General features: G+C 72.7%; 110 protein-coding genes, 4 pseudogenes and 1 riboswitch (2 of these 115 running past the window's edge). Of the genes and pseudogenes, 56 read left to right on the top strand and 58 right to left on the bottom strand.

The genetic code is table 11. From position 1 onward, the window contains the following. Positions 1-230: the 3' end of a DUF6271 family protein gene (locus OG286_RS34595; RefSeq protein WP_396321306.1), read on the top strand. It extends 328 nt beyond the left edge of the window; only the last 230 of its 558 coding nucleotides appear in the window; the start codon falls outside the window, past its left edge; it ends in the stop codon at positions 228-230. Here OG286_RS34595 and OG286_RS34590 read toward each other — a convergent pair. Continuing rightward, positions 209-1,522 (bottom strand): alpha/beta hydrolase family protein, encoded by a 1,314-nt coding sequence (locus OG286_RS34590; RefSeq protein ID WP_405366000.1) that lies wholly within the window; start codon positions 1,520-1,522, stop codon positions 209-211. The two genes, OG286_RS34595 and OG286_RS34590, sit on opposite strands and share 22 nt — an antisense overlap. 665 nt (positions 1,523-2,187) lie before the next feature. On the opposite strand from OG286_RS34590, the gene OG286_RS34585 reads away from it, so the two are divergent. Together OG286_RS34585 and OG286_RS34580 are read left to right on the top strand one after the other, a co-directional pair. After that, positions 2,188-3,309: a sensor histidine kinase gene (locus OG286_RS34585; RefSeq protein WP_396321260.1), complete on the top strand. Its 1,122-nt coding sequence runs from the start codon at positions 2,188-2,190 to the stop codon at positions 3,307-3,309. Continuing rightward, on the top strand, positions 3,306-3,968 hold the full coding sequence (locus tag OG286_RS34580; protein WP_396321259.1) for a response regulator: 663 nt from the start codon (positions 3,306-3,308) through the stop codon (positions 3,966-3,968). The genes OG286_RS34585 and OG286_RS34580 overlap by 4 nt, the downstream gene beginning before the upstream one ends. 217 nt (positions 3,969-4,185) lie before the next feature. Here the strand turns inward: OG286_RS34580 and OG286_RS34575 are convergent, their stop codons facing one another. Both OG286_RS34575 and OG286_RS34570 read right to left on the bottom strand, forming a co-directional pair. Continuing rightward, positions 4,186-4,485 (bottom strand): DUF4193 domain-containing protein, encoded by a 300-nt coding sequence (locus tag OG286_RS34575; RefSeq protein ID WP_405365999.1) that lies wholly within the window; start codon positions 4,483-4,485, stop codon positions 4,186-4,188. A 155-nt stretch (positions 4,486-4,640) separates the two neighbouring features. Beyond that, positions 4,641-4,946, bottom strand: coding sequence for a hypothetical protein (locus OG286_RS34570; RefSeq protein ID WP_396321257.1), 306 nt, complete (start codon positions 4,944-4,946; stop codon positions 4,641-4,643). A 463-nt stretch (positions 4,947-5,409) separates the two neighbouring features. On the opposite strand from OG286_RS34570, the gene OG286_RS34565 reads away from it, so the two are divergent. Then, the gene (locus OG286_RS34565; RefSeq protein ID WP_396321256.1) at positions 5,410-5,820 is read left to right on the top strand and encodes a hypothetical protein; all 411 of its coding nucleotides are present in this window, start codon (positions 5,410-5,412) and stop codon (positions 5,818-5,820) included. 455 nt (positions 5,821-6,275) lie between these two features. Here OG286_RS34565 and OG286_RS34560 read toward each other — a convergent pair whose 3' ends face one another. Then, positions 6,276-6,809 (bottom strand): flavodoxin domain-containing protein, encoded by a 534-nt coding sequence (locus OG286_RS34560; RefSeq protein ID WP_405358819.1) that lies wholly within the window; start codon positions 6,807-6,809, stop codon positions 6,276-6,278. Between the two features lie 60 nt (positions 6,810-6,869). Beyond that, positions 6,870-7,022, bottom strand: a complete 153-nt coding sequence (locus OG286_RS34555; RefSeq protein WP_396321254.1) for a hypothetical protein — start codon at positions 7,020-7,022, stop codon at positions 6,870-6,872. A 225-nt stretch (positions 7,023-7,247) separates the two neighbouring features. On the opposite strand from OG286_RS34555, the gene OG286_RS34550 reads away from it, so the two are divergent. From OG286_RS34550 to OG286_RS34525, 6 genes and pseudogenes are all read left to right on the top strand, one after another. Further along, positions 7,248-7,832: a universal stress protein gene (locus OG286_RS34550; protein WP_396321253.1), complete on the top strand. Its 585-nt coding sequence runs from the start codon at positions 7,248-7,250 to the stop codon at positions 7,830-7,832. Beyond that, the gene (locus OG286_RS34545; protein WP_405358820.1) at positions 7,805-8,518 is read left to right on the top strand and encodes a CBS domain-containing protein; all 714 of its coding nucleotides are present in this window, start codon (positions 7,805-7,807) and stop codon (positions 8,516-8,518) included. The genes OG286_RS34550 and OG286_RS34545 overlap by 28 nt, the downstream gene beginning before the upstream one ends. 423 nt (positions 8,519-8,941) lie before the next feature. Next, positions 8,942-9,478: an ester cyclase gene (locus OG286_RS34540; RefSeq protein ID WP_396321251.1), complete on the top strand. Its 537-nt coding sequence runs from the start codon at positions 8,942-8,944 to the stop codon at positions 9,476-9,478. 153 nt (positions 9,479-9,631) lie between these two features. Next, positions 9,632-9,793, top strand: coding sequence for an SDR family oxidoreductase (locus tag OG286_RS34535; protein ID WP_396321250.1), 162 nt, complete (start codon positions 9,632-9,634; stop codon positions 9,791-9,793). Positions 9,794-9,875: 82 nt separating this feature from the next. After that, positions 9,876-10,034 (top strand): annotated as a pseudogene (locus OG286_RS34530) (DUF1918 domain-containing protein); the annotation flags it as partial. A gap of 144 nt (positions 10,035-10,178) precedes the next feature. Then, positions 10,179-10,838 (top strand): helix-turn-helix domain-containing protein, encoded by a 660-nt coding sequence (locus tag OG286_RS34525; protein ID WP_396321305.1) that lies wholly within the window; start codon positions 10,179-10,181, stop codon positions 10,836-10,838. 177 nt (positions 10,839-11,015) lie between these two features. Here OG286_RS34525 and OG286_RS34520 read toward each other — a convergent pair whose 3' ends face one another. The 6 genes from OG286_RS34520 to acsA all read right to left on the bottom strand — a co-directional run bounded on the left by OG286_RS34520 (position 11,016) and on the right by acsA (position 16,612). Beyond that, a complete protein-coding gene (locus OG286_RS34520; protein WP_396321249.1) occupies positions 11,016-11,159 on the bottom strand; it encodes a hypothetical protein in 144 nt (47 codons plus the stop codon). A gap of 13 nt (positions 11,160-11,172) precedes the next feature. Further along, on the bottom strand, positions 11,173-11,415 hold the full coding sequence (locus tag OG286_RS34515; protein WP_396321248.1) for an acyl carrier protein: 243 nt from the start codon (positions 11,413-11,415) through the stop codon (positions 11,173-11,175). Beyond that, the gene (locus OG286_RS34510; protein WP_396321247.1) at positions 11,412-12,773 is read right to left on the bottom strand and encodes a dihydrolipoamide acetyltransferase family protein; all 1,362 of its coding nucleotides are present in this window, start codon (positions 12,771-12,773) and stop codon (positions 11,412-11,414) included. The genes OG286_RS34515 and OG286_RS34510 overlap by 4 nt, the downstream gene beginning before the upstream one ends. Before the next feature lies 1 nt (position 12,774). Next, positions 12,775-13,776, bottom strand: coding sequence for an alpha-ketoacid dehydrogenase subunit beta (locus OG286_RS34505; protein WP_405358821.1), 1,002 nt, complete (start codon positions 13,774-13,776; stop codon positions 12,775-12,777). After that, a complete protein-coding gene (gene pdhA, locus OG286_RS34500; RefSeq protein ID WP_396321245.1) occupies positions 13,773-14,708 on the bottom strand; it encodes a pyruvate dehydrogenase (acetyl-transferring) E1 component subunit alpha in 936 nt (311 codons plus the stop codon). Before pdhA ends, OG286_RS34505 begins: the two co-directional genes overlap by 4 nt. Before the next feature lie 110 nt (positions 14,709-14,818). After that, on the bottom strand, positions 14,819-16,612 hold the full coding sequence (gene acsA / locus OG286_RS34495) for an acetate--CoA ligase (protein WP_396321244.1): 1,794 nt from the start codon (positions 16,610-16,612) through the stop codon (positions 14,819-14,821). A 199-nt stretch (positions 16,613-16,811) separates the two neighbouring features. On the opposite strand from acsA, the gene OG286_RS34490 reads away from it, so the two are divergent. The 4 genes from OG286_RS34490 to OG286_RS34475 all read left to right on the top strand — a co-directional run bounded on the left by OG286_RS34490 (position 16,812) and on the right by OG286_RS34475 (position 21,493). Next, a complete protein-coding gene (locus tag OG286_RS34490; RefSeq protein ID WP_396321243.1) occupies positions 16,812-17,831 on the top strand; it encodes an Acg family FMN-binding oxidoreductase in 1,020 nt (339 codons plus the stop codon). A 600-nt stretch (positions 17,832-18,431) separates the two neighbouring features. Continuing rightward, positions 18,432-19,334 (top strand): slipin family protein, encoded by a 903-nt coding sequence (locus OG286_RS34485; protein ID WP_396321242.1) that lies wholly within the window; start codon positions 18,432-18,434, stop codon positions 19,332-19,334. A 51-nt stretch (positions 19,335-19,385) separates the two neighbouring features. Continuing rightward, a complete protein-coding gene (locus OG286_RS34480; protein WP_396321241.1) occupies positions 19,386-19,784 on the top strand; it encodes a hypothetical protein in 399 nt (132 codons plus the stop codon). A 386-nt stretch (positions 19,785-20,170) separates the two neighbouring features. Next, positions 20,171-21,493, top strand: a complete 1,323-nt coding sequence (locus OG286_RS34475; protein ID WP_396321304.1) for a PP2C family protein-serine/threonine phosphatase — start codon at positions 20,171-20,173, stop codon at positions 21,491-21,493. A gap of 416 nt (positions 21,494-21,909) precedes the next feature. Here OG286_RS34475 and OG286_RS34470 read toward each other — a convergent pair whose 3' ends face one another. From OG286_RS34470 to OG286_RS34460, 3 genes are all read right to left on the bottom strand, one after another. Next, positions 21,910-22,863, bottom strand: coding sequence for a 1-phosphofructokinase family hexose kinase (locus tag OG286_RS34470; protein WP_396321240.1), 954 nt, complete (start codon positions 22,861-22,863; stop codon positions 21,910-21,912). Between the two features lie 517 nt (positions 22,864-23,380). Next, positions 23,381-25,750 carry a phosphoenolpyruvate synthase gene (ppsA, locus tag OG286_RS34465; RefSeq protein ID WP_405358822.1) on the bottom strand — a complete coding sequence of 790 codons (2,370 nt, stop codon included), beginning with the start codon at positions 25,748-25,750 and terminating at the stop codon, positions 23,381-23,383. Between the two features lie 102 nt (positions 25,751-25,852). Beyond that, positions 25,853-26,290 carry an Hsp20/alpha crystallin family protein gene (locus OG286_RS34460; protein WP_396321238.1) on the bottom strand — a complete coding sequence of 146 codons (438 nt, stop codon included), beginning with the start codon at positions 26,288-26,290 and terminating at the stop codon, positions 25,853-25,855. A gap of 483 nt (positions 26,291-26,773) precedes the next feature. On the opposite strand from OG286_RS34460, the gene OG286_RS34455 reads away from it, so the two are divergent. The 6 genes from OG286_RS34455 (at position 26,774) to OG286_RS34430 (ending at position 30,596) form a co-directional block, all read left to right on the top strand. Beyond that, complete coding sequence (locus tag OG286_RS34455) at positions 26,774-26,905, top strand: hypothetical protein (RefSeq protein ID WP_396321309.1); 132 nt, start codon at positions 26,774-26,776, stop codon at positions 26,903-26,905. Next, positions 26,902-26,967 carry a hypothetical protein gene (locus tag OG286_RS34450; protein WP_396321303.1) on the top strand — a complete coding sequence of 22 codons (66 nt, stop codon included), beginning with the start codon at positions 26,902-26,904 and terminating at the stop codon, positions 26,965-26,967. The genes OG286_RS34455 and OG286_RS34450 overlap by 4 nt, the downstream gene beginning before the upstream one ends. Before the next feature lie 271 nt (positions 26,968-27,238). Beyond that, positions 27,239-28,354 carry a Vms1/Ankzf1 family peptidyl-tRNA hydrolase gene (locus tag OG286_RS34445; RefSeq protein WP_396321237.1) on the top strand — a complete coding sequence of 372 codons (1,116 nt, stop codon included), beginning with the start codon at positions 27,239-27,241 and terminating at the stop codon, positions 28,352-28,354. 55 nt (positions 28,355-28,409) lie between these two features. Next, positions 28,410-29,204 (top strand): sigma 54 modulation/S30EA ribosomal C-terminal domain-containing protein, encoded by a 795-nt coding sequence (locus OG286_RS34440; RefSeq protein ID WP_396321236.1) that lies wholly within the window; start codon positions 28,410-28,412, stop codon positions 29,202-29,204. Between the two features lie 38 nt (positions 29,205-29,242). Beyond that, positions 29,243-29,479 carry a hypothetical protein gene (locus OG286_RS34435; protein WP_396321235.1) on the top strand — a complete coding sequence of 79 codons (237 nt, stop codon included), beginning with the start codon at positions 29,243-29,245 and terminating at the stop codon, positions 29,477-29,479. A 22-nt stretch (positions 29,480-29,501) separates the two neighbouring features. Next, entirely contained in the window at positions 29,502-30,596 is a 1,095-nt protein-coding gene (locus OG286_RS34430; RefSeq protein WP_405365998.1) for a hypothetical protein, read from the top strand. A gap of 99 nt (positions 30,597-30,695) precedes the next feature. Next, positions 30,696-30,867, bottom strand: a riboswitch (TPP riboswitch). Positions 30,868-31,203: 336 nt separating this feature from the next. On the opposite strand, the gene ftsH is transcribed toward OG286_RS34430, so the two are convergent. Beyond that, positions 31,204-33,141 carry an ATP-dependent zinc metalloprotease FtsH gene (gene ftsH, locus OG286_RS34425; RefSeq protein ID WP_396321233.1) on the bottom strand — a complete coding sequence of 646 codons (1,938 nt, stop codon included), beginning with the start codon at positions 33,139-33,141 and terminating at the stop codon, positions 31,204-31,206. 259 nt (positions 33,142-33,400) lie between these two features. Between ftsH and OG286_RS34420 the strand changes: the two genes are divergently transcribed. Beyond that, positions 33,401-33,853 carry a universal stress protein gene (locus OG286_RS34420; protein WP_396321232.1) on the top strand — a complete coding sequence of 151 codons (453 nt, stop codon included), beginning with the start codon at positions 33,401-33,403 and terminating at the stop codon, positions 33,851-33,853. Between the two features lie 40 nt (positions 33,854-33,893). Here the strand turns inward: OG286_RS34420 and OG286_RS34415 are convergent, their stop codons facing one another. Beyond that, a complete protein-coding gene (locus tag OG286_RS34415; protein WP_396321231.1) occupies positions 33,894-34,034 on the bottom strand; it encodes a hypothetical protein in 141 nt (46 codons plus the stop codon). Positions 34,035-34,300: 266 nt separating this feature from the next. Here OG286_RS34415 and OG286_RS34410 point away from each other — a divergent pair, with 266 nt between their 5' ends. Further along, on the top strand, positions 34,301-35,647 hold the full coding sequence (locus OG286_RS34410; protein WP_396321230.1) for a nicotinate phosphoribosyltransferase: 1,347 nt from the start codon (positions 34,301-34,303) through the stop codon (positions 35,645-35,647). Between the two features lie 42 nt (positions 35,648-35,689). Here the strand turns inward: OG286_RS34410 and OG286_RS34405 are convergent, their stop codons facing one another. From OG286_RS34405 to OG286_RS34395, 3 genes are all read right to left on the bottom strand, one after another. Then, on the bottom strand, positions 35,690-36,292 hold the full coding sequence (locus OG286_RS34405) for a CBS domain-containing protein (RefSeq protein WP_396321229.1): 603 nt from the start codon (positions 36,290-36,292) through the stop codon (positions 35,690-35,692). Positions 36,293-36,402: 110 nt separating this feature from the next. Then, positions 36,403-36,546 (bottom strand): hypothetical protein, encoded by a 144-nt coding sequence (locus tag OG286_RS34400; RefSeq protein ID WP_396321228.1) that lies wholly within the window; start codon positions 36,544-36,546, stop codon positions 36,403-36,405. Beyond that, the gene (locus OG286_RS34395) at positions 36,533-37,228 is read right to left on the bottom strand and encodes a CBS domain-containing protein (protein WP_396321227.1); all 696 of its coding nucleotides are present in this window, start codon (positions 37,226-37,228) and stop codon (positions 36,533-36,535) included. The genes OG286_RS34400 and OG286_RS34395 overlap by 14 nt, the downstream gene beginning before the upstream one ends. A 162-nt stretch (positions 37,229-37,390) precedes the next feature. Here OG286_RS34395 and OG286_RS34390 point away from each other — a divergent pair, with 162 nt between their 5' ends. Next, entirely contained in the window at positions 37,391-38,815 is a 1,425-nt protein-coding gene (locus OG286_RS34390; RefSeq protein WP_396321226.1) for an MBL fold metallo-hydrolase RNA specificity domain-containing protein, read from the top strand. A 162-nt stretch (positions 38,816-38,977) separates the two neighbouring features. Here the strand turns inward: OG286_RS34390 and OG286_RS34385 are convergent, their stop codons facing one another. The 4 genes from OG286_RS34385 to OG286_RS34370 form a co-directional block, all read right to left on the bottom strand. Continuing rightward, positions 38,978-39,481, bottom strand: a complete 504-nt coding sequence (locus OG286_RS34385; RefSeq protein WP_396321225.1) for a hypothetical protein — start codon at positions 39,479-39,481, stop codon at positions 38,978-38,980. 337 nt (positions 39,482-39,818) lie between these two features. After that, complete coding sequence (locus OG286_RS34380) at positions 39,819-40,208, bottom strand: DUF302 domain-containing protein (RefSeq protein ID WP_396321224.1); 390 nt, start codon at positions 40,206-40,208, stop codon at positions 39,819-39,821. Positions 40,209-40,233: 25 nt separating this feature from the next. Further along, positions 40,234-40,554: a rhodanese-like domain-containing protein gene (locus OG286_RS34375; RefSeq protein WP_405365997.1), complete on the bottom strand. Its 321-nt coding sequence runs from the start codon at positions 40,552-40,554 to the stop codon at positions 40,234-40,236. Positions 40,555-40,757: 203 nt separating this feature from the next. Beyond that, the gene (locus OG286_RS34370; RefSeq protein WP_405365996.1) at positions 40,758-41,024 is read right to left on the bottom strand and encodes a metal-sensitive transcriptional regulator; all 267 of its coding nucleotides are present in this window, start codon (positions 41,022-41,024) and stop codon (positions 40,758-40,760) included. A gap of 191 nt (positions 41,025-41,215) precedes the next feature. Between OG286_RS34370 and OG286_RS34365 the strand changes: the two genes are divergently transcribed. From OG286_RS34365 to OG286_RS34355, 3 genes are all read left to right on the top strand, one after another. Further along, on the top strand, positions 41,216-41,683 hold the full coding sequence (locus OG286_RS34365; protein ID WP_405365995.1) for an OsmC family protein: 468 nt from the start codon (positions 41,216-41,218) through the stop codon (positions 41,681-41,683). A gap of 57 nt (positions 41,684-41,740) precedes the next feature. Further along, complete coding sequence (locus OG286_RS34360) at positions 41,741-41,920, top strand: thioredoxin domain-containing protein (RefSeq protein WP_396321220.1); 180 nt, start codon at positions 41,741-41,743, stop codon at positions 41,918-41,920. A gap of 77 nt (positions 41,921-41,997) precedes the next feature. Beyond that, positions 41,998-42,348 carry a hypothetical protein gene (locus OG286_RS34355; protein ID WP_405365994.1) on the top strand — a complete coding sequence of 117 codons (351 nt, stop codon included), beginning with the start codon at positions 41,998-42,000 and terminating at the stop codon, positions 42,346-42,348. Between the two features lie 92 nt (positions 42,349-42,440). Here OG286_RS34355 and OG286_RS34350 read toward each other — a convergent pair. Both OG286_RS34350 and OG286_RS34345 read right to left on the bottom strand, forming a co-directional pair. Further along, positions 42,441-42,641, bottom strand: a pseudogene (locus tag OG286_RS34350) (IS630 family transposase); the annotation flags it as partial. Beyond that, positions 42,636-42,770, bottom strand: a pseudogene (locus OG286_RS34345) (site-specific DNA-methyltransferase); the annotation flags it as partial. The pseudogenes OG286_RS34350 and OG286_RS34345, both read right to left, overlap by 6 nt. Before the next feature lie 184 nt (positions 42,771-42,954). Here OG286_RS34345 and OG286_RS34340 point away from each other — a divergent pair. Together OG286_RS34340 and OG286_RS34335 are read left to right on the top strand one after the other, a co-directional pair. Continuing rightward, positions 42,955-43,155 (top strand): hypothetical protein, encoded by a 201-nt coding sequence (locus tag OG286_RS34340; protein WP_396321218.1) that lies wholly within the window; start codon positions 42,955-42,957, stop codon positions 43,153-43,155. Positions 43,156-43,463: 308 nt separating this feature from the next. Continuing rightward, positions 43,464-45,599, top strand: coding sequence for a SpoIIE family protein phosphatase (locus tag OG286_RS34335; protein ID WP_396321217.1), 2,136 nt, complete (start codon positions 43,464-43,466; stop codon positions 45,597-45,599). A gap of 297 nt (positions 45,600-45,896) precedes the next feature. On the opposite strand, the gene OG286_RS34330 is transcribed toward OG286_RS34335, so the two are convergent. The 6 genes from OG286_RS34330 to OG286_RS34305 form a co-directional block, all read right to left on the bottom strand. Then, positions 45,897-46,100, bottom strand: a complete 204-nt coding sequence (locus OG286_RS34330) for a hypothetical protein (RefSeq protein WP_396321216.1) — start codon at positions 46,098-46,100, stop codon at positions 45,897-45,899. A 74-nt stretch (positions 46,101-46,174) separates the two neighbouring features. Next, positions 46,175-46,408: an ROK family protein gene (locus OG286_RS34325; protein WP_396321215.1), complete on the bottom strand. Its 234-nt coding sequence runs from the start codon at positions 46,406-46,408 to the stop codon at positions 46,175-46,177. A 204-nt stretch (positions 46,409-46,612) separates the two neighbouring features. Beyond that, complete coding sequence (locus OG286_RS34320; protein ID WP_396321214.1) at positions 46,613-47,125, bottom strand: hypothetical protein; 513 nt, start codon at positions 47,123-47,125, stop codon at positions 46,613-46,615. 241 nt (positions 47,126-47,366) lie between these two features. Next, positions 47,367-47,852 (bottom strand): pyridoxamine 5'-phosphate oxidase family protein, encoded by a 486-nt coding sequence (locus OG286_RS34315; RefSeq protein WP_396321213.1) that lies wholly within the window; start codon positions 47,850-47,852, stop codon positions 47,367-47,369. 668 nt (positions 47,853-48,520) lie between these two features. Continuing rightward, positions 48,521-49,375 (bottom strand): universal stress protein, encoded by an 855-nt coding sequence (locus tag OG286_RS34310; RefSeq protein ID WP_405365993.1) that lies wholly within the window; start codon positions 49,373-49,375, stop codon positions 48,521-48,523. A 119-nt stretch (positions 49,376-49,494) separates the two neighbouring features. Next, the gene (locus OG286_RS34305; RefSeq protein WP_396321211.1) at positions 49,495-49,749 is read right to left on the bottom strand and encodes a DUF1918 domain-containing protein; all 255 of its coding nucleotides are present in this window, start codon (positions 49,747-49,749) and stop codon (positions 49,495-49,497) included. Positions 49,750-50,105: 356 nt separating this feature from the next. On the opposite strand from OG286_RS34305, the gene OG286_RS34300 reads away from it, so the two are divergent. Then, complete coding sequence (locus OG286_RS34300; protein WP_405363659.1) at positions 50,106-51,107, top strand: zinc-dependent alcohol dehydrogenase family protein; 1,002 nt, start codon at positions 50,106-50,108, stop codon at positions 51,105-51,107. Positions 51,108-51,178: 71 nt separating this feature from the next. On the opposite strand, the gene OG286_RS34295 is transcribed toward OG286_RS34300, so the two are convergent. The 6 genes from OG286_RS34295 to OG286_RS34270 form a co-directional block, all read right to left on the bottom strand. Then, positions 51,179-52,918: a GAF domain-containing protein gene (locus OG286_RS34295; RefSeq protein WP_405358835.1), complete on the bottom strand. Its 1,740-nt coding sequence runs from the start codon at positions 52,916-52,918 to the stop codon at positions 51,179-51,181. A 137-nt stretch (positions 52,919-53,055) separates the two neighbouring features. Beyond that, complete coding sequence (locus OG286_RS34290) at positions 53,056-55,674, bottom strand: cation-translocating P-type ATPase (RefSeq protein WP_396321209.1); 2,619 nt, start codon at positions 55,672-55,674, stop codon at positions 53,056-53,058. 37 nt (positions 55,675-55,711) lie between these two features. Continuing rightward, a complete protein-coding gene (locus OG286_RS34285) occupies positions 55,712-56,383 on the bottom strand; it encodes a DUF4389 domain-containing protein (RefSeq protein WP_396321208.1) in 672 nt (223 codons plus the stop codon). Between the two features lie 182 nt (positions 56,384-56,565). Continuing rightward, entirely contained in the window at positions 56,566-57,567 is a 1,002-nt protein-coding gene (locus OG286_RS34280; protein ID WP_396321207.1) for an Acg family FMN-binding oxidoreductase, read from the bottom strand. Positions 57,568-57,591: 24 nt separating this feature from the next. Beyond that, positions 57,592-57,873 carry an SHOCT domain-containing protein gene (locus OG286_RS34275; RefSeq protein WP_396321206.1) on the bottom strand — a complete coding sequence of 94 codons (282 nt, stop codon included), beginning with the start codon at positions 57,871-57,873 and terminating at the stop codon, positions 57,592-57,594. A gap of 103 nt (positions 57,874-57,976) precedes the next feature. Continuing rightward, complete coding sequence (locus OG286_RS34270; RefSeq protein WP_396321205.1) at positions 57,977-58,675, bottom strand: response regulator; 699 nt, start codon at positions 58,673-58,675, stop codon at positions 57,977-57,979. A gap of 178 nt (positions 58,676-58,853) precedes the next feature. Between OG286_RS34270 and OG286_RS34265 the strand changes: the two genes are divergently transcribed. After that, positions 58,854-59,615, top strand: a complete 762-nt coding sequence (locus OG286_RS34265; protein ID WP_396321204.1) for an MIP/aquaporin family protein — start codon at positions 58,854-58,856, stop codon at positions 59,613-59,615. Positions 59,616-59,821: 206 nt separating this feature from the next. On the opposite strand, the gene OG286_RS34260 is transcribed toward OG286_RS34265, so the two are convergent. The 3 genes from OG286_RS34260 to OG286_RS34250 are packed head-to-tail and all read right to left on the bottom strand — an operon-like array spanning position 59,822 to position 62,095. Further along, complete coding sequence (locus OG286_RS34260) at positions 59,822-60,643, bottom strand: ABC transporter permease subunit (protein ID WP_396321203.1); 822 nt, start codon at positions 60,641-60,643, stop codon at positions 59,822-59,824. Beyond that, entirely contained in the window at positions 60,640-61,560 is a 921-nt protein-coding gene (locus tag OG286_RS34255) for an ABC transporter ATP-binding protein (RefSeq protein ID WP_396321202.1), read from the bottom strand. The genes OG286_RS34260 and OG286_RS34255 overlap by 4 nt, the downstream gene beginning before the upstream one ends. 25 nt (positions 61,561-61,585) lie before the next feature. Continuing rightward, positions 61,586-62,095 carry a flavodoxin domain-containing protein gene (locus OG286_RS34250; protein WP_396321201.1) on the bottom strand — a complete coding sequence of 170 codons (510 nt, stop codon included), beginning with the start codon at positions 62,093-62,095 and terminating at the stop codon, positions 61,586-61,588. A 324-nt stretch (positions 62,096-62,419) separates the two neighbouring features. Here OG286_RS34250 and OG286_RS34245 point away from each other — a divergent pair, with 324 nt between their 5' ends. After that, entirely contained in the window at positions 62,420-63,061 is a 642-nt protein-coding gene (locus tag OG286_RS34245) for a PhoU domain-containing protein (protein ID WP_396321200.1), read from the top strand. Positions 63,062-63,143: 82 nt separating this feature from the next. Here the strand turns inward: OG286_RS34245 and OG286_RS34240 are convergent, their stop codons facing one another. Then, a complete protein-coding gene (locus tag OG286_RS34240; protein WP_396321199.1) occupies positions 63,144-64,310 on the bottom strand; it encodes an NAD(P) transhydrogenase subunit alpha in 1,167 nt (388 codons plus the stop codon). A 137-nt stretch (positions 64,311-64,447) separates the two neighbouring features. Here OG286_RS34240 and OG286_RS34235 point away from each other — a divergent pair, with 137 nt between their 5' ends. Then, positions 64,448-68,065 carry a hydantoinase B/oxoprolinase family protein gene (locus OG286_RS34235; RefSeq protein WP_396321198.1) on the top strand — a complete coding sequence of 1,206 codons (3,618 nt, stop codon included), beginning with the start codon at positions 64,448-64,450 and terminating at the stop codon, positions 68,063-68,065. A gap of 72 nt (positions 68,066-68,137) precedes the next feature. Here OG286_RS34235 and OG286_RS34230 read toward each other — a convergent pair whose 3' ends face one another. Then, positions 68,138-68,995 carry a universal stress protein gene (locus OG286_RS34230; RefSeq protein WP_396321197.1) on the bottom strand — a complete coding sequence of 286 codons (858 nt, stop codon included), beginning with the start codon at positions 68,993-68,995 and terminating at the stop codon, positions 68,138-68,140. Positions 68,996-69,294: 299 nt separating this feature from the next. On the opposite strand from OG286_RS34230, the gene OG286_RS34225 reads away from it, so the two are divergent. Both OG286_RS34225 and OG286_RS34220 read left to right on the top strand, forming a co-directional pair. Continuing rightward, entirely contained in the window at positions 69,295-70,173 is an 879-nt protein-coding gene (locus OG286_RS34225; protein WP_396321196.1) for a universal stress protein, read from the top strand. Further along, positions 70,170-73,118: a cation-translocating P-type ATPase gene (locus OG286_RS34220; RefSeq protein ID WP_396321195.1), complete on the top strand. Its 2,949-nt coding sequence runs from the start codon at positions 70,170-70,172 to the stop codon at positions 73,116-73,118. The genes OG286_RS34225 and OG286_RS34220 overlap by 4 nt, the downstream gene beginning before the upstream one ends. Positions 73,119-73,144: 26 nt before the next feature. Here the strand turns inward: OG286_RS34220 and OG286_RS34215 are convergent, their stop codons facing one another. From OG286_RS34215 to OG286_RS34195, 5 genes and pseudogenes are all read right to left on the bottom strand, one after another. Beyond that, entirely contained in the window at positions 73,145-74,524 is a 1,380-nt protein-coding gene (locus tag OG286_RS34215) for a Ni/Fe hydrogenase subunit alpha (protein ID WP_396321194.1), read from the bottom strand. After that, positions 74,521-75,309, bottom strand: coding sequence for an oxidoreductase (locus tag OG286_RS34210; RefSeq protein ID WP_396321193.1), 789 nt, complete (start codon positions 75,307-75,309; stop codon positions 74,521-74,523). The genes OG286_RS34215 and OG286_RS34210 overlap by 4 nt, the downstream gene beginning before the upstream one ends. A gap of 1 nt (position 75,310) precedes the next feature. Beyond that, positions 75,311-76,127: pseudogene (locus OG286_RS34205) on the bottom strand (FAD/NAD(P)-binding protein). A 14-nt stretch (positions 76,128-76,141) separates the two neighbouring features. Next, complete coding sequence (locus OG286_RS34200; RefSeq protein WP_396321191.1) at positions 76,142-76,612, bottom strand: Crp/Fnr family transcriptional regulator; 471 nt, start codon at positions 76,610-76,612, stop codon at positions 76,142-76,144. Continuing rightward, positions 76,609-77,763 carry a 4Fe-4S dicluster domain-containing protein gene (locus tag OG286_RS34195; protein WP_396321190.1) on the bottom strand — a complete coding sequence of 385 codons (1,155 nt, stop codon included), beginning with the start codon at positions 77,761-77,763 and terminating at the stop codon, positions 76,609-76,611. Before OG286_RS34195 ends, OG286_RS34200 begins: the two co-directional genes overlap by 4 nt. A gap of 172 nt (positions 77,764-77,935) precedes the next feature. On the opposite strand from OG286_RS34195, the gene OG286_RS34190 reads away from it, so the two are divergent. From OG286_RS34190 to OG286_RS34160, 7 genes are all read left to right on the top strand, one after another. After that, positions 77,936-78,451 (top strand): hydrogenase maturation protease, encoded by a 516-nt coding sequence (locus OG286_RS34190; RefSeq protein ID WP_396321189.1) that lies wholly within the window; start codon positions 77,936-77,938, stop codon positions 78,449-78,451. Between the two features lie 233 nt (positions 78,452-78,684). Further along, positions 78,685-79,128: a universal stress protein gene (locus tag OG286_RS34185; protein ID WP_396321188.1), complete on the top strand. Its 444-nt coding sequence runs from the start codon at positions 78,685-78,687 to the stop codon at positions 79,126-79,128. A 213-nt stretch (positions 79,129-79,341) separates the two neighbouring features. Beyond that, the gene (locus OG286_RS34180) at positions 79,342-79,626 is read left to right on the top strand and encodes a dsRBD fold-containing protein (RefSeq protein ID WP_396321187.1); all 285 of its coding nucleotides are present in this window, start codon (positions 79,342-79,344) and stop codon (positions 79,624-79,626) included. A 68-nt stretch (positions 79,627-79,694) separates the two neighbouring features. Next, positions 79,695-80,711: an Acg family FMN-binding oxidoreductase gene (locus OG286_RS34175; RefSeq protein WP_396321186.1), complete on the top strand. Its 1,017-nt coding sequence runs from the start codon at positions 79,695-79,697 to the stop codon at positions 80,709-80,711. Then, positions 80,705-81,067: a hypothetical protein gene (locus tag OG286_RS34170; RefSeq protein WP_405358846.1), complete on the top strand. Its 363-nt coding sequence runs from the start codon at positions 80,705-80,707 to the stop codon at positions 81,065-81,067. The genes OG286_RS34175 and OG286_RS34170 overlap by 7 nt, the downstream gene beginning before the upstream one ends. Beyond that, positions 81,051-81,497, top strand: a complete 447-nt coding sequence (locus tag OG286_RS34165) for a universal stress protein (RefSeq protein ID WP_396321184.1) — start codon at positions 81,051-81,053, stop codon at positions 81,495-81,497. The genes OG286_RS34170 and OG286_RS34165 overlap by 17 nt, the downstream gene beginning before the upstream one ends. A 317-nt stretch (positions 81,498-81,814) precedes the next feature. Beyond that, positions 81,815-82,153, top strand: a complete 339-nt coding sequence (locus tag OG286_RS34160) for a hypothetical protein (RefSeq protein WP_396321183.1) — start codon at positions 81,815-81,817, stop codon at positions 82,151-82,153. A 91-nt stretch (positions 82,154-82,244) separates the two neighbouring features. Here the strand turns inward: OG286_RS34160 and OG286_RS34155 are convergent, their stop codons facing one another. Continuing rightward, positions 82,245-83,243, bottom strand: a complete 999-nt coding sequence (locus tag OG286_RS34155) for a LysR substrate-binding domain-containing protein (protein WP_396321182.1) — start codon at positions 83,241-83,243, stop codon at positions 82,245-82,247. 98 nt (positions 83,244-83,341) lie between these two features. Here OG286_RS34155 and OG286_RS34150 point away from each other — a divergent pair, with 98 nt between their 5' ends. From OG286_RS34150 to OG286_RS34115, 8 genes are all read left to right on the top strand, one after another. After that, positions 83,342-85,027, top strand: coding sequence for an ABC transporter substrate-binding protein (locus tag OG286_RS34150; RefSeq protein WP_396321181.1), 1,686 nt, complete (start codon positions 83,342-83,344; stop codon positions 85,025-85,027). Beyond that, on the top strand, positions 85,024-85,905 hold the full coding sequence (locus tag OG286_RS34145; protein ID WP_396321180.1) for an ABC transporter permease: 882 nt from the start codon (positions 85,024-85,026) through the stop codon (positions 85,903-85,905). The genes OG286_RS34150 and OG286_RS34145 overlap by 4 nt, the downstream gene beginning before the upstream one ends. Next, positions 85,902-86,894 carry an ABC transporter permease gene (locus OG286_RS34140; protein ID WP_396321179.1) on the top strand — a complete coding sequence of 331 codons (993 nt, stop codon included), beginning with the start codon at positions 85,902-85,904 and terminating at the stop codon, positions 86,892-86,894. The genes OG286_RS34145 and OG286_RS34140 overlap by 4 nt, the downstream gene beginning before the upstream one ends. 11 nt (positions 86,895-86,905) lie before the next feature. Further along, positions 86,906-87,706 carry an ABC transporter ATP-binding protein gene (locus OG286_RS34135; protein ID WP_396321178.1) on the top strand — a complete coding sequence of 267 codons (801 nt, stop codon included), beginning with the start codon at positions 86,906-86,908 and terminating at the stop codon, positions 87,704-87,706. After that, on the top strand, positions 87,703-88,671 hold the full coding sequence (locus OG286_RS34130) for an ABC transporter ATP-binding protein (protein ID WP_396321177.1): 969 nt from the start codon (positions 87,703-87,705) through the stop codon (positions 88,669-88,671). Before OG286_RS34135 ends, OG286_RS34130 begins: the two co-directional genes overlap by 4 nt. Before the next feature lie 2 nt (positions 88,672-88,673). Then, on the top strand, positions 88,674-89,948 hold the full coding sequence (locus tag OG286_RS34125) for an alpha/beta fold hydrolase (RefSeq protein WP_396321301.1): 1,275 nt from the start codon (positions 88,674-88,676) through the stop codon (positions 89,946-89,948). Positions 89,949-89,970: 22 nt separating this feature from the next. Beyond that, entirely contained in the window at positions 89,971-91,176 is a 1,206-nt protein-coding gene (locus tag OG286_RS34120) for a M6 family metalloprotease domain-containing protein (RefSeq protein ID WP_396321176.1), read from the top strand. Positions 91,177-91,289: 113 nt separating this feature from the next. Then, the gene (locus OG286_RS34115) at positions 91,290-92,477 is read left to right on the top strand and encodes a M6 family metalloprotease domain-containing protein (RefSeq protein ID WP_396321175.1); all 1,188 of its coding nucleotides are present in this window, start codon (positions 91,290-91,292) and stop codon (positions 92,475-92,477) included. On the opposite strand, the gene OG286_RS34110 is transcribed toward OG286_RS34115, so the two are convergent. The 8 genes from OG286_RS34110 to OG286_RS34075 all read right to left on the bottom strand — a co-directional run bounded on the left by OG286_RS34110 (position 92,464) and on the right by OG286_RS34075 (position 102,132). After that, positions 92,464-93,294 (bottom strand): RNA polymerase sigma factor, encoded by an 831-nt coding sequence (locus tag OG286_RS34110; protein ID WP_396321174.1) that lies wholly within the window; start codon positions 93,292-93,294, stop codon positions 92,464-92,466. The two genes, OG286_RS34115 and OG286_RS34110, sit on opposite strands and share 14 nt — an antisense overlap. A 928-nt stretch (positions 93,295-94,222) precedes the next feature. Then, positions 94,223-94,735, bottom strand: a complete 513-nt coding sequence (locus tag OG286_RS34105) for a hypothetical protein (RefSeq protein WP_405358850.1) — start codon at positions 94,733-94,735, stop codon at positions 94,223-94,225. Next, on the bottom strand, positions 94,732-95,778 hold the full coding sequence (locus OG286_RS34100) for an SCO0930 family lipoprotein (RefSeq protein ID WP_396321172.1): 1,047 nt from the start codon (positions 95,776-95,778) through the stop codon (positions 94,732-94,734). Before OG286_RS34100 ends, OG286_RS34105 begins: the two co-directional genes overlap by 4 nt. Positions 95,779-95,996: 218 nt before the next feature. Beyond that, entirely contained in the window at positions 95,997-97,439 is a 1,443-nt protein-coding gene (locus OG286_RS34095; RefSeq protein WP_396321171.1) for an NADH-ubiquinone oxidoreductase-F iron-sulfur binding region domain-containing protein, read from the bottom strand. Beyond that, positions 97,436-98,299 carry a hypothetical protein gene (locus tag OG286_RS34090; RefSeq protein ID WP_405358852.1) on the bottom strand — a complete coding sequence of 288 codons (864 nt, stop codon included), beginning with the start codon at positions 98,297-98,299 and terminating at the stop codon, positions 97,436-97,438. Before OG286_RS34090 ends, OG286_RS34095 begins: the two co-directional genes overlap by 4 nt. Before the next feature lie 218 nt (positions 98,300-98,517). Continuing rightward, on the bottom strand, positions 98,518-99,912 hold the full coding sequence (locus OG286_RS34085) for a DUF1996 domain-containing protein (protein WP_405365992.1): 1,395 nt from the start codon (positions 99,910-99,912) through the stop codon (positions 98,518-98,520). A gap of 71 nt (positions 99,913-99,983) precedes the next feature. Then, entirely contained in the window at positions 99,984-100,718 is a 735-nt protein-coding gene (locus tag OG286_RS34080) for a DUF4142 domain-containing protein (RefSeq protein WP_405365991.1), read from the bottom strand. A gap of 481 nt (positions 100,719-101,199) precedes the next feature. Next, positions 101,200-102,132, bottom strand: coding sequence for a helix-turn-helix domain-containing protein (locus OG286_RS34075; RefSeq protein WP_405358856.1), 933 nt, complete (start codon positions 102,130-102,132; stop codon positions 101,200-101,202). 740 nt (positions 102,133-102,872) lie between these two features. Between OG286_RS34075 and OG286_RS34070 the strand changes: the two genes are divergently transcribed. From OG286_RS34070 to OG286_RS34045, 6 genes are all read left to right on the top strand, one after another. After that, the gene (locus OG286_RS34070; RefSeq protein WP_396321166.1) at positions 102,873-103,802 is read left to right on the top strand and encodes a LysR family transcriptional regulator; all 930 of its coding nucleotides are present in this window, start codon (positions 102,873-102,875) and stop codon (positions 103,800-103,802) included. Positions 103,803-104,267: 465 nt separating this feature from the next. Next, complete coding sequence (locus OG286_RS34065) at positions 104,268-104,492, top strand: hypothetical protein (protein WP_405365990.1); 225 nt, start codon at positions 104,268-104,270, stop codon at positions 104,490-104,492. After that, the gene (locus OG286_RS34060) at positions 104,446-105,438 is read left to right on the top strand and encodes a peptidoglycan DD-metalloendopeptidase family protein (RefSeq protein ID WP_405366093.1); all 993 of its coding nucleotides are present in this window, start codon (positions 104,446-104,448) and stop codon (positions 105,436-105,438) included. Before OG286_RS34065 ends, OG286_RS34060 begins: the two co-directional genes overlap by 47 nt. Before the next feature lie 143 nt (positions 105,439-105,581). Next, complete coding sequence (locus tag OG286_RS34055; protein WP_405358860.1) at positions 105,582-106,349, top strand: serine/threonine protein kinase; 768 nt, start codon at positions 105,582-105,584, stop codon at positions 106,347-106,349. A 12-nt stretch (positions 106,350-106,361) separates the two neighbouring features. Continuing rightward, positions 106,362-107,717 (top strand): serine/threonine-protein kinase, encoded by a 1,356-nt coding sequence (locus OG286_RS34050; RefSeq protein WP_405365989.1) that lies wholly within the window; start codon positions 106,362-106,364, stop codon positions 107,715-107,717. 196 nt (positions 107,718-107,913) lie between these two features. Further along, positions 107,914-108,984 (top strand): BTAD domain-containing putative transcriptional regulator, encoded by a 1,071-nt coding sequence (locus OG286_RS34045; protein WP_405358864.1) that lies wholly within the window; start codon positions 107,914-107,916, stop codon positions 108,982-108,984. Between the two features lie 207 nt (positions 108,985-109,191). Here OG286_RS34045 and OG286_RS34040 read toward each other — a convergent pair whose 3' ends face one another. Together OG286_RS34040 and OG286_RS34035 are read right to left on the bottom strand one after the other, a co-directional pair. Further along, positions 109,192-109,860, bottom strand: coding sequence for a cutinase family protein (locus OG286_RS34040; RefSeq protein ID WP_396321161.1), 669 nt, complete (start codon positions 109,858-109,860; stop codon positions 109,192-109,194). 217 nt (positions 109,861-110,077) lie between these two features. After that, positions 110,078-110,752, bottom strand: coding sequence for a LuxR C-terminal-related transcriptional regulator (locus OG286_RS34035; protein WP_405358866.1), 675 nt, complete (start codon positions 110,750-110,752; stop codon positions 110,078-110,080). A 176-nt stretch (positions 110,753-110,928) separates the two neighbouring features. Between OG286_RS34035 and OG286_RS34030 the strand changes: the two genes are divergently transcribed. Further along, on the top strand, positions 110,929-112,145 hold the beginning of the coding sequence (locus OG286_RS34030; RefSeq protein ID WP_405358868.1) for a bifunctional cytochrome P450/NADPH--P450 reductase. The gene runs 1,915 nt beyond the window's last position; the window shows 1,217 of its 3,132 coding nt (coding positions 1-1,217); its start codon is at positions 110,929-110,931; its stop codon lies beyond the right edge, outside the window.

Raw genomic sequence — 112,145 nt, 5'->3', positions numbered from 1 at the left:
TCGTCCACAGCCGGCACATCGTCAACTACTACACGCCCGAGCGCCGCATCGGCGCCGGCTTCATCGCCTACCAGATGCGGTTCGTCAAGTTCCTGCTCTCGATGCTGTACCTGTACCCGGTCTACGGCCTGTCGGATGGCCGGGACGCACTGCGGTCCCGTGCTCCCCGCTCGCCGGAGACCTGTCGTGCTGGAGCAGCGCGGCACGGTCAGCTGTTGTCCGGGTGGTAGACGCTGAGGTCGCCGTAGGCCGGCAGGACGCCGGCCAGGTCGCCGGGTTTGCCTTGCAGAATGGCGTCCAGGAAGGCGAGCGTGGCTGCGGCGACGACGCGCGGGCTCTCGGTGCGCCCCAGGGAGCCGACGATCGAGGGCACGGGCGGCAGGTACAGGGGGCCGTCCATGAAAGTGAGATGTGCGGCGCCGGGGATGGTGAGCCGGTAGCTCGTCGCGGCGCTGGACTCGAGCACCTCGGTGAGGCGGGGTATGTAGCGCGGGTCGGTTCCCGGGGTGATGGCCTGGGTGAGCGCGAGCGTCGGCTGGCCGAGGGAGGGCGAGGTGGGGCCGTGGGGGTAGCCGTCCAGATCGATGACGGCGTCGAACCGGCGGTCCTGCCGGGCTGCCTGCAGGGCGGCCGCACCACCCATGGAGTGGCCGGCCACCGCGACCCGGCCGGTGTCCAGGCGCCCGTTCAGCGGGCCGGCGATCTCACCTCGGTCCAGGCTGTCCAGCTGGGTGAGGACGAAGCCGAGGTCGGCGGCTCGAACCGCTGTCCAGCCGGCCGCCAGCTCGTCGTCCTGGTCCGGGTCGCCGGTGGAGGCGGTCTCGGTGTTGATGGTCCGGCCGTCGGCGAGGACGACGGCGGCGGAGTCGTACGGGTGGTCGAGGGCGGCGACCACATAACCGTGGCTGGCCAGTTCCTCCGCCCAGGCGGTGTTCTGGGTGCGCACTCCGCCCGACCCGGGAGAGAACAGCACGACGGGGAACCGTCCCCCCTTGCTGTCCACCGGGGCGTCGACGACCGCATGGGTGCGGGCACGCGGAACACCGTCGACCAGGAAGCCGGGCAGGCCGACTCCGTGGGCGAGGGCATCGGAGACGGTGCGCGCCTCGTGCTCCGTGCGTCCGAGGTACCGGGCCCGCTGCGCGCCTGCGGGGCTCTTCTGCGCGGGGTACCAGAGCTGGACCACGACGGTGCGCCGGTCGTCGGGATCGGCAGTGAAGGTCTCGGGGCGGCGTGGGTCGGTCCACTGCGCCACGCGGGTGCCGACCGCGAAGTCGCCCGACGGTTCGGGGAACACGGGCACGGGAAAGGCCCAGGCGGCCACCGGGCCCGTGGCGATCAGGCCGACGCAGGCCACCGACCCCGGCAACGCCAGCCACCAGCGGGCCCGCCACGCCGGCCGGCCGGTACGGCGTCGCAGCAGGGGGGCCAAGGCGAACGGCGACGCGAAGGCGGCACCTGCCAGTACCGGCAGCATCTGCCAGCGGATCCCCACCACACTCAGCACTATCGCGGACAGCACGAGAACCGCCCCGGCCGCCGTCGTGACGCGTGGGCGGGCGGCGGGGGGAAGCCAGCGCGCCACCACCAGCGCGACGGCAGCACGGCAAGAAATTCCAGAGGGGACATGGACAGTCCCGCGATGATCTCGGTCACCCGGCCATACTCGGCGCCGGGGATGCGCTGCCACATCGATCCCGGGTCGCCATCGTGTGCGACCGGGGTCGCAATCCGTGGCAGGTCCCGGTGCAACCGGGGTCGCAGTCGAGCACGCCGGATCAGCGGCCGCCGTACGACCACGGGAGGTAGCGGGACTCCTCCTGCGGTCGTATCGCGCCACGGGTGCCATCAGCCGGTGGACTCATGTGCTTCGCGGGGCCCGCGGCCTACCGTGACAGGGCTGCGGTACGTGCCGGGCAGCGCGGAGGCGTGCGTGCCCCGTACGCGACCGGGGCGCGGCTGTACGCGGTGGCGGCCCTGGCCGGGGCCGCCATGACGCTGAACCGACAGGAATGTGCGATGACCGAGGCGGCCGCGGAACCCGTCCTCGCCCACCGGGCACGCCACCGGGACCGGGACCGATGGGCGAGGACGGCCTTACGGCTGACGAGGTACGCCGACCTGGCCTCCGCGCGAGCGGCGCGACCGGTGAGAGCCGCCCGGCGCTGGGGCCTCCGGCTGCCGCCCATGGTGTGGGACTCGCTGTTGCCGGCGCTGCTCCTCCTCAACGTCGTGACCACACGCGCGCCGCAAGAGCTGCCGGCGGCCGTGGCCCTCACCGCCGCCCTTGCGCTGCCCCTGGTGTGGCGGCGCCGGGCCCCGCTCACGGTGTTCGGCGCCGTGGCAGCCGCGGCCTTCGGCCAGTGGCTGATGGACGTCCAACTGCCGGCGGACATCGCCTTGCTGGTGGCTCTCTACACGGCGGCCGCGAACTCGGGCCGGCGCGGCACGCTCGTCGCCGGTGCCGTCGTGGAGGCAGGGGTCCTGCTGGCCTGTCTGCGCTGGGCGACGGAAGGCGCATTCCTGACCCCCTTCGTCGCGGTCACCGCGATGGTCGTCGCCGCCGCCGTCCTGGGTGTGAACGTGCGGACCACGCGCGCCTACCTCGGGGCCCTGGAGGAACGGGCCGCCCGCCTGGAGCAGCAACAGGACCAGCAGGCGCGACTGGCCGTCGCCGAGGAAAGGACACGCATCACCCGGGAGATGCACGACATCGTCACCCACAACCTGTCCGTCATGGTCGCGCTCACCGACGCCGCCGTCTACGCGCAGCACCGGTCACCCGACAAGGCCACCACCGCGATGCTCCAGGTCTCCGAGACGGGCCGGCAGGCCCTGACCGACATGCGGCGCTCCTTGGGCATCCTGCGGACCGACGAACCGGACGCGGAGCGCCACCCGTTGCCCGGCATCGCACAGCTGGGGACCCTCGCCGACCAGATGTGCGCTGCCGGGCTGCCGACCCGCCTCGAGGTCCACGGCGGCCACACCCACATACCCGCCACCGCACAACTCACCGTCTACCGTCTGGTACAGGAAGCCTTGACCAACGCCCTCAAACACACACCCACCGGCACACCCGCGAAGGTCCGGATACGGTGCTCAACCGAGTCCGTCACCGTGGACGTCACCGACGGCGGCCCCTGCCCACCGCTTCCCGCCGCCACACCATCCGGCCACGGCATCCCCGGCATGCGCGAGCGCTCGGCCGCCTACGGGGGGAAGTTGCAGGCCGGCCCTCTTCCGGGCGGCGGCTGGGGAGTCCGTACCCGCCTCTTCCTCGGCAGCGGCGGAGCGGCGTCCGCATGACGATCCGCATCCTGATCGCCGACGACGAAGCTCTGCTCCGCATGGCCTTCAGCACGGTCCTGGAGGCCCAGCCCGACATGGCACCGGTCGGCGAAGCCGCGGACGGCATCCAGGCCGTACGCCTCGCCCGGGAGCTGCGCCCCGATGTCGTCCTCATGGACGTCCGGATGCCCGGGACCGACGGGATCGAGGCGACCCGACAGGTCATCGGGGTCTCCCCGCAGAGCAGGGTGCTGATCCTCACCACCTTCGACCTGGACGAATACGCCTTCGCCGGACTCAACGCCGGAGCCTCGGGCTTCCTGCTGAAGAACACCAGGCCCGAGGAGCTGCTCACCGCGATACGCAGCGTCGCCGCGGGCGACGCGGTGGTCTCCCCGCGGATCACCCGCCGCCTGCTGGAGCACCTCCGCCCGCACATCCCCGACGGCAGCAGCGCCGACCGCGACGAGCGGCTGAGCCGGCTCAGCGCCCGTGAACGCGAGGTGCTCGTCCAGGTGGGCTGCGGCCTGTCCAACACCGAGATCGCGGCCACCCTGTATCTCGCGGAGGCGACCGTGAAGTCCCATCTGGGGCGAATCCTGCAAAAGCTCGAACTCCGCGACCGGATACAGGCCGTGATCTTCGCCTACGAAAGCCGCCTCATCCACCCGGCCTGACGCCGCCGGAGCCAACGGCGTTGTCCTGCCCGCCCCGACGGAATACGCCGACCGGCGGTCACCGCACACCGCGCGTCGTCACGCTCCGCCCGGGAGGACTCGCAGCTCAGCCATCGGCATCCGGCCGTGGTGGGTCGTGCGTCCAGTCTGGTCCGCCGTCCTGACCGCGGTACTCGTAGCACTGAAGCTGTCCGCGCAGCGGGCGCACCGACCGCTGTCAGGGGGCGCAGTCGCGGCAGATCAGCCCGCCCTGGTCGTCCGTGTGGGCGAGCCGGCTGCGGTGGTGGATCATGAAGCAGGTCGCGCAGACGAACTCGCCCGGCTGCTCCGGCAGGACCTTGATGATCAGCTCCTCCCCGGAGAGATCAGCTCCGGGGAGCTCCACGGTCTCGCCCTCTTCCGTTTCGTCCGGGCCTGCCGCGCCGGGCCGCCGCTCCTCACGGCGGGACTTCAGTTCTTCAAGGCTTGCCTCGTTGTCGTCCTCGGTGTGCCGCGGGGCGTCGTAGTCCGTTGCCACAGTGATTGCTCCTTGCATAGGTCGCAGAAGTCACCCGGTAAGGCCGGGTCGGCAGGGCTCCCGCGGACGGGGCGCAGGCGGAGCCGGCGTCCCTCTTGCCGGCGGCCTGCCGGGCCGCGCCGGCGGTTGTCGATGCGGTACCCAGGTCGGGCAGGTCAGCAGGAGGACTGCCCCCGGCGGGTTCGGCGACGGTGATCCCCGGCGGTGGTCCCACAGACCGGGCAGACGTGCCGGTCCCAGCGCGGCGGCCACCAGGGGTCACCCGGTGCGGCGGGCTGCTGTGAGTCGGATTGCAGGCCGCGGGTCGACAATCCGCAGAGGGTGAACTCCGCCGGGGTGGGCGTGCGGGCGGCGGCGTGGACCCGGACGACCGGTGAACTCGGCGTGGCGGGCAGTCCCTCGGCCGTGAGGAGCCGCACGTTCGCCGGTCCATCCAGCTCCAGCAGTGCGATGAGATCCATACCCCCACCGTGGCCCGCCCCAACACCGCGTGCATCCGGTCGTCGGCACACGGGTGCACTCGGCTGATCAGCCCTGCCCGGCTCGACCTGTCCATGCTCCCGCAGTTCTGACGAGCGCAGCGACAGGACCGCACGGAAACCGCCGAGCGCGCAACTCGTGCCGGTCCTGCGGTGTCCGGCGCAGGAGGTCAGGCCCCGTAGCCCCTCGGCGCCGCCCATCGGCCCCAGCACCCCGGCCTGGACGGACACCCTCGCCAGAGCCGGCTCGCCCTGGGGCACACGTGACGACCGGCGCCGACCTTGTGGAGCGAGCAGCGACAGCACGACCTGGCCCGCCATCGCGCCCCGGCCGAGGGCGAGCCGCCGGCGGCCACGAACACGAGCAGGACTCCCACGCCGAACAGATGCGGGAGGCCACGCACTGGCAGACCCTTGGAAGAGAAGCCGACCCCGGAGGAGAGCGATGACCGGTGCCAGTGCCCCACGGGAACCGAGCGCCATGGTGCACATGTCGATCTCCGGTGCGCCGTCCGTGGCGAACGTGGTCGCCGACACGGTGGGGCAGTCGTTCAGGCTGATTGTCGTCCCTGGTCCTGGCGCAGCAGGGGACTATGTCTCACCCGCCGATCAGGTGGTCCGCACCCGCTGGCAGGTGGACACGTCGGCCCCGATCGAAGAGGCCGCCGCACAGCCGGTTGCCCTCGCAGATGCCGGCGCCGCCCCGGTGAAAGTGGAGCTCAGCGGTCGGGCCGATGCCGTGGTCCAGGTTGATGCGCTGATCCGCGGTCGTTTCCGCGCTGGACCGCCGGCGGGGATTTCGCAGGCGTTCGAAGTGTGGCCGGGGAGCCCTCCGCACACCCCAGACCGGCCATGACCGAAGTGGTACGGCCCGGCGAAATCTCAGGCCCCGCCGCACCGCATGGGCCGACCGGCTCTACCGGGCCGCTCTACCGGGCCCGTCGGCGCTCCGCCGGGCCTCGTCACCGATCGCGACTCGTGGCAGTGCCGTGCGGGCAGACGGAAACCTGCAAGGTGGGCTCCCTTCGCCGGCATTGTCCGGATCAGGTCATGGAGGTCGCCTTCCGGTCTCACAGACCTTCCAGCCTCTCAGCCCGACCGTCGACAAACACCCCGCGCGGAGCCTCCGCCCATCGCCCGGGGCCATCCGGTCGAACTCCCTCGCTCGCCCCGCAGGCCAATTCCCACGGTACTCTCGCCCCCGCCCGGCACCAGGGCCGAACGGCCCCAGAGCTGCCGACAGCTTCCCGCGCGGTCACCGGCCGAGACGCTCAGCGATCGGGACCGATGCGACCACGGCGCATGATCTGTTCAGTCCGAAGCCGCAGCCTCCCCGGCGGCGCGGAGCTCACCGGCGATCTCGGCGGCCCAGGCGTCGATGGCGGCCCAGTCGCGGTAGTCCCCGGTGCGTCCGCCCAGGAGACGGAGCGCGAGCGTGCCCACCCGGCCGAGCTGTTCACGGGTGACGACACCGGAGAAGAGGCGGTGCTCGCAGAGCCCGGGCAATGGCCCGAACGTCTCACGGACGATCGCCTCCTCGCGACCGGCGAACCTGCGCCACGGCCCCCGCAGCGCGGCGGGCATACCGACGCTGAAGGCCCAGACCCGACCGTGCGCGAGCGTGTCACGGTGGCGTTCCAGGAATGCGGCCGCTTCCGGCAGCCACCGCCGGCTGTGGACCGCACTGCCCAGAACGAAGGCGGAATACCCGGACGCCGTCGTCCTGTCGCCGAGCGGCCGGACGTCGGCTGAGACGCCGGACTCGGTCAGCCGGATGCCGATACGCTCGGCGATCTCCCGAGTGGACCCGTGCGCACTCGCATAGCCGACCAGAACCGTCATCATTCCTCCTCCGAACACGCGGGTCCACGCCTCAGGGCGGCCGGGTCCGGTCCCGGCCCGGTGTCAGCCCGCCGGTTGCAGGTCGGGTTTCAGGTGATCGGTGAACCAGGACGTGGCCAGGCCGGCGGCCTCCTCGATCGCTCCGGGCTCCTCGAACAGATGGGTGGCGCCGGTGCACGGCGTCCCTGCTTCTCGGCGCGCCCTCCTCCCCTTCACGATCCTCCCCGTGCCGAGGGCACGCGAACGGCAGCATCCCGACTGGCAGCCACCCGCCGAGCCGGCCCCGTCCTGCGCCCGAACGGGAACGGACATGCCACGGCGACGCAGCCGGAGGACTATGAAGAGCAGTGGGCCGACCGGGGGACGGCGCCCTCCCTCCAACCTGCCGGAATCGCCGCGCCCGGCAGCCCACGCGCAAGCCACACCTTGCCGGAGACCCCCATGAGCAACAGTCCCGCACACGGTTCCCCCGGCCCGGTCGTCGTCGGCACAGACGGCTCGGAGCCCGCCCGCCGGGCCGTCCTCTTCGCCCTCCAAGAAGCACAGCGGCGTGGCGTCGCACTGCGCGCCGTGTCCGCCTACGGCTCCGGCCACGCCGGACAGTCAGGCCTGGAGAGAACCGCCTGGCCCCGCACGAGCGGAGATGTGCCGTCGCATCTGCACGACATCGTCGCCCGTGGGGTCATGGACTCCGTCGAAGGGCTGCGCCAGCAGGTCGGCGAGCCGTTCGTCGAGGTCGAGGTGCACTGCGACCGTGGGCGCCCCGCCCAGGTTCTGCTGGCCGCGAGCCAGGACGCGAGCCTGCTCGTGGTGGGTACCCTCCCCCAGCCTCCGGCCGGGGGTGCCCCCATCGCCGGAGTCTGGGGCCGCCTCGCGCTGGGCTCGACCAGCACCGAGGTCGTCCACCACGCCCACCTCCCCGTCGTCGTCGTGCCGCCCGAGCCCCACGCCGCGTCCGCGTGCATCGGCGCTCACGAACCCGCACCGGAGGAGAGGCCATGCAGCACAGCACCGTCCAGGACGTGATGACCCGGGACGTCGTCGTCGCCCACCCCGAGGCCACATTCAAGGAGATCGCCGGACTGTTCCACCGCAACGACATCACCGCCGTGCCGGTCGTCGACACCGAGAATCACCCGGTCGGCATCGTGTCCGAGGCCGATCTGATCCGCAAGGAAGCCAGCCTGCTGGAGGAGGGCCGCTCGGTCACCCGCTGGCTCCACCCGCACGAGCGGTACCGTGCCGAGGCGGAGATCGCCGAGGAAATGATGACCAGCCCGGTCATCACCGCGCGCGCCAACTGGACCCTGGCGGAGGCCGCCCAAGTGATGCACCGCAAGAAGCTCAAGCGACTTCCCGTGGTCGACGACGAAGGCCGGCTGACCGGCATCGTCAGCCGCAGCGACCTGCTCCAGCCCTTCCTCCGCGACGACGCCTCGATCCGCGCGGAGATCACCCACGACGTCCTGCTCAATACACTGTGGATCCCGGCCGACGCCGTCCGGGTCTCGGTCGACGACGGCGTCGTCACCCTGGCCGGCACGGTCGAACGCAAGAGCCTCATCCCCGTCATCGAGGGAATGTGCCGCTCACTGGACGGAGTGGTCGCCGTCCGCCAAACCCTCGGTTACGAATTCGACGACGGCCACGTCGACCCCGGGCAGTCGGCGGTGCGCGGCATTATCGGCCCACATTCGGCGCCCCACCGCTGAGCGACTCCAACCGGCCCTGGAACGGGCCCCACCGTTGGGGAGGCAGGGCAACCTTCTCGGGCGTGTACTGGGTCCGAAGGCTGCAGCCGAGCGATGGGCGGGCCCATTCGTGCGATCCGCCGTCACTACCGTCGACCGGCCGAAGACGCTCTTCGACCGCGAGGACGAGTGGACGCGCTCGCCGGCTTCGCGAGGCGGCAACACGATCACACGATCGATGATGTGCGCGCTGCAAAGGAGAACCTGGGTCCGCTCCGTTGTGCTCTGCAGCCCCCGCAAACAGCGCTGAGCACGCCGATACGACGAAGGCGGTCCGCACACCGACTGCTGGGCGCCGGAAGCGTCCGGCCAATTGGCGCCGCCCCGCGCGCCGCGCGAGGCTGAGAAGGGGCACACGCCCTCGGCGACCACCAGGAGAATGACATGAGCGCGCCCTCCCCACCTGTAACGCCGGTCGAGGTTGCGCGGAGCGCGGCCGATGCCCTCGGCGCCGGCGATCTCGACCGGTTCGCCGAACTCGTCCACGAGGACGCCACTTACGACATCCTCCCCTTCGGAGAGCAACGCGGACGGCCAGCCGTGAAGGAGTTCTTCGCGGAGCTCCGTGGTGCCCTGCCGGACTTCTCGATGACCGTTGAAGCTGTCACCGGGGCTGGGGAGCAGGTCGCTGTCGCATGGCGGATCACGGGCACGTTCAACGGCAAGCCGTTCCAGGGTTTCACGCCGAACAACCACACCTTCGACATCCGTGGCATCGACTTCATGGACGTCGATTCCGGCCGCGTCCGACACGATCGAGTCGCCTTCGACGGTGCCGAATGGGCCCGTCAGCTCGGGCTGTTGCCACCCCGACGCTCGGCCGCCGAACGCACCGTGCGGACCGCCTTCAACACCAGGACTCGAGTCGTCCAACGCTGGCACAAACGCAAGCACGCAGGTGACCACGGCGGTCACGGCTGATTGACGCCCCGCGCCGCAGGGCCGAGCAAACGATCACCGCGCGTCGCGCTGCGGAGCCTCGTACCCGCCACCGCAGCGTGGACATCACCTCCACCCGACTCCCGCTGCACCGCGCTCGCCGGCCGGCGTTGTCCGTCGCGTTCGTTCCACACCTTGGACGGCACCGACCCGCACGACCGCTTCGGACGCCCGGAGGAGGTCGCCGCGATGGTTCTGTTCGTGGCCGCTGACGCCACCTACTCCACCGGATGCGAGTTCGTCGTCGACGGTGGCACAACGACCGGCAGCATGATCCTCGCTGACCCCGCGACGTAACTCAGCGCCAAGTGGAGATCCACGTGGTCCGCTCGCCGACCGACACCAAGCTCCACGCCAAGAATTCTCCTGGGAGACCGCAATGAGAGCCGCCATCGGAGACCGCGTCATCGTAGAAGGCACGCGCCCCGGCGTACCGCGGCGCGACGGAAAGGTGACCGCACTGCACCGGCCGGACGGCGAACCGCCCTGGGAAGTCCTGTGGTCGGACACCGGGCACTCCACGCTGTTCTTCCCCGGTCCGGATAGTCGCCTGCACCACTTCACCCGCCAGGACCCGAGCAGGCAGGCGCTCCGGCCATCCGACCGACCACACACCTCCCCGAAGACGGAGCGGAGCGAGCCAGCCGGGCCCGGGGAATCCACAGGCGGTCCGGAACAGGCCATGGTGAGCAACCCCGGCGACCTCGGTAGACGAGTCGCGCTGCGCCGCGCGCAGCTGGGACTCAGCCGGGAACAGACCGCGGTCCGGGCCGGCATGGCGGTGCCGTACCTGGAGTACCTGGAAACCTCGCCCACCGACGTCGAGCGGGGAGCACTGGCCAGGCTGGCCGCAGTGCTGGACACGTCGGTCACCCAGTTGCTGGGCGGCGGACTCGATCTGCCGACCGGCCGCGCGAGCGCCGCCGCGCACCCGGTGCTGGAAGAGCTGGCTCGTTCCGAGTGCTGGGAGCGACTGTCCACCGACGGAGTCGGCCGGGTGGCCCTCGCCACCGCAACGGGTCCCATCGTCCTCCCGGTCAACTACTGGGTGCTGGACGGCACACTGATCTTCCGCACAACTGCCGACGGCCCGCTTGCCGCCACCGTCGGCCAGCGCGTCGCCTTCGAGGTCGACCGGATCGATGAGGTGCTGCGCACCGGCTGGAGCGTGCTGGCCACCGGTGACGCCCACCGGATCGACGACCGGCCGGCGCTGGCCCACCTGAAACAACGGGACAAGCCGTCACCCTGGGCGGGCGGTGAGCGGGACCTGTGGGTCCGGATCAAGCCGACCGAACTCAGCGGCCGCGTGATCCGTACCGCCGACGACCCGACGCGGTGACGTGGTCCGACGACGTGCTGGCCCGGATCCGTCACCGGCGCATACTACGGATGCGATCACCGCGCCACCGCGACGCCCTCCGTCCGAGCCTGCCGCACGACTCACCACAGCGCTCTGCACGATGGCGCGGACCCGTCGACCCGATCACGATGGCCGGGCCATTCGCGGGTCGCGCGGTCATGGCATGCCATCCTGATCGTCGCCCGGCCGGTCCTCCCGCTGCGTCCGATCGGTGACCGACACCACCCCGTCAACGGCGCCGCACAGGCGCAGCACGATCGGTACCAGGTACGGGGGTTCGAGGGTGCCGCTCAGCACCACCTGCCCGGCACCCTCAGGTCCGCTCCACGAGAAACGAGGCGGCGCTGTTCAGGGTGGTCAGGCGGGGGTAGTCGTCCTCGTCGATCCGGCAACCGGCGCGCTCGGTCAGCCGCTCGACCAGGTTCAGGAAGTCCAGCGAGTCGAGTTCCAGGACTTCCCGGAAGGCGGTGTCGGGTCCGATCACGGTGAAGTCCGCGTCCGGGACGATCTCGGTGAGCGCGTCCTTGAGGAGGGCCAGGGCCTGGTCTCGGTTCACAGTTCCTCCGGTGTGCGCAGTAGCCGTTCGAGGGCTGCCAGGTAGCGGGCGCCGGTGGCGCCGTCGCTGGCCCGGTGGTCGGCGGAGAGCGTCGCTGTCACCACGGGACGCACGCCGAGCAGGCCGTCGACGGCCCAGGGACGCTCGACCACCTTGCCCAGGCCCACCAGGGCGACCTGCGGCGGGTAGATGACGCCGAAGACCGCCTCGACGCCTTGGTCGCCGAGGCTGGTCACGGTGATGGTGGGGTCGGTGGTCTCCGAGCCGCGCAGCCGGCCGGACCGGGCCCGGGCGACCACGTCCCGAAGGCGTGCCATGAGTTCCGCCGGCGACAAGTCGGCCGCGTGGTGGATCGCGGGAGCCACCAGACCGCCGCCGCGCAGTGAGACCGCGACTCCGAGGTGGACCTCGGGTGCGGCGACGAAAGCTCCGTCGGTGAAGAACCCGTTGAGCTGCGGAACCTCACGGGCGGCGCGGGCCGCGGCCTTGAGCAGCAGGGCGGCCGGTACCAGTCGCTCTGTGACCGCGAGTCCGCGGTTCTGCTCGCGCAGCCAGTCGAGCGCCGGGCCCAGGTCGATGGTGGTGGACAGATAGTAGTGGGGGATCTCGCGCTTGGAGCGCGCCATCAGGTCGCCGATGGCACGGCGCATCGCCCCGGGCCGGCCGGTCGGCTCCGCGCGCCGCTCGGGGGCATGCGGAGCTTCGGCTGTACGAGCGGCCTCGGCGGGGGTCAGCACGGCCCGGATGTCAGCCACCCGGATCGCGCCGTCCGCCCCGGTGCCTCGAACGCCCGCGAGGTCGACCCCGGCCTCGGCGGCCAGGCGCCGTGCCATCGGCGTCGCACGCAGCCGACCCGTCGTCCTCGGTGGCAAGGGTGCAGAAGGCGCAGCTGCTGCCTCGACCGGGTGTGCGGTGGCCTTCCGGGCCGGCGCCGGTGGAGCCTCCACCTCGGGCAGCGGAGCGGCCGCCACGTCGGCGCGAGTGATCCGACCGCCGAGACCCGAACCATGCACGGTGCTCAGGTCGACCCCGCGCTCCTCGGCGAGGCGCCGAACCAGCGGAGTCGGGCCGGGCACCACCGGCTCGGCGCGGTCCGCCGCAAGCTCCCGTCCCGCCTCGGCAGCCGCCGTGTTGATCACGGCAAGCGCAGTCCCGACCGGAACGGTCTCGGCCGGTTCGACCAGCAGACGCTCCACGACTCCGTTCTCGAAGCACTCCACCTCGATCGCGGCCTTGGCGGTGTCGACAACCGCGACGATGTCCCCCTTGTGCACGTGGTCGCCGGGATGGACGAGCCATTCGAGCAGGGTGCCCTCGGTCATGTCGGCGCCGAGCGAGGGCATGGTGAACTCGGCCATCTCAGCCCACCGCCCGCAGCGCTGCCGCCACGATGTCGGGGACCTGGGGTATCGCCGCCTGCTCGAGTTGCGCGGCGTACGGCACCGGCACCTCAGCGCCGCACACCCGCTCGACCGGCGCGTCCAGGTCGTAGAAGGCCTGCTCGGTGATGCGTGCCGCGACCTCGGCGGACAGGCCTCCGGTCCGCCAGCCCTCGTCGACGATCACCGCGCGGTGGGTGTGGCGCACCGAACCGATGACGGTGGCGTCGTCGAGTGGGCGCAGGGTGCGCAGGTCCACCACCTCGGCGTCCACCTGGTCCTGGGCAGCGAGCTGGTCGGCGGCGGCCAGGGCCTTGCCCAGCGAGCCGCCGTAGGTGATGAGGCTGACGTCGGTGCCGGGTCGGCGTACCGCGGCGCTGTCGAGGTCGACCGGTCCGGGGTCGTCTGCGGTGGTGTCGGTGCCGTTGTAGAGGGAGCCGTGCTCGAAGACGATCACGGGGTCGGGGTCGGCCGGGGCCGGGGCGAGCATCCACCGCGCGTCCGCCACGGTGGCGGGTGCGAGCACCCGGATGCCGGGGATGTGCGCGTAGAAGGCTTCGAGGCTGTGGGAGTGCTGGGCTGCGAGTTGGCGGCCGGCGCCGGTGGTCATCCGGATCACCAGCGGCACCGCCACCTGCCCGCCGGACATGTGCAGCAGCGTCGCCGCGTTGTTCAGAATCTGATCCAATGCGAGCAGGCTGAAGTTGACGGTCATGATCTCCACGATCGGACGCAGCCCGGCGATCGCCGCGCCGATGCCGGCCCCTACGAAACCCGACTCCGAGAGCGGGGTGTCCCGGACCCGCGCGGGGCCGAACTCCTCCACCAACCCCAGGCTGACACCGAAGGCCCCGCCGTAGCGGCCCACGTCCTCGCCCATCAGGAAGACCCGGTCGTCGGCCGCGAGCGCCTCGCGCATCGCTTCGCGCAGCGCCTCGCGGTAGCTCATCGACTCGGCCCGACGGTCCCCGCCACCGGTCATGACGACCCCTCAGCCGGGCTGTACACGAAGCGCAGCAGGTCCTCCACCGGTTCGGTCCCGCCCTGGCGCGCGCGGTCGAGAGCCGTGTCCAGCTCCTCGCCGACCTCTTTCTCCATCGCGGCGAGCGCCTTGTCGTCAAGGCCGTCCTCGGCCCGCATCCGGGTGCTGAGCAACTGGATCGGGTCACGCTCCTTCCAGCGTTCGATCTCCGCCTTGTCCCGGTAGCGGTCCGGGTCGTACATGGAGTGCGCGCGGAAACGGTAGGTGCGCAGTTCCAGGAACACCGGTCCGGCACCGTCCCGGATCGCCCGGGCTGCCCTCCCGGCGGCCCGCTCGACGGCCAGCACATCCATGCCGTCGACCTCCCAGGCCACCAGGCCGTACGAGGCCGCGCGGGCGGCCAGGTCGGTCTGGGCGTGCTCGCGGTTCAGCGCGGTGCCCATGGCGTAGAGGTTGTTCTCGCAGGCGAGCAGCAGGGGGAGGTCCCACAGGGCCGCCAGGTTGGCGGTCTCGTGGAACTCGCCCTCGGCGAGTGCGCCGTCGCCGAACAGGCAGCAGGTCACGTGTTCCTGTCCGCGCAGCCGGTCGGCGAGGGCCAGCCCCGCGGCGACCGGCAGGCCGCCCGCCACGATGCCGTGGCCGCCGTAGAACCGCCGGCTCACGTCGAACAGGTGCATGGAACCGCCGCGGCCGCGGCTGCAGCCGGTCATCCGGCCGAGCATTTCGGCGAAGACCGACTCGGCGGGGATGCCGCGGGCCAGTGCGTGGCCGTGCTCGCGGTAGGTGGTGACCACGGCGTCCTCGGGTCCGAGAGCGCCGAGGACACCCGCGGAGACGGCCTCCTCGCCGATGCACAGGTGGACGAAGCCCCGTACCTCGCCGGTGCTGTAGAGCTCGACGCACCGCTCCTCGAACTGTCGGATGCGCACCATCACCCGCAGGAGATCTCGGCGGTGGGCCGCTTGTGGGGCCGGTCCGCCACGGTTGTGCGTGCGGGTCCCGCCACGCGAGGCGGTCGGCGCTGCTGCCGTTCGGCGCGGGCTCATCGGGATTCCTCCAGGGCCGAGGTGTCGCCCTCCGGGAGGCCCAGCTCACGCGCTTTCAGCAGGCGGCGCATCACTTTGCCGCTGCGGGTCTTGGGGAGGTGCTGGTCGAAGGCGATCTCGCGGGGCGCGATGGCCGGTCCGAGTCGCCTGCGCGCGAAGGCCGTGATCTCGCGGGCCAGACCGGTGCCCGGCTCGAATCCCGGTTTGAGGGAGACGAACGCCTTGACGATCTCGCCGGCGACCGGGTCGGGACGGCCGATCACCCCCGCCTCGGCGACCGCCGGATGCTCCATCAAGGTGCTCTCGACCTCGAACGGCCCGACCATGTGCCCGGCGGACTTGATCACATCGTCGGCGCGGCCGACGAACCAGTAGTAGCCGTCCTCGTCGCGCCGGGCCACGTCGCCGGTGAGGTACCAGCCGCCGGCGAAGGAGGCCTCGTAGCGCTCCTGGGCGTGCAGGTAGCCGCGGAACATCGACGGCCAGCCCGGACGCAGCGCCAGCTCGCCCTCGCGCCCAGGGGTGTCGACCTCGCGCACCTGACCATCCGTCACTACTGCTCGCCCGTCCGGCCCGCGTTCCAGCAGGCCTGCCACGACGCCGGGCAGCGGGCGGCCCATCGAGCCGGGCCTGATCTCGGTGGCCGCGAAGTTCGCAATCATGATCGCGCCGGTCTCCGTCTGCCACCAGTTGTCGTGGATCGGCAGACCCAGAACCTCCTGCCCCCAGCGGACCGCCTCCGGGTTGAGCGGTTCGCCGACGCTGGCGATGAACCGCAGCGCCGACAGGTCGAAGGAGCGCGGCAGGTCGGGCGGGCTCCCCCGAGGGCTTGCCCGCATCAGCATCCGGATCGCGGTCGGAGCCGTGTACCAGACGCTCACCCGCTCCTCGGCGAGGATGCCGTACCACCGGCGGGCCTCGTACTCCCCCGCATCGATCACCATCGTCACCCCATGGGTGAGCGGCGCGACGACCCCGTAGGAGGTACCCGTGACCCAGCCCGGGTCGGCGGTGCACCAGAACACGTCGTCGGGATGCAGGTCGAGAGCGAACGCGGCGGTGGCGTGGTGGGCCACCACGGCCTCGTGCACGTGGATCGCACCTTTGGGAGTACCTGTGGTGCCGCTGGTGAAGTGCAGCAGCGCCATCTCCTGCGGATCGGTGTCCGGGATCGTGAACACCTCGGACGCCTGCGCCAGCAGCGCGTCGAAGGAACGGGTGCCCGGCAGCGGCTCGGCGCACGCTCCCACGATCAGCACCGTTTCCAGCTGCGGCAACTGCTCGCGCCGGGCCGCCACCTTACGCAGGTAGAGGTCCTCGGTCGTCACCAGCACCCGCACACCGCCCAGCCGCAGGCGCTCCTCGACCGGGACCGGCCCGAAGGCGGGGAAGAGTGGGCAGAACACCGAGGTGTTCTTCAGAGTCCCGAGAACGGACACGTACAGCTCCGGGCAGCGGCTCAGCAGCGAGGCGACCCGGTCGCCGCGGCCTACGCCCAGTGAACGCAGCACATTCGCGAAGCGGTTCGTCCAGCGGGCCAGCTCGTCGTACGTCACCGTGCTGACCTGCCGATCCACGGCAACGCAGCGCATCGCGGCGCGTCCGCCGCGTCCGGCGGCGACGTGCCGGTCGACCGCCTCGTACGCGAGGTTCAGCCCCCGGCCGCCCGGCAGCCCGTCGAGCGCCTCGCGCGCCGACTCCCACGAGAAATCGCGCCGGGCCCGCTCGTAGTCGGCGAGATTGGGCGCGACTCCTGGCACCGGCCGAGCACGAATGGCCTCGGTTTCCATGGCCGCTCCCTTCCGGGTCGCCGACAGGGCCACTTCCAGCCTGACAGACACGGGACCGCCCGGCCTGGGGGCGCGGCAAGGGCGCGACCGCCCGCCCCGGGAACTTCGCGCCGGGCGGCAGCGGGGAGCAGCATGGACATGAGACGCACGAACCCTGCCGAACCGAAGAGGCGTCCCGACAGCGGAAGGATGATCGATCATGGCTGAGCCGGCCCTCACCCTCGATCAGCTGAAGCTGCTGGCGGCCGCCGCGGGCGCGGCACCGTCGGTGCACAACAGCCAGCCCTGGCGCCTGCGGCCCACCCCGGATGCGCGGCGAATACTGGTCTTCGGTGACCCGAGGCGAGCCGTCGCCATCACCGACCCACTGGGCCGGGCCCTGCACGTGTCCGTCGGAGCGGCCGTGTTCAACTTGCGGGTCGGCGCCGGCCGGCTCGGCCGGGCGGCGAGCGTGGGCCTGCTTCCCGACCCTGCCGAGCCGCATCTGCTCGCCGAGATCGGCCTCGACGAGCCCGCAGCGCGGCACCCCTTCGGGCACCACCTCTACCCCGCGATCCGGAATCGTCACTCCAGCCGGCAGCCGTTCACCAACCGCGACATTCCGGAGACCGTCCTCGGCGAGCTGATCGAAGCCGCGCGGCAGGAGGAGGTGGTGCTCTCCCCGCTCGAGGAGGACGGCGTGCTGCGCGTCCTCGCGGTGACCGCCGAGGCCGAGCGGCGCACCGCCGCCGACCTGGCCCGCCAGGCGGAGACCCGCAGCTGGCTGCGCCTGGAGGCTCCTGCCTCCGACGGCATCCCGGCCGCCGCGCTGGGTCCGCAGGACCGCGACGCCCGGGTCCCGATGCGCGACTTCACCGCTGGCCGCCCCGACGCCCCCGCCCCCGCCCCACGGCACTTCGAGCCGCTTCCCCAGCTGTGCCTGCTGAGCACCCGCACCGACCAGCCCGCGGACTGGCTGCGCACCGGACAGGCGCTGGAGCACGTCTGGCTGCTCGCCACAGTCCACGGCCTGCGCGCCTCCGTCCTGCACCAGGCCGTCGAATGGCCCGAGACCCGGTGGCGTCTGCGTGACCCCGAAAGCCCACCCGACCACGTCCAACTCATGCTGCGGCTCGGCTACGGACCGCCCGGACCGGTCACGCCGCGCCGCCCCGTCGAGGAGATCCTCGACCTGACCGATTATCACGACGGCGTGGGATACGGCGAATCGTCCGCCTGACCCACCGGGCCGCCCGGTGGACCGGCATGCCAGCCGTCATCGGGCGGACGTGCGGTCCGCTGCCGACCAGGAGCCGCCTCCGCACCGCGGCGAGCGTTGACTCGATGGGATTCGTGGTCGGCAGGCGGATCCAGTGTTCGGCTGCGAGGCCGGAGAGGCCAGAGCTGCCGCTTCACTCCGGTGTGCCACGCCGAGTGACGCAGCGGTGGGGGCATCGGCACGAGCGGTGGGTGAGTGGGGGTGCTGTGCCCTCCTCACTCAGGTGCGACGCATTGCCGGCGGACGGTCGCCCCGGGTGTGGTTGCGGGCGAGGCGTGGGGCCGGGTACGTGCCTTGCCGGCCGCCCTGCTCCGGTGTCGGCGTTCGGGCGACGGCTGCACCCCGGGGACGCCGTCGCCAACCCGCGGGTGCAGGAGATCCTGCACGTGGCCGGGCCGGTCACGACGGGAGAAGGCCCGTTCGGCCCTGTCGCCGGCACCGGATGCGGGGCAGGCTCGCGGTAGGTCCGAAAACGGTCCCGCGCCTCCCGGCCGCTCTGCTCGCGGCGACGCGTTCCCGGACCTGACTGCTGACGCAGGTCCGCAACCGAAGGGAGCCGAAATGACCGCCTTGATCGCAGCCCTGGTGGCGCTCGTCATCCTTGTCCTGATCGGACTGGCGATGTCGATCCGCATCGTCCGCCAGTACGAGAAGGGGGTCGTCTTCCGGTTCGGCCGGATCATCGGAGCACGCGACCCGGGCCTGCGCCTGATCATCCCGTTCGCCGACGTCATGCACCACATCTCACTGCGGATCGTCACCATGCCGATCCAGTCCCAGGGCATCATCACCCGCGACAACGTCAGCGTCGACGTCTCCGCCGTCGCCTACTTCCGCGTCGTGGACGCGATCAAGTCGGTCATCGCCATCGAGAACGTGAACTCCGCGATCAACCAGATCGCCCAGACGACCCTCCGCAAGGTCGTCGGCCGGCACACCCTGGACGAAACCCTCTCCGAGACCGACCGCATCAACCTGGACATCCGCCAGATCCTGGACGTCACCACGACCGAATGGGGCGTGGACGTCACCCTGGTCGAACTCAAGGACATCCAACTGCCCGACACCATGAAGCGCGCGATGGCCAAGCAGGCCGAAGCCGAGCGGGAGAAGCGAGCCAAGATCATCAGCGCACAGGGAGAGGCCCTGGCCGCCTCCGCACTCGGCGAAGCCTCCGACACGATGATGGCGCACCCGCTCGCCCTCCAGCTGCGCAACCTGCAGAGCCTGGTCGAGATCGCCGTCGACAAGAACAGCACCGTCGTCTTCCCCGCACCCCTGATGAGCACCATCGGCGAACTCGGCTCCTTCCTCTCCCGCGAGGCAACCGCCGCCGCCGCTCCCGCACCGCAGCCGTCCCCGGGCACCCCGGACTCCCAGCTCCCGACCAAGCCCGTTCACCTGCCTGCGCCCGACCCCGTTCAGGTACCGGCACCCAACGGGGCAGCGACCGGGACCCCGTAGGACATCACCGTCCCCTTCCGACCGAGGGCTCACGGCGTTCCCCGGCGACGGATGGAGCGCATCGCACGGAAGGCCATCGAGAAGATGACACAGCCGTTCCACACACCGCACCACGGGCCGCACCGCCTCGTCGAGCACTGGAAAACCGCAGCGGCCGACCGCCGCGCGCGGGCCACCGCCCGGCGGTGGCGGCACCTCGGCACCGAGCCGCGCTGGGCGCGCAGCGATCTGCCGGCCCGGCGACTACTCGGACGGATCTTCGTCCCGTTCTTCCTGCTCGGGGCCATCGTCTTCACGTTGCTCGCGGCCAACGCACTCCCCGCGCCGAGCGCCGACCGTGCGTTCTACACGGGCCTCGCCGTGCTGTGCGCCGTGTGCACCGTCGTCGCGGTGATCGACCTGATCGTCATCCGGCGCCGGATGGCAGAGCAACGACGGTGGCACCGCTGACGACGCGGCCGAGCGGGGGCTCGGTCGCACACTACCGGGCGGGCGCGGGACCACCGCCGGGCGTAGCAGAGTCCGCGCAGGCTGTGGCACCCCTCCCGATCCCCCACCGCGGCCACCCGGGTCACGATCCGTGGCAACGCCACGGCGGGAGATCGTCCGGATGATGCCGCGGCGGCTGAGGACCGGCGGCGCTGGTCGCAGTCGCGGTCGGCGACGGGCCTGCCTACGGTTGGAGACAGGACGCGCCGGTGCGTCCGGCTTCCGGTTGCGCAACGCGTCGAAGGTGCGGTCGTCCAGCAGGGGAATCGAAGGTGGGCCGGGTGTATCCGGAGGATGGATCCGGGCGGGCGGACGTTCCCGACCGCAGCCACCGAATCGACGACGAGATGGACCGGATCGTCGGACGGCTACGGGACCTCGCCCATACCCAGCGCCGTTTCCAGGACCTGCTGAACGCCGTGATGGCGGTCGGCCGGGAACTGGACCTGCCGGTCGTGCTCCGGCGGGTGATCACCACCGCGATGGGCCTGGTCGACGCCCGCTACGGCGCACTCGGCGTGCTCAGCGAGGACGGCGAGCACCTGGAGGAGTTCATCCCCGTGGGGCTGAGCGAGCGGCAGGTCGCAGCGCTGGCCGGCGTCGCCCTTCCACACGGGCGCGGGCTCCTCGGGCACCTCATCGACCACCCCGAACCGCTGCGTGTCGCGGACATCGGCGCCCACCCGGACGCGGTCGGCTTCCCGCCGGGCCACCCGCCGATGCGGACACTGCTCGGGGTGGCGGTCACCGGCCGCGGACGGGTCTACGGCAACCTCTACCTCTGCGAGCGGCGCGACGGACAGCCCTTCGACGGCCACGACCAGGACATCGTGGTGGCGCTCGCCGGCGCGGCCGGCCTCGCCATCGAGAACGCCCGCCTCTACCGGCAGGTCCGCGCCAACGCCGAGTACTTCCAGCGTCTCCTGCTTCCCAGCCTCGCCGATGTGGCGCCGTTCTCGGTGTCCGCGATCTATCGCCCCGCCACGGCCCCGGACCACGTCGGCGGCGACTGGTACGACGCCCTGATGCTCCCCGACGGCGCCTGCGCCCTGGTCATCGGCGACGTCGTCGGACACGACCTGAAGGCCGCCGCCACCATGGCCCAGACCCGCAACATGCTGCGGGCCCTCCTCTACGACCGCCGCACCCCGCCCAGCGCCGTCCTGACACAGCTCGACCGCACCCTCCAGGCGATCACCGACAACCCGATCACCACCGTCTGCCTCGCCCGCATCGAACCCGCCGAGGACGGCTGGACGCTCCACTGGAGCACCGCCGGACACCTGCCGCCCCTCCTGATCGGCCCCGACGGCACCGCCCGCTACCTGCACGCCGACCCCGGCCTGCCCCTCGGCGTCGACCCGGACGCGCCCCGACCCGACCACAAGCGCCCCCTGCCCGGCAACGCCACCCTCGTGCTCTTCACGGACGGCCTGGTCGAACACCCCCACCGCCCCCTGGACGCCGGCCTCACCACCCTTGCCCAGATCGCCGCCGCCCACGCCGACCTGCCCCTCGCGGACCTGTGCCGGACCCTGGCCGACGCCCACCTCGGCGACGGCCGCGACGACCTCGCCGTCCTCACCCTGCGCACTCCGCCCGATCCACGCCCACCGACACGGCCCCCGGGACACATCCCCCGGGCCGGCGACACACTCCCGGGCCCGTGAACAGGGGGTACCTCGCCTCGCCCCCTGGTAGGCCAGCAGCCCGGTCTCGACGGTGATCCTTCAGCACCGGATCCGAGCCGCCTTCACCCGTGTCCAGGACCTCTGCCGGTCCGTGATCCGCAGGGCCCTGCCGCAGGATGAGGCCGACCTCCAGCGCGGAGGGCCCCGTCTCCGTTCCGCAGCCTCGAAACCCGGAATGCGCCACCACGGCACAGCACCGCCGCTGCCACGCCTGACCTGCCCACCCTCACCCGTCAGAAGATCGGCGGTGATCCACACCGCCGTAGCGCTCGCCCACATCATGAGCGAGCACGACATCAGCCCCTACGGCCACCGTCCACGGCAACGTCGCCATGAAGCTCGTCGACGCCGCAGCGGCGACCGCCGGCGGGCACGGACGGCCAGGGGCAGCTCGATCACGAGCCGGCTTGCCGTCTTATCCGCACCGCGGGGTAGAGGGACTCGGCCACCTCTCGATCGAACGGTTCGGTGTCGGGGGTGAGCACCGATGCGGCGGCCACGGCCACCCCGAGGGCACAGGCCTCGACCGGATCGTCGCCCGCATCCAGCCGAAACGTGAGTGCGGCCACCATGGCGTCTCCGGCCCCGGCGTCGCTGAGCGGCTCCCCAGGCAACGGCGGGACTCTCAACTCGGTGTGACCGTACCTGGTCGAACAGAGTGCGCCGAGTTCCCCGAGGGTGGTGACGGCGATCTCAGTCGCTCCTGCAGCGAGAAGGGACTCGTTGACGGTGCGAGCGTCGTCGAAGCTCCGGACCGCCCGGCCGGCGAGGCTGGCGGCCTCGTGATTGTTGCACCTCCGCAGAAAGACGCCCTCGTGCAGCGACTCGCGCAGGGCCCGCCCCGAGGTGTCCAGCACCAGCCGGGCCCCGGCCTCCTTGACCCGGCGGGCGACAGCCGCATAGAAGGCATCGGACAGACCGCCGGGCAGACTGCCGCTGGCCACCACGTACTGGTGACCGCCGGCGGCGCGGCCCAGCGCGTCCAGGAGACGCTCTCCCTCCGAGTCGTCCAGTCGCGGGCCCGGCGGCACGATGTGATAGCTGCGGCGTGACTCGCTCTCGAACAGCACGAACGCTTCGCGGGTTTCACCCGCGATCCCGAGGGCGAGGTGGTCGACCCCCTCCTCGTCCAGCAGGCGGTTCAGGCGCTGGCCGACCTCGCGGCCGGCGGTGTGGACGGCGGTCGCCCGTCCTCCGAGCCGCGACACGTCCCGGGCGACATTGATCCCTCCGCCGCCGGCGGCCACGAACCTCACCCGGGCACGGGTCTTGCCGATGTCCGCCAGGCGGTCGACCTCGCAGCAGATGTCGACGGTGGGGTTCACCGTCAGGGTGAGGATCGAAGACACAGTCTCCGGCAGCGGACTCCTCCCGCCGCTGCCTGCCGCAAGCGGACCGGACACTCCAGGGCCGCTCATCGCGGTGACACAGCGGTTGTGATCTCGATCGTCCGTGGCTGCCCTCCCGGATCCTGCGGATGAGGGCGGGACTTCATGGGAAGGTCCTCGAACAGGTCCGGGGACGAAGGCCACCAGTACCCACGTCGATGGAGCAGGGCGCCGGCCATCTCGATCTCCTCACTCGGTCACTCCTTCCATCGTGCTGCGCGGGCACAGGAGGCGCGATCGGGAGCACCCCGCAGCCGCCGACGCGTGCTGCCTTCCCGCGCCCAGGCCGCACGGGCAGGCAGGGGAGCAGATCGCCGTCGAGGTGCGCGGGGCCGTCGACTCGGCCGGGCAGAGCCGCGATCGGAGGCAGCAGACCGCTCCCCGCCCCTGATCACCGGCCCCCGACCGTCCACCACCTGCCCCGGCAGCCTCCGGTGGGCGAACCCGACCCGTGCCACCAGCGGCCGGGCATGTGCGGTCAGGCCCGTTCGGCGGCGGCCACGTGCTCCTTCACGGCCACGAAGCTGTCCGGCGCGACCGAGATCGAGTCGATCCCGGCACTCACCAGGAACCGGGTGAACGCCGGGTCGTCACTGGGTCTCTGTCCGCACAGGCCGACCGGGCGGCCGGCCGTGTGCGCGGTGGCGATCAGGGTCTCGATGCTCCGGGTGACGGCGGGGTTGGTCTCGTCGAAGAGGTGCGCGAGGGCGTCGGAGTCACGGTCGACGCCGAGGGTGAGCTGGGTCAGGTCGTTGCTGCCGATGGAGAAGCCGTCGAACCGTTCGGCGAACTCCGCCGCGAGGATCACATTGGACGGGATCTCCGCCATCACGTACACCTTCAGCCCGTTGCCACCACGTGGCAGGCCCTCGTCGGCCATCACCGCGAGTACCCGGTCGGCCTCCTGCGTGGTGCGGCAGAACGGGATCATCACCACCACGTTCGTCAGGCCCATCTCGTCGCGGACCCGGCGCAGCGCCCGGCACTCCAGGGCGAAGCCCTCCCGGTAGCCCTCGCTGTAGTAGCGGCTGGCGCCTCGCCAGCCGATCATCGGGTTGGCCTCGAGCGGTTCGAAGGGGCGCCCGCCCACCAGTTTGGCGTACTCGTTGGTCTTGAAGTCGCTGGTGCGCACGATCACCGGGTCCGGCCAGCGCGAGGCGGCGATCCGGGCGATGCCCTGGGCGAGGCGGTCCGTGAAGTACCGGGTGCGGTCCTGGTAGCCGTCGGTGAGCGCGTCGACGCGGCGCCGCTCCTCGGGGTCGAGGCGTTCGGGATGGATCAGTGCCATCGGGTGGGCCTTGACCTGGTGCGCGACGATGAACTCCATCCGGGCCAGCCCCACGCCGTCCGCCGGCAGTTGCCACCAGCGGGACGCGGCGGCCGGGTCGGCCAGGTTCAGCATGACCCGGGTACGCGTCTTCGGCAGCCCGGCGAGGTCGATCTCGGACTGCTCGTAGTCGAGCAGTCCGGCATAGACGTGACCGTCCTCGCCCTCGGCGCAGCAGACGGTGACCTCTTGGCCGTCGTGCAGCAGCTCCGTCGCGCGGCCGGTTCCCACGATCGCGGGCACGCCGAGTTCGCGGCTGACGATGGCGGCGTGCGAGGTGCGCCCGCCGTGGTCGGTGACGATCGCGGCGGCCCGCTTCATGATGGGTTCCCAGTCCGGGTCGGTGATCCCGGTGACCAGCACGGCCCCGGCCGGGAAACGCTCGAGCTCGACGGGTGTGGTCAGCGCGCAGACCGCGCCCGTGCCGATCGCCTCGCCGACCGCGATTCCGTCGACCAGCGACTCCCCCGAGCCGGTCAGCCGGAAGCGGTGCAGCATCGTCGCGCGCCGCCGGGACACCACGGTCTCGGGACGGGCCTGGACGACGAAGATCTCGCCGGTCCGGCCGTCCTTGGCCCACTCGATGTCCATGGGGCAGCCGTAGTGCCGCTCGATGGCCACGCCCCAGCACGCGAGAAGGCGCACCTCCGCGGCGTCCAACACCCGGCGGGCGCGCTCCTCTGCGCCGGTGTCCTCGGTGCGGGTGAGGCCGCCGTCGGCGTAGACGGCCTTGCGGCGCTTGGCGCCGATCTCGGTGTGGATGACCGGGTCGAGTCCGGGGTTCTCCAGCAGCGGTTTGAAGACCAGGTACTCGTCGGGGTCGACCTGCCCGCTGACCACCGTCTCGCCCAGCCCCCAGGCCGCGCTGACCACGACGGCGTCCGGGAAACCGCTCTCGGTGTCGAGGGTGAACATCACCCCGGCCCCGGCCAGATCGGAGCGGACCATCAGCTGCACGCCGACCGAGAGCGCCACGGCGAGTTGGTCGAAGCCCATCCGCTCGCGGTAGTCGATCGCCCGGTCGGTGAACAGCGAGGCGTAGCAGCGTCGGCAGGCGTCCAGCAGGGCCTCGCGGCCCCGGACATTGAGGTAGGTGTCCTGCTGTCCCGCGAAACTCGCCTCCGGCAGGTCCTCGGCCGTGGCGCTGCTGCGCACCGCGACATCGGGATCCTCCCAGTCGGCCTCGCGTCCGAGCCTGGCGTACGCCTCGGCCAACTCCTCCTCCAAGGCGGGCGGCAGTGGCGTGCCGAGCATCGCGGCGCGGATCGCCGCGCCCACCTCGTCGAGTGGCGCGCCGCCGTTCAGCAGGTCGATCTGGTCGGTGATCCGCTGCCGGAGGCCGCCGGTGTCAAGGAACTCCCGGTAGGCGTCGGCGGTGCTCGCGAAGCCGTCCGGCACCCGGACACCGGCCGGTCCCAGGTGGACGATCATCTCCCCGAGCGAGGCGTTCTTTCCTCCGACGAGCCCGACATCCCCACGGCCGAGACCGGAGAACGGGATCACCCGGCGGATCGTGGACATGGGTTCCTCCGCTGGTGCGAGCAAGATGGCGACGAATGCGCCACGGCGTCACAGAGCGACGAAGCCATCGGTGCGGTGCCCCGCACCGCACCGAGCCCGTCCTCACCCCTCAGGGCCGCGCGCGATCTCGATTCGACGGGCCTGCTTCTCGACCTCGCCCATCGGGGCCTTCACGGTCAGCACGCCCTTGTCGAAGGTCGCGGTGATGTCCTGCTCGTTCACGCCTTCGGGCAGCCGGACACTGCGGGTGAACGAGCCGTAGCGGAACTCCGAGCGCTGCTTCCCCTTCTTCTCCTCGGTGCGCTCCGCGTGGACGGTCAGCACGCCGCCCTCGACCGTGATCTCGACATCCTTCGCGGGGTCGATCCCCGGAAGCTCGGCCCTGACCACGTACGCCCCGTCCTCCTCGGACTCCTCGACGCGGATCATGTGCTCCCCCATCCGCAGTTCGACGGGGAAGTCCTCGAACAACTCCGCGAATGGGGGCCACCAGTGCGATCGTCTGTGGAGCATCTCGCCGGCCATCTCAGACCTCCTCATTCGTCCGGGCATCTCCTTCCATCCTGCTGCGCGACCACGTCCACCGCGATCGGAGCAACCGCCCACCGCGGCAACCGCTTTGTCCGATCAGCTGATTCGGATGATGCGGTTCAGGACGGTACCGGGTCAGCCGGTTCCGGATCCTCCCGCTGCCAGGAATGGCGTGTGCCCGAGCAGGCGGGTTCGGCCGTGAGGGCCGGAGGTGTGGCCTCGTCGGCGAGCGGCCGCGGCACCTCGCGGTCGAGTGGGCGCAGCATCCGCAGTCCCGGTGCGAATCACAGCACCCCCTTCGAGGGTTCCTCGCCAACCGTTCCTTCCGTACGGCCTGTCGGCCGATTCCTCGCCTGCCGGCAGGGTCAAGTGACCCAGCTCAGTCAGGCTGGACCGCTGTACTCGGTCGCGTCAGTCCGTATCAGACCGTGCCGGACGGCAGAGCATGTCCTGGCCCGGGCGGTCGAGGAGGTTGCCGGACCGCAGCCGCCGGTGGAGATCCGGCAGGTCGCGGTGCCCGGCCACGCCGCCCAGGCGCTGCTGGAGTGGTCCCGCGGTGCCGACCTCCTGGTCGTGGGCAGCCGGGTCACGGCGGATGCACCGGTGCACTGCTGGGCTCGGTGAGTCTGCACTGCGTGCAGCACGCGACGTGCCCCGTGGTCGTGGTCCGCAGCACCGTCGGCTGATCGCCGCGCGGTGCCGGCGGTTGAGCCGGGTGACCCGCTGCCGGCGGGGCCGCCCGACGGCCCGGCCGGGCGGACCGGCCCATCGCGGTCAGGCACAGAAGGAACTAGCGTCGGTTGCAGGGCGGTTCGCCGATGGCCCGGCAGCGCGCCGGGCTGGTACGGCAGCGAGTTCGGCCGGACACGCTGGGCTCTCCGGCCGGACCTCGCCCCGGGCTGTCGCATCGGATCCCGAGACCCCCGGGGGCCTTCGTCCCGCCCGAGGAGGATTCATATGACAACCGGAACCGAGATCGACACCCAGGTCCTGCGCAAGCTGCTCGCCACACCCGGCCCGTTCCTGTCGGTCTACTTCGATCTCGACACACGCCCGGAGATGGGCCAGGATGCCGAGGAGCGCTGGCAGGGACTGTGCCGCGGCCTCGCCGCCCAGGGGGCCGGGGCCAGTGACCTGGACGCGCTGACCCAGCGCTACCTGTCCTCGCAGCCGGGTTCCGGCGTGCTGGCGGCCTTCGCCGCCGGCGGCGAGGTGCGGATCTCAGCCGTGCTGCCCGGCTGCGGGCAAGGCGACCTCGCCATGGCCGAGCCGCTGCCGCACCTGCTGCCGCTGCTCGCCTGGCGCCAGGACCACCCGGCGCACGTGGTCGCCGTCGTCGACCGCACCGGCGCCGACCTCCGGCTCTACCCGGCCGGCGCCACCGAAGGGGTTCGCCGCACGGTCACCGGCCCCGACGACGAGATCGAACGCAACCAGCCCGGCGGCGCGTCCCAGATGCGCTACCAGCACCGCGCCGAGGACTCCTGGGAGCACAACGCCGCCAACGTCGCCGACGCTCTCGGCACCGCGCTGGCAGAAGTGGACGCCCACGACCTGATGCTGGCCGGTGACGTCCGCGCCCGCCAGTACCTCACCAAGCACCTGCCCACCTGGGTCCGCAACAACGTGTCGATCCACCCGGTCAGCGGCAGCCGCAGCCCCGACGGCGCCTGGCCCCAGCGCATGGCCCAGGTCGACACCGAGACCTGCCGCGCCGGGCGCGAGGAGACCACGAGCCTGCTCCGCCGCTTCGCCGAGGAGCTATCGCCACGCGGACATGCAGTGGAAGGGATCACCGCGACCGTGCGCGCCCTCGCCGACGGACAACTGCGCACCCTCCTGGTGACCGACGACCCCGCCTCCCACCACACAGCCTGGTTCGGCCCGAAACCCACCGACATCGCCGACCTCGGCACCGCCTTCGCAGCAGACGCCGGACCGCTGGTGGAGACGGGACTGGCCGACGCCGCCGTCCGAGCCGCACTCCTCACCGGAGCCGACATCCGCATCCTCACGCCCGGTACGCCCGGCGCTCCCGCCCAGGGCATCGGCGGACTGACCCGCTACCACTGACACCCGCCGTCACCGGCACCCGACGAACGGAGAAGATCCGATGCCGAACCGACCGATGCCCACACAGACACCCGAGGTCCAGGTCGAGGCCCAGGGCGACCTCCCGCCCGGCATGCCGGAACTCGCCCGCACCAAGGTCCTCGCACTCCTGGACGAGGAGCGCGAACCCGTCCTGTCCGTCCGGATCCGGCTCACCCGCATGCACAACCCCGCCACCGAGCGCCCCTACCTCGCCCAGGCCAACCTGGACGTCAACGGCCGCGCCGCCCGCGCCCATGTGGCGGCGGGGACCATGCCCGAGGCGATCGACCTGCTGCACGACCTGCTGGCCCTGAAGCTGGCCCGGCTCCGGAGGCACTGGGAGGCCCGACGCGGCGGCACACCCAGAGCCGACGAGCACGAGCACGAGTGGCGACACGGGTCCGAACCCACACACCGCCCCGACCACTATCCACGTCCGGCGGACGAACGCGAGATCATCCGCCACAAGTCCTTCTCCCTCGCCCGCGAGACCGTCGACGAGGCCGCCTTCGAGATGGACGCCATGGACTACGACTTCCACCTCTTCACCGAACTGGCGACCGGCGAGGACAGCGTCCTCTACCGCGCCGCACCGACCGGCTCCCGCCTCGCCCAGGTCCACCCCCACCCCGAACAGATCGGCACGACCGCCGTCCAGCTGACCATCAGCCCCGCCCCCGCGCCCCGGATGAACACCGCCACCGCGAAGCGGCGGATGGACACCCTCGGACAACCCTTCGTGTTCTTCACCGACGACGTCACCGGACGCGGCAACGTCCTCTACCACCGCTACGACGGCCACTACGGCCTCATCACACCCGCCGAGTAACCCACCGACGGGAATCCACTCAACAGAGGCAGCCGATCATGACCGACCCCACCGCCGCAGGCACGCCTGCTGCAGCCTCGCACCCTCCGGGCCGCGACCTCGAAAGCACCGTCGAACGCCTGGAACTGCTCGAAGCCCAGGTCCAGGCCCTCGGCCAGGCGATGCGCGCCCTCCTCCAGGGCCTCGAGGACATCCCCGACCAGGAGCCCGACCCCGAACGCCCGGGCCGCGCGGCCCGTCTGGCCCACGAACTCCTCCTCGCCCAGGGACTCTGACCACCCACAGGAGCGGACGGCCATGAAACTGACCTTCCTCGGCCCGCTCTACGCACGACCGGGCCCCTACGCCTGCGCCTACGTCGATACCTCGCGCGACCTCGACGAACCCGACCGGGCCATCGACCTGCGCCGACGGCATTTGGAAACCGAACTCGCCGCCCAGGGCTCCGACACCGCCACCACCGGCGCCGTCACCCACGTCGTCGGCACCGACCGCGACATCCCCGGCCGACACGGCCAGGCCGTCTTCGCCGCCCACGGCCGCCTCGCGCTCGCCGAGGAACTGCCCGAACCGCCACCCCGCGACGCCGCCCGGTTCACGATGGTCCCCGACGCCATGCCGCTCGCCCTCCAGCACGCCCCCGACATCCCCTACGCCGCCGTCGCCGTCCACCGCGTCACCCGGCCCGGCGGCTCCCCCACCTCCGAACTCGAGGTCGATCTCCAGGCCGGCCGCTGGCCCACCGCCAGAGTCGCCGCCGCCCACCTCACCCGACACCGGGTCGCGGCCTCCGAATGGCGACGGGCCGCCGTCGAGGTCGCCGAGGAACTCGCCGGCCTCGCCGACCGCAGCGAGGCCGAGGCGATCGTCGTGTCCGGCGACCACTGGGCCCGCAAGGCCCTCACCCGCGAAATCCCCATGCGCCTGCGCAAGCGCATCGTCGCCGTCGACAGCGACGGCTGGGACACCGATCCCGAACGCGCGCTCATGGAGGACGAACTCGCCCACCTGTTCCGCGGCCGCCTGTCCGCCCGCGACCAGGCCGGCACCCAGCGTTTCCTGGCCCGCCGCGCCCACCGCAGCGGCGCCGTCGAGGGCCTCGCCGCCACCGTCACCGCCCTGCGCCACGGCCAGGCCGAAGCCGTTCTGATCAACGACCCCTTCGACCTGGACCAGCAGCTGTGGGTCGGCGTCGCTCCCGAACAGCTCGGCCTCACCCAACGTGAAATGCAGGCCCTCGGCATCGGCTCCTCCTGGGAGGTGCCGGCCGACGCCGCGCTCATCCGCGCGATCGTCGGCACCGGCGCGGACCTCATCGTCATCCCCCACGACGAACTGCCCCTCGACGACGGGCTGGGAGCCCTCCTCCGCTATCCGGACACCCCCACGTGAGACCGGCGGATCGCTCCGCGTCCCGGGTCCCGTCCACCCGTGCAGCCCCGCAGGTCGACTGCGGGGCTGCTACCCGGGCCCTGTTCCCTTCCCCAGGCCGAACCTGCAGGGTGGGCTCCCTACGCCGGCATTGCCCGGATCAGGTGGTGGAGGTCGCCATCGGGGTCTCGTCGACCACCCTCCGGCCTCTCAGCCCGGCCGTCGAATCCAGCCCAGGACAGTGCAGTTGACCACCCTGGACCGTTCCGGCCGAGCTCCCTCGCCCGCCCTGCAGGCCGCCTCCCACGCTACGCTCGCTCCTCCCGCCCACCAGGGCCGAACGGCCCTCTCCCGGACCGGCCGATCCCACGACGGACCCGACCCCGCAGAGGGTCCCACTCCGCCGTCTCCTTCGCGACCCGCCGCTCCCGCGCCGGCGGGACGTGAAGCTGCCGGACGATCTCCTCGTTCGCCCGCAACCGCGACTCGATCGCCTCCTCCCTGACAAGAGCACGAACCGGATACCCGTGGTCCACCGGTGGCTCGACCCCGAGGTGCTCCAACACGACCGGCACCTCTCGTACGGCGCGACACGACGCCGGCCGTCGGCCGCGGACCAGCCCACGCGCTACGCTCGGCCGATCTGTGCTCGACGGAGCTCAACCTCCTTCCGCTGCCGGTGCAGGATGCCGAGGACGACCGTGCCGTCCACCGTCTCCTGCTCCACGAGCAGCGCGGCGAGCTCGTCCAGCTGCCGCCGGTGGCCGCGCAGCAGGTCGACGGCCCGTGCTTCGGCCTTCCGGAGCAGCCGGGCGACTTCCTCGTCCACGGTGCGCTGGGTGGATTCGGAGTAGGGCCTGCGCAGCATCTCCTCCGGGCTGGGGCCGAGATGCTGCGGGGTTGTGGTGGCGTATCCGACCGGTCCCAGCTCGGCGGACAGGCCGAACTCGCGGACCATGCGGGTGGCGACCTGGGTGGCGTTGGCCAGGTCGTTGGCCGCGCCGGTGGAGCCCTCGCCGAAGACGACCAGTTCGGCCGCCCGGCCGCCGAGCTGCACGGTCAGCAGGTCCGTGAGGTAGCTCTCGCTGTACAGGTGCCGCTCCGCCTCGGGTAGCTGCTCGGTCGCGCCGAGGGTCATGCCGGCCGGGAGGATGGTGACCTTGGCGACGGGATCGGCGTGTTCGCACAGCGCGGCCATCAGGGCGTGTCCGGACTCGTGCACGGCGACCGAGTGGCGCTCCTCCGGCAGGAGGGCGTTGGAGGACTCGCGGCGGCCGAGAAGCACCCGGTCGCGGGCTGTGTCCAGATCACGGGCTGTGATGGTCGCCCGCTCGGCGCGTACCGCGTTGATGGCGGCCTCGTTCACGAGGTTGGCCAGGTCGGCGCCGGAGAACCCGGGTGTGCCGCGGGCGATGCGGTCCAGGTCCACGTCGGGCGCCAGGGTCTTGCCCCGCACATGGACGGCGAGGATGGCCGAGCGTTCGGCCTGGTTGGGCAGCGGCACGGTGACCTGGCGGTCGAAACGGCCGGGCCTCAGCAGCGCCGGGTCCAGCGCGTCGGGGCGGTTGGTGGCGGCCAGCACGACGATGCCGGTGGACTCGTCGAAGCCGTCCATCTCGGCGAGCAGCTGGTTGAGGGTCTGCTCGCGCTCGTCGTTGCCGCCCAGCCTCGCGCCGCCGCCGCGGCGGCCGCCGACGGCGTCGATCTCGTCGATGAAGATGATCGAGGGAGCCCGCTTGCGTGCCTCGTCGAAGAGGTCGCGCACCCGGGACGCGCCGACGCCCACGAACATCTCGACGAAGGCCGAACCGGTCACCGACAGGAACGGGACCTCGGCCTCTCCGGCGACCGCGCGGGCGAGCAAGGTCTTACCGGTGCCGGGCGGCCCGACCATGATCACACCGCGCGGGCCCTTGGCCCCCGCCGCGGCATAACGCTCGGGGCTGCGCAGGAAGTCGACGACCTCGCTGACCTCTTGCTTGACGCCTTCGTAGCCGGCGACGTCGGCGAACCGGGTGCTCGGGCGCTCGGCCTCGATGATCTTCGCTCGTGAGCGGCCGATCGCGCTGAGACCTCCGGTCATGGCCCGGCTTGCCATCCGTCCGGACCAGAGGAACAGTCCGCCGATGAGGATCAGCGGCAGGAAGATCAGCAGAACCGAGAGGAACGAGCTGCCGCGGCTGCTCTGCTTGGCGGTGATCTCCACGTGTTGGGACCGCAGCTGAGTGGTGAGTGCACTGCTGTCCAGGGCGGTCGGGATCTGGGTGGTGAACTTGGTTCCGTCCTTGAGTGCGCCGGTGATCGCTCCCTTGTCGGTGACCTCGACCGTCTGGACCTGGCCCGCGTCGACCTTCCCGGCGAAGTCGCTGTAGCTGTAACGGGTACCGGCACCGGACGGGCTCCGGGACAGCAGAACGAACAGCAGCATCATCGCGATCGCGGCAGGCAGCAGCCAGCGCCGCCAGGGCGGCGGAGGGGTCGGCGCGGGCTTCGGCGGCTCGCGTGGCGGCCCGGGCCTGGCCCGGCCTGTCGGGTGCCGGGCGGGAAAACGCCTCGGCGTGGTCATCCGGTGCATTCGAGCCTCCGCACCCCATCGTCCGTCGCGGCGGCCACGGAGGGCAGGGCCGATCGGTCCACCTGACTCGGGCATCCGCCCAGTCCGCATGCGAATCCGCCGCAGGAGAACGATCCTGCAGGAGAGCGGGCGTTGCCGGCGATGCCGTCACAGGCCTGGGCGTACCCGCCCCGGAGAAGCCGCCACCGTACGCCCTTGTCGAGCAACTGCCTTCGGAGTTCGTCGTCGGCCTGATCGGAAGGACGAAGCCATGGCTGAGGAACCGGCCCTCGCGGGAAAGATCGTCGTGGGAGTGGACGGCTCGGAGCAGTCCAGAAGGGCGCTGCGCTGGGCGGTTCAGCAGGCTGGACTCACCCACGGAGTGGTGGAAGCTGTGATGGCCTGGGAGCCACCGTTCTCCGGGTGGGGCAGCGCGGTCCCGGTCGGCGAGGAGGCGCATCTGGGGGAGGTGGCACGGAAGATCCTGGCCGAGAACGTCGAGAAGGTGGTGGGTTCCCAGCCGCCGGTGGACATCCGGCTCAGGGTCGGGGAGGGCACCCCGGCCTGGGTCCTGCTTGCCGCCGCCAAGGAGCAGGCGTCTCTGCTGGTCGTCGGGCATCGCGGCCTCGGCGGTTTCGAAGGCGCCCTGCTGGGCTCCGTCGGGCAGTACTGCGTTCAGCACTCGCCCTGCCCGGTCGTGGTCGTCCGCAGCACCGCAGACTGACGGCCACCGCGGCCTCCCATGAACCGGGCCGCGTCAACGGTCACTGGTCGGGCTGACCGCCCTCCAGCGGGTGGGTCTTCGCCCACACCTCACCGCAGCGGCAGGCGAACTGCTCCACCAGGTCACCCTCGTCGTTCACCCCGAGCCCCTCGCGGAGCCGCACATGGACGTGGTCGCTCATGGTCCACCAGCCTTCACTTCGTACTCGAAACAGGACCCCCATCATCCACGGGCGACTGCGGGTAGGGAAGGGTCGGCCCGGACGCGTCCGCTTCGTGAGATCGGAGCACCGGGGCAATCACCCCACGCGGACGGGTCGCACGGGTCGGCGCTTCGGCGGGAGGCATCGCCGCGGTCACGGTGACGGCAGAGTCGCCGGTACTGGACTCGAACCGGTGGGCGCGATCACTCCGCAGTCCACGACCCTGGCAGCGGGAGGTTGAACCGATGTCGACAGCACGGGTCACCGATCTGTACGAGGTGACGATGGCGCACTCGTACCTGCGGGAGCAGATGACCGCTCCGGCGACGTTCGACCTGTTCGTGCGCAAGCTCCCGCCAGGCCGGGGCTTCCTGGTGGCTGCGGGCCTGGAGCCGGTGCTGGATTTCCTCGCCGAGCTGCGTGTGGACGAGGAGGACGTCGCGGCCTTCGCCGCCGCCCTCGGCCGGCCGTACCGGGACCTGAAGCCGCTACTCGGATTGTGCTTCACCGGCCGGGTACGGGCCGTACCCGAAGGGCGGATCGTGCTCGCCGGCGAGCCCATCCTGGAGGTGACAGCGCCGCTGCCCGAGGCGCAGCTGGTGGAGTCGTTCCTGCTCAACCAGGTGTGCCACCAGACGGCGGTGGCATCCAAGGCGGCGCGGTGCGTGATCGCCGCGGCCGGGCGCCCGGTGGTGGACTTCTCGCTGCGCCGCACCCACGGCGTTCCGGCGGCCGAGCAGGCGGCCCGCTTGGGCGCGCTGGTCGGCTTCGCCGGGACCAGCAACGTGGCCGCGGCACACCGGTACGGTCTGCGGGCGGTGGGCACGATGGCACACTCGTACATCGAGGCGTTCGGCGACGAGGCTGCGGCGTTCCGGGCCTTTGCCCGCGCCCACCCCGGCCCGGTGACCTTTCTGGTGGACACCTACGACACCGAGACAGGCGTCGCGGTCGCCGCCCGGGTGTTGCTCGAGCTCGGGCTGCACGAGGGCTGCGCGGTGCGCCTCGACAGCGGCGACCTCGGGTCCCTGGCCGTCTCCGCCCGGCGGATCCTGGACGAGGCCGGGCTGCCCGAGGTGCGGGTCACCGCCAGCGGCGGCCTGGACGAGTACGCGGTGGAGGAGCTGGTGCGCACGGGGGCGCCGATCGATCTTTTCGCCGTCGGGACCCTGGTCGGGGTGGCTGCCGACGCGCCTTACCTGGACGCGGCCTACAAGCTGGTCGCCTACGACGGCCGGCCGATGATGAAACTCTCCACCGGCAAGGTGACCGCTCCCGGGGCCAAGCAGGTCCACCGCGCGCCCGGATTCGCCGACACCGTCGCACTGGCCGACGAGCCCGCACCGGCAGGCACCCGCCCGCTGCTGGAGACCGTGATGGCGAACGGCCGCCGCACTGGCCCCGCCCGGTCTCTCACCGAAGCCCGCGCCACGTTCGAGGCCGACCTCGCCGAACTGCCCGCCGCCGCGCGCCGCATCGTCGACCCGCAGCAGCCGCCGGCCGTCGCCTCCGAACGGCTGCGGTCGCTCACCGGCGAGGTCCGCCGATCGATCGAGGCGCGACAACGAACGGCTCGCGACCGGGAAGGCTGAGCGCGCCGGCCCCATCCGCCCGGGAGCGACGCCGGAGACGTGTCAGTCGGGCGCGACGAGCCTGACCTCGACGTCCACCACGCCGGGAACGGCACGCACCAACCGTTCCATTACCGGGAGTGCCGAAGCGTCGGGCAGTGTCCCGCTCAGGGTGATCCGTCCCTCCTCCGCACGGACGTCGACGGCCGAAGCATGTTCGGGCTTCAGCACGGCGAGGAGTTCGAACCTCACCTGGTCGGCGAGGTCTTCGTCGGTGCGCAGGTGGACCTTGAGCAGGTCGCTGCGGCTGACGATGCCGATCAGACAGTCCTCGGCGTCGACCACCGGGAGCCGCTTGAAGTGGCCGCGGGCCATGGCCCGGGCGGCCTCGGCGGTCGGGCTGTCGGCGTGGACCGAGACGGCGGGCGCCGACATCAGGCCGGCGGCGACCAGCCCGTCGGTACTGCCCTTCTCGCGGTCCTCGGCCGCCAGCAGGTCCGCCTCGGACACCACGCCCACCACCCGGCCGTCGCCGGCCAGCACCGGCACGGCGCTGACCTTCCACTGCTGAAGGGTCTCCAGGATCTCCCGGAAGGTCGCGTCGCGGCCGACCGCGACCACCGCATGGGTCATCACCTCGCCGACGGTGTTCCACTGACTGGTCATGGTGTGCTCCAAGGGGGCGAATCGGGGGCCTTCGGCGACCGGGACCGCGCTCGCGGAGCGCACTCGCACGAAACCGGGCCGGCCGCGCTTCCGAAGCGGATCAGGGCGGATCAGGTGGCGGAGGCGGCCAGGTGGACGATGGCGCGGTCCCGTGCCCGTGACGTCGGGCCGAGGTTCGTCAGCCCGCGCCGGGTCAGCGCCTCGAACAGCGCGCCCGGGCCCTGCTCGTTCGGGTCGAACTCAGCGGTCGGCACGGTAGGCACGGGGGTGTTCGAGGTGGACATCGGTGTCGTCCTCGCTCCAGTCGAGGGTCTGGTGCACCGCGACCACGCCGTCCACGGCACGGCACAGCTGCTCGGCGATCGGAACGAGACTGCGGCGCGGCAGCCGTCCGGCCAGGGTGACCACGCCGTCCTGTACGACGACCTGGACGTCACCCGGTGCCAGCCACAGCGTCTGGCCGAGCACGTCGTGGACGATCTCCTCGCGGATGGCGGCGTCGTGGCGCAGGAAGACCTGCAGCAGGTCGCGACGGCTGACGATGCCGGTCAGCCGGCCGACCTCGTCGACCACGGGCAGCCGCTTGACCTTGTGCCTGTCCATGGCGCGGGCGGCCTCCGGGACGGACCAGGAGGCGTGGGCGGTGACGGCCGGGCTCGTCATGAGCCCGCCGGCGGTCTCGGCCTCGGCGCGCGCCCGGTCGGCGGCGTCCAGCCAGCGGCCCGGGGTACGGCCCTCCGGATCCGGCAGGACGGCCTCCTTGCGGAGCAGGTCGGCCTCGGAGACCATGCCGATCGGGCGCCCCTGGTCGTCGACGACGGGAATCGCGGTGATGTCGTTGCGGTGGAACAGCGCCGCGATCTCCTTGAACGCCGTGTCGGGCCTGGCGGTGACGACCTCCCGGGTCATCACGTCGTGGACAGTGCGATGCTGCATGGTCCTCACTCCTCCGCGGCTGGTCTCCCTACCAACACTGTCCGCCCGCCGGAGCGGGACCGCACAGGGCCGTTCGGCCCAGCCGCCAGGGCCGATGCAGCCCGCGACGGCCGAGCCACCACTCGCCATCATGGGGAGTGACCACTCCCCCAGGAGGTCGCCATGGCGACGGACACCACCACCCCTCACCCGCAGCCCCGCCCGGGCCTGCTGACCTTCCTCGGCGGCGTCGGCACCGTCACCGGCAGCAAGTTCCTGGTCGAAACCGACCGCGCCCGGGTCATGGTCGACTGCGGCATGTTCCAGGGACTCGCCGAACTGCGCCGGCTCAACCGTCGCCCACTCCCGCTCGACCCGGCCGACATCGACGCGGTGGTCCTCACCCACGCCCACCTGGACCACTGCGGCTACCTGCCCAAACTCGTCCGGGACGGCTTCCGCGGACCGGTATTGACCACCCCCGACACCGCCCGCCTCGCCGAGCTGATCCTGCGCGACAGCGCCCACCTGCTCCGCGAGGACGCCGAGCACGCCAACCAGCACGGCTGGTCCAAGCACCGCCCCGCCGAACCGCTCTACGACGAGGACGACGTCGAGAACACCCTGCGCATGTTCGACCCCGTCCAGCTCGACACCGACGTCGAGATCACCGGCGGCATGACGCTGCGACTGCACCACGGCGGACACATCCTCGGCTCCGCCTGGGCCCACCTGACGTTGGAGGACGGCCACACCCTCGCGGCCAGCGGCGACCTGGGCCGACCCGTCCACCCGTTGCTGCGCCCGCCCGAACCGTTCACCGGCGCGGACGTCCTGCTGATGGAGTCCACCTACGGCAACCGCCACCACGAGGAGACCGCGGCCCGCGAATGGTTCGCAGCCGCGATCAACCGCACCCTCGCCCGCGGCGGCACCGTCGTCATCCCCTCCTTCGCCGTCGACCGCACCGAGGTCGTCCTGCACCAGCTCGCCGAGCTCCGCCGGGCCGGCCGGCTGCCCGCCGAAGCGCCCGTCTATGTGGACAGCCCGATGGCCCTGGCCGCCCTACAGATCTATCGCGAGGCCTTCGCCCGGCGCTCGGGCCAGCTGCGCCCCGAGGTCCTCGTCGAAGGCGCCTCGGCCCTCGACCCCGAACCGTTCTCGCTCATCCACTCCCTCCAGGAGTCCCTGGCCCTGGAGCACTCCAGCGTGCCGTCCATCCTGGTCTCGGCCTCCGGCATGGCCACCGGCGGCCGCGTCGTCCACCACCTGCGGCGACTGCTGCCCGACCCGCGCAACACCGTGATCGTGGTCGGCTTCGCCGCCGCGGGCACCCGCGCCCGCGACCTCGTCGACGGCGCCCGCGTACTGAAGATGTACGGCACCTACGTCCCCGTACGCGCCGAGATCGTCAACGTGCCCGCCTTCTCGGCGCACGCCGACGCCGCCGAGATCATCGAGTGGCTGCGCCACGCCCCGCCTCCGAGCGCCACCTACCTCGTGCACGGCGAGCCCGACGGATCGCAGGCCCTGCGCGACCGCATCGACCGCGAACTCGGCTGGACGGCGGTTGTCCCACGGTCCGGCGAACGCGTACTGGTCCGCTGAGCGGTCACCTACGCCCCCAACGGTCGCCGTTCGCCACGGCCCACCGCTGGCCGCCGCCACGCCGCCAGCACCCTGGCTCCCAACCGTCGTGGGCGCCGACGGCGACCTCGCCCTCGACCACAACACCAAGGCCGCCAACGCTTACCCGATCATCCTGGTCACCTACGACGTCGTGACCTCGCCCCCGGACATCCGGCACCCGAAAATACCCCTCCGGGTATATTGGAAGAGGAGGGAACGCCCTTCTTCTGACTGATCGCGAGGAGTTCTGCCATGTGCCGACGTACCACGTGCCGCACCTGCGGCAAGGCCACCTACGCGGGGTGCGGCATGCACGTCGACCAGGTGCTTGCCGGAGTTCGCAAGGCCGACCGCTGCAGCTGCGACCGGAGCGCGGCCAAGGGCGGCGGCTTCCTGGCGAGGCTGCTGGGCCGCCGCTGAGCCGGCGAGCAGGATCGCGTTGCGGCCGTCCTGGCTGATGGTCGCGCCGGGCTGGGGTGGAACCACGGTGCAGATCCGGGGGTCGGCGGCGGCGACGGCCTCGGCCTTGGTGATCACCCGCTGGACGGCGGGGTCGGTGACCGGCCGGTCGGCGGCGACCACGATCTGCAGCGCGATGGAGGCGTTGCCCGCGAAGCGTCGCTCGGCGACCTGCCTGACCTTCACGGACTCGGAGCCGTCGGCCTGCCATCCCGCGCCGGACAGCGCCGGACAGCGCCGACGTCACCTGGGGAGCGAACACACCGAGGCCGATCACGACCAGCAGCCATCCCACCAGGACGGCCTTGAAGTGCCGCACGGACCAGGCGCCGAGGCGACCGAGCAGGCCCGGGGCGCCGGGCGGCTCCGGGGGCGGCGCGGTGGACGGCCGGGCGAGGTCGGTGTCCGGGTGCTTCGCGTGATGCTCCGTTCCTGGGGTGGCCCGACTGGGCGCGAAGTACGGGTGGGGGTATATGAGAGGCCGAAGAAGAGGGCCCGCCGCGGCGGGCCTGGAGGGCACCGGTCAGTCCGCGAGGGCGTCCAGCGCGGCGCGCAGGCGGCCGGCCGCCTCGTCCGCGACAGCCTCCAGCGCGGGCTGCTCGGTGACCCGCACCATGAGCTGCGGGTCCATCGCCTCGACCACGGTGCGCCCGTCGGTCGCACGGACCACGACGTTGCACGGGAGCAGCAGTCCGATGCGCCGGTCGGCCTGGAGGGCACGGTGGGCCAGCGGCGGGTTGCAGGCACCGAGGATCAGGTAGTCCTCGATCTCCTCGCCAAGCTTGGCGTGCAGGGTGGCCCGGACGTCGATCTCGGTGAGGATGCCGAAGCCCTGCTCGGCGAGTGCGGCACGTACGCGCTCGACGGCATCGGCGAAGGGCAGGTCGAGGGTGACGGGAATGCCGTAGTCCATGGTGTACTCCATTCGTGGCGTCGGGTCAGGCGGTTCGGACAGCCAGGTCGCGGCCGGAGAGCGACCAGGCGGCGACGCCGCCCCGCACGGAGGCAGCCTCGAATCCGGCGCGGGTGAGGAGTTCGACCCCGACCTTGCTCCGGCTCCCGGAGGCGCAGATCACCATGACGGCGCGGCCACGAGGGAGATCGGCAAGGCTCCCCGCGAGCATCCCCAGCGGGATCCAACGGGCGCCCGCCACATGCCCCGCGGCGAACTCGAACGCTTCGCGCACGTCGACCACCAGTGCCCCTGCCTCCCGGGCGGCAATGAATGCCTCGATGTCGACTTCCCGGACCATGACCATGACCCACCTCTCAATACCCCTTGGGGTATATGCAGACTATGGCAACACCCCCCAGAAGGGCTGAATTCCACTGCGGGCCGCCAGGCGTGTCGCCTTCGCGTACCACGACGGGGCGGACGGATCGGCCGGCGCACGGGCGGGTCGACGCACACGTGGGACCGCGCCTGACGACTCACGCCCGCCGGGCGGCGGGCAGCCGGGCGTCAGGCGAGGGCGAGGAAGAGCTTCTCGAGTTCGGCCTCGCTCATCGGCGGGGCGCCGCCGTCGACGGTGGCCATGCACTGGCGCATACCGCTGGCCACGATCTTGAATCCGGCCCGGTCCAGCGCGCGGGAGACGGCAGCGAGCTGGGTCACGATGTCCTTGCAGTCCCGTCCGGCCTCGATCATCGCGATGACGCCGGCGAGCTGACCCTGCGCCCGGCGAAGGCGGTTGAGGACCGCGCCGACCGCGTCGTCGTCCACCTGCATTTCCGCACCTCCAGAGTGTCGTTCTCCGACCAGTTTACCCCCTGGGGTATATATCGGGCCGTTGGGCCGGGCTGACGGACCCTGCCGGGCCGGGCCGCTCGGCTCTGGCCTGCCGCTCGGCGCCGGTCTCTACTGGACCTGGACCCCGACCGCCACCGGCCGCTTCGCGGCCCGCCCGACAGGAACAGGCCATGACCTCGCCTCTGCAGAGCACACCTCCCCTCGACTCCGGGGCAACGCTCCCCCCGGGCCGGATCCGGATCGAGCACCTGAGCCAGGACAGCTACGAGATTGCGGTTCGCGGCCACCGACTTGTGGTGGACCAGCCGGTCGACGACGGCGGCCAGGACGCCGGCCCCACCCCGACCGAACTGTTCGCCGCGTCGCTCGCCTCGTGCGTGGCGTTCTACGCCGGCCGCTACCTGACCCGGCACGGCGTCGATCCGAAAGGGCTGCGGGTGGACGCCGGCTTCACGATGTCCGCCGACCGCCCCGCCCGGGTCACCGAGGTGACCCTCACTGTGGAGCCGCCCGAGGGCCTGGACCCGGCCCGGTACGACGCGCTACTCGCCGTCGCGTCGCACTGCACCGTCCACAACACGCTCCACCACACCCCGACCGTCCGCATCGAGATGTCCCCGTCCGACGGACCGGAGTAGACGACCTCGCTTCACCGTTCACATACCCGTAGGGGTATCTACGAGAGGCGAACGGCCATGGCCACGGTCGAGCCGGCCGAGAAGAACTTCGACGGGATCGCCGGCGGCGAGGGCATCGTTCCGGTGGACTTCTGGGCCGCCTGGTGCGGTCCGTGCCGAATGTTCGCATCCGTCTTCGAGCACGTCTCGCAGAAGCACCCGGACATCCTGGCCCCGCTTACCGTTCGTCCACCGTGACCCTGGTGCTCTGACCGCACAGGTTCGCCGGGTTAATGCAGTCGAGACAGGTCCAGCAGTCCGAGTAGCCTCGCCCTGTGGTGGATCAAGAGCGGTACGTCCTGTACCGGGAAGAGTCGAAGGTGCTGGCAGCGATCGGGGAGCATGTCGACGCCCAGGTCGGCCGTGTCACGGTCCGACTGCCCAGGGCCGCGGCCGAGGCCGCGGTGGCCGCTTGGGAGCGTGACGATCCGGACGATGACTTCGGCGAGGAGACCCACGAGCAGTACGCGCTGCGGGGCCAGGCTGGCGATCTGGCACTGATCGGCCTTGTGATCTCGGACGACGGCCGATGGGAGGGCGAGGAGGTCGTCGTCGACCTGCATGTCCACTCTGCGGGGGCAGCCTGGCTCCAGGCTGCTGAGCTGGGGCTGGTCGGCCGGCCCTGAGATCTCGCAGTGCGGCCACTGGGAGGGCGAGGAGGTCATGGTCGACCTGCACGTTGTCTCCCGCGGGGGCAGCCTCGCGGGAGTCGCTGTAGTCAGGCCGCGGCGGCCACCGGGCTGCCTCCCCGGCGGAGGCCCTTCTCCCTGCGGATGCGGGCGCGTTCCCTGCGCTGGGCCGCCAGAACCGGGGTGGCGGGCGTCGGCGTTGCGCCAGCGCACGTAGGCGTGGAGCGCGCGGGTCTGGACGTGTGGTTCGTATGGCTCGAGTTCGCCAGCGTGAGCTGCCGCAGCGGTCCGCGAACGGGGCGGGCGTTGCCGTCGATCGGGCCCTTGCTTCCCCACGGCACGAATTCACAATGCTGCGTGAAACGGCCCTTCTGCGGGCGGCTGGCGGGCTTGCACCAGGCGAGCGCGCCGCGCCAGATGCTGACCGGACCTCTTCAGAACGCGCCTCGGGCTTGCCGTCATCGATCTCGCGGGCCACGACACACCGGCGGCCCGGCAAGTCGCGCGTGTCCTGACCCAGCAGGCTCCCGAGACCCCGGACGGCTACACGACGCGCGCGAGCTGCCGGCCCACGCCGAGGTGTGCGCTGCCCTCGCCCCGGACATGCGACGGGGGCCGGCGGCCATCGCGGCGGACGCCGCCCTCGGGCGGCGCCGGCTCCACACCGACGCCGAAGACCGGATCCGCGCTGCGCTCACCCGCAGCAGGCACGTCGTCATCCGCAACATCCGCACGCAGGACACCCGCTCGACGCTGATCGGTTCGAGCGCAGCCCGGTCGAGGAGCCGGTGCGGCGCGAGCTGATGCGGGTCGTGCTCCAGCGAGTGGACCGACGAGAAGAACGCTCCGACGGTCTGCCCGGGGTGCGGCCGGCGACGGTGCCCACCTCGGGTCCGGTCGAGGAGGCCTGAAGCACGCCTCGCGCGTCGATGCCGAGCCGGCGGCCCGTGGATAGACTGACCAGGCGTTCCAGGAACGGACCCGGCGCGGGCAGCGGAGCATTCGGGCGCCCCGTTGTCGCACGTGCACGACACTCTCCGTGACCGTACGGCGGCGGCGAGCCTGTCGCGGATGATCCGGCAGCGGGCCATCGATCGGACGGGAGCCCTGCCATGGCGAACACGTCCAGGTCTCCGGGCGGCTACGACCCCGAGATCACCCACCCCGTGTCCGCCCGTGCTGCCTCGCCTTCGTCGGGCTCCCCCGGTGACGCCGAGCCGACCGCGGCCAACGACCGGCTGGCGCTCAACGGCATGGGCAGCTTCGACTGGGACCTCGACCGGGGCACCTACCACCTCGACGACGTGGGCCTGGAAGTGTTCGACCTACGGGCCGACGAGTTCGACGGAGTGCCCGCGTCACTCTCCGCCAGGGTGCTGCCGACGGACAGCGAGCGGCTCGACGAGGCCGTATCGCTCGCGCTACGGGAGGGACACCTGACCTTCGCGTCCTACTTCCGCCTGGTCTGCCGCGACGGAACGCTGCGCTGGGCCCACACACAGGGGCGCATCCTGCGCGACCCGCAGGCGCACCCGTACCGCATCGTCGGCATCGTCCGCAACGCCGAGGAGGAGCTGGCCCACGCCGAGGGGATGCGGACGCTCGCCGCCGACCGGCGCCGCCAGACCGACTCCGTGCGCGCCACCACCGAAGCCCTCGCCCGCGCCGTCACCGTCCGCGACGTGACCAACGTGCTGACCGACAGCGAAGGGCTGCGACGCTTCGGGGCGGACGGGCTCGCCCTCGGGCTGGTGGACGGGGGCGTCATGCGCCTCGTCGCCGTGACCGAGCAGCCGTCGGCGGAGCTCAGGGCCCAGGACGACCTGTCGCTGACCCACCTGGGGGACGGGCTGCCGCTGTCCGAGGCCGTGCTCACCCGGCGCGCGCGATTCGTCAGCACCAGGGAGGAGCTCACCACCCGCTACCCCCGTCTTCTGCCCTACGCCGAGGAGATGGGGATCGAGGCGGCGGCCTTCCTCCCCCTGGCCGCCCAGGCCCGCGCCCTCGGCGCGCTGGGCCTGTTCTACCGGGACAGGCACCACTTCAGCACCGAGGACCGGAACATCTGCATCGCGCTCAGCAGCGCCGTCGCGCAGTCCCTGCAACGCGCCATGCTCTTCGACCAGGAACGCGAATTCGCGACCACGCTCCAGACCACCATGCTGCCGCGCCGCATCCCCGAGATCAGCGGCGGCGCGGTGGCCGTCCGCTACCGCGCCGGCCGCAGCGGACGCGAGGTGGGCGGGGACTGGTACGACGTCATCCCTCTGCCGGGTCGGCGGGTGGGTCTCGTGGTCGGTGACGTGGAGGGGCATGACAGCCACGCCGCCGCCATCATGGGCCAGTTGAGGATCGCTCTGCGGGCCTACGCCACCGAGGGGCACACTCCCGCCACGGTCATGGCCCGCGCGTCCAGGTTCCTCGCCGATCTCGACACCGAGCGGTCCGCGACCTGCATCTACGTCGACGCCGACCTGGAGACCGGAACACTGCGCCTGGTGCGGGCCGGCCACCTCGAACCACTCGTGCGACACAGCACCGGCCGTACGAGCTGGGCCAGCGTGCGCGGTGGCCTGCCGCTCGGCGTGGCGACGGTGTTCGGCCAGGACGGCTACCCCGAGACCCGTCTCGACCTCAACCCCGCGGACACCCTCCTTCTGTGCACCGACGGCATGGTCGAACACCCCGGCCAGGACATCGCGGACGGCATCGAAGCCCTCGCCGCCGCCATGCGCGCCGGCCCGCGCGACACCGAGGCGCTCGCCGAGCACCTCTGCGCCGGCCACCCTGACGGCCTCGACAGCAGCGACGACATGGCGCTCCTGCTGCTGCACCGCGCGGCCGTGTCCGGCACCCACGCCACCCGGCAGATGACCCAGCACGTCCACCAGGCCGATCCGGAAGGGCTGGCGGAGACCCGGGCCATGCTCCGGCAGGCTCTGGCCGCGTGGGGTGCGGCCGACCTCCAGTCCGACATCGAGCTCACCGCGGACGAACTGATCACCAACGCCCTGGTCCACACCGACGGGGGCGCACTGCTCACCATAGAACTACGGGCCGGGACCGCCCCCTGCATCCGCCTGGAGATCCGGGACCGCTCCAGCGTCCTGCCGCGCCGCCGGACCCCCGGCGAGACCGCCACCTCCGGCCGCGGCCTGCTGCTGGTGGAGGCCCTCACGGGGAGCTGGGGCGTGGAGCCACTCGGCAGCGGCAAGAACGTCTGGTGCGAATTCCCGCTGGCGTGTTGACGATCCGGTGGCAGTTTCACGTGTCCGGCCCCTCCTCGATCCACGGGGCTGCTCCGGGATTGCCCCTCGACCTGAGTAAGCTCCCGTGTGCGGACGGCGCGGTTCTTCGCGACCCAGGAGGGCTGGTACACGGGCGCCCCGACCGCATCCACGTTGTGGCCAGCCGTGATGCCGTCCCAGATGACGGTCGCCCCCAGCGTTCCGACGACCAGCGTATCGGCGGCCCGGATCTGGTACCCGCCAGGGCACTTGTCCTTGAAGCTGTCCAACGGCACGGCTGACGCACCTCCAGTCGGCTCAGGTGATCGCGCCGGGGCCGGTCCCCGTGACGGTGTAGCTGACGGCCCTCGTCTCGCCGGGTGCAAGGCTGTAGGAGTCTCCCGTGCGGTGCCAGAACTGTTCGCGGGTGACCGCGACGCCGAGCCCTGCCTGCTCGCCCGTCGGCACGGTCACCGCGACGGCCGGGCAGGCCCTGGGCGGCGTCGCGTGAGGAGTTGACACGTCCACCGGTGACTTGGCGTAGCGGACGGCGGTCGGCGTACGCGCGGGCCCATTCGACGTGGCTGGTGCTCAGGTCAGGGCAGGGGCGCTGCCGCCACCGGGACCGAGGTCGGGCTGGTCCCGCAGGGCGACGGTGAGGGGCCCGGCGGCCCCGGCGCCTCCACACAACCGCGGTTTCCGCAGGCGCAGTCGGGGCCTTCCGGCTCGATCGGCAGACAGCCGGACTCGACGGCCGGTCCACCCGCGCCGGCGTGGAGGACCCCATGGAGCATCAGCGCGCCGCCGACGCCGCGACCGACCGAGATCACCGCGGAGGAGTCGCCCGCGGCACGGCGGCCCCGGCACCGGTGATGCGCCGGTCGCCCCACCTGCCGCCGGCTCCTCGCGGGTGGGGCGGAGCTGTCGGGATCGCAGCGCGATGCGCTCGGCGATGTGTCCCGGAGCGGGCCGGGCGGGTGGCGAGGGAAGGCGTCGCCGATCGCTCCGGACCGCGGGCCGCCTCGCGCGGGCGATCACTGGTCGCCGGCCTCCGGGCGACGGCGCGGGTGGCCGGACCACTCGGGTTCGACGCCCTCCCACTCCGTTTCCCAGGCTGCGGTCGTCTTCCGGTCGATCCTGCGGCGCCCGAGCGCGTAACCCGCGAGGGCGGCGCCCGACAGCCCGGCCATGGCGCCGGCCCCGATCACGACGGCCGTCGTGGCGATTTCCGTTCCCGGCCGGGTCGGGGATGCCGGCCGTCCCTGGTCGTCGACCCAGATGGCGACCGCTGTTCCCACGCCGGAGTCCGAACCGACCTCAACCGGCCCACTGCCGCGCACCGCTGCCGGGAACTGCCAGACCGCCTGCGCGTGGTATCTCCCCGCCCCGGTGAGTGCACCGGGCTCGTCCGGTACCGCCGCTGCGACGGTGGTCGCGGTGGTCCGGTGGCGGTGCTGTCCCTCGTCCCGTGCCTGACGCTGGTCGGCCCGCAGAGCGAGGAGGGCCGTCAGCAGCGCGAAGGCGAGGCAGACCACCAAGGCGACCATGAGGGCCAGGAAGAGGCGGCTGCGTTGAACGTCGTCGTGACGGCTCAGCGGGTTCGGATCCCGGCCTGCTGCTCTCCGGACGTGTCGTCGGAGGGTGGTCCTGGTGGCATGCCCTGTGGCTCTGGGATGTCCGGGTGCCATGGTGGCTCCTCCTCGCCGGGGACTGCCGTCTGGGGACGACGGGCTTGCCCCGCCCCCCTGGTGGCCGGGGCGAGCGTGTGCCCGGGTGGTGCCGGTCGGGTCATGGTCCGAACCTTTGGCCGGTCACGAGTTCCGGGTGGATGGTCAAGTAGCCCCTGGCCGGTTGGTGTCCCCACTGGCGGGGGCCCTGGTGGCGCAGGTCCGCGACCATGACCGGGTCGGTCACCAGGTGGGACCGGCCGACGATGAGCACGGTCCAGCCTCGAAGCGTCTGCTCGTCGAATTGGTCGGCCTGGAATCCGACCACCTCTCCGTCCATCACGTCTGCCCGCCAGCTCGCAGGTACGGGGATGACCAGCTCGCCGAGCCTGTCCAGGGTGAAACAGGACGGAGTGACGGCGGGCATCGCATCGTCGGTGTGGATGAGACGCCCGATCGCTGTCTGCCGGAGCAGGTCCAGGCTCTGTGCCCGCGAGCACTCCCCGGCTCCGTCGCCATCCGCCGACCGGGTCTCCGGGAAAGCGCCATTCGGGGTGTCAGAGTGAACCATCGGGTCCACCTCCGAGGACTTCAGCCGCCGGTCCACAGGCAGAAGCCTCCCTGTCGCCGGGGAGCTCAAGCACCTCGGACCGGCGAGAACCTCTCCAGTCGGCCGGGCAGTGCCCTGTCGCGAGTGCACCGGATCCTGTCGGCTCCGGGGGCAGGTCGCCGAGGGAGTTCCTGCACATGGCGCCGACCTCCTCCGGTGAGCTCATGGGCGGGTGTTCCCGCCTACTGGCCAGCGTGCGCGTCTCCGTCAGCTCGCTACGGGGGCCACTCGGGCAGCAGGGTGTGCCGAACGGCCCCATTTCCTTCTCTCCTTCCCGTCCGTCGATCCCGGGAGATCGACGACCTCGTGAGTCACCCCTCATGAGTCACCAGTGGCGCGGCAGGCCGTTCCGGTTCTGATCAGGCACTGAACGGGACGTCGTCGAGACGGGCGGCGTCGAGACGGGCGGCGATGATCCGGCCGGGTGGTAGAGCCTGGCGGTGGATCGCTGTGGGTCCGACCGGTCCGGCGCCGACGACCGCCACGGCCTCGCCGGAGCTGACGTGGCCGTGACGGACGCCGACCTCGAAGGAAGCGGGGGAGGATGTCGGCCGACATGAGGGCGGTCTCGTCGCTGACCTCCGCGGGCAGCCTGCGCAGGGAGTTGTCAGCGAAGGGGGCGCGGACGTACTCGGCCCGAGTACCGTCGACGAGGTGGCCGAGGATCAGGCGGAAGGGACGACGGCGACCGGACAGTGGGCGTGGTGCACGACGGCCTGGCTGACCGACCCGAGTCGGCTGAAGGGGCCATCCGGCTTCCCGTGACGGCCCACGACGACGAGCTGATGCGTCCTGGACAGGGCCACCAGCTGCTTCGCCGGCCCGGACCGCACGGCGTCCTCCTCGACCGGCACATCGGGGTACCTCTCCTGCCAGCCGGCCATGACCTCGGCGAGGAGCCGCTGCTCCTCCGCCATCAGATGGCCCGACTCGTACACGGGTGGGAGGGAGTGACCGGGGCCCAGGACGAGCGGGTAGCTCCAGGCATGGACGGCGCGAAGCGGCAGACCGCGTCGGCGGGCGCAGTCGAAGGCGAACCCGAGCAGCTCCTCGGATGGTTCGCGCCCCTCCACGCCGACCGCGACGCCGCCCGTCGCTCCGGCGCCGGTTGCCCGGACGACGACGACCGGACAGACGGCGTGTGCGGCGACGTGCAGACTCGTGGAACCGACGAGCAACCCCTGGAACCCGCCGGATCCCCGCGAGCCCACCACGAGCAGGCCGGCCGCGGCGCTGAGCGCGATGAGTGCCTCGCGCGGGCTCGAATCCACGACCCCGCTGCTGACCTCCATATCCGGGTGCCGGGCGGCGGCCTGCTCGGCGAGTACCCGCAGCGCTTCCTCACCCGCTCGCCTGGCAGCCTGCGCGTCCAGCGACTCCGGTGCCTGATCCGGCTCCCACAGCCACGCGTGGACGAGATGCAGGCGCATCCCCCGGGAGTGGGCCTCGTCCGCAGCCCAGTCGACGGCCTCGGCTGCGCTCGCGGGATCGTCGACCCCGACGATCACTGGATGTGCCATGACATGCTCCTTCGCTCCGGACAGGTGAGGCGCCCGTCACGCCCGGGACCGCTCCGGGCCGGGAGCACTGCCCTCCTGTCGATCGTCGGACGCCGGTCTCGCACCGGCAACCGGCACCGTCAGCCGGTGCCGCCCCGACCGGACGGACCGGTGGCAGCGGCCGCCCCCGGCCGGGGGCGCCGAGGGTGCTCGAAGTGGTGGACATGGGCGCCGGGCCCCGGAAACACCAGGGTGACCTGGCCGGTGTCCGACCAGCGGACGTCGTAGGGCGGGGTCCCGTCCTCGTGGTGCAGGGCGACCACCTCACCGTCACGGCGGGGGGCGCCCGCAGTCCGGCCGTCGATGATCAGCCGATCCCCCACTGCCGCTTTCATGCCGGCCTCCTGTCTGCCGTGTCTGCCGGGCGCCCGGCGACACAGGCCCGGAGCGCGGCCTCCGGGCGAACCGGGTCGGGCCGGATCCGCAGGGCATCCACGAAGCCCCGGCTGCCCGACCTGCCGGACACGGCCCGGCTGCTTCCACCGTCCCCCGCGGCGTGCCGCCGGGCCTTGGGGCTTTCAGGCCCGATCGAGGGCCGTTCGGCCCTGATCCGCCGGGGCCCGGCGCGGTGGACGATGGGACGAGTGGTGAGTCTCGCGCCGTGCCGGCCGTCCTGGTGGGTTCACCGGACCCGGCGGAGGGCGCGGGGAAGGAGCCGAAGATGCCATCGTCCGACGGCGGCCCGATCCGCATGGTGGCCTGGGTGGTGGAACGTCCGGGCCCGATGGCGTCGGGTCCGCTGAGACGGGTGGAGCGGACGGCTCCGGAGCCGGGGCCGTACGAGCTGCTGATCGAGGTGTCCGCCTGCGGTGTGTGCCGGACGGACCTCCACCTCGCCGAGGGCGACCTCCCGCCTCGTACGCCGCGGTGCACGCCGGGCCACGAAATCGTGGGCCGTGTCGTTCGCGGCGGCCCCGAAGTGCGGGGCTTCTCCCCCGGTAACCGGGTGGGCGTGGCCTGGCTGGCGCGGGCCTGCGGCCAGTGCCGCTACTGCCGGGCCGGCCGGGAGAACCTCTGCCCCCGCTCCCGCTACACGGGCTGGGACATCCACGGCGGCTACGCCCGGTACACCGTGGTCGACGCCCGTTTCGCCTACCGGCTGCCCGAAGGGCCGCCCGACGAGGAACTGGCGCCGCTGCTGTGTGCCGGGATCATCGGCTACCGAGCTCTGGAGCGGGCCGAGCTGCCGTCCGGCGGCCGGCTGGGGATCTACGGCTTCGGGGCGTCCGCCCATCTGACCGCACAGCTCGCCCTCACCAGGGGCGCCGTGGTACACGTCCTGACACGGGCCGAGGAGGCCCGGCGGCTGGCGTCGGAGCTGGGCGCGGCCTCCGTCGGCGGCGCGTACGAGTCCCCGCCGGAACCGCTGGATGCGGCGATCCTCTTCGCGCCGGTCGGCGACCTGGTGCCGGTGGCCCTGTCCGCCCTGGACCGCGGTGGAACGCTGGCGGTGGCCGGAATCCACCTCACCGACATCCCGGTGCTCGACTACCAGCGGCATCTCTTCCAGGAGCGGACCCTTCGCAGTGTCACCGCCAACACCCGCGAGGACGGCCAGGCCTATCTGGCGGAGGCCGCGCTCCACCGTCCGGCCGTCCACGTGCAGCGGTACGCCATGGACCGTGCCGATCAGGCGCTGGCGGACCTGGCAGCCGATCGGGTCACCGGCGCCGCCGTCCTGCTCGCGGACTGACACTGCGTGGGAGTCCAGGTCCGGCATCGCGTGGGGCTCGACGCCGCCGACCGCACCGACCACTGTGCGGATCAGCTCGATGGCGTCCGGCTTTCCGGCGGCGGAAGCGGCACCCGCCACACCAGCCGGGTCCCGCCGTCGGGGCCTGCACCGGCCCGGAAGCTCCCACCGAGGCGCCGCGCCCGCTCCGCGAGGTTGGCGAGCCCGCTGCGCGGTCCGCCCGACGGGAGGCCGACGCCGTCGTCGGTGACCGTCAGGTTCAGCTCGCCGTCCGCTCTCAGGTCCACCTCGACCCTGTGGGCGCCCGAGTGACGGACCGCGTTCGACAGAGCCTCCTCCAGGACGGCGACCAGCTCGTCGGCGACCGGCGGGGGCACCCGGAGATCCAGCAGGCCGTCCATCCTCAACCCGGGAGCGAAGCCGAGGCCGGCGGCGGCCCGGTCGACCGCGGCGAGCACCCTGCCGCGCAGCCCGCGGGCGGCGGGTCCCCGCTCCCTCGCCCGCAGTCCGAAGATGCTGGAGCGGATCGTCCGCACCGTTTCGTCGAGGTCGTCGATGGCCCGCAGCACCCGCTCCGACGCCTCGGGGTGCCCGATGAAGCGGATCGCGCCCTGCAGGGTCATCCCGGTGGCGAAGAGACGCTGGATCGCCAGGTCGTGCAGGTCCCGGGCGATCCGGTCGCGCTCCTCCAGGAGCGCGACCTGCTCGGAGTCCCGGCGGCGCTCGGCCAGCTCCAGCGCCACGGCGGCCTGCCCCGCGAAACCCGCCAGCGGGGTGGACTCCTCCGGCTCGAAAGCGGGTCTGCCCGTTGCCCGGGCCAGCATCAGCACACCGCGGACTCCTCCGGCCGTCGTGCCGATGGGTATGGCCACCGCCGGGCCGAGTCCGGCCCATCGGGGTGGACCGGCCGTGATCCTCGGGTCCTTCTGCACGTCGGGGGTGGTGACCAGCCCGCCGGTCTCGACGGCGGCGCCCACGAAGGACCCCTTTCTCGGCAGGACGAGCCCCCGGTGCACGTCGGCATCCAGTCCGACGGCGACCCGCACTTCGAGGCTGCGGTCGTCAGGAAGGGGCAGCGCCACGACGGTCAGGTCCGCGCCGACGATGTCGGCCGCCCGCGCGATCAGCAGGTCGAGCACCTCCTGCTGCGAGCCGCCCGCCAGCAGGCTGTTGGTGACCTCCGCGTTCGCCGCCAGCCAGCGCTCGCGCAGCCTCGCCCGCGTGTACAGCTGGGCGTTGTCGATCGCCACGCCGGCCGCCACCGCCAGGGTCGCGAGAACGGATTCGTCCTCGGCGTCGAACTGCGCTCCGCCGCGCTTCTCGGTCAGGTAGAGGTTGCCGTAGACCTTGTCGCGGACTCGGATCGGCACCCCCAGGAAGCTGTGCATCGGCGGATGGTGCTCCGGCACGCCGTACGAGGTCGGATGGCCGGAGATCTCTGCCAGGCGCAGCGGCTCGGGATGACGGATCAGCTCGCCCAGGAGGCCGTGCCCGCGCGGGAGCGGGCCGATGCGCTCGATCTGCTCCCGGTCGATGCCGACGGGGATGAACTGCGACAGCCGCTGGTCCTCACCGATGACGCCCAGCGCCCCGTACTGCGCGTCCACGAGAGTGACCGCGGCCTCCACGATGTGCTGGAGCACCTGGCTGAGGTCGAGGCCACGGCCGACGACGAGGACCGCTTCCAGGAGACTGTGGATCCGGTTCCTGGTGCCGTACGCGGTGTCCAGACGCGACTGCAAGGCGCTCAGGAGCTCGTCGAGTCTCGGCTGCGCGGAGCCGGTGGGGCCCGGTTCCGAGGCTGAGCCCACCGCATCGCTCCGTTCGCAGGTGTCACGGCTTCCGCTGCCCCCGGGTCCAAGGCTAGAGCGGGCGCTCCGGGCTGTCCCTCCGACCTGATGCCCCCGGGTGGTGACCCCCGGGGGCATGCCGAACCACGTGGAACGACTCAGCCGGCGGTGCGGCCTGCGCGGCGCCCCGATCGTGTGCTCAGGCGGGCTGCCGCGAATCCGACGGGCGCCGCCATGGCGGCTGCGGCCAGGTCCGGCCACGCCAGCGGCTCCGTTTCCAGAACCGTACGGAGGAAGGGGAGATAGAGCGCCGCGCAGGCCAGTCCCGCCGAGCCCAGGACGGCGGCGGGCAGGAAGAGGTTCTCGCGCGTGAACAGTCGGTCACGCAGCCCGAGCACCACGCCGAGTTGCGCCGCCAGCAGTGCGACGAACAGAACGCTCTGCCACGGGCGTCCCGTCTCATGGGCCCAGATGCCGGCTGCGAGGCTCACCGCGGTGACCACTGCTCCCAGCATCAGGACGTGCTGCCAGAGTCCGGCGCCGAGCACGTGCTCGTGCGGCGGACGCGGGGGTCTGCTCATGGTGTGCGGGGACACCGGCTCGGCGCCCGTCGCGACACCGGTCAGGCCGTGGGTGAGCAGGTTGATCCACAGGATCTGGCCGGCCCGCAGCGGCAGGGCGAGGCCGACGGCGGGGCCGAGGAGCATGACGAGGATCTCGGCGGCGCCCCCGGCGAGTCCGTAGATCAGGAAGCGGCGGATGTTGTCGTAGACCCGGCGGCCCTCCTCGACGGCTGCGACGACGCTGGTCAGCTCGTCATCGGCGAGGACGAGGTCGGCGGCCTGTCTGGCCACCTCCGTCCCGCGCCGTCCCATGGCGACGCCGATGTCGGCCTGTCGCAGGGCGGGGCCGTCGTTGACGCCGTCGCCGGTCATGGCGGTGACGTCGCCCCGGTCCTGCCAGGCCTGGATGATGTCGAGCTTCTGCTGGGGGTCGGTGCGGGCGAACACCCGCACGGTGGTCGGGTCCGCGACGCCGCCCGCCGCCAGGGCAGGGCCGGTGGCCACGTCGGCGGGTGGGGCGTCGGCGTCCAGCAGGCCGACCCGGACGGCGAGCGCGTGGGCGGTGGCGGGGTGGTCGCCGGTGATCAGGACCGTGGTGATGCCGGCCCGGTGGCAGGCGGCCAGGGTGGCGGGAACGGCGGGTTTGGGCGGGTCGCTGATCGCGGTCAGGCCCAGGAGTCGTAGACCGGCCTCGGCGTCTTCGGCCCGCGCCGGCGGGCCGGGAAGGTGAGCGGTGGCGACGGCGAGGACGCGGTAGCCGTCCGCGGCGAGGCGGCCGGCCTCCCGGTGGGCGCGTTCGAGGAGGTGCGGTGGTTCGTCGAGCAGGGTGGCGTCGAGGACCGTTTCGGGGGCGCCCTTCAGGCAGACCTGGACCCGGCCCGAAGGCTCGCGGTGCAGGGTGGTCATGCGTTTGCGGATGCTGTCGAAGGGGGCTTCGCCGCACCGCGGCCGCTCCCGCAGGAGCCGGTCGTGGTCGCAGCCGGCTTTCGCGGCGGCGGCCAGCAGCGCTGCCTCGGTCGGGTCGCCGAGTGCGGTCCACCGGCCGTCCCCGTCGTGGGCGCCCGCCCCGGGGGGCAGTAGCACGGCGTCGTTGCACAGTGCCGCCACGGCCAGCAGGTCCTGGACGGGGCGCAGGTCGGCCGGCTCGGCCGGGTGGCCGTCGGCCAGGATCTCGCCGCGCGGCTCGTAGCCGCCGCCGGTGAGCGCGGCCGTCCCGTGGGGCGTCCAGATCCGTTCGACGACCATGCGCCCTTCGGTGAGGGTGCCGGTCTTGTCGGTGGCGAGCACGGTCACCGATCCGAGGGTCTCCACGGCCGGAAGTCTGCGGACGACGGCGTTGCGGGCGGCCATGCGGCGCGCACCGAGGGCGAGTGCCAGGGTGACGACGGCGGGGAGCGACTCGGGGACGGCCGCCACCGCGAGGCTGATGGCCGTCACCCCCATGACGGCAGGCGGCTGGCCGCGCGCCAGGCCGAGGGCGAAGACCACGACACACAGACAGACGGCCACCAGTGCCAGGACCTTGCCGAGGTCGGCCAGGCGTCGCTGCAGCGGGGTGGGCTCGGATCTCGGGTGGAGGAGGGCTGCGATGCGGCCGAGGGCACTGTCCGCTCCGGTGGCCGTGACGGTGGCCACCGCCCGGCCGCGCACGACGACCGTGCCCGCCCGGACGTGCCGGGCGTTCGACTGTGCGCTGTGGACGTCCTTGTCGACCGGAACGGATTCGCCGGTCAGCATCGACTCGTCGACGAGCAGGGCGGATGCCTGGTCGAGCACCGCGTCCGCCGGGACGATGTCGCCCTCGCCGAGCAGCACCACGTCGCCCGGCACGACGGTGGCGGAGGGCACCGCGCGTTCCGTTCCGGCCCGCAGGACCCGAGCGGTGGGGGCGGTCATCGCGGACAGGGCGGCGACCGCGTTGTCGGCACGGATCTCCTGGATCACCCCGACCGTGGTGTTGACCACGATCACCAGGGCGATGACAACGGCGTCCGGGTGGTCCCCGATCGCCAGAGTGAGCGCAACGGCTGCCAGCAGGACCATGATCAGCGGGTCGCGCAGCTGGACGGCCACCCTCGACCACAGCGGCACCCGGGGCGCCGACCGGATTTCGTTGGGCCCGTGCCGCGCCAGCCGCCGGGCGGCCTCGGTCTCCTCCAGACCCCGTGGCCTCAGGTCGGAGGGCGGCGTGGTGCCGGGAGGAGACGCGGTCACGCGGGTGTCCGGTCCCGGCCGGTACGGTGGCCGACCGTCACCGTGGCCCTGCCGTGTCGGGAATGCCGGGTTCGGAGCCGCCCTGGTCGAGGCGGAACGGCGGGTAGTCGTCGGTCATCAGTGCGGCGTAGGCGGCCACCCTCAGCACCCAGCGGTCCAGGCCGACGACGAGATCGAAGATCCCGAGCGGGTAGCGGCCGGTCACCGCCAGGGCGACCCCGGCGAACAGCACCAGCAGACCCACGAGCCCCCCGCCGACCCAGCTCTCCCGGCTTCCACCGCCGCCTACGAAGATCGCCACGAGGGCGTACTGCGGCAGTGCCAGCAGCCACCACTTGACCAGCACCAGGCCGCGCGACAACTGCTCGGGGTAGGCGATGTCCAGGCGCGCGGGGTAGTCCGGCTCCTCGGCCAGGCTGAACGGCGGGTACCGGTCGGTGCCCAGTGCCCCGTACGCGTAGTAGGACACGCGCCACGACCACCGCAGCACGCCGAGGTTGAAGTCGAAGACCGGGCGCGGGTAGCGGCCGGTGAAGAGGATCGCGAAGAAGGCGGCCACGCTGAGGAGGACGAAGACGATCCAGAGGAAGAACAGGACGATCCAGTGCGGGATCGCCAGGATCCACTTCACCAGCCACAACCAGCGTGACAGTGGCAGGTCGAGCCGCGCATCGACGCGCACCGGCTGCCCGGTTGCCGAGAAGGTCATGCGGATCATCTCCTTCGGATGCCGCCGGAGTCATGGTTGTCATGACCGTCCTGCGACTCGCAGCGCCCTTCGGCAGCGCAGGGCCCGGCGGTGCGGGGCGTTTCGCCCACCGGATCCGGACCGGTGAGCTCGTGGAGCGGGGAGGAGTTGCCCTCCGCCGGGTGGCTCGTCCGCCGACCCGCTCACGGCCGACCGGGGCCACGGTCTTCGGGGTCCAGGACGTCGGAAACGGCAAGGCGGGGGGTTGGCGCGCCTTCCGGCCCGTAGCCGAGGCGGATCAGCACCTGCGCGTGGCCCGGGCCCTCCTGCGGTTCGCGGGCGACCCAGCGCAGCTCCGGCCATTCCATGGCCTGGTGCAGCAGTGACGCCCGGACCTGGTGCAGGGTCGCGACCAGCAGCACGTGCTCCAGCGCGATGCCGGCGCGGAGCCAGTCCACCGGCGCGTCGCCCCGGGTGGCGAGTACGGCGATGCACGGCTCGGTCTCGAACGGAGCCGGCGGCAGGGGTTCTACGGGGTGGATGGCGGAGAAGTCCCGCATCGGCATCCGCCCGGCGCTGTCCTGTGGACCGAGCGCGGCGAAGGGGATCCCGTAGGCGGGAGCATCGGGCCCCTGGATCCAGCCACGGCTCTCCGCACTGCGATCGGGATCCGTGGTGTTGCGGCGTTCGGCCTCAGCGGTCAGCTGCAGCAGCCGGCTCCGCTCCTCGCCGGCCGGGAAGCGCAGCAGTGCTTCCTCCGCCAGCGCTGTCTCGGCGAGTTGACCGAGCACCGCAGCAGGGATCGGCGGCCCGGTGAACGGGGTCCGGACCGTGTGCCGTCGCCAGATCGCGCCGTAGAGTTCCGTGGTACTGGCGAGATGGGCGCGGGAGAGCTCGTTCAGCTCGATCGCGGCCAGGAGGCCGGGTTCGGCGGAGTCGGGCAACAGCCGGACCAGCGGCGCCCAGCCCATCCGGCGGGCGGCGATGCGGAGGTTGAGGATCGCCGCTCCCACGGAGATGTGCAGTGCACGCTCGTCCGGGTCCGTGACCGGGAGCGAGCGTTCCCGGAGCGCGCGTACCTGGAGCGTCGAGGTGTCCGGGTCCAGCCGGAAGTGCCAGGGCTGGGTGTTGTGGATGGACGGTGCGGCGACCGCGGCGGAGAGCAGGTTCTCCAGCGCGGCGGCGTCGAGGGCCAAGGTGTCCATGGCGTTCTCCCTGGTGCGGCGGGTTCAGCCGGATACCGGCCCGCCGGGGCCGGATCTCAGGGTGTCGAGGCGGTGGCGGTACTCGTCGGCGTCGATCTCGCCCCTGGCGAAGCGCTCGGCGAGCAGTCGTTCCGGCGACATCGGCGCGGCCGCTTGCCCGTCGGGCGGGCTTTGCCGGGGCAGGTGGCCGAGGTGACGGGCCAGGGCGACCGCGACGACGACCAGCAGTCCCAGGAACAGCAGGATGCCGATGGCCATGAAGCCGAAGCCCCAACCACCCATGTCATGGTCGTTCCAGTACCTCATCGCAGGCTCCCAGTCGTGAGGGCGAGGCTGTTGCCTCACTCCCCACGGTGCGCCCGATCACGGGAACCTGGCTTGGGCCGACCGGCTCAACATGCCCGGCCGATCAGGGTCGGTGCGGCCGGGTCGGGTGCTGCTCGGTGTCGGCGTGGGCGGCGATCACGGCTGCCTGGAGCCGGCGTTCGACGCCGAGTTTGGCGAGCAGCCGCGACACGTGGTTCTTCACGGTCTTCTCGGCGAGGTAGAGGTCCTGGCCGATCTCCCGGTTGGTCTTCCCCTCTCCCACCAGTTCCAGGATCTCCCGCTCGCGCGGGGTCAGCTGGGACAGAGCAGCCTCGGAGTCGGACTCGTCGGGGTGGCGCAGGCTCTCCATCAGCTTGCGGGTGGTGGCCGGATCCAGCATCGACTGCCCCGACGCCACCGTACGCACCGCGGCGACCAGGTCGGCGCCCTTGACCTGCTTCAGCACGTATCCGGCGGCACCGGCCATGATCGCGTCCAGCAGGGCCTCGTCGTCGTCGAAGGAGGTCAGCATCAGGCACACCAGCTCGGGCATCCGGTCACGCAGCTCCCGGCAGACGGTCACCCCGTCGCCGTCCGGAAGCCGCACGTCCAGCACCGCGACCTGGGGCCGCAGGGCGGGCACCCGGGCCAGCGCCTGCGCGCAGGTACCGCCCTCGCCGACGACCTCGATGTCGGGTTCGGCCTCCAGCAGGTCCCGCACCCCGCGCCGCACCACCTCGTGGTCGTCCAGCAGGAACACCCGCAGGGGCTGCCCGGGCTCGCGGGCCTCGGTCTCGTCCATCGATCGTCTCCTGAACCGGACGGCGGACACCTGCCTCGATTGTCCCCGCGGCCCGGCCCTGCCGCAGAGGACACCGCGAACGTCCGCATCCGAGTGCTCGCCGAGGTGGCCCGATGGGCCCTGGCCGACCGATGCGCGCACGGCGCACCGTGGAGGAAGCACCGGGAAGGTGGGACGGATGACCACGAGCCGGCGGTCCGGGTGGCGGCGGCTGAGCGCCGAGGGCGTGGGAACGTTCTTCCTTGTCCTGGTCGCCGCCGGCGCGGGCGTGGTCGACAGCGCCACCGGCGGTCAGGTGGGCCGGCCGGCTGCCGTGGTCGCCCCGGGGCTGATGGTGCTGGCGCTGATCTACACACTGGGCGAGACCTCCGGGGCCCACCTCAATCCCGCGGTGACCATGGCCTTCGCCGCTCGCGGGCACTTCCCGTGGCGGCGCGTTCCGGCGTACGTCGCCGCGCAGCTGGCGGGGGCGATCGCGGCGGCCGGTGTGCTGCGCGCGCTGTTCGGGACGGCCGGGCAGGTCGGGGCCAGCCGCCCCGGGGCAGGTGTCGGTGTCGGTACCGTGTTCGCGCTGGAGGTCCTGCTGAGCCTCGGGCTGATGACGGTCATCCTCGGCACGTCCTCCGGGGCCCGGAACATCGGCCACAACGCGGCGATCGCCATCGGCGGCTACATCGCCCTGGCCGGACTGTGGGCGGGCCCCGTCAGCGGAGCGTCGATGAACCCGGCCAGGAGCCTGGCACCGGTGCTGGTGGGCGGACACGGCGGCCCCCTGTGGATCTACCTGCTCGGACCGCTCCTCGGCGCGGCCCTCGCGGTGCCGCTGGCCTGGGTCCTGCGCGGCGGTCCCAGCACCGAGGCCACCCGAGCGGCTCAGGGCACCGACGACATGGAGCCGCGCAACGAGCACCCCTTCGATCCCGACAACCGGTCGAGGTGAGTGCCGGCCGTCGGGGCTCGGCGTCGGTGGCCGTGTCCGCCGGCGCTGCGTGCCGGAGACGCAACGCTCGGAGTGTGGGCGGTTACCGGACCGCGGTCGGACGGGCCGCCCCCGGATCGGCGGTCGCCCTCGCCCCCGTCCACGGCTGAGTCCGGGCCGTCGGCCGGCCGGACCCGTCGTGGTCGAGGACACCTGACGCTGACGCATCAGGGAGCGAGATCCCGACGTGCCAGGAGCCCGAAGGCCGCCGCGATCCCGGTCAGACCGACTGCTGCGAGCACGCCCACGGAGATCCACGGCACGGCGCCGTGGGCGAGCGCGTCGCCCGGCGTGTAGTAGTGGAACGGGCTGAGGTGACGCAGCGGAGCGGCCTTCGACCAGGCGAGCGCGATGAAGTTCACGGCGAACCCGACCGCGCCGAACGCGATCGTGGCACCGACCACCTGGGACCGGCGGCGGCCCGCCGCGGACACCGCCAGTGCCGGGCCGGTGAGGCACAGCGTGAAGGCGCAGCCCAGCAGCCCGGCCGCGAACACGCCGCTGATCGGGACAGCCCGGTGCAGCTGCGGGGACAGTGTGACCCCGACCGCCATGGTGAGAGTGGCCGCGATGTTGAGCAGCACCGAGGCGGCCGCCACTGCCGCGGTCCGTTCGGCCAGCAGCCGGTTGCGGGAGACGGGCCGGGCCATCAGGAGCTCGATCGTCCCCGACTCCACGTCGGCCGCGACGGCCGCCGCCGCCAGCGAGCCGATGGCGGTCAGCTGGATCGCGATCCAGAACGGGTGGGCGAGCCCGGCGCCGAGCAGCCCGGGGTAGCTGGCGATCGACACGTCACCGCTGGAACCGCTGAACGCCCGGAACGCGCTCGGCGGTGTGCGTCCGCCGCCGGCGAAGAGCTGGGCCGGGGAGAGCGTGTCGGCGATGACCACGATGAGGGTCTCGAACACGACCATGCCCAGGACCAGGGCGACCAGCATCCGCCGACGCCGGTACAGGGCCAGCCTGAGCAGTGGGAAGCGGCTCCTCACGGCCGTGGCCCCGCGTCGGCGTCCCGGTAGAGGTCGAGGAACGCCTCCTCAAGGCCTGCCTCTTCCACCGCCACGTCGGCCACCGGCAGGGCCAGCAGGCCGCGTAGCGCGCCCACCACCTCGCGGGGTGGCACCAGGAGTTCGACCTGGTCGCCCTTCCAGCGCGGCGACCACTGCTCCGCCCCGCCGAGAGGGCGCGGCCCGCGGCCGTCGGTGAAGGTCAGCCGGATCTTCCGTGCCCGTGCCTCACGCAACGCCGCGACGCTCTGCACGGTCACCAGCCTCCCGTCCCGGATGATCGCCACCCGGCCGCAGGTCCGCTGCACCTCTGGCAGGACGTGGCTGGAGAGCAGCACGGTGCGACCTGTCGCCTGCACCTCGGCCAGCAGTTCGAAGAAGGTCTCCTGGACCAGCGGGTCCAGGCCCTCCGTCGGTTCGTCCAGCACCACGAGATCGGGATCGTGCTGGAGCGCCTGTACCAGGCCGAGCTTCTGCTTCATACCGCGCGAGTACTCCTGCACGGTTCGGCCCAGGACGGACGCCGACAGGGCGAGGCGATCGCACAGCTCTGCCCGGCGGGGTGTGGGGGCGCCCTGCAGATCGGCAAGCAGCTGGAGGGTCTGGTGTCCGGTCAGTTCGGGGTAGAGGCGCAGCTCGCCGGGCAGATAGCCGAGAGCGGGGGCGAGTCGGCGGTGGTCCGTGACGGGGTCCAGGCCCAGTGCTCGGACCCGCCCCGCGGTGGGCCGCAGCAGGCCGATCAGGCAGCGCAGCGTGGTGGTCTTGCCGGCCCCGTTCGGCCCGAGGAAGCCGAAGACCTCGCCGGCGGCCACGGTGAGGTCGAGCTGCTCGACGCCGACCGTCCGCCCGTAGCGCTTGGTCAGCGAGGCGATCTCGATCGCCGGCTCCGGGGCGGGCATGAACGCGCTCCTTCCCTCCTCGGTGTCACGCCGTGCCCTGGGAGCGCAGCTCGTTCCCGATCTCGTGGGCCCAGGTCTGGATGTGCTCCGGGTTCCGGAAGTCGCCGCCCTTGCCGTGCCTGACCAGGGTGCGGGCGATCCAGCCGGGGGTTTCGGCGGTGAGACTGCCGCCGAAGGTGACATGCCCGCGGGCGTGCAGGTGCGCCATCGCCTTGGCCGCGCCGGGCACCGGCGGGATCTCGTGCTGCTCGGCGGAGCTGTCCACCGGACCGCTGCTGAACAGCCAGACCGGGCGGTGGGCCAGTGCCTCGGCATTGCGATCGGCGCAGCTCAGGGCGTCGTGCTGCCAGTGGCCTGCGTAGAGCGAGCTGCCGAGGATGACGGCGTCGAACGGCGTCACGTCCTGGACGTCCGAGGCGGGGACGACGTCCGTGTCGAACCCGTCCTGCTCCAACGTGCGACCGATCTCCCGGGCAATGCCGGTGGTGGCGCCGTGCTTGCTGCCGTAGGCCACCAGGATCCTCTGCTTCTTCATCGCGGTCCTCCTGTGAGTGCCTGATGTGGCTGCTGGCCGGTACGGCCGACAGGTCCAGGGTGGTCCCGCTCACGGCACCGGGGCCAGGGCCGCTCGCCCTGTTCCCAGGGCCGGCCGGCCCTGACCATCAGGTCGTCCTCGCATCGCCGGCCCCGGGCGTGGACCTGTCCTCCACCTTGCCGCCCGCGGGAGCGGTGTGAGACTTGAAGGGAGGCCTGGGCCACGGCGCACGCTGTGGCGGTCGACGCCCTCCCTCCCGGCAGGGACCCCACCGCGCGAATGCGGTCGGCGAGGGGCTGGTGTCCCCGGAGCAGGAGGTGGCGGATGTCCGAGACCGGCCAGTGCCGGTCAGGCCGGCTGCTCGGAGACCTGGCCGCGATGATCCGGCTCGCGCACAAGGCGCTGGGCGAAGCCACCGGTGCCCTGCTCGACACGGCCGACACGGCCGCCGAGAACGCGACGGCCGCCGAGAAGGCGCTGCGGGAGCTCCGCGAGGAGATCGAGGACGACGCTTCGGCCGTGCTGCCGGACGGTTCGCCGACGGCTGACCTGCACGCGATCGTCGTCGGCGTCCACGTCGGCACCGACGTGGAATGCCTGGCGGCCCTTGCCCGGCAGCTGGTCGAGCTCGCCTGGGCACGGCAGGCGGGGCAGCCCTTGCCGGCACGGCTGCGGCTCCCCTTGCGGGGCATGGGCAACCTCGCCCTGAACATGGTCGGCAAGGCGGGTGACGTGCTGGAATCCACAGAATCCGAGACCGTCGCCGACCTTCTCGGAGGCATGCACGAGATCGCCCAGCGCCAGCGGCTGCTGTATGACCAGATGCTCTCCGAAGCCGGCCAGGCCGAGCCCGGTGACGTCGCCGACGCGACGCTGCTGAGCTGTTGCTACGAGCGGTGCGCGAGCCACGCCGTGTCCATGGCCCGCCACGCGGCCTTCTTCGCCGGCTCCGTGCCGACCGGCTGAACGACGACCGGGACCACGGCCTGGCTGACCCGGTGCCCGTTCCGGAGCCACGACCGTCGCCCGTGCTCGGCGGCCCGTCGGGTCAGGGCAGACCGGCCACGGCGGTCGCGTCCAGGATCAGCTGCCAGGTGGGAGTGTGCAGAACGCTGCCGTGGTGGGTCACCACGACTGCGGCCTGGAGGGGGTCGGCCGGATCGATCGTCAGGGCTCCCCCGCGCGTCAGGCGTTCGAGCAACGCGGCGACGTTGTGAGCGTAGGCAGTCGACGCGGTCGTCGGGACCTGTGCCGGAAGGTTGCCCGCACCGATCACCGTGACCCGGTCACCGACCAGCGTTGTGGTGTCCGGATCGGCGGCCTCGACGTTCCCGCCCGGTGGTCCGGCCGTCAGGTCGACGACGACCGAACCGGGGCGCATGGCCCGGACCGCCCGGGTGGTGACCAGGGTCGGCGCGGGCCGGCCGGGGGGCTCGGCCGCCGCGATGACGATGTCGAAGAGGGGGAGCACCGCAGCCAGGCCCCGGCGCACCGCGGCCTGCTCGGTGTCGAGCGCCCGGACGAATTCCGCACCGTCGGCGGCCGGCCGGAGACCGGGGAGATCGAGGAAGGTGCCGCCCAGGGCGGCGATCTCCTCCCGTGGACGGCGACGCAGGTCGTGGGCATGGACGACCGCGCCGAGGCGGCGGGCTGTGTCGATCGCTTGCAGCCCGGCGGCTCCGGCTCCCACGACCAGTACCCGTACGGGTGCGAAGACCGCCGCGGCCGAGCCCCACGGCGACAGGCAGCGGCTCAGGAGCCCGGCCGCGAGGAGGACTGCCCGGTAACCGGCGATCCTGGCCTGGGACGCGCCGGCGTCCACCGGGTACGCGCCGCTCAGCGCGTGCGGGACCAGGTCGAGGCTGATCGCTGTGACCCCCTCGTCCGCCCAGCGGCGGACCAGGAAGGGGATCCGGGTCGGCCGCAGGAGCGCCACCAGCGTCTGCCCGCTCCGGAACGGGCCGGGGAGCTCGACGTTGGGGGCCTGGACGCCGACGAGGACGTCCGCACGGCGGAACAGTTCGCCGTGCGGGACGATGTCGGCGCCGGCCCTGGTGTAGTCGTCGTCGGGGAACCAGGCCGCTTCGCCGGCGCCGCTCTCGACCATGACGTCCAGGCCGAGGGCTCTGACGGTACTGACGAGGTCGGGGACGAGCGCGACCCGCCGCTCGCCCGGCGCCGTTTCGCGGTAGACGCCGACCGTGGTGGCCACCATGACCCGTCACCTCCGTCCGGAGGAAGCCGACACATCCCCAGTATGTCGCGTTTGCGGTGCTTGATCGCCCGGCCGGATACTCGACCACGACACGCTGCGGAAACGGCCATCGCGCCGGGCGGCGGAGGGAGCCGGGCGTGGAACACAGGGGCTGGCAGTTCTGGGTCGACCGTGGGGGCACCTTCACCGACGTCGTCGGGCTGAGCCCGGACGGCCGGTTGATGACGCACAAGCTGCTGTCGCACGCCCCGGGGCGCCCCCAGGGCCCGGCCGGGAGCGGCGGTCCCACCCGTGATCCCGCGGTGGCGGGGATCCGCGCCCTGCTCGGCCTGCCCGCGGACCGGTCACTGGCCGAGGCCCGGATCGACGTGGTGCGGATGGGCACGACGGTGGCCACCAACGCCCTGCTGGAACGCAAAGGCGAGCGGACCGCCCTGGTGATCACCCGCGGCTTCGGCGACGCGCTGCGCATCGGCTACCAGAACCGGCCACGCATCTTCGACCGCCGGATCACCCTGCCCGAGCCACTCTACGAGCGCGTGATCGAGGTCGACGAGCGGATCACGGCCGAGGGCGCCGTGCTGCGCGCACCGGATCTCGACCGGCTGCGCGAGGACCTGCGGCGCGTCCACGAGGACGGCATCCGCTCGGTGGCGGTGGTCTGCCTGCACAGCTATCTCCACCCCGCGCACGAACAGGCCATCGGCCGCCTCGCCGAGCAGCTCGGCTTCCCGCAGGTGTCGCTCTCCAGCGAGGCGAGCCCGCTGATGAAGGTGGTTCCGCGCGGCGACACCGCCGTGGTCGACGCCTACCTGTCGCCGGTGCTGCGCCGCTACGTCACGCAGGTGGCCGAGGAACTGCGGGGCGTGCGCCTGATGTTCATGCAGTCCAACGGCGGCCTCGCGGAGGCGGGCCACTTCCGCGGCAAGGACGCGATCCTCTCGGGTCCGGCCGGCGGCATCGTCGGAATGGTGCGGATGTCGCAACTCGCCGGCTTCGAGCAGGTCATCGGCTTCGACATGGGCGGCACCTCCACCGACGTGTCGCACTTCGCCGGAGAGTACGAGCGGGTGTCCACGAGCCAGGTGGCCGGGGTGCGGCTGCGCGCACCGATGCTGGCCATCCGTACCGTGGCCGCCGGCGGCGGTTCCGTCCTGCACTTCGACGGCAGCCGGCTGAGGGTCGGGCCCGACTCGGCGGGCGCGGACCCGGGCCCGGCGTCCTACCGTGCCGGTGGCCCGCTGACCGTCACCGATGCCAACGTGATGCTCGGCCGCATCCAGCCCGCGCACTTCCCGCACGTGTTCGGACCGTCCGGCGACCAGCCGCTCGACGATGACCTGGTGCGCCGGCGGTTCACCGAGCTCGCCGCCGAGATCCGGGCGCGCACCGGTGACCGGCGCTCGCCCGAGCAGGTCGCCGAGGGCTACCTCCAGATCGCGGTGGTGAACATCGCCAACGCCGTCAAGCGGATCTCCGTGCAGCAGGGCCGTGACGTCACCCGGTACGTGCTGACCACGTTCGGCGGTGCGGGCGGCCAGCACGCCTGCGCGGTCGCCGACTCACTGGGCATCCGCAGCGTACTCGTGCCCCCCATGGCCGGGGTGCTCTCCGCACTCGGCATCGGCCTCGCCGACACCACGGTCATGCGCGAGCAGTCCGTGGAGAGCCCGCTCGAACCGACTGCGATGCAGCGGGTCCAGGCCGTCGTGGACGACCTCGAAGCGACGGCGCGCGCGGAGCTGCTCGACGAGGGGACACCACCCGAGCGGATCCGGGTGACCCGCCGCGCGCAGCTGCGCTACGACGGTACCGACACCACCGTCGCGGTCGAACTGGCGGAGCCGGATGCCATGGCCGCCGCGTTCGAGACGAGCCACCGCGCCACCTACTCGTTCCTGATGGACCGTCCGATCGTCATCGAGGCCCTCTCGGTCGAGGCGACCGGGCTCACCGAGCAACCGGACCTGGGCCGCCTCGACGGACCGGGCTCCACCAGCGAGGCAGGGGTCGTACGGCTGTACACGCGTGGGGCCTGGCGCGAGGCCCCGTTGCTGGAGCGGGCGGCGATGCGGCCCGGTGACACGGTGGCCGGGCCGGCGATCATCGCCGAGGCCGGCGCGACCACGGTCGTGGACGAGGGGTGGCAGGCGACGATGACGCCGGTCGGTCACCTGCTGGCGGAGCGGGTGGCCGCACGCGCCGAGGCCGGCGTCGGGACCGAGGCCGACCCTGTGCTGCTGGAGATCTTCAACAACCTCTTCATGGCCATCGCCCAACAGATGGGCGCACGACTGGAGTCGACGGCGCAGTCGGTCAACATCAAGGAGCGGCTGGACTTCTCGTGCGCGCTCTTCGACCCGGACGGGAACCTCATCGCCAACGCCCCGCACATCCCGGTGCACCTCGGATCCATGGGCACCACCGTCAAGGAGGTGATCCGCCGCCGCGCCGGAGCGCTGAAGCCCGGCGACGCCTACGCGGTCAACGACCCGTACCACGGCGGCACGCACCTGCCCGACATCACCGTGGTGACACCGGTGTTCGACGCATATGACCGACGGATCCTCTTCTTCGTCGCCTCCCGCGGCCACCACGCCGAGATCGGTGGGATCACTCCCGGCTCGATGCCGGCCGACAGCCGGGAGATCCACGAGGAAGGCGTCCTCTTCGACACCTGGCTGCTGGTCGAGAACGGCAGGCTCCGCGAGGCCGAGACGCTCCAGCTGCTGACCGAGGCGCCCTACCCCTCCCGCGACCCGGCAACCAACCTCGCCGACCTGCGCGCGCAGATCGCCGCCAACCGGAAGGGGGTCGACGAGGTCACCAGGATGATCGACCACTTCGGCCTGGACGTCGTGCAGGCCTACATGCGGCACGTGCAGGACAACGCCGAGGAGGCGGTCCGCCGCGTCATCGACTCCCTCGACGACGGCGCCTACCGCTACGAGACGGACTCCGGCGCGGTGATCGCGGTACGGATCTCCGTCGACCGTGAACGGCGCGGCGCCACCGTTGACTTCACCGGCACCTCACCTCAGCTCGACACCAACCTCAACGCACCGTCCTCCGTGGTCACCGCAGCCGTGCTCTACGTCTTCCGCACCCTGGTCGCCGACGACATTCCGCTCAACGACGGCTGCCTGCGCCCGCTGCGCATCGTCATCCCGGCCGGCTCGATGCTCGCACCCGTCTACCCGGCCGCCGTCGTCGCGGGAAACGTCGAGACCTCACAGGCCATCACCGGCGCGCTCTACGCGGCTCTGGGAGCCCAGGCCGAGGGATCCGGCACGATGAACAACGTCAGCTTCGGCAACGCGCACCACCAGTACTACGAGACGGTCGCCTCCGGCTCCGGAGCAGGCGACGGATTCGACGGGGCCAGTGTGGTGCAGACGCACATGACCAACTCCCGGCTGACCGACCCCGAGGTGCTCGAATGGCGTCTGCCCGTCCTGCTGGAGGAGTTCGCCGTCCGGCACGGCAGCGGCGGCGCGGGGCGGTGGCACGGAGGCGACGGAGCGGTCCGCCGGATCCGGTTCCGCGAGCCGATGACGGTGAGCCTCCTGTCCGGACACCGGCGGGTAGCACCCTACGGCCTGGCCGGCGGATCGCCCGGCGCCCTCGGAGCCAACCGGGTGCAGCGCGCCGACGGCAGCGTCCTGCGCCTGGAGGGCTGCGGCCGCGCCGAGCTTGAGGCAGGAGACGTTCTGGTGGTCGAGACCCCCGGCGGGGGTGGCTACGGCACCGGTTGAAGGCGCCCGGCTCGTTTCCCGCTCCTCCGAGACCGGGCGGCCCCTGCATCGGTCCCGGCCCGACGCCCCGGCTCATCCCACCGGCACCACCGCGACCGGGCAGTGCGCGTGCTGCACGACGGCCTGGCTCACCGAGCCGAGCCGCCGCATGGGCCCGCGTACCGTGCCGTGGCGGCCCACCACCACCAGCTGATGGGCTTCGGAGAGAGTCACCAGCAGCCGTGCCGCGCCGGAGCGCACCGCGACCTCGGTCACGTCGACATCGGGGTACTGCCGGCGCCTGCCCGCCAGTGCCTCGGCGAGCAGCCGCTCCCGCTCGGAGGCGACGTGCTCCTCCTCGTACACGGCCGGGAACGCGTGACCCGGCCCGCTGACCAGGGGATAGCTCCAGGCATGGACGGCCTGCAGCGGAAGGTGGCGCCTGCTTGCGGTCTCGAAGGCGAAGGTGAGGACGTCGTCGCTGTCGCTCTCCCCGTCCACGCCCACCAGCACACCGCCGCCCGTCGCGCGGAGGTCCGGGGAGTGAACCACGACCACCGGGCACAGAGCGTGAGCCGAGACGTACAGGCTCGTCGAGCCGACGAGCAGCCGTGAGAACCCGCCCGAGCCGCGCGACCCGAGTACGAGCAGGTCCGCCTCCTCCGACACCGCGAGCAGGGCGTCGCGGGCGTAGTCGTCCACCAGCCGAGTGATGACCGTGAGGCCCGGACGGTGCAGCCCGGCCTGTTCACGCGCCGCTCCGAGCGCCTCCTCGCCGGCGTCCCGGGTGAGCCTGGTCTCCTGCCCGGCCGGCGCGTTCAGCGTCTCGCCGAGCCAGGCGTGCAGGACGTGCAGAGGGACGCGACGCAGACCGGCCTCGTCCGAGGCCCAGTCGACGGCGTCGTGACTGGCGTCCGTACCGTCGATTCCCACAATGACCGGGTATCTCATGGCCTGCTCCTCCGAAGTCCGGATTTCCGCGACGAGTGGAGCACCCGCCGGCTGAGATCGATCACCTCGTGCATCTCCCGGCCGAACCGCCGGTGATTCGATCCCCTCCCACGCTGCACTCCTCCCGCCCGCTCCGCCAGCGAAGTCCTCCGGGGGCTCAGCGGGGCGGGGATCACCGGACCGGGGCACTCGGCCATCGCCTTGGGGCCGCTCGGCCCTGCCACCCTCGTGTCGTGCGCGCCTACGGTACGAGGAGGGCCCACGATTCGGGCCGCCCCGTGATCATCGGTGGAGGAGCCATGGCGCCCGCCAGCATTCGTCGTCCGATCGTCCTCGGCGTGGACGCCAGGGGCCCCGGCCGGCTCGCGACGGCCTGGGCCTGCGACGAGGCGGCTCGCCGCGAACTGCCCCTGCTGCTGGTCAATGCCGTCCCACAGCCGGGCGCTGATCTGCGTGGCTTCGAGAAGCGCTACCGCGAGGAGCTCCGCAACGACGGGCGCCAGATGCTCGACAAGGCTGCAGCGTTCGCAGGCGAGCGGCACCCCGGCCTGGAGGTGAACAGCACCCTGACGGACGGCGACCCGGGCCGGGTGCTGTGCCGGGAGTCGCGGCACGCCGAGCTCGTCGTACTCGGCTCGCGCCGGCTTTCCCGCACGGAAGAACTCCTCAGCACCTACTCGGTCGCCGTCCCGGTCGGTGCCCAGGCCGCCTGCCCGGTGGTCGTCGTGCGCGAACCCGAGCACATCACCCAGGACCCGCCCTACCTCGTGGTCGGAGTGGACGGCAGCCCGTCGTCGGCCGCTGCGGTCGACGTCGCCTTCGACCTCGCGGCCCGGCGGGGAGCAGCCCTGCGCGCCATCTGGGTGTGGCAGTCGCAGCTGATCGCCCGGGTCGACGAACATGCGGCCGTCCGGACGCTGCGGAGGCTGCTGACCGAGACCACTGCCGGTCATGCCGACCGGTACCCCGACGTGAGACTGACCCACGAGGTGATCCTCGGCCACCCGGTGGAGGAACTGGCCAAGGCCTCGGAGCACGCCCTCGCCGTCGTGGTCGGGCGTCGCGGACACGGCGGATTCACCGGCATGCGGCTCGGCTCCGTGCCGCACGGCCTCCTGCACCACGCCCACTGTCCGATCGTCACCGTGCCCCGGCCGGCCGGCGAGCCGAGCGCATGAGGTCCGACGGTCCTGGCACTGCGCGACAGGCCGCGCTCCAGGAGCCCGGCCTCCGCGACGCTCCTGACCCGCGTGAGCCGGTCGCCCTGCTCTTCCGGGACCTACGCACCTCCGTCCGGGGCCTGCCGGAACGCGAGGCGGCCCGCCGCCTGGCCGTGTACGGACCCAACACCCTCGCCCGCCGCGGCGGCCGGCGCTGGCCCCACGAGCTCGCGCAGCAGTTCACCCACCCCCTCGCCCTGCTTCTGGCGCTCGCGGCGGTCCTCGCATTCGTCAGCGGGGCGCCGGCGCTGGCCGTGGCGATCGTGGCCGTGATCGTGCTGAATGCCACGCTCGCCTTCGCCCAGGAGCAGCAGGCGGAGAACGCGGTGGAGGCACTGGCCTCCTTCCTGCCGGAGCAGGCGACCGTGGTCCGCGAGGGCGTGCGGCAGGAGGTGGCGGCCACGTCACTGGTCCCCGGGGACGTGCTGGTGGTCGAGGAGGGCGAGCGGATCTCCGCCGACGCCCGGTTGCTGTCCGGGGGTGTGGAGGTGGACCTCTCGGCGCTGACGGGTGAGTCGGTGCCGGTGTTCCGCTCGGCGGAGCTGGTGGACGTCGAGGGATCGCTGCTGGACGCCCGTGACCTGCTGTTCTCCGGGACGGCCTGTACCGGCGGACAGGCCCAGGCGGTGGTCACCGCCACCGGGATGCACACCGAGCTGGGCAGGATCGCGGCACTGAGCCAGCGCACCCGGCGCGAGGAGAGCCCGCTGGAGCGCCAGGTCAAGCGGGCCGCCCGGCTGATCGCGCTGGTGGCGATCGGCGTGGGGCTGGCCTTCCTGCCGATCGGCCTCGCCGCCGGGCTGTCGCTCGCCGCCGCGGTGAGCTTCGCGATCGGTCTGCTCGTCGCCAACGTCCCCGAGGGTCTGCTCCCGACCATCACGCTGTCGCTGGCCTCCGGAGTCCGCGACCTGGCCCGGCGCGGGGCCGTGGTCAAGCGCCTCTCCGCCGTCGAGACGCTCGGTTCCACCACGGTCGTCTGTACCGACAAGACCGGGACGCTGACCGAGAACCGGATGCTGGCCACGGCGGTCTGGACGCCGCACGGCGAGTGCGCCGTCGACGCCCCGGTGGATCCGCCGTCCGAGGTCCGGGTGCTCGCCGCGGCCGCGGCAGCCTGCACGACGGCCCACCCGGACGCCGGTCACGGCGACCCCACCGAACTTGCCCTGCTCGATCTGGCCGGCCGGCTAGCAGTGGCGTGCCCACCCGAGCAGCGCGACCTCGACCGGCGGGCGCTGTTCCGGTTCGATCCCCGGATCAAGCTGATGACGACGGCGGATGCCGAGGACGGCACGGTCGTCCTGCACACCAAGGGCGCACCCGAGGAGGTCCTCGCCCACGCCGACCGGCTGCTCGACCACGGTTCGCAGCGGCCTCTCACACCGGCCGACCGGACCGGGGTGGTCCACGCCGTCAGCACCCTGGCCTCCCGGGGGCTACGGGTGCTCGCCGTGGCCCGGCGACCCCTGCCCCCCGGCCAGGCACCCCCAGAGCGGCGTGAGGAGGCCGAGCAGCACCTGTGCCTGATCGGCCTGATCGCGATGGCCGACCCGGCCCGGCCCGAGGTCGCCGGCGCCATCACGCTCGCGCACCGCGCCGGGATCACGGTCCACGTCGTCACCGGGGACAACGGCCTGACCGCCGCCGCCATCGCCGGTCAGGCCGGCATCGGCCACCGCGGTTCCCGGATCGTCACCGGCACCGAACTGACGGCCATGGGCGACCGGGAGCTGGACACACTGCTCGCCCGCGGGGAGGAGGTGATCTTCGCCCGCACCTCCCCCGAGGCCAAGCTCCGGATCGCCGACGCCCTGCGGGCCGAGGGCCACACCGTCGCGATGACCGGCGACGGGGTCAACGACGCGCCCGCCCTGCGGAGCGCCGACATCGGCGTCGCCATGGGACGCTCCGGCACCGACGTCGCCCGCGAGTCCGCCACCATGGTGCTCACCGACGACAACTTCGCCACGATCATCGCGGCTGTCGAGGCCGGCCGGCGGACGTACGACAACATCCGCAAGTTCATCGTCTACATCTTCGCCCACGCCGTCCCCGAGGTGGTGCCGTTCCTGGTCTTCGCCCTCGCGGGCGGCGCCGTCCCGCTCCCGCTCACGGTGATGCAGATCCTGGCCGTCGACCTCGGCACCGACACCCTCCCCGCGCTCGCGCTCGGCCGCGAACGCGCCGAACCCGGGCTGATGGACCGGCCGCCCCGCCCGCGCAGCGAGAAGGTGATCCAGCGCTCGATGCTGGCCCGGGCCTGGGGCTTCCTCGGCCTGATCTCGGCCTGCCTGGTGATGGGCGGCTTCCTGCTCACCCTGACCCTGGGCGGCTGGCACCCCGGCGACCCCACCGGCCCCGGCACCGCCCTGCACCGGACGTACCAGCAGGCCACCACGGTCACCTGGCTCGGCATCGTCGCCTGCCAGATCGGCACCGCCTTCGCCGCCCGCACCGAGCGCGCCTCGCTGCGCTCCATCGGCGTCCTCAGCAACCGCCAGTTGCTCGTCGGCATCGGGTTCTCGCTCCTGTTCGCCGCCGTGATCGTCTACCTCCCGCCGTTGCACCGCGTGTTCGGCACCGCCGCGCTCAGCCCCGCCCAGCTGGCGATCGTGACACCGTTCCCCTTCGTCGTCTGGGGCGCGGACGAGCTGCGCAGAGCCCTGGTACGGCGCCGCACGCCCGCGCCCGTGGCGCCCGTGGCGCCCGCGCACATCGCGCCCGAGCCGCCGCGGCCCCCCGCCGAGGTCTACGGGCATCACCCGGTCGCCGTCCTGCTCGCCCGCCACGGCTGGAGCGCCCACCAGCTCCATCGCGCGCTGGGCGTCACCGACCGCGCCGCCGAGGAGATCGTCGCCCATGCCCACCGGATCGCCGCCGGGCACGGCCGTCGGACGCTGTGACCCGGCGGGGGCCGGTCCGAGTGCGGTCAAGCGCCGCTGCCGGTCCGGTCGACGGTGAGGTCGAGGAAGTGGGTGGAGCAGGAGATGCACGGGTCGTGGTTGCGGATGGCCCGTTCGCAGAGCGTGGTCAGCTCGGCGTCGGTGGGCTCCCCCGCCCGCAGGAGTTCCTGCACGGTGCGGCGGAGGTCCTCCTCGATCGCGTCCTGGTTCTGCGCGGTCGGCGGGACCAGCACCGCGTCGGTGACGGTCCCCCGGGCATCGAGCGTGTAGCGGTGGTGGAGCAGGCCGCGTGGCGCCTCGGTCGCCCCGTGACCGGTGCCGGCACGTGGGGGCACCTCGACGTACGGGCGCGGCGGAGGCTCGTAGGCGTCGATGAGGCGCAGGGCCTCGTCGACGGCGTAGAGCACCTCGATCGCCCGGACGACGATGCTGCGGTAGGGGTTGCGGCAGACGACGCCCTGCCGGGGGTCGCCGAGCCCGGCGTCCTGAGCGGCCTGGAGGGCGATCGGGGAGAGCAGGCGTCCGCTGATGGCGTACCGGGCGAGCGGGCCGGTCAGGTGGCGGCGGCCGTCCAGCCGGGCGTGCAGGGCGGTGGAGTGCGGGACCTGGCTCTCGACGACGTGGTCGCCGAACTCGCGGACTCCGAAGGTGCGGGTGGGCAGCGGGCGCCGGCTCGTGGCGGGCACTCCGGCGGCGTGCGGGGCGGCCATGACGGTCGGCGTGCCCGATTCGATGGCGTAGACGCCGGGTTCGGCCAGGGCGAGCAGGTCGTGGTCACACCCTGCGTCGGGGAAGTCGAATCCGGCCACCCAGCGCACGGTCAGCGCGGCGTCGTCACGGGCCCTGCGCAACCGCTCGGCCAGCGGCTGCAGTTCGGATCTGCTCGGCACGCGGTGGAAGCCGCCGAGGCGGACGTTGACCGGATGGATGGCCCGGCCGCCGAGCTGCTCGATGATCGCGTTGCCGGTCTGCTTCAGCCGCAGTCCGCGCTCGACGTCGGCTCGTCTGGCCCGGGCCAGTTCGACGACGTTGTCACAGCCGTGGAAGTCCGGTGCGTGCAGGAGGTGGACGTGCAGGGTGTGGCTCTCGATCCATTCGCCGCAGTAGATCAGCCGCCGCAGCGCGGCCAGTTGGCCGTCCACGGCGACGCCGCAGGCGTCCTCGATCGCGCGGCAGGCGCTCAGCTGGTAGGCGATCGGGCAGATCCCGCAGATCCGCGAGGTGATGTCGGGCGGTTCGGTGTAGGAGCGTCCGCGCAGGAACGCCTCGAAGAAGCGCGGGGGTTCGTAGATGGCCAGTCGGGCCTCGGCGACCTCGTCGCCCTGGACCCGCAGGTACAGCGAGCCCTCGCCCTCGACGCGGGCGAGCGATCCGACCTGCAGCACCCTGGAGCCGCGGTGTGTCACCCTTCCAGTTCCTTCCGTGCGGCCGCGTCGAACTCGGGGGCGGCGGTGTTGAAGGTGCGCAGCACCCGCACCACGTCAAGGGTGTCCATGCCGTCGCGGCGCAGCAGCGGGATGAAGGACGGGAAGTTGGCGGAGTTGCTCGGGCCGAAGCAGCCGTAGCAACCGCGTCCGAACGTGGGGCAGATGGCGCCGCAGCCGGCGTGGGTGACCGGGCCGAGGCACGGGGTGCCGTGGGCGACCGTCACGCAGACCGTGCCGCGCTGCTTGCACTCGAAGCAGACGCTGTGGGCGGGGACGTCCGGCGTGCGTCCGGCCAGGTGGGCGGTGATGACCTCCAGGAGCTGACGGCGGTCGATGGGGCAGCCGCGCAGTTCGAAGTCGACGGGCACGTGCGCGCTGATCGGGGTGGAGGTGGCGAGCGTGGCGACGTAGTCGGGACGGGCGTAGACGGCGGCCTGGAACTCGGCGACGTCCGCGTAGTTGCGCAGCGCCTGGACGCCGCCGGCGGTGGCGCAGGCGCCGATGGTCACCAGGCGCTCCGAGACGGCGCGGATGTGGTGGATCCGGTCGACGTCCTGCGGGGTGGTCACCGACCCCTCGACCAGCGACAGGTCGTACGGGCCCGGTCCGCTTGCGCTGGAGGCCTCCAGGAAGTGTGCGATCTCGACCCGGTCGGCGAGGCCGAGGAGTTCGTCCTCGCAGTCCAGCAGGGTGAGTTGGCAGCCGTCGCAGGAGGCGAACTTCCAGACTGCGAGCCTCGGGCGGCGGCCGGTCTCGGCCTTCATGTCACAACTCTCTTACCGCAAGGAGTGGTCGGGCGGTGGTCCAGGTGACGACGGGGCCGTCGCGGCACAGTAGGAGGGGGCCGAGCTGGCAGTGCCCGCAGTGACCGGTGCCGCAGTGCATGGTGCGCTCCAGCGAGACCCTGATCCGGTCCGGGCCGACGCCAACGGTGGGTGAGCTCCGCCGCGGTGGCGCGGATCATCGGCTCGGGGCCGCAGATGAAGGCCGTCGCCGTCCGCGGATCGAAGGCAGCCCGGTCGGCCAGGGTCGTGACGACACCGACCTCCCCCTTCCACAGCGTGTCGGGACGGTCCACGGTGGTCAGCACTCGGGCCTGCGCCTGCCATGCCCGTGTCTCCCCGGTGTAGAGCAGGTCGCGGGGGGTTCGGGCACCGATGAGGACGTTCAGCCGTCCGTACGCCTCCGGCGCGGCGAGGGCGGAGCGGACCAGCGGGCGCAGCGGCGCCAGGCCGATGCCGCCGGCCACGACCAGCAGGTCGCGGCCGGTCGCCGCGGGCAGGTCCCAGCCGGTGCCGAACGGGCCGCGCACCCCGACCGTCGCACCGGCCCTCACCCCGTGCAGCGCGGCGGAGATCGCACCGACGGCCCGGACGGTGTGCGTCAGCCGGTGTCCGTCGATTCCGCTGACCGACAGGGGGATGTCGCCGACGCCGAACGCGTACACCATCGCGAACTGCCCGGGCGCGAAGGGCGGCAGGGCCGAGCGGACGGGTTCCAGAACGATCGTGGCCATGTCCGGTGCCTCGGCCTCGCGGACGGCCACCCGGTACGGGAACGGAGCCCCGGCAGAAAGGGCCATCGTGGCGGGAGCCGTCATGTCGCCGGTCCGCCGGGCTCGGCGCCGGGCGGCCCGTAGAGGTCCAGCAGGCGCGTGCGGGTCGCCTTCAGCCTGCGAGCGATCACCGCCGCGACGCCGTGGGTCACCGCCAGGCCGAACGCGGGGTCCCCCGCGCAGGCGAGGCGGACCCGCTCGGCGTCGAACTCGGCGGCGAGCACGGTGCCACGGGTCTGCGCCCCCAGGTGCCACCGGTAGGGCTCGAACAGCCAGGACCAGCCGAGCAGATCGCCTTCGCCGAGAGTCTCCACGACGGCCGCCCGCCGGCCCGGGACGTGGACGTCCAGTGCGACGAGCCCGGAACGGATGACCCAGAACCGGTCCGCGACGCCGTCCTCCTCGAAGATGCGGGTGCCCGCGGGGAACGAGACGTCGTGGCCGAGGGCGGCCAACCGGTCGCGGCGGCCGGGCGGCAGGGCACCGAGGAAGCCCCGGTACGCGAGCGTCACGACGGGTCCTCCGCCCCGGCAGGCCCGATTTCGCGTTCCCGGTCGAGCGCGTGGGCCTCCTCGGTGATGTCGATGCCGACCGGGCACCACACGATGCAGCGGCCGCAGCCGACGCACCCCGAGCTGCCGAACTGGTCGAACCAGGTGCCGAGCTTGTGGGTGGCCCACTGCCGGTAGCGGCTGCGCGGCGACTCACGGACCGGGCCGGTCGGCAGGTGGGAGAAGTCGAGGTCGAAGCAGGACTCCCAGTGCCGCCAGCGCTCGGCGTGGTCGCCGGTCAGGTCCGTGACGTCCTCGGTACTGGTGCAGAAGCAGGTCGGGCAGACCATGGTGCAGTTGCCGCAGGTCAGGCAGCGGGCGGCGACGTCGTCCCAGCGTTCGGCCGTGAGGGTCTCGCGCATCAGCGCCTGGAGGTCCACCGGCGGCATGCTGCGGCCCATCCGGTCCGCCGCCTCGGCCACGCGGTCGCGGGCCGCGGTCCGGGTGGCGGCGTCGGCGGGGCTGCGTGGGAGCTCGGCCAGCACCGCCTCGCCCTCCTCGCTCCCCGCGCGCACCAGGAAGCGGTGGCCCTCGGTGTCCACCACCTCGGTCAGCGCCAGGTCGTAGCCGGGCCCCACGGCCGGCCCGGTCCCCATCGACACGCAGAAGCAGGTGGCGCCCGGCTCGGTGCACTCCACCGCCACCAGGAAGGCACGCTCACGGCGTCCCCGGTAGGTGGGATCGGTGTACCGGCCGCCGAACAGCACCCGGTCCTGGATCGCGATGGCCCGCAGGTCGCAGGGGCGGACGCCGAGGAACGCGTAGGCCGGAGGCGCGGTGTCGTCCACGACCGGCACCAGGTCGCCGCCGGCGCCGCGGTCGGCGCTCCACTCCCGCACCCGCGCCGGGTGCAGGAAGGTCTTCCACGACTGCGGCCCCGCACTGTGCGCGAACGCGGCACCGTCCTCGCGGGCGCGGAGGCGATACGTTCCGGCCTCCAGCTCGACCCCCCAGCCGTAGGGCAGGTCCGCTCCGCCGGAGATCTCGGCGAGCACGATCGCGCCGTCACGGACGGTCGGGCCGACGACCGTGCGGCCACGACCGGCGAGGACCGCGATCAGCGTGTCCAGGCCGTCCTTGTCGATCACCGCGGAACTGCTGCCGTCCGTCACCGCTGAACCTCCCGGACCGATGCCGTCGTGCTGCCCAGTATGTGGAGCGCATCGCCTCCGGGCGCGGGGAGACGATGCCGGTGTGGTCCAGGTGGCTCCGTCCCCGCCTCGTACGGGCCCCCGCGGCGTCTGCGGAGCTTGGCGGGCCTCGCGGGCGGGAAGGCCAGGCCGGGTGAACAGCAGTGCCCGGATCACCGTGATCGGCGTCGGCAACGAGTACCGGCGGGACGACGGCGTCGGCTGGGCCGTCGTCGGCCGGCTCGCGGAACGCCCCGAGAAGCATCCGTTGCCGGGTGGTGCCGTCCTCGTGGTGTGCGACGGCGACCCGGCCCGGCTGATCTCCCACTGGGACGGGGCGGACCTCGCCGTCGTCGTGGACGCGGCGCACGCGCACCCCGGGCAGCCCGGCCGGGTGCACCGCCTGGAGCTGGCCGACGGGCGGCTCGCACGGGCCGACAGCGCGACGAGCTCCCACGGGCTCGGGCTCGGCGATGCCGTGGAACTCGCCCGTGAGCTGAACCGCCTGCCACGCGTGCTGATCGTCTACGCCGTGGAGGGAGCGGACTGCTCCCCCGGTACAGGTCTGTCGGCACCGGTCCAGGCCGCCGTGGAGAGCCTCGCCGCACAGATCGCGGAGCAGGTCGCGCAGCAGATCGCGGAGCACAACGGCAGCGTCAACGGCCGCTGAGACCACCCGTGAGCCGGCGGCCGCCGGGCCCCACCGGCCGTCCGACGGGGCCCGGCGGCCCTGGCAGAGGCGCCGAGGCAGGTGGACAGTGTGAGCAGAGGCCCGCGAGGAGGAGTGAGGACCATGCAGCACCGCACCGTCAGCAGCGTGATGACCCACGGGGTCGTCACCCCGTCCCGGACGTACAGCTGCGAACCGATCCTCCCCTCTGCCGTTCGAGAGCGAGGTGCACGATGGACACGGTTTCCCCGGCGGCACACCGGATCGTCGTAGGGGTGGACGGCTCTCCGTCGTCCGAAAAGGCGCTGCGGTGGGCGGTCACTCAAGCACGGCTGACCGGCACCACGGTGGATGCGGTGATCTGCTGGCTCCTCCCGACGATGTACGGGCGGGCTCCGATGTCGGTGGACCGGGAGCTCGGCCATGTCGCGGAGAAGATGCTGGACCAGGCGGTCGCCCATGCCCTCGGAAAGGTCCGGCCGGTGGAGGTGCGCGAGACGGCCGTACTGGGCAACGCCGCCGAAGTGCTGGTGGAGCGTTCACGGGGAGCCGAGTTGCTCGTGGTCGGCAGCCGAGGACACGGCGGATTCACCGGCGCTCTCCTGGGGTCGGTGGGCCAGTACTGCGTTCAACACTCGGCGTGCCCGGTCGTCGTGATCCACGGCGACGCGCACTGACCAGCGGATCGGCAACCGCGACCGCCCCCTCGGGCCGGCCGTCGGCAGAAATCCGAGGGGAACGTCGGCACGTGCGCGTCCGGGCCGTACGGCCGGCGTTTGGGGCCGGTGGGCCCAAGCCTCGGGCACCTCGCTCGGAGCAGGATGGAAGCGGGATCGGAACCAGCAGGCGGGTGCCGTGGCCCGGAGTACGACCGAAGGGATGCGGTGGTCATGACCACCACCAGCAGCAGCACCGAGCAGCACCGGACGAAGCAGTGGACGCTGCATCTGCAGCTGTTCGAGGAGGGCGACGTCACCCGGGTGCACGCCGTTCTCGACACCGGCGACAACACGCTCCGCAGCAGCGCCACCGCACGGCGCAGCCCGGGTGACCCACTCGTCCCCGAGGTCGGTGACGAGTTCGCGGCCGGGCGCGCCCTGGTCGATCTCGGCCACCAATTGCTGCGCGCGGGAACGGCCGATGCCGCAGCATTCGACCCGGCCCTTCGCCCATGACATCCGTCTGACACCGCGTCGGCCGTCCACGAGTGACGTGTGAGAGCAGGAATAGGGAGCTGTTCACCATGACCGAGCAAGCCATGACCCTGGATCAGCTGCGTTTTCTGGTCTCCGCGGCAGGTGCAGCGCCGTCTCTGCACAACAGCCAGCCGTGGCGCTTCGCGCCCGTGGCCGACTCACTCGGTCTGCAGGTGTACACCGACCCGGATCGCAGGGTGCCGCTCACCGACCCGGACGGCCGGGCCCTGCACATCTCGGTCGGCGCGGCCCTGTTCAATCTGCGGGTCGCCGCGCTCCGGCTGGGCCGCGCCCCGGAGGTGCGGCTGCTCCCCGAAGGCGCCGAGCCGAACCTGGTGGCCACGGTCCGCCTCGCCCGGCCCGCCCCCTCATCGCCTCCGTACGGAACGGACCTCTTCGAGGCCATCGGGCTGCGCCACTCCAGCCGCCAGCCGTTCGCCAACCGCGACGTGCCCGAGGCTGTCCTCGGAGAGCTGACCGCGGCGGCTCTCGACGAAGGAGCGGTGCTGTCCCCCCTGGAGGAGGCCGACGTACGCCGGGTCCTCGCCCTGACCGGCGAGGCCGAACGCCGCACCGGCACCGACCTGGCACGGATGGCAGAGACCCGCGCCTGGCTGCGGCTGGAGGAACCTGCGGCAGACGGGATCCCTGCCGCGGCGCTGGGCCCGCAGGATCATGAAGCCCGCGTGCCCATGCGCGGCTTCACCGGACATACGCAGCCCGGGGAGCCGTCTCAGCGCTTCGAGGCACTGCCCCAGCTGGCCACCCTCACCACCCACGGCGACCAACCGGCCGACTGGCTCCGCGCAGGGGAGGCCCTGCAACGTGTCTGGCTGCTGGCGACCAGCCACGGCCTGCGCGCCTCGGTCATGCACCAGGCCGTCGAGTGGCCCGACACCCGCTGGGGTCTTCGCAACCCTGCCGAAGGCATCGGCCATGTCCAGATCGTCCTGCGCCTCGGCTACGGCCCGCCCGGACCCGCGACCCCGCGTCGGCCGGTCGACGAGATCCTCGACCTGACGGGCTACCGGGTCGCCGTTTCGCCAGACGAGTCGTCATGCTGACACACCGCACGCTCCGGGACGTGATGACCCGCGATGTGGTCCGCATCGCGCCGGCGTGCGGATTCCGCGAAATCATCGAACCGCTCGGCGAGCGGGACATCGTCGAGGAGGTTCTCCGCCGGGTGGAGGGCGTGAGCGCCGCGGCTGTCGGAGTGGAGGCCGGGCAAGGCCGTGTCGTGCTCGGCGGCGTCATCGAGCCCCCGTACCTCGTACCGATCGTGGTGCGTCTGTGCCGGTCCGTGGACGGCGTCGTGTCGGTCACCGAACGGACCGGACGAGTACCCGAGCAGATGTCCGTCACCGCCGACCCGGCGGAAGTCTCGAACCAGGAGGCCCGTCATGGGACCCACGCCTGAAAGAGCTCACCACATCATCGTCGGCGTCGACGGCTCGCCCTCGTCTCGCGCGGCTCTTCGCTGGGCCCTGAGACAGGCTCGGTTGGAAGGTGCTTCGATCGAGGCGATCTCAGCCTGGGACTACCCGCCGCTGAGCGGTTGGGGCCTGACGATCCCGGGGCCGGAGATCGAGGAAGCGGCGCGCCTGGCGCTGGCCGACACCGTGAAGGTGGAGCAGGACGCGGCACGGCTGCCGGTCGAGGTCCGGCAGCGCACCGAGTACGGACACCCCGCGGATGTGCTGCTGCAGGCCTCCCACGGAGCGCACCTCCTCGTCGTGGGGAGCAGGGGCCTGGGCGGTTTCACCGGCACCCTGCTCGGTTCCGTGAGCCGGCACTGTGTCGAGCACGCGTCCTGCCCCGTGGTGGTCGTGCGCAGCACCGACGCCTGAACGCCGCAGCAGCAGTGGGTTCACGGCCCTCGCGACGACCGGATCCGCCGACGAGCACCTGACCGTGATCGAGCACCGGGCGCTCGCGAACGTGTCACATCCATGCACGAGTCCGAGCCTTCCGGGTGCGCACCCCTGCCCGACGAGGAGCTGCGGGAGCTGGACGCGGGCCGCCAACTACCTGGCGGTGGGTCAGATCCACCTGCTCGACAACGCGCTGCTGCGCGCGCCGCTGCTGCCCGAACACATCGAGCCCCGTCTGCCGCGCAGCAGGGCGTCCTCCTGCGCACCCCAAGGGCTGGACCGGCCCGGCCCTCGTGGACGGCAAACCGGTCGGGGGCACCTGGCGGGCCCACCAGGTGCCGCTGGACCAGGTCGGCGACAATCCCGAGCACCTCGCCCAGCTGGAAGCCTGGCTGCGCTCCTACCGCCCCGAGGAACTCTTCGACGAGCACGGCCGCCCGACCCCGCAGCTCCTCGCCTGCATCCCCGACGGACAGCGCCGGATCGGCGCCAACCCGCACAGGCCGGTCACGACGGGAGCAGGCCCGTTCGGCCCTGCCGCCGGCACCGGGTGCGGGGCAGGCTCGCAGGACCGGAACCCGGCCCCGCGCCTCCCGGTCGCTCTGCTCGCGGCGACGCGTTCCCGGACCTGACTGTTGACGCAGGCCCGCGATCGAAGGGGGCCGAAACGCTGACGCGGCCCGCCCGGGACGCCGGCGCGGGCCTGCTGCAACGCAGCGCCCGTCACCGCGGTGTCCGACCTCGGCCGGGGTCGGCCCGTGCCGCCGGCGTGCACCGGTCCCCGGCGGCGCGGAGCCATCGCTGGTACGCCGAACTGCGCCCGGCCGCGACCCGGTGGGCCGCGCGCGCGTGCTCGACGAGCACCGCGTCCAGGGCGGCCGGCCGACCCTCCTGGTGCCAGGCGATCAGGTGCCGGTACCAGAGCGGGTCGCCGACGATGGGCCGCACGGCGATGCCCGGCACCTCCTCGAAGGTGGCCTGGCACAGGCTCACCGCGTGCCCGCTGCGCACCAGTTCGAGCAGTAGCCGCCCCTCCGCCTCGTGGACGGTGCGCATCCGGTGGCCTGTCGCGTGGAAGGTGGTGGACCAGTACTCACGGACCCGGTCGTCGTCGGGGCGCGGTGCGACCCAGTCCTCGTCCTCCAGTTCGCCCAGGTGGACCTCCGGCCGGGCGGCGAGGCGGTGACCGGCCGGCAGCGCGACGAACACGGGCTCGGTGACCACCGGCCGCAGGACCACACCCGGCGGCGCGGGCAGCTCGTAGCCGGGGCAGTCGCCGACCACGGCGGCGTCGAGTCGCCCGTGCGCGAGGTCGTCGATCAGGGGAACGGACGAGCCCTGGGCGCGGGAGGCGATCCGCGCCTCGGGATGGTGGGTGCGCAGCGCGGTGATCAGTCCGCCGAGCAGCGGGGCGTTGACGGACCCGAGCCGGAAGCGGGGTGTCGGGCTGCCGGTGCGGGCGGCCAGGGTGGAGGCGTCCAGCAGTTCGTCGACGGTGGGGAGGACGGCGCGGGCGCGGGTGAGCACGGTCTCGCCGAAGGCGGTCGGGACGACACCGGTGGGTAGGCGGTCGAACAGCGTGCCGCCCAACATGCTCTCGATCCGGCGCAGTTGGGCGCTGAGGCCCGGCTGGGTGAGCCGGAGCGAGGCGGCGGCCCGGGTGAGGCTGCCGCTCTCGGCGATGGCGCAGATCATCCGTAGATGCCGTATCTCGAGCTCCATAAGCGGATGTTATGGGCAGCTGAGAGCTCCCGGAAGAGGCCGGGGAGGCCCAATCTTGTCCCACATGTGAAATGTCATATCGCACAGAAGAGGGACAAATGAGGACACGAAGAGCCGCACGCGCCCTGACCGCGGCCCTCGGACTGCTGTCGGCGGCCGCCTGTGGCGGGCCGGACGGCAGCGGTGCGGCCGCGGACGCCGTCCCGGCGCCGGGCGGAACCCTGCACGTCCTGTCCAGCATCGACCTGGAGCACCTGGACCCGGCCCGCGCCTACGTCACCTCCACCCAGGACGTGGGCCGGCTGCTCTACCGGACGCTCACCACGTTCGCCCCCGCCCCCGGGCAGGCCGGCGGGCAGATCGTCCCGGACCTGGCCACCGACACCGGTCACCCCACCGACGGCGCGCGGACCTGGACGTTCACCCTCAAGGAGGGCGTGAAGTTCGAGGACGGCCGGCCCGTCACCAGCAAGGACGTCAAGTACGGCGTGGAGCGCACCTTCGCCGCCGAGCTGCCCGAGGGCCCGCCGTACGCGCGGCTCTGGCTGGCGGGCGGCGAGACGTACAAGGGGCCGTACAAGGACCCGGCCGGGCTCGCGTCGATCGAGACCCCGGACGAGCGGACCATCGTCTTCCGGCTCAACCGTCCGGTGGCCGACTTCGGTTCCGCCGTGTCACTGCCGATGTTCGCCCCGGTGCCGCAGGACAAGGACACCGGCGTGGCCTACGACAACCGCCCGTTCTCCTCCGGCCCCTACCGGATCGACGGCTTCGAGCCCAAGAAGCGGCTCACCCTGGTCCGCAACCCCGCGTGGGACCGGGCCACCGACAGCGTCCGCAAGGGACTGCCGGACAAGGTCGTCGTCGACCTCAACCTCGACCCTGCCGTGGTCGACCAGCGGCTGATCGCCGGTCAGGGCGAGGACGCCGACGCCGTCGCCATGGAGCCGATCGGTCCGGCCTCGGTCGGACGGGTGATGAACGACCCGCAGCTGAAGAAGCGCCTGGTCACCGGCGAGTCCATCAACACCCGCTTCCTCGGCATCAACACCAGGCACCGGCCGCTGGACGACGTCCGGGTGCGGCAGGCCATCGCGTACGCGCTCGACAAGGACGCCCTGCGCACCACCCGCGGCGGCCCGATCGCGGGCGACCTCGCCACCACCCTGCTGCCCCCCACCCTGCCCGACGCGGCCCCCGAGGACCCGTACCCGAGCAAGGACGGCAAGGGCGACCCGGAGAGGGCCAAGACCCTGCTCGCCGAGGCCGGTCACGCCTCCGGCCTGGAGCTCACCCTCGACACCCCGGCCACCACCGGCGGCAAGGCACAGGGCGAGGCGGTGCAGGCCTCGCTCGCCCGGGCCGGCATCACCGTGAAGATCAACGAGATCAGCTCCTCGGCCTTCTACAGCACGGTCGGCAGCCCCGCCCGGCAGCACGACCTGGTGATCGACGGCTGGACGCCGGACTGGCCGGGCGCCTCCACCTACCTGCCGATCCTGTTCGACGGCCGGCTGATCACCCCCGAGGGCAATAACAACCGCGCCCAGTACGACTCCCCCGACGTCGACGCCCGGCTGGACGAGATCGCGGCCGCGGGCGACCCGGCCGCCGCACGGAGCGCGTACGGCGAGCTCGCCAAGCGCATCATGCGGGACGCCCCCGTCGTGCCGTTCCTCTGGGACCGGGCCGCCGTACTGGTCGGGCCGAACGTGACCGGCGCGTACGGGCACACCGCCTTCGTCGGCCGGCTCGACCTCGTCTCGCTGGGATTGCGGAAGTGACCGTCCTGCGCAGGCTGTTGGCCCAGCGCTCGGCGGCGCTCGCGCTGACCGCGGTTGCCCTGCTGGTGCTCACCGCACTCGCCGCCCCGCTGATCACCTGGCTGGCCGGCAGCTCCCCGACGGCGTTCCACGGCGAGGCGGTGGACCCGGCGCTCGGCGGACTGCCACGCGGATCCGCGGGCGGGATCAGCACCGAGCACTGGCTCGGCGTGGAGCCCGTCAACGGCCGGGACGTACTCGCCCGGGTGGTGTACGGCGCGCGGGTCTCCCTGCTGATCGCCGTCCTGGCCACCACCGTGTCCCTGCTCCTCGGCACCGCGCTCGGCCTGCTCGCCGGCTTCCTCGGCGGTTGGACCGACACCGTCATCGGCCGGCTGATGGACCTGCTGATGTCCTTCCCCAGCCTGATCTTCATGATCGCGCTGATCTCGGCCGCGCCCGGCGCCGACCGCCGGCTGCTGCTGGTCGTGGTGCTCGGGTTCTTCGGCTGGCCGTACGTCGGGCGGATCGTGCGCGGGCAGGCGATGGTGCTCGCCCGTGGCGAGTTCGTGGCGGCGGCCCGGGTGCTCGGCGCGTCCCGGCGGACCCTGCTGCTGCGCGAGGTGCTGCCCAACCTGACCGGACCGGTGCTGGTGGTGGCGACGATGTCGATCCCGGCCTGCGTCGCCACCGAGGCCGGCCTCTCCTTCCTCGGCGTGGGCGTACAACCGCCGACGCCCTCGTGGGGGCAGATGATCGCCACCGCCGTGCCCTGGTACGCCGCCGACCCGGCCTACTTCCTCATCCCCGGCGTCCTCCTGTTCGTCACCGTGCTCGCGTTCAACGTGCTGGGCGACGCCGTGCGCGACACGCTCGACCCCCGGAGCAAACCACGATGATCCTCTACCTGCTGCGAAGACTGGCCGTCACCGCACTCGTCCTGCTGGTGATCTGCGCCGTCACCTTCGCGATCTTCTACCTGATGCCCGCCGATCCGGCCCAGGGCGCCTGCGGCAAGGCCTGCAGCCCGGAACGGCTCGCCGGGATCCGCGCCACTCTCGGCCTGGACCGCTCCCCGCTCGCCCAGTTCGGGGACTACCTCGCCGGCATCGTCTCCGGCCGCACGTACGGCACCGGCACGCAGGCCGCCCAGTGCCCGTTCCCCTGTCTGGGTTTCAGCTTCCAGACGAACCAGCCGGTCTGGGAGATGCTCACCGGCCGGCTGCCCGTCAGCATCTCGATCGCCGTCGGCGCGGCCCTGCTGTGGCTGGCCGTCGGCGTGACGGCCGGCGTGGTGTCCGCGTTGCGGCGCGGCAGCCTCTGGGACCGGGCCGCGATGACGGCCGCCCTCGGCGGGGTCTCGCTGCCGGTCTACTTCACCGCGCTGGTGCTCCAGTACCTGCTGGTGGTCCGGCTGAACGTGCTGCCCTACCCGACGGCCATCCCCCTCACCGAGGACCCGGCCGGCTGGGCGCAGTCGATGGTGATGCCCTGGATCACCCTGGCCATGCTCTACGCCGGCGTGTACGCCCGCGTCACCCGCAGCGAGATGCTGGAGAGCCTCGGCCAGAACTACGTCCGCACCGCACGCGCCAAGGGCCTGGCCGAGGTCACCGTGGTACGCCGGCACGCGCTGCGGCCCGCGCTGATGCCGATCGTGACGATCTTCGGCATGGACCTCGGCGCCCTGCTCGGCGGTGCGCTCATCACCGAGTCGGTGTTCGGCCTGCCCGGCGTCGGCAAGCTCGCCGCCGACGCCATCGCGGGCGCCGACCAGCCGGTGATCCTCGGCGTGACGCTGTTCGCCGCCGGCTTCGTGGTGCTCGCCAACCTGATGGTCGACCTCGTCTACGCCGTGCTCGACCCGAGAGTGAGGGCCGTCGGATGACTCTCCTCACCGTGCGAAACCTGACGGTCGACTTCGCCTCCGGCGTCCGGGCCGTCGACGGACTCGACCTCGACCTCGAGGCCGGGCAGGTGCTGGGCGTGGTCGGGGAGTCCGGCAGCGGCAAGTCCGTCACCAGCCTCGCCATGCTGGGGCTGCTGCCCCGCGATGCCCGGGTCGGCGGCGAGATCCGCTTCGACGGGCGCGAGTTGACGGGAATGGACCAGCGTTCCCTGCGCCGCCTGCGCGGCAACCGGATCGCCATGGTCTTCCAGGACCCGCTGTCCTGCCTCAACCCGTACTACCCGGTGGCCTTCCAGATCGCCGAGGCCTACCGGGCCCACCACCGGGCCGGACGGAAGGCGGCCCACCGGGTCGCCGTCCGGATGCTGGAACGGGTCGGCATCCCCGAGCCCGAACGGCGCGCCCGCTCCTACCCGCACGAGTTCTCCGGCGGGATGCGCCAGCGGGTGATGATCGCGATGGCGCTGTGCCTGGAGCCGGACCTGCTGATCGCCGACGAGCCGACCACCGCGCTCGACGTCACCGTCCAGGCCCAGATCCTCGACCTGCTGCGCGAGCTCCGGCAGGAGGCCGGTACCGCCATCATGCTGATCACCCACGACATGGGCGTGGTCGCCGGGCTCGCCGACCGGGTCGTCGTGATGCACGACGGCCGCGCGGTCGAGCGCGGCACCGTCCACGACGTCTTCCACCGCCCGCAACAGCCGTACACCCGCGGCCTGCTCGCCTGCGTGCCCCGCATCGACGGGCCGCTGCCCCACCGGCTGCCCACCCTTTCGGAGACGGCATGACAGCGCTTCTCGAAACCCGCGACCTCGTCAAGCGCTTCCCGGTCCGCCACGGACTCACCCGGCGCCTGGCCGGACACGTCACCGCCGTGGACGGCGTCTCGCTGCGGGTGGATCCGGGCGAGACCCTCGGCCTGGTCGGCGAGTCCGGCTGCGGCAAGTCCACCGTGGCCCGCCTGCTCACCCGCCTGGAGGCGCCGACCTCCGGAACCGTCCGCTTCGCCGGCCGGGACCTCGCCGACCTGGACGAGGCCGGCCTGCGCCCCATCCGCCGTGAGCTCCAGATGGTCTTCCAGGACCCGTTCTCCTCGCTCAACCCCCGGCAGACCGTCCGCCGGATCCTCGCCTCGCCCTTCGCCTACCAGGGACTGGAGCCCGACGAGCCGGTGGAACGGTTGCTGGAGCGGGTCGGCCTCAAGCCCGAGCACGCCGACCGGCACCCGCACGAGTTCTCCGGCGGCCAGGCCCAACGCATCGGCATCGCCCGCGCGTTGGCGCTTCGGCCAAAGCTGGTGGTGTGCGACGAGCCGGTCTCCGCCCTCGACGTCTCGGTGCAGGCCCAGATCCTCAACCTGCTCAAGGACCTCCAGGACGAGTTCGGCCTCGCCTACCTCTTCATCGCCCACGACCTCGGCGCCGTACGGCAGATCAGCACCCGCATCGCCGTGATGTACCTCGGCGCCGTCGTCGAGACCACCGACCGCGACACCCTGTTCGCCGCCCCGGCCCACCCCTACACCCAAGCCCTGCTCTCCGCCGTGCCCCTGCCCGACCCGGACGCCGAACGCGGCCGCGAGCGGATCACGCTGCGCGGCGACCTGCCCAGCCCGCTGAACCCGCCCAGCGGCTGCCGGTTCCGCACCCGCTGCCCGAAAGCCGACGACCGCTGCACCGCCGAACGACCCGCCCTGCGGGAGATCGCACCGGGCCACGAAGTCGCCTGCCACCACCCGGAGTTGCCACAGTGATCCTGACCAGACACCGCCTGCCCGGGCTCGCGGTGACCGACCACGTCTTCACCGTCCCGCTCGACCACGCCGACCCGGGCGGCGCAACCATCGAGGTCTTCGCCCGGGAGCTCGCCGACCCGGTCCGCGCCCCGGACCAACTGCCCTGGCTGCTCTACCTCCAGGGCGGGCCGGGAGGGAAGTCACCGCGCCCGGTGAACACCGGCGGGTGGCTCGACCACGCCCTCAAGACCCACCGGGTACTGCTGCTCGACCAGCGTGGCACCGGCCGCTCGACCCCCGTCACCGCCCGCGCGGCGGCCGGCCTCGGCCCGGCCCGCCGCCTGGCCGACCACCTGGCACTGCACCGGGCCGACTCGATCGTCGCCGACGCAGAACTGATCAGACGTCAACTCTGCGGCGACGAACCGTGGGAGACGCTCGGCCAGAGCTACGGCGGCTTCGTCACTCTCAGCTACCTCTCCTTCGCGCCGGCGGGCCTGCGCGCCTGCTACATCACGGGCGGCCTGCCGGGCCTCGACACCACCGCCGACGACGTGTACGCCGCCACCTATCCCCGGGTCCGCGAGCGGGTCACCTCCCACCACCTCCGCCACCCCGGCGACCGCGCGCTGCTCCGGCACCTCGCCGACCTGCTCGACCGCCACCCGGTCCACCTCCCGGACGGCGACCGGCTCACCGTGCGCCGCCTGCGCACCCTCGGCCTCATGCTCGGCATGGGCGACGGCTCCGCCCGCCTGCACTGGCTGCTCGACGAGGCCCTCGGCGCCGACGGCGCACCCACCGCGACCTTCCTCCAGCAGGTCATGCAGCTGACCTCCTTCACCGACAACCCGCTCTTCGCCGTCCTCCAGGAGTCCATCTACGGCCGCGGCGGTACCGCCACCGGCTGGGCCGCCGAACGCGCCCTGGCCGCCCACCCCGCGTTCGCCGAGGACGCCGACCCGCTCATGCTCACCGGCGAGATGATCTACCCCTGGATGTTCCGGGAGATCTCCGGCCTGCGCCCGTTCGCCGAGGCCGCCGACCTGCTCGCCGCACGCACCGACTGGCCCGAGCTGTACGACCCGGCCCGGCTCGCCGACAACCCGGTCCCGGTGGCCGCCGCCGTCTACCACGACGACATGTACGTGGACGCCGGCCTGTCCCTGCGCACCGCCCGCGCGGTCGGCGGCCTGCGCGTCTGGGTCACCAACGAGTGGGAGCACGACGGTGTCACCGCCTCCGGAGGGCGGGTCCTCGCCCGTCTGATGGACCTGGCCTCCGGCCGGGCCTGAGCAAACCCCCGATGGGAGAACCGTGTTGAACCCCCGCCTGCTCGCCGGTGCCCTGGCACTGACCCTCCCGCTGGTCGCCGCCGCGTCCCCCTCCGCCGGCGCGTCCGGCGCCAGCGCATCCGGCCCCAGCGCATCCGACCCCACCGCTCCCGCCGCCGCCTGCGCCCTGCCCGGCCGGACCGGCTGGACCGACGAGGGCCACGGCACCGACGCCACCCAGTTCCTGCAGCCGCTGGGCACCAAACGCGTCCTGATGCTCTTCGTCGACTTCCCCGACGCACCGGCCACCGGCGAACTCGCCGACTACTACCACCGACTCGCCCCGGCCGCCGACTGGATGAGGCAGGACTCCGACGGCCGCACCCGGCTCGCCATCACCCCGCTCAACCGCTGGCTCCACCTGCCGCAGGACTCCGGCTCCTACGGCTTCCAGCGCGGCATCAGCTTCGAACAGCACGAGGCGTACGTGCGCCAGGCCGTCGAGGCCGCCGGCCCGGACGTCGACTTCTCCCGGTACGACCTGCTCTACATCGTCCCGACCAGATCGGCCTCCGCCATCACCTTCTCGCCCACCTACCTGTACGACCCGGCCACCCCCGGCATCGTGGCGGGCGGCACGCGGATCAAATGGGCGGTCACCCTCGGCCAGGACATGTACCGCTGGGGCCCCAAGGTCGCCGCCCACGAGACCTCGCACACCTTCGGCCTGCCCGACCTGTACGCCTTCGACGGCACCGACGCCCACCGCTACGTCGGCGGCTGGGACGTGATGGGGCTCATCTCGGGCCCGGCGCCGCAGCATCTCGGCTGGGAACGTTGGAAGTTGGGGTGGATCGACGACCGCCAGGTCGCCTGCCTGCCCACCACCGGCAGCCGTACCGTCCAGCTGCGGGCGATCGAACGCCCCGGCGGCACCAAGATCGCGGTGATCCGTACCGGCGAGACCACCGCGTACGTCGCCGAGTCCCGCCGCGCGCTCGGCGGCGACGCGTCCGCGTGCTCGTCCGGCGTGCTGGTCTACCACGTCGACACCTCGGTCCAGACCGGCTACGGCCCGATCCGGGTGGTCAACGGCAACCCCGCCGCCACCCCGCCCGAGGGCTGCACACCGCTCGACATGGCCGCCCTCCAGCCCGGCCAGTCCTTCACCGACCCCGGCACCGGCGTCCGGATCGAGGTGCGGCAACGGGGCCCGCAGACCGACACCATCACGGTCGGCAAGGCGTAGGCGCCCCCGCACCACCCCACGGACTCGCGCCGGTGGCCGCCGGGCAACCCCACGGCCGGGCGGCCACCGGCGCGACCCCGCCCCCACCGACCTCTCCCCCAGGAGGCATCCCCGTGCACGCCACCCGACTCGCCCGGCCGCTCGCCGCCGTACTGACCGCACTCGGCGCGCTGGTCCTTCTCGTCGCCCCGACCGGTCGCGCCGCCGCCGCGGCCACGGCACCGGCCTCGTCCTGCGCACTGGCCGGAACCACCGGCTGGACCGACGAGGGCCACGGCACCGACCGCGTCCGCTTCCAGCAGCCGCTCGGCACCAAGCGCGTGCTCGCGCTCTTCGTCGACTTCCCCGACGCCCCCGCCGACGGCCCCACCCAGCCCTACACCGCCCAACTCACCCCCGCCGCCGACTGGATGTGGCAGGCCTCCTACGGCCGCGCCTGGCTGGCCATCAGCCCGCTGGACCGCTGGCTGCGCATGCCGCAGCCCTCCACCTCGTACGGCTTCCAGCGCGGCATCGGCTTCGAGCAGCACGAGGCGTACGTGCGGGACGCCGTCCGGGCCGCCACGCCGTACACCGACTTCTCGCGGTACGACCTGGTGTACGTCGTCCCGCCGAAGTCCGCCTCGGCGATCAGCTTCACGCCCACCTATGTCTACGACCCCGCCACCGCAGGTGTGACCGCGGGCGGCACCCGCATCAAGTGGGCGGTGACCTTCGGTCAGGACATGTGGTACTGGGGACCGAAGATCGCCGACCACGAGACCGGCCACACCTTCGGCCTGCCCGACCTCTACGCCTTCACCGGCACCGACCAGCACGCCCACGTCGGCGGCTGGGACCTGATGGGCAAGATCGGCGGCCGGGCACCGCAGTACCTGGGCTGGGAGCTGTGGAAGCTGGGCTGGATCGACGACAACCAGATCACCTGCCTCCCCGGCACCGGCTGGACCACCGTCGATCTCACGGCGGTGGAGTACGTCGGCGGCACCAAGATCGGGGTGATCCGCACCAGTGCCACCACCGCGTACGTCGTCGAGTCCCGCCGGGCCGCCTACACCGACCCGGACCCCTGTTCGACCGGCGTGCTGATCTACCACGTCGACACCTCCGTCCGGACCGGCGACGGCCCGGTCCGGGTGATCAACGGCAACCCGGGCGCCACGCCGCCGCCGGGATGCAGCCCGCTCGACCTGGCCGCCCACCGCCCGGGCCAGAGCTTCACCGACTGGTCCGCCCGCGTCCAGATCTCCGTCCGCACCGGCGGCGACTACGGGGACACCGTGCAGATCAGCAGCTGGTGATCCGCCGCGCGGCCGCGGGGCCCGGGACCGTCGACACCGCCGCCCCCGCGCGGTGGCCGGCGCGCACGGCCTCCCCCGCCGCCCGGACGCAGCCCTCGCAGTTCTCCAGGTGCCGGGTCGGTTCGGGGCCGCGCCGCCGGCCGGGGCGCCGGATGGCCTCGGCCATCCGGGCGGTGAAGTAGCGGCACGCCGGCTCGACCGCCTCGTCCACGTCCTCGCGCAGGTAGGCCTCGCGCAGTCCCTCGCGGGCCCGCGCGGCGAGCGAGCGCACGCCGCTCGGTGTCATCCCCATCCGTTCCGCGACGGCGGCCGCCGACTCGCCCTCCACGACGGTGAGCCAGAGGAGCGCCTGCCACCGCTCGGGAAGGGAGCGGTAGGCCTTGGTGACCAGGGCGCTCTCCTCGGTGGCGAGCAGCGCGGCCTCGGTCTCCGCGTCCCCGGCGAGGTGTTCGGCCCAGGTCTCGAAGTCCTCCGGCAGCAGCACGCGACGGGTGAACTGCCTGCTCCACTCCATCGCGGTGCGACGGACACAGGCCATCAGGTACGGACGCCAGGCGTGGCGCGGTCCGTGGCCACGGGCCACCGACATGTACGTACGGGCATAGGCCTCGGCGGCGAGGTCCTGTGCGGTCTGCGGGTCACGGCAGTAGCCGCGTGCGTAGGCCAGCACCGCGCCGTGGTGGCGGGTGAAGACCTCGGCCATCACTGCTCCGACCCGGGAGGTGTCGGTGGCGGTCGCGGCGGGAAGGACCGCGGAGAGCTCGACGTCGCTCAAGGTGCTCAGACCCGGTCCGTAGTCCTCGGAACGCACGGTCACTGTGGCCTCCTCAGGTCTGGTTGCCCCGTGACGGGCAGGTCGCGCGAACAGGGGTACGGCGGCTGCACGGGGCCGGGGGATGGGGCGTTGCTCGGTTGTCGGCGAGGCGGGGCAGGCGCGGCGCCGCGCCTGGGGGCTCTTGGGTGGACGGGGCGCGGGGGCGCCCGGTCGCGGGGCCGTGACGTCTGTCGGTGCCCTCGGCCTGCCCGGGGCGGACGACACCGGTGACGGACGGCTGCCGTGCCGTCGGGAGGCGGTGGAGGGTGGTCCACAGCACACCAGCCGGACGGCGGTTCGGGCAATCGTCTCCGTGCCCGCCACCCGCCCGCCCATTCCCAAACCGAATAGCGGGCGGCGCCCGTCGGGCGGTGGGCGCGGGCGCCGGGTCGCCCGGCGGCCCGCGTCTGCGCAGACCCACTGGTCCCGTCGGTCCCGGGCTCACGTCCGGCGCCGAGGGAGTAACAGAAATGCCGATTCGGGTTTGGTATGTTCCGAATCGGTAGCGCGGCACCACCGATGACACCGTGGCGGACGAGCGGCACCTCGCCCGCGCCCGCCACCGGTACCCGTCACACCGCCGGAGGCGCTTCGCGCGGGCGTGTTCGGCTCGCCGTCGTCCACGCGACAGACGCGGACACTCACGCCGTGCAGCGTGACGTGGCCGGCGCCCGGGACGGCAGCGGGGGCCCGCGGAGCGGCAACTGCCCTCCCGGGCGCCGCTGCTGGGGTTCTCCGGGCGTTCCGCGGGCGCGGCGGATCCGATGGTGCCCTACCGGAGCCGCCCGCACCCCGCGGCGGCGGCGCCGGCCCGGGCGGGGACGCCCGAAACGCGACCGCGGTGGCGACGCCACGGAGACTCCCGAGGGCCCGGGCCCTCGGGAGTCTCCGTGGCGTCGCCACCGCGCGATCGGTCAGACGCTCACCGGGGTCAGCCGGCCCCGGACCGATCGTGGCCGGTGCCATCGGCATGGTCGCCAGCATGGTTGCCGTGACCGGCGTGGTCGGCGCCGCCCGTCATCACCCCGCCGAGCTTCGCGTGCACGAGGTCCGCCGTGGTGTCGGACAGGACGACCACCCACCGGTCACCCACCAGGTACGACCCTCCGTACGCCTCGGCCTCCGACGTCCAGGCCGTCTGGGCCCCGGAGGTCGGGAAGGTGGCGATCCAGACCTCGTCGTCGCCCAGGGTGCACAGCCCCTGGCGGAGGTCGGTGGTGTCGGCGGTGATGTCGGCCGAACAGCCGATCCGCCGGGCCAGGTCCTCCACCGAGGCCCGCGCGGCGTCGGCCGACGCCCGCGGAGGGGCTAGCAACCCTCCTGGACCGCCGACCAGTTCGACGACACCCAGGACGAGCAGGACGGTCAGCGCGAGCCACTGGAGGGTGCGACGGACGGTCCTCCGCGGCCGGACGGCCGCCACGGTGGAGTCCCCGGCGGTCACTTGCCGGTCACCGGCTTCCCGGCGGGGTTGACGGCCGACCATAGGTTGTCCTTGCCGTTCCCATTGGCATCACCGGGGGCGTTGTCGCCCGCGTAGGTGTAGACGGGCTTGCAGTTGACGGACAGCTGCCACGTCCCGTCGGCGCGCTGCATCCTGCCGATCAGCTTCGGGTCGACGCCCTTGACCTGGCTCGGGTCGACGGCGGGCGCCGGCTTCCAGGTCATCGCGCACTGGCCCTCGCAGAGCGAACGCATCGGCCAGGACGGGTCCTTGGCGTACTGGTACAGCGTCATGCCGCTCGCGTCCACCACGATCGAACCGAGCTGCGGGTTGGAGGTCACCGAGACCTGGGCCCCGCCCGGGGCGGGCTGCGCCGGCTGGGGCTTCGGCGCCGCGCCGGTCGGCGTCTCCGACGGGTAGGCCGACGCACCGGCGGCCGCGGCGGCCGCCTTCTTGCCGTCGGGCGCCACGGCGAACCAGGTGCCGCCGACGCCCTGGCCCTTGGTGTCGCCGGGCGCGGTGTCCTGCGCGTAGCGGTAGACCGGCCAGCCGCCCAGCGTCAGCTGCTTCGATCCGTCGGCCCGCGTGACCTCGCCGATCGCGCCGGCCTCGATCCCGCTCCCTGCGGTCGTGCCCTCCTTCGCGACCGGCGGCCAGGTCTTGGCACAGCCGTCGTTGCAGTTGGACATCGGGGGCTTGGCGGTGTCCTTGTCGAACCGGTAGAGGGTGAGGCCCTGGCCGTCGGTGACCACCGTGCCGAGCGCGGCGTCGTTGCGCACGGTCAGCGCGCCCCCGGTCTGGCCCCCGCCCGCCGACGCCCCGCCGGGCCGGCCGCCGGCGGACGGCGATGCGCCGCCACCGCCGTAGGAGTCGTACGAGCCGTAGGATCCGCCGCCGGCCGGCGCGGCGTCCTGCGCGCCCACCAGCTGGCCCGACCCGGACGGCGTCTTGGCGCTGCTGCTCATGTTGCCCCACAGGGCCATCACCACGAGCCCGACCAGCAGCAGGCAGAGCCCGGCCAGTCCGTATCGCTTCGTCAACATGTTTCTTGCCTTTCCATCGGTGGAATCCGGCCTTCCGTGGATGTGCGCGTCCCCGGTGGTCCGCTCCGGCGTCGAACGCCGGTCCGCGGACACGGGACGTGGGTTTCAGGGTCGATGGCCCTCCGGAATCTCTCGATCGGCCCGCCGCCCCGACGAGCGCCCCGGGCCGCACGGACCGCGCTCGGGAGGGGGCGGCAGCGCCAGGAGCCGCACCGGCCTCACTGGATCCGCAGCGCGAGGGCGGGACAACGGTCGACGGCTCGCGCCGCCTGGGAGAGCAGCCTCGCGGGTACGGGCATCACGCCCGCGGCGGGGAACCCGTCCGCCCCCAGCCGGATGACGTCGGGCAGGACGCCGGTGCACAGGCCGTGGGCCTCGCAGAGCGTCCAGTCGACCACGATGGTGCCGGCGCTCTCCACCTCCGGCAGCGGCAGGACGCCCTGCGACGGCCGCCCGCACCCTCCCTGGTAGGAGTGCGCAGCCAGGTCGCCGTCGAACACGGCCAGGGACGAGGCCACGAAACGGGCGGCGGCGTCGGGGTGGCTGCACGCACCCCGCCCGGTGACCGCGCGCATCCCGGCCTGGACCCGGTCCAGTGCGCGCCGGCCACCGCCGCGCACCAGGTCCTCGAGGGACGCGGTCAGGTCGGGGAGCCCCAGGTAGCAGGGCCCGCACTGGCCGGCCGTCTCGTCCGCCATCCAGCGGGAGATCCTGACGACCTCCCACAGCGGACAGGTCGTCTCCGGCAGCGGCAGGACGGCCCCGGCGCCCAGCGCTCCTCCGAGGCGCTGGAAGGACTGGCGGGACACCACGGCCGAGCGGGCGGCCTCGGGGGTGAGCCATTTCCCGTGGTAGCCGCCGACCAGGACCCCCTGTCCGACGTCCAGGCCGCACGCCGCCAGGACGGCCTCGAGCGGCACTCCGGTGGGGGTCTCCACCACGGTCGAGCCGGCGATCGTGAGCAGCACCGTGCCGGGTTCCTCGGGGGTGCCGATCTCCCGGTAGGGCAGCGCACCCCACCGGGCCGCCACGGCGAGCTGGGCGTACGTCTCGGCGTTGGACAGCAGCGTGGGGGCTCCCCCGACACCGCTGTCGCTGGTGCGCACGCCGCCTCCCCGGGGCAGGGCGATCCCGTTGGTGATGCCACGGGCGAGGGCGCTCCCCTCGCCCGTGACGAACCGTTCGGGCAGCCGCACCACCGTCACCGGCGGCTTCACCGACCGTCGTTCGTCCAGCGCCCGGCGCAGCGACTCCTCGGTGTCGGTCCGCGTGACGCCGATCGCCACCTGTTCCGCGCCGATCGCGGCGGCCGCGATCAGCGCACCGTCCACCACGAGGTGCGGGGTACGCAGGAGCAGCGTGGTGTCCTTCAGGCAACTCGGTTCTCCTTCCGTTCCGTTGACGACCACGACCGGCCTGGTGCGGCGCCGGGCCACCGCCTTGCCGACCGCCCTGAGCTTCCGGGCGAAGGGGAATCCGGCGCCTCCCCGGCCGCGCAGGTCCACGTTCTCGGCCAGCTCGGCCAACTCCTCGGCACGCAGCGCCGGCAGCTGGCCGTGGACCACGAGGTGGGATCGGTAGTCGACCCGCTCCAGGCTCTCCAGGCCGGCGAACAGGACCGGCCGTCCGAACCAGATGACGGGTGGGGGGAAGCCGCTCACCCGTCCTGCCACCGACGTCCGAGTCCGATGCCGGCCAGGCCCGGCCCGGCAGCCATGGCCTGCCCCATGGCCACCGGAACGCGCGGGACGGCGGTCTCGGGGGCCGTGGCCACCGACACCCGCGGGACGGTGACGCCGGGGTCGCCGGCCTCCGGCGGACGGGGCCGGACGGGGGCCTGGCGCGGGCCGGAACGGTCCTGGAGGACCAGCCTGAGCGTGAGCGCGACGATCACACCCACGACGGCCACGCCGTACAGCAGCACCACCCAGGAGGGCGCGAGCCGGCCCGATTGCAGCCCGTGGACCAGGCCCGCGCCCCACGCCGGGTACGAGCAGAGGTGGATGACCCTCCACCGGCGCGCGTCACCCGAGCGGGCGAGCCTCCCGCGGGCCGCCCCGGCGAGCGCCACCGCGGGGAACAGGTAGCCGGCGACGGTCCCCAGTCCGAGGACCAGCGGTCGGGCCGGGTCGGCGAACGGCACGAGGGCCGCGAGCCCGCCGATCTGTCCCACGATCAGCTTCATCCAGACGTGCAGGGCCAGGAAGACGACGCCGGCGACGCCCATCGCACGGTGGACGGTCTGCGCGACCAGCCGGTGGACCGGCCTCAGGATCAGCCGGTCGGTCGCCGCCAGCCCCCACAGGACCGCGGAGGTGAACGAGACGAGTGCGAGCACCCCGACGGCGTACGTCAGGTACGACTGCAGTCTGGGGTCGACCACGATGGCCGTCACGCCCAGGCCCGCCGCCAGCGGCGGCAGGAGCGACCACGGGCTCGGCCGCCTTCGACCGCCCTCCGCGGGCTGGTCGCCCTCGGCCGCCGCGCGCGCCCGGCCGGCCCGCTCGGCGCCCCGTGGCACCGGGCCGAACCGCCGTGACCGCCGCCTCTGCCCTCTCACCATTGCTGAGCCCTCCGGCCTCGTCCTGAACCTGCTGTCGAATCCGATGTCGGGATCCCGGCGCCGGCGGCGCGGGGACCGCGTTCGCTCCCCCGCCCCGGGCCGGGCCTGCTCGTTGCTCTCCGGGAGCCGACCCCAGGAGGTCCGGCCCGCAGGGCGGTGCGCCCCGGAGGGGCGGGTCACCCGCAGCGACGCCCCTGGTTGATGCAACCGGCCATCTGGTCCAGCAGGCCCTTGTTCATGTTGTTGATGAAGTCACCGTGGTCGGTGATCGGGTTGTGCAGCTGCTCGGGGAAGCTGTCGACGGCGTACCGGACCCCGGCCGGCACGTCGTAGGCGACGCGCTCGACCAGTTGGGGGATCGCCTTGAAGTTCTTCGGGCACGCACCCGAAGCGTCGGAGAAGGCGGTGTGGGTCCGGTGGTTGGCGCTGTCGATGTTCCTGCCGTCCCAGCAGTCCGGGAACTTCAGCGTCCGGACGACCCTGCTCCCCTGCGGGCAGATCGGGTACTTGTCGACGACCTGGCGGTTCTCGAACCCGGTGCAGCTCCACGACGCCCGGACGTTCGCGGGCCCGTTGGTGAAGGCCTTGGCGTCACCGGTGATGATGCGCAGGAACCGGGCCATCGGCTGGACGGGGTTCCCGGTGCCGGAGGTGTACGTGATGTCCGCCTCGGCCGGGATGAGGATCCGTCCCACGTTCCGGTCCCGGCCGCCGCCGGGGGCCTTGGCGTCCTTCTCGTTGGTGCCGTCGAAGACCCGCAGGACGGGCCAGTAGTACGCCGACTGGTCCCCGTTCGAGCAGGTGGTGCCCGCGGCGGCGAGCTTGGCGTTGGACGAGAACGCGTCCGTGGCCACGTTCCCCACGTAGTCGTGCATGTGGTGCGCCCCGTTGCTCACGCCAGGGGCGACGATCACGTTGTCGGGGTTGAGGTGGCGGTTCTCGTTGCGCCCGCACCGGGACGTGAAGGAGCCGGTGGCCGGCCCCTTCCGGACGGGCGCCGGGACGTTCGGGGAGACGCTGCGGATGTCGACGAACCCGCGCTTGGGGAGGGACTTCGTCTGCGCGGCCGCCCTGGTCTGGGCGACGGTCCCGCCCTCACCGTCCGCGCTGTACCCCTCGGCCGAGTCCTCGACCACCAGATCGTGCCTGATCACGCACCTCGCCATCCCCGAGAGGTCCTGGGGCAGGCCGGCGTCCGGGCCCGCGCTGCCCGACAGCTTCTTCAGGGTCTCCGCGCGCTTGTCGGCGAGGTCGCCCAGCACGCGGTCCTCGGTGTCGCCCGAGCCGGGCGCGGACAGCCGGTTGTACGCGTCCGCCACCTGGACGTCGAGCTCGGCGAGGTTCTTGTCCACCGCGTCCTGGGACGCTTCCGGCACGTCGTTCAGGGCCACCCCGGCGTCGGCGCAGGCGACGGTACCGACCTGCGGGGACGCCGCCGACGGCTCGCTCCAGGGCCGCTGGCCGGCGAAGGCCACCGCCGCGACCGTCCCCACCGCGCCGGTACCCAGGATCCCCGCCAACAGCAGGGCACCGGCCCTTCTCCTCGACGCACCACGTTTACGGGACTTCATGTTCGTCACACTCCTCGGACGTGATCAGGCCTGCCGGGCAGGCCGCGGACAGCCTTCCTCCGGGTGGTCGTCTAGCGGGTCGGTCCGGCGGGCGCCGGAGGGCGGCTCGCGGACGGCGCGCCCGAACCGGTCGGCAGCGGGGTGAGCTTGTCGAAATCGACGAGCCGGGTGTCCTCCAGGACGTTCATGTGGTCGAGCACCGTGTTGTTGGCCGTGTTCGCCAGGTCGCGGATCGTGGAGTTCTGGGTGCCGGCGCGCACCTGGGCCACGACCGCGAACACCTGCCCGTGGGCGCTGCGCAGGATGTTCGCGAAGAGTTCCTCGAACTCTCCGCCCTCCGCGGCGTCCAGCTGCTTGAGCCAGCCCTGCTGCTGTGCCGACGGCTCGCTGGGGACGTTCAGGTCCAGGGTCCGGGCGGCGGTCAACACCGCCTTGTCGAGGTCGGTGTGACCCTGGACCAGGTGCTGGCCGGCCACCTTGACCTCGGGGCTGGTGCTCTTCGCGAGGGCCATCCGGCCTGCCGGGATCTCCCACAGCCCGGCCAGCCGCACCCGCTTGACGAAGTCACGGTCGACGGCGGTGAGCGGCCCGGTGGGTGTCTGCGCGACTCCTTGGTCGTCGCTCACCGGGGCGCTGCGGTAGGCACCGGCCGACTTCGCCACCGGGTACACCAGCGCCGTCGCGGTGAGGATCATCGCGACGATGATCAGGACGGTGGCGAACGACCTCGGAAGGCGGCTCACCAGGGGGAGTCCGTAGGCGGCCGCGGCCGTTCCCGCTGGGCGCTTCTTCCTCAACGATGACATGGGGCTCTTCCTCCCTTGCACCCGGAGGATCAGGGCCGCGCGGAACCCACGGGAACCGGTCCGGATGGGCCTCGGTGGTCCGCGCGGTGATGACCCACGCGCAACGGTCCACGAACGGCGCGGCCGACGAGGGGATGACGCGGCAGCGCGGGGACGGCTGCCACGAGGGGACGACGCGGCAGCGCGGGGACGGCTGCCACGAGGGGACGACGCGGCAGCGCGGGGACGGCTGCCACGAGGGGACGACGCGGCAGCGCGGGGACGGCTGCCACGAGGGGACGGCCCGGCTCCGGACGCCCGGCGCCGCCCTGAGTGGGACCGGGAGCGGGATCACCGACGGGACGGGACCACGGACGGCGTCGCCGGCCGCATCACCAGCGGGTGCGATCCGCCCCCGTGAGGGCGAGGACGGTTCCGGTGGCGGGCGCCCCGGGTGTCGTGCGTTGCCGGCGCGGGATCGGCCGGCGCCGGCGGGCGGGCTTCAGCGCCCCTTCGTCCGGACGTCCCGCTGGGGTCCGGACGTCTGCAGCAGGGACAGCATCCCGGCTCTTCGGCGAAGGCGCGCGTACTCGGACGCCATGACCTGGATCTTCAACGCGAGCAGGAGCTCGAACCTGGCCCGGGGGTCGCGCAGACCGCTGCCGAAGATCTTCTCCAGGTTGCGCAGCCGGTTCCGGACGGCCTGCGGGTGGATGCGGAGCAGGCGGGCGGCCGGGAGCGTGCCGCCGCCCTCCAGCCAGGCGAGCAGCGTCTCCTCCGTCCACTCCCGCTGCTGCGGTGTCATACCGGCCAGGCGTCCGAGCCACTTGGCCGAGAGGTGGCCCGCCAGCAGCGGGTCCTGGAACAGCATGAGCGTCGCCAGGTTGTCCTCGACGAAGTGGATCCCGCCGGAGGCTCCCTGCGGCACCATCGTCAGCAGCTTGCGGGCCCAGCCGAGCGACACCACCGCGTCCTCGACCGGCACCACCGGCCCCACCACCGCGGTCCGGCCCTCCAGCCAGAGGGCGAGCACCCGGGGCATGCCCGGCAGCGGGTCGGGAATCAGCAGGTGGGACAGGGTTCCCTTGGTGCCGGCGGCGACCTCCGTTCCGGAGAGGCCCGGCGGCGGCGCCCCCGGCAACGAATACAGCGCCACCGCTTGGACCGTGGCCGGCTCGCCGCGCCGCACCCGGCCGCCGTGGAGGCCCTGGCCGGTGCCGGGCCGTCCCGCCGTGCCGTCGCGGGCCGCCGTGCCGTCGCGGGCCGTCGCGCCGTTGCGGCCCTTCCCACCGTTCCGACCCGCCGTGCCGTCGCGACCGGCGGCGCCTCCACGGTTCACCGCATCGCCGTGGCTCACCGTGTCGCCGTGACCGGCGAGCCGGTGTTGCACCGGTTCCCGGCGGCCGACGGCCCCCGGCAGGGCGAGATCACTCACCGCGCCCCCTTTCCCACGACGCCGAGACTCCCGCCGCCGGAACCTCCCGGGAGCCCGCCGACCCGGACGGCCCGGGCGGAACGCGGCCCGACGCGCGGCGCCCCGGTGGCCGCCGCTGCGCCCGCGACCCTTTCCAGCACGAAGAGTTCGTACGGAGTCGGCACCGGCGACCTGCTGCCGGAGCATGCTTCCCGCATGGCGGCACCCCTCTCTCTCGAAAGCCCTCGGCCCCAACCGGGCCGGACACGTTTAGAGATGGGCCGCCGAAGGTTTCGTCCCGCCGCGTTATCGATCCGTTATCTTCCGTGCAGCACCCGACACCCCGCACTCACCGCCGGAAGCGCACGCCACAAGGGCCGCAAGTGCACACACCAATGGCCCGAAGGCAGCACGGAGAACAGCACTTGACACCACATCGGCCGCACGAATCCCCCACAGTTGCACCCGGCCGGGCACCGCCGCCCCTTTTCGAGCATGCCTGACACACCATCACTTCACCGCGGTCGCAACCCGATTGACTCCGGTCAGCGGAGATCACCGCTGGATCACGGAGCGCCGCACTGCGCCCCGGAATCGACGAACGCCGGTCCGGCCCCCCGCGATTGTCCCGACCGAACAGGTATTCTCCCGGCTACTTGTAGGCTGTGGCCCCCACCAGGGCATGACAGGAACTGCGGCAGCCTGTCCCACGGCCCTCAGGCCCGAAATGCCCTGCACCACATCCACGCGATCGGGGCCTTATGCGACTCAACCTGAACCAACTGGCGATCTTCGCGAAGGTCATCGAATGTGGTGGGTTCTCCGCGGCGGCCCAGGTGCTGTTCCTGAGCCAGTCCTCGGTCTCCAAACAGGTGCAGAACCTGGAGTCGTCCCTGCGAACCGTCCTGGTCGACCGCTCGGGACCGAAGATCCGTCCCACCCCGGCAGGCCGGGTCCTGCTCGCCCAGACCAAGGAGATGCTGGCGCTGGCCAACCACGCCGTCGGCGCGGTCCAGGCGGCCGCGCGATGGCCGATCGAGCGCCTGGTGGTCGGCAGCACGAGCACGGTCGGCGACTACCTGCTGCCGGCGGTGATGCGGGAGCTGCGACGCCGCGAACCCGACGGGCTGTTCACCGTGGTCGTCAACGGCCCCGACTGCCTGGCCGACGCGCTCGAACAGGGCCGGATCGGCGTCGGCGTGGCCGACGGCCCGCTACCCCCGGGTCGCTACGAGTCGGAGCAGCTCGCCAGCGACGACATGGTGCTGATCTGCGCGTCGGACCACCCGCTGGCCGGGCAGGAGGTCACGCCGGCCGAGCTGTCCACCGAGTCCTTCCTCCTCCTCGAACCGGGTTCCCAGACCCGACGACAGCTGCTGGAGCTCCTGCACACCTGGGACCTCGTCGGCGCGCGCACCCTCGACCTGTGGGGAATGGAGAGCATCCGGGAAGCCGTCCGCATCGGCCTCGGCGTCAGCCTGGTCCCTCGACGCTCCGTCCGCTTCGAGCTCCTCCACGGCGTCCTCGCCGAACTCCGCGCCTGCCCCGGCCCGACCCCCCGCACCGTCACCGCCAACTGGACCCTCGCCCGCCCCCTCTCCACCTACGAGGAACTCCTGCTCTCCCTCCTCCACGACGTGGCCGGTACTCCCACCACCCCCCGTCGCCCCGCCGAACTCGTCACCGACTGACCCCCACCGCTTCCCCGCCCCACCGCCCGCGGCTGCGCGCCCAGCCCGACGGACCCGCGAACAGCCGCAGCCGCAGCCGCAGCCGCAGCCGCGAGGGTGGAGCAACAGGTGTCGGAGGCAGTGGAGTCGGTGTTCAGCCGGGTGCTCTCAGCCAGGTGCTCGATGCGGCCGCCTCGCCCCCGGCCGGTGGCCCGGGCAGCCCCGCCCCGAAGGACAACAGTCTCGGTGGCCGGCCCGCTCCTGTCAGTCCGTATGGTTCCGGGTTCTGCGCCGCGCGCCGTGTGGCTACCGTCCCAACCGCCCGACACCCGGCGGTCCGGACCGGCCGCCGTCACGCGCCCCTCAGGAGGTCACGTTGACCGCGCACCACCCCACCCGTAGGAACATCCTCAAGCGGCCCGCCATGATGCGGCTCGACGTCGACGACGTCATCGACCGCCTGCGCACGGCGTGAGGGGCGCCCCGGTGTTCCCCTCCTCCTCCCGCCGCGCCGCCCGCCGCGCCTCGCGCCTGGCCCTGGCCGCGCTCACCCTGCTGCTGCCGGTCACCGTGCCGTCCGGCCCCGCCGCGGCCGCCGGCTTCACGGCGTCCTGCCCGGCCGCCGGTTACATCTCCCAGGGCTACACCCCGGAGCACAACGGCCATCGACATCGCCAACGACTACGGCTCCCCGATCTACGCGGTCGGTGACGGCGAGGTGCTGGTCTCCGGCCCGGCGCAGGGCTACGGCCAGTGGATCCGCATCCTGCAAGCGGACGGGACCATCACCGAGTACGGGCACATGCGCGAGCGGGACGTGGCCACCGGCGACCATGTGACGGCCGGTCAACTGATCGCGCAGATGGGCAGCGAGGGCACCTCCAGCGGACCGCACCTGCACCTGCGGGTCTGGGCCGACCCGGACGCGACCGTGCGCACCGACCCGATCCCCTACCTCGCGGAGCGCGGCATCACCATGCCCTGCACTCCGGGAACCGGCCCCCACCCCGCCCCGCTGGTGTACCCGGCGCAGTCCGGCCGGGTGGTGTCCGCGCGTTCGGCGGACGGCCGGCTGGAGGTGTTCGCCGCCGGCGCGAACGGCGTCTCGCACGCCTGGCAGACCGCGGTGAGCGGCGCCTGGTCGGACTGGGAGCGCTTCGGCACGCCGGCCGGCGCCGCGCCGCGGGTGGCCCGCGACGGCACCGGGCGGCTGAACGTCACCGCGATCGCCCCGTCCGGCACGGCGGCCTTCCACCGCCGCCAGTCGGTGCCCAGCGGGGGCTGGGACGACTGGCGCCCGCTGCTGGGCTGGTCCACCGCCTCACCGCTGGCGGCCCCCGGCGCGGACGGCCGGCTGGAGGCGCTCACCCTCGCCCCCGGCGGCGACCGGCTCGCCCACCGCTGGCAGTCGGCGCCCGGCGGAACCTGGGCACCGGACGACGTGCTCGGCGAGGACTTCGGCGAACCGGGACTGCTGCTCGCCGCGCCGCCCTCGGCCGCGGCCGACCCCACCGGACGGCTGCACGTCTTCGCGGTGGCCGAGGACGGCCGGCTGCGCACCCGCGTCCAGGAGCGGCCCGGCGGCGGCTGGCGGCCGTGGGCCGCCTTCGGCGACCGCCCGGTGGCGCCGCTGCGCTCGGGGGCGCCGATGCCCTGACGGCCGTCCACCCGCTCCCCCGATTCCCCGTCAAGTGGCCTGCGCCACCATACGGTTTATCGTCATGCGCAAAGAGGTAACGTTCGTCCGTCTGGCAACGGTCAGCAGGCGAAACGGGGAGCGGTGCGCGGGACGGAGGAACGGTGAGCGGGATTCTCGTCCACCTGCCGGAGGGGAACGGCGACGACGCGGTGACCTTGCGGCTCGGTCCGGGAGAGCGGGCGCGCTTCGGCCGCGGCTCCGCCGGCACGCCGGTGGAGCTCCGGATCGGCGACGAGACGGTCTCCCGGCTCGCCGGCGAGATCCACGCGACCGACGACCACTGGCAGTTGAGCAACCTCAGCAACACCCACGCCTACCTCGTGGAGAACCCGGAGGGCGCCGGCGAGTACCTGCGGGTGCCGCCGCGGCGGATCGGCGCGCCGATCCCGTTCGAGTTCGCCCGGGTGGTGCTGCCCTCGCGGCGTGAGACGCCGCTGTCCTTCCAGGTGTTCGCGCCCGACCACGTCTACCTGGACCCGCACGCCCGCGGCGGCGGCTCCTGGGAGAGCCGCACCATGACGGCGTACTCGCTGGACGAGACCGCCACCTACTTCCTGGTCCTGGTGGCGCTCTGCGAACCGTGGTTGCGCGACCGCTCCCCCGCCGCCGTGCCCACCACCCCCCAGGTGGTCGCGCGGCTGCGCGGCCACCCCGCCTGCGCCCGGCTCACCGCGCGCGCGGTCAGCTCGCACCTCGACTACCTCGCCGACGAGAAGCTCCGCATCGACATGCCCGACGGCGCGGGCCGCGCGGACCGCCGCAGCGGCAAACGCGAGGCCGTCGTGGGGCTCGCCCTGAAGTTCGGCATCGTCCGCGAGGAGCACCTCGCGCTCCTGCCGCGCCCCGAAGCCGCCGAGGCCGGACGGTAGGGAGGGGCGCCGATGGTGCACGACCTGGCCTTCGGCGGGGACGGCGAGGAACTGCTGCCGCCCGGCCACCGGGTCGGCGAGTGGACCGTCACCGGGCCCATCGGCGAAGGCGGCTGGGCGACCGTCTATGCCGCCCGCCGGGCAGGGGACACCGCCGGTCCGGACGGCTCGGACGGCGCAGGCGGTGTGAACGGCACGGTCGCCCTCAAGGTGCTGCCGACCGCCGGACTCGCCCCCCGCCAGGCCCGCCAGGTCGCCGAAGCCGCCCGCCGCGAAGCCGAGTTGGCCCGCACCGCCCCGCACCCCCGGCTGGTCCGCCTGCTCGACACCCTCGCCCTGGCCGCCCCCGACCACCCCGCGCTCGACGGCGCGATCGTCCTGGTCATGGAACGCGCCCGGTGCACCCTGCGCGACCTGCTCGGCACCGGCGTCGACGAGGCCCAGGGCGGCCGGATCATCGCCGGCATCTGCGAGGGCCTGGCCCACCTGCACCGCTCCGGCTGGGCCCACACCGACCTCAAACCCGAGAACGTCCTCATCGGCCGGGACGGCGAGGTCCGCCTCTCCGACTTCGGCCTCGCCATCGAACTCACCGGGACCCACGGCCACTCCGCCCCCATGGGCACCCCCGACTACCTCCCGCCGGAACGCTGGAGGGAACCGCTCGGCGAACACGGGGTCAAGGTCCGTACCACCGCCGACATCTGGGCGCTCGGCATCGTGATCCACGAGGTGTTCGCCGCCGGTGTCCCGCCCTTCCCCGGCGCCACCCCCGCCGCTCGCAGCGCGGCCGCCCAGCAGTACGCCGAAGGCCGCGCGGCCCTGCGGCTCTCCCCCGACGTCCCCCTGTTCTGGCGCGCCCTCGTCGCCGACTGCCTCGCCCCGACCCACGCCGCCCGCGCCCCGCACACCGCCGAAAGCCTGCTCGCCCGGATCCGCGCGCGCCGGCCCGGCCGCCGCCACCGCGGCCCACGACCGCGCACCGCCCTGCTCGCCCTCGCCACCTGCGCCACGGCCGCCGCCACCGCTCTCTGGCCGAACCCCGGCCCGGCCGCACACCCCGCCCGCATCCGGGTCTTCAACGCCGAACGCGGGTGCCAGGACCGCACCGACCGCGACCCGCAGTGCAGCCTCGGCCTCGCCGTCGACCCCCTGCGCCCCTACACCGCCGAGAACGTCGTCCCCACGCGCGTCTGGCACGACGACACCCTCGACGCCGACTGCCAACTCCCCACCGGTCTCCCCGTCATCGACGAAGAGGACCGCACCTCCACCCTCTGGTACCGCATCCACCTCCCCGGCCCCATCACGGCCTGGCTCCCGGCCGTCCGCACCAGGGACCGCCCCACCCTCCTCCACTGCCCCTGACCACCGCCGGGAACCCCGGGGCGGACCGGAGCCGGCGGGCCTGTCCGGGGCGAGGAGGTGATCACCCGCGTGCGCCGGTCCACCGGGGACCGTCGCGCACGCTCCTCCGGATCGTTCCGGATTCCCCGCCCCGCACGGCCGCTACTACCTTGTCGACGGCCGCCGGACCGGCCGGCCCGGAGTGCAGGGAGCAGCGATGCCGACGACCGCCACCACCAGCCGGCCGAGCGCCGCCGTTCTCGGGCGCCAGGAGCGCAGGGTGCTCCACGCGGTCGGCTGCGGCCTGAAGGACGACGAGATCGCCGCCGTCCTCGCCATCCCCGAGGACGCCGTGGCCGGACACCTCGCGCGGATCCTGGTGAAGCTCGGGCTGCGCGACCGGGCCGCCGCCATCGTGCACGCCTTCGACTGCGGAGTGATCGCCCCGGGCTGCGGCCCCCGCACGCAGGTGGTGAGCCCGGTCTTGCGGAGCGCCACCGGCCGGGCGGCCGGGCCGAGGGTGCGGATCTCCGTGCTCGGACCGGTGCGGGCATGGCAGGACGGGCGCGCCCTGGACCTGGGGCACCTGCGCCAGCAGGCCGTCCTGGCGGCGCTGGCGCTGCGCGGGGGGCGGACGGTCAGCCAGCAGGAACTGCTCTACGGGGTCTGGGGGTTGGAGGCGCCCGTCACGAACGTGGTGCCGGTCCACATCTACCGGCTGCGCAAGACCCTGCGCATCGGGGACAGCCCGGACTCGGTGATCGAGCACGACCGGTGTGGCTACCGTCTGGTCGCCGGCGCGGCCGAAGTGGACCTGGCGCGTATGGAGGGCCTGGTCACCGACGCCGGGACGGCCCATCGGGCGGGCGACCCGGCCGAGGCGGTCCGCCTCTGTTCCCAGGCGCTGGACCTCTTCCGCGGGGAGGTCCTGGCCGGCGTGCCCGGCCCGCTCGCCGAGCTGGAGCGGGTGCGGCTCGCCGAGCGCAGGATCACCGTCGCACGGCGGAGGTCGGAGTGGCAGCTGCGGCTGGGCCGCTACTCCGAGGCGATCGCCGGGCTGTTCGCCCTGTCCGCGGAGCACCCCCTGAACGAGCAGGTGGCCGCGATGCTGATGCGTGCGCTGTACCGCGGCGGCCGACAGGCCGACGCCCTGGCCGTGTTCGACCGCACCCGCCGCCGTCTGGCCGACGACCTGGGGGTTCCGCCGAGTCTGATGCTGCGGCAGACGTGCCGGATGATTCTGCGCGGGGACGAGGCCGGCCTCGGCCTCACCGGAGCCACGCCGTGACCGGGCCGACGCCGGCCGCCCGGGGCGCCCGGCCGGAGCCGCCCGGTGACCGGCCGGACGGGCGGTCCGTCCGTCCGGCCGCGGCGCACTCTCACATCGTCCCCGGCCGGCACCGGCAGATCACCACCTGTCAGTGGACGGATGCTCCCGGCCACGGACAGGTGGTGAAGGGATGCGGCCCGGGCCCGGCCGACGGGCGTCCCGTGACTACCAGGGGTACCAGGCGCCGTTGTACCACTGCTCGTTGGCGCTGTCGTTGTGGTGATCCATGTTGAAGTCTTCGGGGTAGTTCTTGACGTGGTTGTTCGGGTAGGTCCAGATGCCGGCGGACTCGTCGCAGACGTAGTCCCAGTGGCAGATCGTCTTGACGGGCACGTTGCCGAAGAACCTGTCGGCACCGGCGAGCGGGGCGCCGATGATGCCGCCGAACGGCACGGCTCCGCCGTTGGCACCGGGAGGGCCCTGGCGCTTGGGGTCCGCGATGAGGACGGCGTTGACGTTGTCGAACGTCTGCCAGTTCTCGGTGACCCAGGTGTGCACCACCCCGGCTCCCAGGGAGTACCCGGCCATCTTGACGTGCTGGCCCGGGCACACCGCGCGTTGGTCGCGGACCAGCCGGTTCAGCTCGTTGACGCCGGCCCGCGCGCTCGCACCGTTGGGGATCTGGGTGGGATACCCGACGTGCTGCTGGATGTTGCCGTAGAAGCCGTCGTTGTTCCACGCGCTGCCGGTGCCCCCGACAACGATCGTGTAGGTACCCTCGCACGGAGCGGCCACCCGTGCGGCGGCCCCCTGTGCGGCGGCTCCCTGTGCCGCCGTGAGCCCGATCGTCAACAGGAGTCCGGCTGACGCGGCCGCGATCCTTCGTGCTCGCATTCGATCCTCCTCATGCAGGTGGCCTGCGCGTCTGCTCCGATGCGGTACGCGGTCGGCCGAGGTCACCGGACCACCGTGGCAGCGGTCGATGACATCCCGATGACGTCCGCCGTCCGGGCCGGCCCCCGGCCACCGCGTTCAGCGCAGCCGGGCCAACGGTCACCGGGCCCACCGCAACCGGAGTCGGCCGCGAGGGCGGGCGCGGGGGCAGGGCAGGTCAGCGGGCCGGCTCCGGCGGCCAGGCGCCGGCCGCCAGGACGCCGGTGGCGTAGGCGCGGGCCACCAGCGCGGTGCGGTTGGGCAGGTGCCAGCGCCGGCTGAGCCGGGCGAGGTGGTAGTTGACGCCGTCCGGGGTGAGGCCGATCTCCTTGGCGATCTGGGTGGTGGTGGCGCCCCGGGCGGCTGCGGCGAGGATCCGGGCCTCGACCGGGCTGACCTCGGGGCGGGGGCCGGCCTGCGGGGTGACGGGCCGGCCGGCGGGTTCGTCCAGCCGGCGGAGGGAGAGCAGCAGGTTCGGGGTCTCCTCCGGGGCGTCGCTGACCAGGTCGACGGTCATCTCGCCGTACCGTTCGGTGCCGTCGACGGCCGACCAGGAGACCCGGGCCGGGTACCGCGAGCGGCGGTGCAGCCGGACGGCCTCGGTGAGCGCCTGCAGGGTGGAACTGTCCCGGAGGGCGAAGAACTCGAGGATCTTGCGGTTCCGCAACTGCCCCGGCAGCAGACCGAATTCGGCCGCCATGGCGCGGTTGACGATCAGGATCCGGCCGCCGAACTCGCACACCGCGATGGGCATCAGCACGTGGTCCAGCAGGCGCAGGGCCCGGTTGCGCCAGATCACCGCCGGATCCTGCCGGCTGTCCGCCGGCGGACCGCAGCCGTCGGTCGGTCGCATGTGCGGCTCTCCTTACCGTGGCAGCGGATGGTGCATCAGATCCGACGGTTCGTGGGCAAGCCTCCGGATGGTGCTGGTACTACACAATCATGTAGTGATCGGTGGTGGGCGTCCTCCGCGGCGGGCCCAGAGTGGAAGGCGGCCAGAACGTTCCAGCTACGGAAGGCGATTCACCGATGACCGAGACCTTGACCGAGACCATGAACGTCCCCCTGGTGGACATCTCGTCGGCGCCTCCCGTCGCCGCCCCCGTCCTGCGGACCATGGAGCTGGCCAGACAGCACGGCCCCGCTTTCGTCCAGCGGCTGCACGGACTCGACACCCTGATCGTCGGCAGCCTGGACCTGGTCACCGAGCTGGCCGACGAGGAGCGCTTCACCAAGTCGGTCGGTCCGGCGTTGGAGAACGTCCGCGAGTTCACCGGGGACGGCCTGTTCACCGCGTACAACGAGGAGCCGAACTGGGCCAGGGCGCACGACATCCTGGTGCCCGCCTTCGCGCTCGGCTCGATGCACACCTACCACCCGGTGATGCTGCGGGTGGCCCGTCGGCTGATCGACTCCTGGGACCGCCGGGCGGCCGCCGGGCTGACGGTGGACGTGCCCGGCGACATGACCCGGATGACGCTGGACACCATCGGGCTGGCCGGGTTCGGCTTCGACTTCGGCTCCTTCGAGCGGGACGAGCCGCACCCGTTCGTGGAGGCGATGGTGCGCTGTCTGGAATGGGCGATGACCAGGCTCACCCGCTCACCGGACCTCGACCACGGCGAACGCGACGCGGCGTTCCGGCTGGACGCCGGCTACCTGGCCTCGGTGGTGGACGAGGTGATCGCCGCCCGCGCCGGGGGCGGCGACCAGGGCCCGGCCGAGGACCTGCTCGGTCTGATGCTGGGCGCGGTGCACCCCGCCGACGGCACCCGGCTGGACACCGGGAACATCCGCAACCAGGTGATCACCTTCCTGATCGCCGGTCACGAGACCACCTCGGGCGCACTGTCCTTCGCGCTGTACTACCTCGTCAAGCACCCGTCCGTGCTCCGGCAGGTCCAGCAGGAGGTGGACGCGCTCTGGGGCGACCAGGCCGATCCGGAGCCTTCGTACGAGGACGTCGGACGGCTGCGGTACACCCGCCAGGTGCTCAACGAGGCGCTGCGGCTGTGGCCGACGGCGCCCGCCTTCAGCCGGGAGGCACGGGAGGACACCCTGCTCGGCGGCCGGATCCCGGTCCGCGCCGGGGAGCCCGTCCTGGTGGCGACCACCATGCTGCACCGTGACGCCGCCTGGGGCGACAACCCGGAGCTGTTCGACCCCTCCCGGTTCGACCCCGAGCCGGAGGCGGCCCGCTCGCCGCACGCCTTCAAGCCCTTCGGTACCGGCGAACGCGCCTGCAT

The sequence above is a fragment of the Kitasatospora sp. NBC_00039 genome (genome assembly GCF_045160625.1).
In the GTDB taxonomy this organism is placed as follows: Bacteria; Actinomycetota; Actinomycetes; order Streptomycetales; family Streptomycetaceae; genus Kitasatospora.
The sequence above is the reverse complement of the archived record's forward strand: the minus strand, read 5'-3'. Positions and strand labels throughout refer to the sequence as shown.

Excerpts from the sequence above, each read along its gene's own strand:
- OG286_RS34080 (WP_405365991.1), bottom strand. The coding sequence starts at position 100,718 with ATGTCATCGTTGAGGAAGAAGCGCCCAGCGGGAACGGCCGCGGCCGCC.
- OG286_RS34310 (WP_405365993.1), bottom strand. The coding sequence starts at position 49,375 with ATGGCACATCCAGTGATCGTCGGGGTCGACGATCCCGCGAGCGCAGCC.
- OG286_RS34410 (WP_396321230.1), top strand. The coding sequence starts at position 34,301 with ATGTCGACAGCACGGGTCACCGATCTGTACGAGGTGACGATGGCGCAC.
- OG286_RS34580 (WP_396321259.1), top strand. The coding sequence starts at position 3,306 with ATGACGATCCGCATCCTGATCGCCGACGACGAAGCTCTGCTCCGCATG.
- OG286_RS34420 (WP_396321232.1), top strand. The coding sequence starts at position 33,401 with ATGGCTGAGGAACCGGCCCTCGCGGGAAAGATCGTCGTGGGAGTGGAC.
- OG286_RS34570 (WP_396321257.1), bottom strand. The coding sequence starts at position 4,946 with ATGGATCTCATCGCACTGCTGGAGCTGGATGGACCGGCGAACGTGCGG.
- OG286_RS34040 (WP_396321161.1), bottom strand. The coding sequence starts at position 109,860 with ATGCGAGCACGAAGGATCGCGGCCGCGTCAGCCGGACTCCTGTTGACG.
- OG286_RS34175 (WP_396321186.1), top strand. The coding sequence starts at position 79,695 with ATGACCGAGCAAGCCATGACCCTGGATCAGCTGCGTTTTCTGGTCTCC.
- OG286_RS34335 (WP_396321217.1), top strand. The coding sequence starts at position 43,464 with ATGGCGAACACGTCCAGGTCTCCGGGCGGCTACGACCCCGAGATCACC.
- OG286_RS34415 (WP_396321231.1), bottom strand. The coding sequence starts at position 34,034 with ATGAGCGACCACGTCCATGTGCGGCTCCGCGAGGGGCTCGGGGTGAAC.
- OG286_RS34050 (WP_405365989.1), top strand. The coding sequence starts at position 106,362 with ATGGTGCACGACCTGGCCTTCGGCGGGGACGGCGAGGAACTGCTGCCG.
- OG286_RS34540 (WP_396321251.1), top strand. The coding sequence starts at position 8,942 with ATGAGCGCGCCCTCCCCACCTGTAACGCCGGTCGAGGTTGCGCGGAGC.
- OG286_RS34525 (WP_396321305.1), top strand. The coding sequence starts at position 10,179 with ATGGTGAGCAACCCCGGCGACCTCGGTAGACGAGTCGCGCTGCGCCGC.
- OG286_RS34285 (WP_396321208.1), bottom strand. The coding sequence starts at position 56,383 with ATGACCTTCTCGGCAACCGGGCAGCCGGTGCGCGTCGATGCGCGGCTC.
- OG286_RS34045 (WP_405358864.1), top strand. The coding sequence starts at position 107,914 with ATGCCGACGACCGCCACCACCAGCCGGCCGAGCGCCGCCGTTCTCGGG.
- OG286_RS34585 (WP_396321260.1), top strand. The coding sequence starts at position 2,188 with ATGGTGTGGGACTCGCTGTTGCCGGCGCTGCTCCTCCTCAACGTCGTG.
- OG286_RS34165 (WP_396321184.1), top strand. The coding sequence starts at position 81,051 with ATGGGACCCACGCCTGAAAGAGCTCACCACATCATCGTCGGCGTCGAC.
- OG286_RS34435 (WP_396321235.1), top strand. The coding sequence starts at position 29,243 with ATGACCGACCCCACCGCCGCAGGCACGCCTGCTGCAGCCTCGCACCCT.
- OG286_RS34140 (WP_396321179.1), top strand. The coding sequence starts at position 85,902 with ATGATCCTCTACCTGCTGCGAAGACTGGCCGTCACCGCACTCGTCCTG.
- OG286_RS34305 (WP_396321211.1), bottom strand. The coding sequence starts at position 49,749 with ATGAAAGCGGCAGTGGGGGATCGGCTGATCATCGACGGCCGGACTGCG.
- OG286_RS34475 (WP_396321304.1), top strand. The coding sequence starts at position 20,171 with ATGGACCGGATCGTCGGACGGCTACGGGACCTCGCCCATACCCAGCGC.
- OG286_RS34510 (WP_396321247.1), bottom strand. The coding sequence starts at position 12,773 with ATGGCCGAGTTCACCATGCCCTCGCTCGGCGCCGACATGACCGAGGGC.
- OG286_RS34240 (WP_396321199.1), bottom strand. The coding sequence starts at position 64,310 with ATGGTGGCCACCACGGTCGGCGTCTACCGCGAAACGGCGCCGGGCGAG.
- ftsH (WP_396321233.1), bottom strand. The coding sequence starts at position 33,141 with ATGACCACGCCGAGGCGTTTTCCCGCCCGGCACCCGACAGGCCGGGCC.
- OG286_RS34360 (WP_396321220.1), top strand. The coding sequence starts at position 41,741 with ATGGCCACGGTCGAGCCGGCCGAGAAGAACTTCGACGGGATCGCCGGC.
- OG286_RS34380 (WP_396321224.1), bottom strand. The coding sequence starts at position 40,208 with ATGGACTACGGCATTCCCGTCACCCTCGACCTGCCCTTCGCCGATGCC.
- OG286_RS34505 (WP_405358821.1), bottom strand. The coding sequence starts at position 13,776 with ATGACCGGTGGCGGGGACCGTCGGGCCGAGTCGATGAGCTACCGCGAG.
- OG286_RS34210 (WP_396321193.1), bottom strand. The coding sequence starts at position 75,309 with ATGAAGGCCGAGACCGGCCGCCGCCCGAGGCTCGCAGTCTGGAAGTTC.
- OG286_RS34365 (WP_405365995.1), top strand. The coding sequence starts at position 41,216 with ATGACCTCGCCTCTGCAGAGCACACCTCCCCTCGACTCCGGGGCAACG.
- OG286_RS34170 (WP_405358846.1), top strand. The coding sequence starts at position 80,705 with ATGCTGACACACCGCACGCTCCGGGACGTGATGACCCGCGATGTGGTC.
- OG286_RS34440 (WP_396321236.1), top strand. The coding sequence starts at position 28,410 with ATGCCCACACAGACACCCGAGGTCCAGGTCGAGGCCCAGGGCGACCTC.
- OG286_RS34155 (WP_396321182.1), bottom strand. The coding sequence starts at position 83,243 with ATGGAGCTCGAGATACGGCATCTACGGATGATCTGCGCCATCGCCGAG.
- OG286_RS34270 (WP_396321205.1), bottom strand. The coding sequence starts at position 58,675 with ATGGACGAGACCGAGGCCCGCGAGCCCGGGCAGCCCCTGCGGGTGTTC.
- OG286_RS34035 (WP_405358866.1), bottom strand. The coding sequence starts at position 110,752 with ATGCGACCGACCGACGGCTGCGGTCCGCCGGCGGACAGCCGGCAGGAT.
- OG286_RS34545 (WP_405358820.1), top strand. The coding sequence starts at position 7,805 with ATGCAGCACAGCACCGTCCAGGACGTGATGACCCGGGACGTCGTCGTC.
- OG286_RS34300 (WP_405363659.1), top strand. The coding sequence starts at position 50,106 with ATGGTGGCCTGGGTGGTGGAACGTCCGGGCCCGATGGCGTCGGGTCCG.
- OG286_RS34245 (WP_396321200.1), top strand. The coding sequence starts at position 62,420 with ATGTCCGAGACCGGCCAGTGCCGGTCAGGCCGGCTGCTCGGAGACCTG.
- OG286_RS34185 (WP_396321188.1), top strand. The coding sequence starts at position 78,685 with ATGGACACGGTTTCCCCGGCGGCACACCGGATCGTCGTAGGGGTGGAC.
- OG286_RS34370 (WP_405365996.1), bottom strand. The coding sequence starts at position 41,024 with ATGCAGGTGGACGACGACGCGGTCGGCGCGGTCCTCAACCGCCTTCGC.
- OG286_RS34565 (WP_396321256.1), top strand. The coding sequence starts at position 5,410 with ATGACCGGTGCCAGTGCCCCACGGGAACCGAGCGCCATGGTGCACATG.
- OG286_RS34255 (WP_396321202.1), bottom strand. The coding sequence starts at position 61,560 with ATGCCCGCCCCGGAGCCGGCGATCGAGATCGCCTCGCTGACCAAGCGC.
- OG286_RS34225 (WP_396321196.1), top strand. The coding sequence starts at position 69,295 with ATGGCGCCCGCCAGCATTCGTCGTCCGATCGTCCTCGGCGTGGACGCC.
- OG286_RS34375 (WP_405365997.1), bottom strand. The coding sequence starts at position 40,554 with ATGGTCATGGTCCGGGAAGTCGACATCGAGGCATTCATTGCCGCCCGG.
- OG286_RS34390 (WP_396321226.1), top strand. The coding sequence starts at position 37,391 with ATGGCGACGGACACCACCACCCCTCACCCGCAGCCCCGCCCGGGCCTG.
- OG286_RS34230 (WP_396321197.1), bottom strand. The coding sequence starts at position 68,995 with ATGAGATACCCGGTCATTGTGGGAATCGACGGTACGGACGCCAGTCAC.
- OG286_RS34100 (WP_396321172.1), bottom strand. The coding sequence starts at position 95,778 with ATGTTGACGAAGCGATACGGACTGGCCGGGCTCTGCCTGCTGCTGGTC.
- OG286_RS34560 (WP_405358819.1), bottom strand. The coding sequence starts at position 6,809 with ATGATGACGGTTCTGGTCGGCTATGCGAGTGCGCACGGGTCCACTCGG.
- ppsA (WP_405358822.1), bottom strand. The coding sequence starts at position 25,750 with ATGTCCACGATCCGCCGGGTGATCCCGTTCTCCGGTCTCGGCCGTGGG.
- OG286_RS34070 (WP_396321166.1), top strand. The coding sequence starts at position 102,873 with ATGCGACTCAACCTGAACCAACTGGCGATCTTCGCGAAGGTCATCGAA.
- OG286_RS34275 (WP_396321206.1), bottom strand. The coding sequence starts at position 57,873 with ATGAGGTACTGGAACGACCATGACATGGGTGGTTGGGGCTTCGGCTTC.
- OG286_RS34550 (WP_396321253.1), top strand. The coding sequence starts at position 7,248 with ATGAGCAACAGTCCCGCACACGGTTCCCCCGGCCCGGTCGTCGTCGGC.
- acsA (WP_396321244.1), bottom strand. The coding sequence starts at position 16,612 with ATGGAAACCGAGGCCATTCGTGCTCGGCCGGTGCCAGGAGTCGCGCCC.
- OG286_RS34320 (WP_396321214.1), bottom strand. The coding sequence starts at position 47,125 with ATGGTCGCCTTGGTGGTCTGCCTCGCCTTCGCGCTGCTGACGGCCCTC.
- OG286_RS34280 (WP_396321207.1), bottom strand. The coding sequence starts at position 57,567 with ATGGACACCTTGGCCCTCGACGCCGCCGCGCTGGAGAACCTGCTCTCC.
- OG286_RS34220 (WP_396321195.1), top strand. The coding sequence starts at position 70,170 with ATGAGGTCCGACGGTCCTGGCACTGCGCGACAGGCCGCGCTCCAGGAG.
- OG286_RS34180 (WP_396321187.1), top strand. The coding sequence starts at position 79,342 with ATGACCACCACCAGCAGCAGCACCGAGCAGCACCGGACGAAGCAGTGG.
- OG286_RS34265 (WP_396321204.1), top strand. The coding sequence starts at position 58,854 with ATGACCACGAGCCGGCGGTCCGGGTGGCGGCGGCTGAGCGCCGAGGGC.
- OG286_RS34150 (WP_396321181.1), top strand. The coding sequence starts at position 83,342 with ATGAGGACACGAAGAGCCGCACGCGCCCTGACCGCGGCCCTCGGACTG.
- OG286_RS34395 (WP_396321227.1), bottom strand. The coding sequence starts at position 37,228 with ATGCAGCATCGCACTGTCCACGACGTGATGACCCGGGAGGTCGTCACC.
- OG286_RS34130 (WP_396321177.1), top strand. The coding sequence starts at position 87,703 with ATGACAGCGCTTCTCGAAACCCGCGACCTCGTCAAGCGCTTCCCGGTC.
- OG286_RS34250 (WP_396321201.1), bottom strand. The coding sequence starts at position 62,095 with ATGAAGAAGCAGAGGATCCTGGTGGCCTACGGCAGCAAGCACGGCGCC.
- OG286_RS34340 (WP_396321218.1), top strand. The coding sequence starts at position 42,955 with ATGCGACGGGGGCCGGCGGCCATCGCGGCGGACGCCGCCCTCGGGCGG.
- pdhA (WP_396321245.1), bottom strand. The coding sequence starts at position 14,708 with ATGGTGCGCATCCGACAGTTCGAGGAGCGGTGCGTCGAGCTCTACAGC.
- OG286_RS34460 (WP_396321238.1), bottom strand. The coding sequence starts at position 26,290 with ATGAGGAGGTCTGAGATGGCCGGCGAGATGCTCCACAGACGATCGCAC.
- OG286_RS34085 (WP_405365992.1), bottom strand. The coding sequence starts at position 99,912 with ATGAAGTCCCGTAAACGTGGTGCGTCGAGGAGAAGGGCCGGTGCCCTG.
- OG286_RS34445 (WP_396321237.1), top strand. The coding sequence starts at position 27,239 with ATGACAACCGGAACCGAGATCGACACCCAGGTCCTGCGCAAGCTGCTC.
- OG286_RS34485 (WP_396321242.1), top strand. The coding sequence starts at position 18,432 with ATGACCGCCTTGATCGCAGCCCTGGTGGCGCTCGTCATCCTTGTCCTG.
- OG286_RS34490 (WP_396321243.1), top strand. The coding sequence starts at position 16,812 with ATGGCTGAGCCGGCCCTCACCCTCGATCAGCTGAAGCTGCTGGCGGCC.
- OG286_RS34405 (WP_396321229.1), bottom strand. The coding sequence starts at position 36,292 with ATGACCAGTCAGTGGAACACCGTCGGCGAGGTGATGACCCATGCGGTG.
- OG286_RS34430 (WP_405365998.1), top strand. The coding sequence starts at position 29,502 with ATGAAACTGACCTTCCTCGGCCCGCTCTACGCACGACCGGGCCCCTAC.
- OG286_RS34480 (WP_396321241.1), top strand. The coding sequence starts at position 19,386 with ATGGAGCGCATCGCACGGAAGGCCATCGAGAAGATGACACAGCCGTTC.